At 55.3% G+C, this 115,343-nt stretch carries 97 protein-coding genes, 1 pseudogene and 1 riboswitch (2 of these 99 running past the window's edge); of the genes and pseudogenes, 55 read left to right on the forward strand and 43 right to left on the reverse strand.

Features of this window, described 5'->3' with window-relative positions:
* Positions 1 to 625, forward strand: the 3' portion of a protein-coding gene (nhaR, locus tag C7387_RS17245) for a transcriptional activator NhaR (protein ID WP_040902759.1). The gene continues 275 nt to the left of window position 1, outside the view; the window shows 625 of its 900 coding nt (coding positions 276-900); the start codon falls outside the window, past its left edge; it ends in the stop codon at positions 623 to 625.
* Positions 626 to 687: 62 nt separating this feature from the next.
* Here the strand turns inward: nhaR and rpsT are convergent, their stop codons facing one another.
* Entirely contained in the window at positions 688 to 951 is a 264-nt protein-coding gene (rpsT, locus tag C7387_RS17250; protein WP_120817162.1) for a 30S ribosomal protein S20, read from the reverse strand.
* A 329-nt stretch (positions 952 to 1,280) separates the two neighbouring features.
* Between rpsT and ribF the strand changes: the two genes are divergently transcribed.
* The 8 genes from ribF to C7387_RS17295 all read left to right on the forward strand — a co-directional run bounded on the left by ribF (position 1,281) and on the right by C7387_RS17295 (position 9,484).
* Entirely contained in the window at positions 1,281 to 2,219 is a 939-nt protein-coding gene (gene ribF / locus C7387_RS17260; RefSeq protein WP_120817163.1) for a bifunctional riboflavin kinase/FAD synthetase, read from the forward strand.
* 34 nt (positions 2,220 to 2,253) lie between these two features.
* Positions 2,254 to 5,070, forward strand: coding sequence for an isoleucine--tRNA ligase (ileS, locus tag C7387_RS17265; RefSeq protein ID WP_120817164.1), 2,817 nt, complete (start codon positions 2,254 to 2,256; stop codon positions 5,068 to 5,070).
* On the forward strand, positions 5,070 to 5,570 hold the full coding sequence (gene lspA / locus C7387_RS17270) for a signal peptidase II (RefSeq protein ID WP_006817080.1): 501 nt from the start codon (positions 5,070 to 5,072) through the stop codon (positions 5,568 to 5,570). Before ileS ends, lspA begins: the two co-directional genes overlap by 1 nt.
* A 107-nt stretch (positions 5,571 to 5,677) precedes the next feature.
* A complete protein-coding gene (fkpB, locus tag C7387_RS17275; RefSeq protein ID WP_006817081.1) occupies positions 5,678 to 6,127 on the forward strand; it encodes an FKBP-type peptidyl-prolyl cis-trans isomerase in 450 nt (149 codons plus the stop codon).
* Positions 6,128 to 7,078, forward strand: a complete 951-nt coding sequence (ispH, locus tag C7387_RS17280) for a 4-hydroxy-3-methylbut-2-enyl diphosphate reductase (protein ID WP_120817165.1) — start codon at positions 6,128 to 6,130, stop codon at positions 7,076 to 7,078.
* 65 nt (positions 7,079 to 7,143) lie between these two features.
* Entirely contained in the window at positions 7,144 to 8,058 is a 915-nt protein-coding gene (gene rihC, locus C7387_RS17285) for a ribonucleoside hydrolase RihC (RefSeq protein WP_120817166.1), read from the forward strand.
* Between the two features lie 99 nt (positions 8,059 to 8,157).
* Positions 8,158 to 8,721, forward strand: a complete 564-nt coding sequence (locus tag C7387_RS17290) for a glucose-6-phosphate isomerase family protein (protein ID WP_120817167.1) — start codon at positions 8,158 to 8,160, stop codon at positions 8,719 to 8,721.
* A complete protein-coding gene (locus tag C7387_RS17295) occupies positions 8,714 to 9,484 on the forward strand; it encodes a glucose-6-phosphate isomerase family protein (RefSeq protein WP_120817168.1) in 771 nt (256 codons plus the stop codon). Before C7387_RS17290 ends, C7387_RS17295 begins: the two co-directional genes overlap by 8 nt.
* Before the next feature lie 42 nt (positions 9,485 to 9,526).
* Here C7387_RS17295 and C7387_RS17300 read toward each other — a convergent pair whose 3' ends face one another.
* Genes C7387_RS17300 through C7387_RS17320 form a run of 5 tightly spaced genes read right to left on the reverse strand, consistent with a single transcriptional unit; the run spans position 9,527 to position 13,853 of the window.
* A complete protein-coding gene (locus tag C7387_RS17300; RefSeq protein ID WP_120817169.1) occupies positions 9,527 to 10,360 on the reverse strand; it encodes a PTS system mannose/fructose/sorbose family transporter subunit IID in 834 nt (277 codons plus the stop codon).
* On the reverse strand, positions 10,360 to 11,157 hold the full coding sequence (locus C7387_RS17305) for a PTS mannose/fructose/sorbose/N-acetylgalactosamine transporter subunit IIC (protein ID WP_120817170.1): 798 nt from the start codon (positions 11,155 to 11,157) through the stop codon (positions 10,360 to 10,362). The genes C7387_RS17300 and C7387_RS17305 overlap by 1 nt, the downstream gene beginning before the upstream one ends.
* A gap of 10 nt (positions 11,158 to 11,167) precedes the next feature.
* The gene (locus tag C7387_RS17310; protein WP_006817088.1) at positions 11,168 to 11,662 is read right to left on the reverse strand and encodes a PTS sugar transporter subunit IIB; all 495 of its coding nucleotides are present in this window, start codon (positions 11,660 to 11,662) and stop codon (positions 11,168 to 11,170) included.
* Positions 11,663 to 11,672: 10 nt separating this feature from the next.
* The gene (locus C7387_RS17315; RefSeq protein WP_038252211.1) at positions 11,673 to 12,101 is read right to left on the reverse strand and encodes a PTS sugar transporter subunit IIA; all 429 of its coding nucleotides are present in this window, start codon (positions 12,099 to 12,101) and stop codon (positions 11,673 to 11,675) included.
* Positions 12,102 to 12,104: 3 nt separating this feature from the next.
* On the reverse strand, positions 12,105 to 13,853 hold the full coding sequence (locus C7387_RS17320) for a class I mannose-6-phosphate isomerase (protein WP_120817171.1): 1,749 nt from the start codon (positions 13,851 to 13,853) through the stop codon (positions 12,105 to 12,107).
* 187 nt (positions 13,854 to 14,040) lie between these two features.
* Here C7387_RS17320 and C7387_RS17325 point away from each other — a divergent pair, with 187 nt between their 5' ends.
* The 8 genes from C7387_RS17325 to folA all read left to right on the forward strand — a co-directional run bounded on the left by C7387_RS17325 (position 14,041) and on the right by folA (position 24,407).
* Complete coding sequence (locus C7387_RS17325; RefSeq protein WP_006817091.1) at positions 14,041 to 15,048, forward strand: LacI family DNA-binding transcriptional regulator; 1,008 nt, start codon at positions 14,041 to 14,043, stop codon at positions 15,046 to 15,048.
* Between the two features lie 133 nt (positions 15,049 to 15,181).
* Entirely contained in the window at positions 15,182 to 16,003 is an 822-nt protein-coding gene (gene dapB, locus C7387_RS17330) for a 4-hydroxy-tetrahydrodipicolinate reductase (RefSeq protein ID WP_120817172.1), read from the forward strand.
* 453 nt (positions 16,004 to 16,456) lie between these two features.
* Positions 16,457 to 17,605 carry a glutamine-hydrolyzing carbamoyl-phosphate synthase small subunit gene (gene carA, locus C7387_RS17335; RefSeq protein ID WP_120817173.1) on the forward strand — a complete coding sequence of 383 codons (1,149 nt, stop codon included), beginning with the start codon at positions 16,457 to 16,459 and terminating at the stop codon, positions 17,603 to 17,605.
* 18 nt (positions 17,606 to 17,623) lie between these two features.
* Positions 17,624 to 20,848 (forward strand): carbamoyl-phosphate synthase large subunit, encoded by a 3,225-nt coding sequence (gene carB / locus C7387_RS17340; RefSeq protein ID WP_038252201.1) that lies wholly within the window; start codon positions 17,624 to 17,626, stop codon positions 20,846 to 20,848.
* 161 nt (positions 20,849 to 21,009) lie between these two features.
* The gene (locus C7387_RS17345) at positions 21,010 to 21,243 is read left to right on the forward strand and encodes a YgdI/YgdR family lipoprotein (protein WP_038252199.1); all 234 of its coding nucleotides are present in this window, start codon (positions 21,010 to 21,012) and stop codon (positions 21,241 to 21,243) included.
* Positions 21,244 to 21,346: 103 nt separating this feature from the next.
* Entirely contained in the window at positions 21,347 to 21,877 is a 531-nt protein-coding gene (kefF, locus tag C7387_RS17350) for a glutathione-regulated potassium-efflux system oxidoreductase KefF (RefSeq protein ID WP_038252196.1), read from the forward strand.
* Complete coding sequence (gene kefC, locus C7387_RS17355) at positions 21,870 to 23,732, forward strand: glutathione-regulated potassium-efflux system protein KefC (RefSeq protein ID WP_038252188.1); 1,863 nt, start codon at positions 21,870 to 21,872, stop codon at positions 23,730 to 23,732. Before kefF ends, kefC begins: the two co-directional genes overlap by 8 nt.
* A gap of 195 nt (positions 23,733 to 23,927) precedes the next feature.
* Positions 23,928 to 24,407 carry a type 3 dihydrofolate reductase gene (folA, locus tag C7387_RS17365; protein ID WP_006817099.1) on the forward strand — a complete coding sequence of 160 codons (480 nt, stop codon included), beginning with the start codon at positions 23,928 to 23,930 and terminating at the stop codon, positions 24,405 to 24,407.
* A 49-nt stretch (positions 24,408 to 24,456) separates the two neighbouring features.
* Here the strand turns inward: folA and apaH are convergent, their stop codons facing one another.
* From apaH to lptD, 6 genes are read right to left on the reverse strand one after another with little or no spacing between them, the layout of a single operon-like run.
* Complete coding sequence (gene apaH / locus C7387_RS17370; protein WP_038252186.1) at positions 24,457 to 25,305, reverse strand: bis(5'-nucleosyl)-tetraphosphatase (symmetrical) ApaH; 849 nt, start codon at positions 25,303 to 25,305, stop codon at positions 24,457 to 24,459.
* Between the two features lie 3 nt (positions 25,306 to 25,308).
* Positions 25,309 to 25,686 (reverse strand): Co2+/Mg2+ efflux protein ApaG, encoded by a 378-nt coding sequence (gene apaG, locus C7387_RS17375; RefSeq protein ID WP_038252184.1) that lies wholly within the window; start codon positions 25,684 to 25,686, stop codon positions 25,309 to 25,311.
* Between the two features lie 3 nt (positions 25,687 to 25,689).
* Entirely contained in the window at positions 25,690 to 26,511 is an 822-nt protein-coding gene (gene rsmA, locus C7387_RS17380) for a 16S rRNA (adenine(1518)-N(6)/adenine(1519)-N(6))-dimethyltransferase RsmA (RefSeq protein ID WP_120817174.1), read from the reverse strand.
* On the reverse strand, positions 26,508 to 27,491 hold the full coding sequence (gene pdxA, locus C7387_RS17385) for a 4-hydroxythreonine-4-phosphate dehydrogenase PdxA (RefSeq protein ID WP_120817175.1): 984 nt from the start codon (positions 27,489 to 27,491) through the stop codon (positions 26,508 to 26,510). The genes rsmA and pdxA overlap by 4 nt, the downstream gene beginning before the upstream one ends.
* Positions 27,491 to 28,777, reverse strand: a complete 1,287-nt coding sequence (gene surA, locus C7387_RS17390) for a peptidylprolyl isomerase SurA (protein ID WP_006817104.1) — start codon at positions 28,775 to 28,777, stop codon at positions 27,491 to 27,493. Before surA ends, pdxA begins: the two co-directional genes overlap by 1 nt.
* A 51-nt stretch (positions 28,778 to 28,828) precedes the next feature.
* Positions 28,829 to 31,195, reverse strand: a complete 2,367-nt coding sequence (gene lptD / locus C7387_RS17395; RefSeq protein WP_120817176.1) for an LPS assembly protein LptD — start codon at positions 31,193 to 31,195, stop codon at positions 28,829 to 28,831.
* 226 nt (positions 31,196 to 31,421) lie between these two features.
* Between lptD and djlA the strand changes: the two genes are divergently transcribed.
* A complete protein-coding gene (gene djlA / locus C7387_RS17400) occupies positions 31,422 to 32,237 on the forward strand; it encodes a co-chaperone DjlA (protein ID WP_006817106.1) in 816 nt (271 codons plus the stop codon).
* 54 nt (positions 32,238 to 32,291) lie between these two features.
* On the opposite strand, the gene rluA is transcribed toward djlA, so the two are convergent.
* The 6 genes from rluA to araB all read right to left on the reverse strand — a co-directional run bounded on the left by rluA (position 32,292) and on the right by araB (position 42,425).
* On the reverse strand, positions 32,292 to 32,951 hold the full coding sequence (gene rluA / locus C7387_RS17405; RefSeq protein WP_120817177.1) for a bifunctional tRNA pseudouridine(32) synthase/23S rRNA pseudouridine(746) synthase RluA: 660 nt from the start codon (positions 32,949 to 32,951) through the stop codon (positions 32,292 to 32,294).
* A 12-nt stretch (positions 32,952 to 32,963) separates the two neighbouring features.
* Positions 32,964 to 35,870, reverse strand: coding sequence for an RNA polymerase-associated protein RapA (gene rapA, locus C7387_RS17410; protein ID WP_120817178.1), 2,907 nt, complete (start codon positions 35,868 to 35,870; stop codon positions 32,964 to 32,966).
* Positions 35,871 to 36,002: 132 nt separating this feature from the next.
* On the reverse strand, positions 36,003 to 38,360 hold the full coding sequence (polB, locus tag C7387_RS17415) for a DNA polymerase II (RefSeq protein ID WP_134436977.1): 2,358 nt from the start codon (positions 38,358 to 38,360) through the stop codon (positions 36,003 to 36,005).
* Positions 38,361 to 38,436: 76 nt separating this feature from the next.
* A complete protein-coding gene (gene araD, locus C7387_RS17420) occupies positions 38,437 to 39,132 on the reverse strand; it encodes an L-ribulose-5-phosphate 4-epimerase (protein ID WP_120817179.1) in 696 nt (231 codons plus the stop codon).
* Between the two features lie 88 nt (positions 39,133 to 39,220).
* Positions 39,221 to 40,723, reverse strand: a complete 1,503-nt coding sequence (gene araA, locus C7387_RS17425) for an L-arabinose isomerase (RefSeq protein ID WP_120817180.1) — start codon at positions 40,721 to 40,723, stop codon at positions 39,221 to 39,223.
* Positions 40,724 to 40,733: 10 nt separating this feature from the next.
* Positions 40,734 to 42,425, reverse strand: coding sequence for a ribulokinase (gene araB, locus C7387_RS17430; RefSeq protein ID WP_120817181.1), 1,692 nt, complete (start codon positions 42,423 to 42,425; stop codon positions 40,734 to 40,736).
* Between the two features lie 325 nt (positions 42,426 to 42,750).
* Here araB and araC point away from each other — a divergent pair, with 325 nt between their 5' ends.
* Positions 42,751 to 43,596: an arabinose operon transcriptional regulator AraC gene (gene araC, locus C7387_RS17435; RefSeq protein WP_006817113.1), complete on the forward strand. Its 846-nt coding sequence runs from the start codon at positions 42,751 to 42,753 to the stop codon at positions 43,594 to 43,596.
* Here the strand turns inward: araC and C7387_RS17440 are convergent.
* Positions 43,577 to 44,521, reverse strand: a complete 945-nt coding sequence (locus C7387_RS17440; protein ID WP_120817182.1) for a reverse transcriptase family protein — start codon at positions 44,519 to 44,521, stop codon at positions 43,577 to 43,579. The two genes, araC and C7387_RS17440, sit on opposite strands and share 20 nt — an antisense overlap.
* Positions 44,522 to 44,875: 354 nt before the next feature.
* On the opposite strand from C7387_RS17440, the gene C7387_RS17445 reads away from it, so the two are divergent.
* On the forward strand, positions 44,876 to 45,643 hold the full coding sequence (locus C7387_RS17445; RefSeq protein WP_006817117.1) for a DedA family protein: 768 nt from the start codon (positions 44,876 to 44,878) through the stop codon (positions 45,641 to 45,643).
* Here the strand turns inward: C7387_RS17445 and thiQ are convergent.
* From thiQ to sgrR, 4 genes are all read right to left on the reverse strand, one after another.
* Positions 45,640 to 46,341 (reverse strand): thiamine ABC transporter ATP-binding protein ThiQ, encoded by a 702-nt coding sequence (gene thiQ, locus C7387_RS17450; protein WP_006817118.1) that lies wholly within the window; start codon positions 46,339 to 46,341, stop codon positions 45,640 to 45,642. The two genes, C7387_RS17445 and thiQ, sit on opposite strands and share 4 nt — an antisense overlap.
* Positions 46,325 to 47,935: a thiamine/thiamine pyrophosphate ABC transporter permease ThiP gene (gene thiP, locus C7387_RS17455; RefSeq protein ID WP_120817183.1), complete on the reverse strand. Its 1,611-nt coding sequence runs from the start codon at positions 47,933 to 47,935 to the stop codon at positions 46,325 to 46,327. Before thiP ends, thiQ begins: the two co-directional genes overlap by 17 nt.
* The gene (gene thiB, locus C7387_RS17460) at positions 47,911 to 48,894 is read right to left on the reverse strand and encodes a thiamine ABC transporter substrate binding subunit (protein ID WP_006817120.1); all 984 of its coding nucleotides are present in this window, start codon (positions 48,892 to 48,894) and stop codon (positions 47,911 to 47,913) included. The genes thiP and thiB overlap by 25 nt, the downstream gene beginning before the upstream one ends.
* Positions 48,895 to 48,926: 32 nt before the next feature.
* A riboswitch (TPP riboswitch) is annotated at positions 48,927 to 49,023 on the reverse strand.
* 35 nt (positions 49,024 to 49,058) lie between these two features.
* On the reverse strand, positions 49,059 to 50,714 hold the full coding sequence (gene sgrR / locus C7387_RS17465) for an HTH-type transcriptional regulator SgrR (RefSeq protein ID WP_120817184.1): 1,656 nt from the start codon (positions 50,712 to 50,714) through the stop codon (positions 49,059 to 49,061).
* Positions 50,715 to 50,936: 222 nt separating this feature from the next.
* Between sgrR and C7387_RS17470 the strand changes: the two are divergent.
* Positions 50,937 to 52,114 (forward strand): annotated as a pseudogene (locus tag C7387_RS17470) (sugar efflux transporter).
* 96 nt (positions 52,115 to 52,210) lie between these two features.
* Here the strand turns inward: C7387_RS17470 and leuD are convergent.
* Genes leuD through leuA form a run of 4 tightly spaced genes read right to left on the reverse strand, consistent with a single transcriptional unit; the run spans position 52,211 to position 56,892 of the window.
* Positions 52,211 to 52,816 (reverse strand): 3-isopropylmalate dehydratase small subunit, encoded by a 606-nt coding sequence (leuD, locus tag C7387_RS17475; protein ID WP_006817123.1) that lies wholly within the window; start codon positions 52,814 to 52,816, stop codon positions 52,211 to 52,213.
* A gap of 10 nt (positions 52,817 to 52,826) precedes the next feature.
* Complete coding sequence (leuC, locus tag C7387_RS17480; protein WP_038252155.1) at positions 52,827 to 54,227, reverse strand: 3-isopropylmalate dehydratase large subunit; 1,401 nt, start codon at positions 54,225 to 54,227, stop codon at positions 52,827 to 52,829.
* Positions 54,228 to 54,229: 2 nt separating this feature from the next.
* The gene (gene leuB / locus C7387_RS17485) at positions 54,230 to 55,321 is read right to left on the reverse strand and encodes a 3-isopropylmalate dehydrogenase (protein WP_006817125.1); all 1,092 of its coding nucleotides are present in this window, start codon (positions 55,319 to 55,321) and stop codon (positions 54,230 to 54,232) included.
* Positions 55,321 to 56,892: a 2-isopropylmalate synthase gene (gene leuA, locus C7387_RS17490; protein WP_006817126.1), complete on the reverse strand. Its 1,572-nt coding sequence runs from the start codon at positions 56,890 to 56,892 to the stop codon at positions 55,321 to 55,323. The genes leuB and leuA overlap by 1 nt, the downstream gene beginning before the upstream one ends.
* Positions 56,893 to 57,682: 790 nt before the next feature.
* Between leuA and leuO the strand changes: the two genes are divergently transcribed.
* The 23 genes from leuO to mutT all read left to right on the forward strand — a co-directional run bounded on the left by leuO (position 57,683) and on the right by mutT (position 84,805).
* Positions 57,683 to 58,648 (forward strand): transcriptional regulator LeuO, encoded by a 966-nt coding sequence (gene leuO, locus C7387_RS17500; RefSeq protein ID WP_087943231.1) that lies wholly within the window; start codon positions 57,683 to 57,685, stop codon positions 58,646 to 58,648.
* A gap of 330 nt (positions 58,649 to 58,978) precedes the next feature.
* On the forward strand, positions 58,979 to 60,703 hold the full coding sequence (gene ilvI / locus C7387_RS17505) for an acetolactate synthase 3 large subunit (RefSeq protein WP_120817185.1): 1,725 nt from the start codon (positions 58,979 to 58,981) through the stop codon (positions 60,701 to 60,703).
* Between the two features lie 2 nt (positions 60,704 to 60,705).
* Positions 60,706 to 61,197: an acetolactate synthase small subunit gene (gene ilvN / locus C7387_RS17510; RefSeq protein WP_006817130.1), complete on the forward strand. Its 492-nt coding sequence runs from the start codon at positions 60,706 to 60,708 to the stop codon at positions 61,195 to 61,197.
* A 177-nt stretch (positions 61,198 to 61,374) separates the two neighbouring features.
* Positions 61,375 to 62,379, forward strand: a complete 1,005-nt coding sequence (gene cra / locus C7387_RS17515; protein ID WP_006817131.1) for a catabolite repressor/activator — start codon at positions 61,375 to 61,377, stop codon at positions 62,377 to 62,379.
* Positions 62,380 to 62,981: 602 nt separating this feature from the next.
* The gene (gene mraZ / locus C7387_RS17520) at positions 62,982 to 63,440 is read left to right on the forward strand and encodes a division/cell wall cluster transcriptional repressor MraZ (RefSeq protein WP_038252151.1); all 459 of its coding nucleotides are present in this window, start codon (positions 62,982 to 62,984) and stop codon (positions 63,438 to 63,440) included.
* Position 63,441: 1 nt separating this feature from the next.
* Positions 63,442 to 64,383, forward strand: coding sequence for a 16S rRNA (cytosine(1402)-N(4))-methyltransferase RsmH (gene rsmH / locus C7387_RS17525; RefSeq protein WP_006817133.1), 942 nt, complete (start codon positions 63,442 to 63,444; stop codon positions 64,381 to 64,383).
* The gene (gene ftsL, locus C7387_RS17530) at positions 64,380 to 64,745 is read left to right on the forward strand and encodes a cell division protein FtsL (RefSeq protein ID WP_006817134.1); all 366 of its coding nucleotides are present in this window, start codon (positions 64,380 to 64,382) and stop codon (positions 64,743 to 64,745) included. Before rsmH ends, ftsL begins: the two co-directional genes overlap by 4 nt.
* Positions 64,746 to 64,760: 15 nt before the next feature.
* Complete coding sequence (locus tag C7387_RS17535; protein WP_006817135.1) at positions 64,761 to 66,527, forward strand: peptidoglycan glycosyltransferase FtsI; 1,767 nt, start codon at positions 64,761 to 64,763, stop codon at positions 66,525 to 66,527.
* Entirely contained in the window at positions 66,514 to 68,001 is a 1,488-nt protein-coding gene (gene murE / locus C7387_RS17540) for a UDP-N-acetylmuramoyl-L-alanyl-D-glutamate--2,6-diaminopimelate ligase (RefSeq protein WP_038252148.1), read from the forward strand. Before C7387_RS17535 ends, murE begins: the two co-directional genes overlap by 14 nt.
* Positions 67,998 to 69,356 (forward strand): UDP-N-acetylmuramoyl-tripeptide--D-alanyl-D-alanine ligase, encoded by a 1,359-nt coding sequence (gene murF / locus C7387_RS17545; RefSeq protein ID WP_120817186.1) that lies wholly within the window; start codon positions 67,998 to 68,000, stop codon positions 69,354 to 69,356. Before murE ends, murF begins: the two co-directional genes overlap by 4 nt.
* The gene (mraY, locus tag C7387_RS17550) at positions 69,350 to 70,432 is read left to right on the forward strand and encodes a phospho-N-acetylmuramoyl-pentapeptide-transferase (RefSeq protein ID WP_006817138.1); all 1,083 of its coding nucleotides are present in this window, start codon (positions 69,350 to 69,352) and stop codon (positions 70,430 to 70,432) included. The genes murF and mraY overlap by 7 nt, the downstream gene beginning before the upstream one ends.
* A 2-nt stretch (positions 70,433 to 70,434) precedes the next feature.
* Positions 70,435 to 71,751 (forward strand): UDP-N-acetylmuramoyl-L-alanine--D-glutamate ligase, encoded by a 1,317-nt coding sequence (gene murD / locus C7387_RS17555; protein WP_006817139.1) that lies wholly within the window; start codon positions 70,435 to 70,437, stop codon positions 71,749 to 71,751.
* Positions 71,751 to 72,995: a cell division protein FtsW gene (ftsW, locus tag C7387_RS17560; RefSeq protein ID WP_038252146.1), complete on the forward strand. Its 1,245-nt coding sequence runs from the start codon at positions 71,751 to 71,753 to the stop codon at positions 72,993 to 72,995. The genes murD and ftsW overlap by 1 nt, the downstream gene beginning before the upstream one ends.
* Entirely contained in the window at positions 72,992 to 74,059 is a 1,068-nt protein-coding gene (gene murG, locus C7387_RS17565; protein WP_006817141.1) for an undecaprenyldiphospho-muramoylpentapeptide beta-N-acetylglucosaminyltransferase, read from the forward strand. The genes ftsW and murG overlap by 4 nt, the downstream gene beginning before the upstream one ends.
* Positions 74,060 to 74,116: 57 nt before the next feature.
* A complete protein-coding gene (murC, locus tag C7387_RS17570; protein ID WP_120817187.1) occupies positions 74,117 to 75,589 on the forward strand; it encodes a UDP-N-acetylmuramate--L-alanine ligase in 1,473 nt (490 codons plus the stop codon).
* Positions 75,582 to 76,502: a D-alanine--D-alanine ligase gene (locus tag C7387_RS17575; protein ID WP_038252143.1), complete on the forward strand. Its 921-nt coding sequence runs from the start codon at positions 75,582 to 75,584 to the stop codon at positions 76,500 to 76,502. Before murC ends, C7387_RS17575 begins: the two co-directional genes overlap by 8 nt.
* Before the next feature lies 1 nt (position 76,503).
* A complete protein-coding gene (ftsQ, locus tag C7387_RS17580) occupies positions 76,504 to 77,340 on the forward strand; it encodes a cell division protein FtsQ (protein ID WP_006817144.1) in 837 nt (278 codons plus the stop codon).
* Positions 77,337 to 78,593 carry a cell division protein FtsA gene (ftsA, locus tag C7387_RS17585; RefSeq protein ID WP_006817145.1) on the forward strand — a complete coding sequence of 419 codons (1,257 nt, stop codon included), beginning with the start codon at positions 77,337 to 77,339 and terminating at the stop codon, positions 78,591 to 78,593. Before ftsQ ends, ftsA begins: the two co-directional genes overlap by 4 nt.
* A 63-nt stretch (positions 78,594 to 78,656) precedes the next feature.
* Positions 78,657 to 79,808 (forward strand): cell division protein FtsZ, encoded by a 1,152-nt coding sequence (ftsZ, locus tag C7387_RS17590; protein WP_038252142.1) that lies wholly within the window; start codon positions 78,657 to 78,659, stop codon positions 79,806 to 79,808.
* A 100-nt stretch (positions 79,809 to 79,908) separates the two neighbouring features.
* Positions 79,909 to 80,826, forward strand: a complete 918-nt coding sequence (gene lpxC, locus C7387_RS17595; RefSeq protein ID WP_006817147.1) for a UDP-3-O-acyl-N-acetylglucosamine deacetylase — start codon at positions 79,909 to 79,911, stop codon at positions 80,824 to 80,826.
* A 257-nt stretch (positions 80,827 to 81,083) separates the two neighbouring features.
* Entirely contained in the window at positions 81,084 to 81,590 is a 507-nt protein-coding gene (secM, locus tag C7387_RS17600) for a secA translation cis-regulator SecM (RefSeq protein WP_038252138.1), read from the forward strand.
* A 58-nt stretch (positions 81,591 to 81,648) separates the two neighbouring features.
* Positions 81,649 to 84,354, forward strand: a complete 2,706-nt coding sequence (gene secA, locus C7387_RS17605; protein ID WP_006817149.1) for a preprotein translocase subunit SecA — start codon at positions 81,649 to 81,651, stop codon at positions 84,352 to 84,354.
* Positions 84,355 to 84,412: 58 nt separating this feature from the next.
* Positions 84,413 to 84,805 carry an 8-oxo-dGTP diphosphatase MutT gene (gene mutT / locus C7387_RS17610; protein WP_006817150.1) on the forward strand — a complete coding sequence of 131 codons (393 nt, stop codon included), beginning with the start codon at positions 84,413 to 84,415 and terminating at the stop codon, positions 84,803 to 84,805.
* Here mutT and yacG read toward each other — a convergent pair.
* From yacG to coaE, 3 genes are read right to left on the reverse strand one after another with little or no spacing between them, the layout of a single operon-like run.
* Positions 84,802 to 84,996, reverse strand: a complete 195-nt coding sequence (gene yacG / locus C7387_RS17615) for a DNA gyrase inhibitor YacG (protein WP_038252137.1) — start codon at positions 84,994 to 84,996, stop codon at positions 84,802 to 84,804. The genes mutT and yacG overlap by 4 nt on opposite strands.
* A 9-nt stretch (positions 84,997 to 85,005) precedes the next feature.
* Positions 85,006 to 85,749 (reverse strand): cell division protein ZapD, encoded by a 744-nt coding sequence (gene zapD / locus C7387_RS17620; RefSeq protein ID WP_006817152.1) that lies wholly within the window; start codon positions 85,747 to 85,749, stop codon positions 85,006 to 85,008.
* Complete coding sequence (gene coaE, locus C7387_RS17625; protein ID WP_120817188.1) at positions 85,749 to 86,369, reverse strand: dephospho-CoA kinase; 621 nt, start codon at positions 86,367 to 86,369, stop codon at positions 85,749 to 85,751. The genes zapD and coaE overlap by 1 nt, the downstream gene beginning before the upstream one ends.
* 229 nt (positions 86,370 to 86,598) lie before the next feature.
* Between coaE and C7387_RS17630 the strand changes: the two genes are divergently transcribed.
* Positions 86,599 to 87,642: a GMP reductase gene (locus C7387_RS17630; RefSeq protein ID WP_038252136.1), complete on the forward strand. Its 1,044-nt coding sequence runs from the start codon at positions 86,599 to 86,601 to the stop codon at positions 87,640 to 87,642.
* A gap of 32 nt (positions 87,643 to 87,674) precedes the next feature.
* Here C7387_RS17630 and hofC read toward each other — a convergent pair whose 3' ends face one another.
* The 4 genes from hofC to nadC form a co-directional block, all read right to left on the reverse strand.
* Positions 87,675 to 88,880: a protein transport protein HofC gene (gene hofC, locus C7387_RS17635; RefSeq protein WP_120817189.1), complete on the reverse strand. Its 1,206-nt coding sequence runs from the start codon at positions 88,878 to 88,880 to the stop codon at positions 87,675 to 87,677.
* Positions 88,870 to 90,255 (reverse strand): type II secretion system protein GspE, encoded by a 1,386-nt coding sequence (gene gspE / locus C7387_RS17640; protein ID WP_038252133.1) that lies wholly within the window; start codon positions 90,253 to 90,255, stop codon positions 88,870 to 88,872. Before gspE ends, hofC begins: the two co-directional genes overlap by 11 nt.
* A complete protein-coding gene (gene ppdD, locus C7387_RS17645; RefSeq protein ID WP_120817190.1) occupies positions 90,252 to 90,704 on the reverse strand; it encodes a prepilin peptidase-dependent pilin in 453 nt (150 codons plus the stop codon). Before ppdD ends, gspE begins: the two co-directional genes overlap by 4 nt.
* A gap of 160 nt (positions 90,705 to 90,864) precedes the next feature.
* Positions 90,865 to 91,758: a carboxylating nicotinate-nucleotide diphosphorylase gene (gene nadC, locus C7387_RS17650; RefSeq protein ID WP_006817158.1), complete on the reverse strand. Its 894-nt coding sequence runs from the start codon at positions 91,756 to 91,758 to the stop codon at positions 90,865 to 90,867.
* A gap of 87 nt (positions 91,759 to 91,845) precedes the next feature.
* On the opposite strand from nadC, the gene ampD reads away from it, so the two are divergent.
* Together ampD and ampE are read left to right on the forward strand one after the other, a co-directional pair.
* A complete protein-coding gene (ampD, locus tag C7387_RS17655) occupies positions 91,846 to 92,409 on the forward strand; it encodes a 1,6-anhydro-N-acetylmuramyl-L-alanine amidase AmpD (protein WP_038252131.1) in 564 nt (187 codons plus the stop codon).
* Positions 92,406 to 93,260 (forward strand): beta-lactamase regulator AmpE, encoded by an 855-nt coding sequence (gene ampE, locus C7387_RS17660; protein WP_120817191.1) that lies wholly within the window; start codon positions 92,406 to 92,408, stop codon positions 93,258 to 93,260. The genes ampD and ampE overlap by 4 nt, the downstream gene beginning before the upstream one ends.
* On the opposite strand, the gene C7387_RS17665 is transcribed toward ampE, so the two are convergent.
* The 3 genes from C7387_RS17665 to aroP form a co-directional block, all read right to left on the reverse strand.
* On the reverse strand, positions 93,223 to 94,206 hold the full coding sequence (locus C7387_RS17665) for a glycoside hydrolase family 43 protein (RefSeq protein ID WP_120817192.1): 984 nt from the start codon (positions 94,204 to 94,206) through the stop codon (positions 93,223 to 93,225). The two genes, ampE and C7387_RS17665, sit on opposite strands and share 38 nt — an antisense overlap.
* Positions 94,206 to 95,612 (reverse strand): glycoside-pentoside-hexuronide (GPH):cation symporter, encoded by a 1,407-nt coding sequence (locus C7387_RS17670; RefSeq protein ID WP_120817193.1) that lies wholly within the window; start codon positions 95,610 to 95,612, stop codon positions 94,206 to 94,208. The genes C7387_RS17665 and C7387_RS17670 overlap by 1 nt, the downstream gene beginning before the upstream one ends.
* Before the next feature lie 164 nt (positions 95,613 to 95,776).
* Positions 95,777 to 97,150 carry an aromatic amino acid transporter AroP gene (gene aroP, locus C7387_RS17675; protein ID WP_006817163.1) on the reverse strand — a complete coding sequence of 458 codons (1,374 nt, stop codon included), beginning with the start codon at positions 97,148 to 97,150 and terminating at the stop codon, positions 95,777 to 95,779.
* Between the two features lie 527 nt (positions 97,151 to 97,677).
* Between aroP and pdhR the strand changes: the two genes are divergently transcribed.
* The 5 genes from pdhR to C7387_RS17700 all read left to right on the forward strand — a co-directional run bounded on the left by pdhR (position 97,678) and on the right by C7387_RS17700 (position 105,204).
* Positions 97,678 to 98,442 (forward strand): pyruvate dehydrogenase complex transcriptional repressor PdhR, encoded by a 765-nt coding sequence (pdhR, locus tag C7387_RS17680; protein ID WP_006817165.1) that lies wholly within the window; start codon positions 97,678 to 97,680, stop codon positions 98,440 to 98,442.
* Positions 98,443 to 98,560: 118 nt separating this feature from the next.
* Complete coding sequence (gene aceE, locus C7387_RS17685) at positions 98,561 to 101,224, forward strand: pyruvate dehydrogenase (acetyl-transferring), homodimeric type (protein ID WP_120817194.1); 2,664 nt, start codon at positions 98,561 to 98,563, stop codon at positions 101,222 to 101,224.
* Positions 101,225 to 101,238: 14 nt separating this feature from the next.
* Positions 101,239 to 103,122 carry a pyruvate dehydrogenase complex dihydrolipoyllysine-residue acetyltransferase gene (gene aceF / locus C7387_RS17690; RefSeq protein WP_120817195.1) on the forward strand — a complete coding sequence of 628 codons (1,884 nt, stop codon included), beginning with the start codon at positions 101,239 to 101,241 and terminating at the stop codon, positions 103,120 to 103,122.
* Positions 103,123 to 103,322: 200 nt separating this feature from the next.
* Complete coding sequence (gene lpdA, locus C7387_RS17695) at positions 103,323 to 104,747, forward strand: dihydrolipoyl dehydrogenase (protein ID WP_038252128.1); 1,425 nt, start codon at positions 103,323 to 103,325, stop codon at positions 104,745 to 104,747.
* A 172-nt stretch (positions 104,748 to 104,919) separates the two neighbouring features.
* The gene (locus C7387_RS17700; RefSeq protein ID WP_006817169.1) at positions 104,920 to 105,204 is read left to right on the forward strand and encodes a hypothetical protein; all 285 of its coding nucleotides are present in this window, start codon (positions 104,920 to 104,922) and stop codon (positions 105,202 to 105,204) included.
* A 47-nt stretch (positions 105,205 to 105,251) separates the two neighbouring features.
* Here the strand turns inward: C7387_RS17700 and C7387_RS17705 are convergent, their stop codons facing one another.
* Positions 105,252 to 106,046, reverse strand: a complete 795-nt coding sequence (locus tag C7387_RS17705) for a DUF2950 family protein (protein ID WP_166791137.1) — start codon at positions 106,044 to 106,046, stop codon at positions 105,252 to 105,254.
* Between the two features lie 10 nt (positions 106,047 to 106,056).
* Positions 106,057 to 107,607, reverse strand: coding sequence for a DUF3300 domain-containing protein (locus tag C7387_RS17710; RefSeq protein WP_038252121.1), 1,551 nt, complete (start codon positions 107,605 to 107,607; stop codon positions 106,057 to 106,059).
* Between the two features lie 412 nt (positions 107,608 to 108,019).
* Between C7387_RS17710 and acnB the strand changes: the two genes are divergently transcribed.
* Both acnB and yacL read left to right on the forward strand, forming a co-directional pair.
* The gene (gene acnB, locus C7387_RS17715; RefSeq protein WP_112471436.1) at positions 108,020 to 110,617 is read left to right on the forward strand and encodes a bifunctional aconitate hydratase 2/2-methylisocitrate dehydratase; all 2,598 of its coding nucleotides are present in this window, start codon (positions 108,020 to 108,022) and stop codon (positions 110,615 to 110,617) included.
* 159 nt (positions 110,618 to 110,776) lie between these two features.
* Positions 110,777 to 111,139, forward strand: a complete 363-nt coding sequence (gene yacL, locus C7387_RS17720) for a protein YacL (protein ID WP_006817173.1) — start codon at positions 110,777 to 110,779, stop codon at positions 111,137 to 111,139.
* Between the two features lie 32 nt (positions 111,140 to 111,171).
* Here yacL and speD read toward each other — a convergent pair whose 3' ends face one another.
* The 3 genes from speD to C7387_RS17735 all read right to left on the reverse strand — a co-directional run bounded on the left by speD (position 111,172) and on the right by C7387_RS17735 (position 113,290).
* Positions 111,172 to 111,966, reverse strand: coding sequence for an adenosylmethionine decarboxylase (gene speD, locus C7387_RS17725; RefSeq protein ID WP_006817174.1), 795 nt, complete (start codon positions 111,964 to 111,966; stop codon positions 111,172 to 111,174).
* Positions 111,967 to 111,981: 15 nt separating this feature from the next.
* Positions 111,982 to 112,848, reverse strand: coding sequence for a polyamine aminopropyltransferase (gene speE, locus C7387_RS17730; protein ID WP_038252118.1), 867 nt, complete (start codon positions 112,846 to 112,848; stop codon positions 111,982 to 111,984).
* A 94-nt stretch (positions 112,849 to 112,942) separates the two neighbouring features.
* Complete coding sequence (locus C7387_RS17735) at positions 112,943 to 113,290, reverse strand: YacC family pilotin-like protein (protein WP_038252117.1); 348 nt, start codon at positions 113,288 to 113,290, stop codon at positions 112,943 to 112,945.
* A 145-nt stretch (positions 113,291 to 113,435) separates the two neighbouring features.
* Between C7387_RS17735 and cueO the strand changes: the two genes are divergently transcribed.
* Positions 113,436 to 115,034 (forward strand): multicopper oxidase CueO, encoded by a 1,599-nt coding sequence (gene cueO, locus C7387_RS17740; RefSeq protein WP_006817177.1) that lies wholly within the window; start codon positions 113,436 to 113,438, stop codon positions 115,032 to 115,034.
* Between the two features lie 89 nt (positions 115,035 to 115,123).
* Here cueO and C7387_RS17745 read toward each other — a convergent pair whose 3' ends face one another.
* A protein-coding gene (locus C7387_RS17745; protein ID WP_120817197.1) for a glucose/quinate/shikimate family membrane-bound PQQ-dependent dehydrogenase crosses the window boundary here: on the reverse strand, positions 115,124 to 115,343 show its end. It continues 2,171 nt past the right edge of the window; only the last 220 of its 2,391 coding nucleotides appear in the window; its start codon lies off the right edge, out of view; its stop codon occupies positions 115,124 to 115,126.

The raw sequence follows: 115,343 nt of genomic DNA on the forward strand, positions 1-115,343 counted from the left end.
TCTGCTGTTTGATGTGGGCGTGGCGGATGCGTTGTCGAAACGCCTGGTGAGTGGCGTACTGGACGCCGCGGTTGTTGAAGATGAGCAAATTCATCTACGCTGCTTTGAATCCACTCACGAGATGCTGCTTGAACAGCTCAGCCAGCATAAGCTGGATATTATTATCTCTGACTGCCCGATTGATTCTACCCAACAGGAAGGTCTGTTTTCGGTCAAAATTGGTGAATGTGGGGTCAGCTTCTGGTGTATGAACCCGCCGCTGGAAAAGCCTTTCCCGGCCTGCCTCGAGGAACGTCGCCTGCTGATCCCAGGCCGTCGCTCTATGCTCGGGCGCAAACTGCTGAACTGGTTTAACTCGCAGGGGCTTAAGGTTGAGATTCTGGGGGAGTTTGATGATGCGGCGCTGATGAAGGCGTTTGGTGCGGCACACAATGCCATCTTTGTGGCACCAACGCTTTATGCGCAGGCTCTCTACGCCGATGAGAACATCATCGAGATTGGGCGCATGGATACGGTGATGGAGGAGTATCACGCAATCTTTGCCGAGCGGATGATCCAGCACCCGGCGGTTCAGCGTATCTGCAATCAGGATTACTCTGCGCTGTTTGCACTTCCTGAACGCTAAACGACAGACATAAAAAAACCCGCGTTAGCGGGCTTTTTTCAAAGCGGATAACAAGCGGGCGATTAAGCCAGTTTGTTGATCTGAGCAGTCAGGTTCGCCTTATGACGAGCTGCTTTGTTTTTGTGGATCAGACCTTTAGCAGCCTGACGGTCCACGATTGGTTGCATTGCATCGAATGCGTTCTGTGCTGCAGCTTTGTCGCCAGCTTCGATAGCTGCGTATACTTTCTTGATGAAAGTACGCATCATAGAGCGACGGCTAGCGTTGTGTTTGCGAGCCTTTTCAGACTGAACGGCGCGCTTCTTAGCTGATTTGATATTAGCCAAGGTCCAACTCCCAAATATGTTCTATATGGACAATTCAAAGGCCGAGGAATATGCCCTTTTAGCCTTCTTTTGTCAATGGATTTGTGCAAATAAGCGCCGTTAATGTGACAACGCTTGATTACGTAGTGATGGCGCAGGATTCTAACAGCTTGCGCCTGGCGAATACAGCTTTTCCGGCACAAAAATCGCATAACAACCGCAGTTTTTCTCACCGCGAATGGCAAGGTTGATGAAATCCTTATCTCTTTCTGTTGCGGAGTGCAATCGCGGGTTAACGTGAACTGCGGTACAAGGTATACTCGGACGATTTTCACTGTTTTGAGCCAGACATGAAGCTGATACGCGGCATACATAATCTCAGCCAGGCCCCGCAGGGCTGTGTGTTGACCATTGGTAATTTCGACGGCGTGCATCGTGGGCATCAGGCGCTTTTGCAGCGCTTGCGCGCGGAAGGCCAGAAACGTGGTTTACCTGTCGTCGTGATGATATTCGAACCGCAGCCGCTCGAGCTTTTTGCCGCTGATAAAGCCCCTGCAAGACTCACGCGCCTGCGAGAAAAACTGCGCTATCTGGCTGAAAGTCATGCGGATTACGTGCTCTGTGTCCGTTTCGACCGACGCTTCGCGGCGCTGACTGCGCAAGCCTTTATTAGCGATCTACTGGTTAAACGTCTTGGCGTGCAGTATCTCGCGGTAGGGGATGATTTCCGCTTTGGCGCTGGTCGTCAGGGGGATTTCTTGTTATTACAGAAAGCCGGGGCCGAATACGGTTTCGACGTCACCAGCACCCACACGTTTTGCGATGGTGGTATGCGCATCAGTAGCACTGCGGTGCGCGAGGCGCTGGCGGCGGATGATCTGCAGCAGGCTGAAAAGCTGCTGGGGCATCCTTTTACGATTTCTGGTCGCGTGGTACACGGCGATGAGCTGGGTCGTACCATCGGCTTCCCGACGGCGAACTTACCGCTGCGTCGTCAGGTTTCCCCGGTTAAAGGGGTCTATGCGGTTGAAGTGGCAGGGCTGGGCGACACGCTGCTGCCGGGCGTGGCAAACATCGGTACCCGACCAACGGTGTCCGGCGTGCGCCAACAGCTCGAAGTCCACCTGCTGGACGTTGTAATGGACCTCTATGGTCGCCATATAGATGTCATACTGCGTAAAAAAATACGCAACGAGCAGCGATTCGCGTCGCTGGATGAATTAAAGGCGCAAATCGCGCGAGATGAATTAACAGCCCGCGAATGCTTTGGGCTATCAAACCCGGCTTAAATGCCTACGTGATAAATACGGAACCGAGAATCTGATGAGTGACTATAAATCAACCCTGAATTTGCCGGAAACAGGGTTCCCGATGCGCGGCGATCTTGCCAAGCGTGAACCGGGAATGCTGGCGCGTTGGACCGATGATGACCTGTACGGCATCATCCGTGCAGCGAAAAAAGGCAAAAAAACCTTCATTCTGCATGATGGCCCTCCTTATGCGAATGGCAGCATTCATATTGGTCACTCGGTTAACAAGATTCTGAAAGACATTATCGTGAAGTCCAAAGGGCTGACGGGTTTTGATTCCCCGTACGTTCCGGGCTGGGACTGCCACGGTCTGCCTATCGAACTGAAAGTAGAACAAGAGTTCGGTAAGCCGGGCGAGAAGTTCACCGCCGCAGAATTCCGCGCGAAATGCCGTGAATACGCCGCGACTCAGGTTGAAGGCCAGCGTAAAGACTTTATCCGTCTTGGTGTGCTGGGTGACTGGTCACGTCCGTACCTGACCATGGACTTCAACACCGAAGCTAATATCATCCGTGCACTGGGTAAAATCATCGGTAATGGCCACCTGCACAAAGGTGCTAAACCGGTGCACTGGTGCGTTGACTGCCGCTCTGCGCTGGCAGAGGCAGAAGTTGAGTACTACGACAAAACTTCACCGTCTATCGATGTCGCGTTCCACGCGGTCTCTCAGGATGCGGTAAAAGCGAAATTTGGCGTAAGTTCCGTCAATGGCCCGATCTCCCTGGTTATCTGGACCACGACTCCGTGGACGTTGCCAGCAAACCGCGCTATTTCTCTTTCCGGCGAGTTCGAATACGCGCTGGTACAGATTGACGGTCAGGCGCTGATCCTGGCGAAAGATCTGGTAGAAAGCGTTCTGAAACGCGCTGGCATCAATGAATACACGGTTCTGGGCACTGTAAAAGGCGATGCGCTGGAACTGATGCGCTTCAAGCACCCGTTCCTCGACTTCGACGTACCGGCTATCCTTGGCGAACACGTCACTCTGGATGCGGGTACCGGTGCGGTGCACACCGCCGGTGGCCACGGCCCGGACGACTACACCATCAGCCAGAAATACGGTCTGGAAATTGCCAACCCGGTTGGCCCGGACGGTGCTTATCTGCCGGGGACCTATCCGTCTCTGGATGGCATCAACGTCTTCAAAGCTAACGACATCATCGTTGAGATGCTGCGTACCAGCGGCGCACTGTTGCACGTGGAAAAAATGCAGCACAGCTATCCGTGCTGCTGGCGTCACAAAACGCCTATCATCTTCCGCGCCACGCCGCAGTGGTTCGTGAGCATGGATCAAAAAGGCCTGCGTGCGCAGTCTCTGAAAGAGATCAAAGGCGTACAGTGGATCCCGGACTGGGGCCAGGCGCGTATCGAATCCATGGTTGCTAACCGCCCTGACTGGTGTATCTCCCGTCAGCGCACCTGGGGCGTCCCGATGTCTCTGTTCGTCCATAAAGAGACCCAGGAGCTGCACCCGCGCACCCTGGAGCTGATGGAAGCCGTGGCAAAACGCGTTGAAGTAGACGGCATCCAGGCGTGGTGGGATCTTGACCCGCGCGACATCATGGGTGACGACGCTGACCTGTACGAGAAAGTTCCGGATACGCTGGACGTGTGGTTTGACTCCGGGTCAACGCACTCCTCCGTCGTTGACGTGCGCCCGGAGTTTTCCGGTCACGCTGCCGACATGTATCTGGAAGGTTCCGACCAACACCGTGGCTGGTTCATGTCATCTCTGATGATTTCTACCGCGATGAAAGGTAAAGCGCCTTACCGTCAGGTACTGACCCACGGCTTCACCGTTGATGGTCAGGGCCGTAAGATGTCGAAATCTATCGGCAACACCGTCAGCCCGCAGGATGTGATGAACAAACTGGGCGCAGACATCCTGCGCCTGTGGGTGGCTTCAACCGACTATACCGGTGAAATGGCGGTTTCTGATGAGATCCTGAAACGTGCCGCCGACAGCTATCGTCGTATCCGTAACACCGCGCGCTTCCTGCTGGCGAACCTCAACGGTTTCGATCCGGTAAAAGACATGGTGAAACCGGAAGATATGGTGGTGCTGGACCGCTGGGCGGTAGGCTGTGCGCAGGCCGCACAGGAAGACATCCTGAAAGCTTACGAGTCTTACGACTTCCACGAAGTGGTGCAGCGTCTGATGCGTTTCTGCTCCATCGAAATGGGCTCGTTCTACCTCGACATCATTAAAGACCGTCAGTACACCGCGAAGGCTGACAGCGTTGCTCGTCGCAGCTGCCAGACTGCACTGTTCCACATTGCAGAAGCGCTGGTTCGCTGGATGGCACCGATCATGTCCTTCACCGCAGATGAAATCTGGGGCTACCTGCCAGGCAATCGTGAGAAGTATGTCTTCACCGGCGAGTGGTACACCGGTCTGTTTGGTCTGGCAGACAGCGAAGCAATGAACGACGGCTTCTGGGACGAACTGCTGAAAGTCCGTGGCGAAGTGAACAAGGTCATTGAGCAGGCGCGTGCTGACAAGAAAGTGGGCGGTTCTCTGGAAGCGGCAGTGACGTTGTACGCTGAACCAGCGCTAGCGGCGAAACTGACCGCACTGGGTGACGAATTACGATTCGTCCTGTTGACCTCCAGCGCTCAGGTTGCTGACTATGCAGAGGCGCCTGCGGAGGCTCAGCAGAGTGAACTGTTGAAGGGTCTGAAGGTCGTACTGAACAAAGCCGACGGTGAGAAATGCCCGCGTTGCTGGCATTACACGACTGATATCGGTCAGGTGGCGGATCACGCAGATCTCTGCGGACGCTGTGTAAGCAACGTCGCCGGTGACGGCGAGCAACGTAAGTTTGCCTGATGAGTAAATCTGTTTGTTCTACCGGGCTGCGCTGGCTGTGGGTGGTCGTCGCCGTGCTGATTATCGATTTGGGGAGTAAGTACCTCATCCTGCAGAACTTCGTTCTGGGGGATACGGTGCCGCTGTTCCCGTCGCTTAATCTGCATTATGCGCGCAACTATGGTGCGGCGTTCAGCTTCCTCGCCGATAGCGGCGGATGGCAGCGCTGGTTCTTCGCCGGGATTGCCATTGGTATCTGTGTGGTGCTGGCGGTGCTGATGTATCGCTCAAAAGCCACCCAGAAGCTGAATAACATCGCCTATGCGCTGATCATCGGTGGGGCGTTGGGGAACCTGTTTGACCGCCTGTGGCACGGCTTTGTTGTCGATATGATCGACTTCTACGTCGGTGACTGGCACTTTGCGACCTTTAATCTGGCCGATACCGCTATATGTATCGGCGCAGCATTAATCGTGCTGGAAGGTTTCTTACCTAACGCGGCGAAGAAAGAAAAGGCGTAATATAAAATGCCCGGCGGCGAAAGCTTGCCGGGTTTCTCTCTTGTCGGCCCGGTAAGCGCTAGCGCCGCCGGGCAAACAGGTGGCAGAAATTTTAAAGAGCAACCTGCATGTCTAAATCTGTACAGAGCAACAGCGCCGTACTGGTGCATTTCACGCTGAAACTCGACGATGGCTCCACGGCCGAGTCGACCCGTAACAACGGCAAACCGGCGCTGTTTCGCCTTGGCGATGCCTCTCTGTCTGAAGGGCTGGAGCAGCACCTGCTGGGGCTGAAAGAGGGTGAGAAGAAAGCGTTCTCGCTGGAGCCGGATGCCGCATTTGGTATTTCGAGCCCGGATCTCATCCAGTACTTTTCCCGTCGGGAGTTTATGGACGCAGGCGAACCGGAAGTTGGCGCGATTATGCTCTTTACTGCAATGGATGGCAGCGAAATGCCGGGGGTTATCCGTGAAATCAATGGCGATTCTATCACCGTTGATTTTAACCACCCGCTGGCGGACCAGACCGTTCATTTTGATGTTGAAGTGCTGGAAATCGATCCGGTACTGGAGGTTTAAATGCAGATTCTGTTGGCCAACCCGCGCGGCTTTTGCGCCGGTGTCGACCGCGCTATCAGCATTGTCGAAAACGCCCTCGAAATCTATGGCGCGCCAATTTACGTGCGTCACGAGGTAGTCCATAACCGCTATGTGGTTGATAGCCTGCGTGAACGCGGTGCCATCTTTATCGAGCAAATCAGTGAAGTGCCGGACGGTACCATCCTGATTTTCTCCGCGCATGGCGTCTCTCAGGCCGTTCGTAATGAAGCCAAAAGCCGTGACTTAACGGTCTTTGATGCGACCTGCCCGCTGGTGACTAAAGTGCATATGGAAGTCGCCCGCGCCAGCCGTCGTGGTGAAGAATCCATCCTTATCGGCCACGCCGGGCATCCGGAAGTGGAAGGGACGATGGGTCAGTACAGCAACCCGGCGGGAGGCATGTACCTTGTCGAATCACCAGACGACGTGTGGAAACTTAAGGTTAAAAACGAAGAAAAACTGTCGTTTATGACCCAGACGACCCTTTCTGTTGACGACACTTCAGACATTATCGACGCGTTGCGTCAACGCTTCCCGAAAATTGTCGGGCCGCGTAAAGATGATATCTGCTATGCCACGACCAATCGTCAGGAAGCCGTACGGGCGCTGGCTGAGCAGGCGGATGTGGTGCTGGTTGTTGGTTCGAAAAACTCCTCTAACTCCAACCGTCTGGCCGAGCTTGCCCAGCGTATGGGTAAAGCGGCGTATCTTATTGATGATGCGACGGATATTCAGGAACTTTGGGTGAAAGACGCCGCCTGCGTTGGCGTTACGGCAGGGGCATCGGCTCCGGACATTCTGGTGCAGAATGTGATTCGTCGTCTGCAGGAACTCGGCGGTGGCGAAGCGCTGCCGCTGGAAGGGCGTGAAGAAAATATCGTGTTCGAAGTGCCGAAAGAGCTGCGACTCGATATTCGCGAAGTGGAGTAAGTTAATCCGCTGTGAAATATGAAAAAATGCCAGGCTAATCACCTGGCATTTTTTATGGGGGAAACATGCGTATACCGATAATTCTTGATACCGATCCCGGCATTGACGATGCGGCCGCTATTGCTGCTGCGCTGTTTGCACCAGAGCTGGATCTGGCATTGATGACCACCGTTGCGGGTAATGTCTCTTTGGAGAAAACCACGCGTAATGCGCTACAGCTTCTGCACTTCTGGGAAGCCGATGTACCGCTGGCGCAGGGTGCGTCCGCACCGCTTGTCCGCCCGCTGCGCGATGCGGCAGACGTGCATGGTGAATCCGGCATGGAAGGCTACGATTTTGTTGCTCACGATCGTCAGCCGCTGGCGAAACCGGCGTTTATCGCGATTCGTGACCTGCTGATGAGCGCGCCGCAACCGGTGACTCTGGTGGCCATTGGCCCGTTGACCAACATTGCGCTGTTACTGACCCAGTATCCGGAGTGCAAGTTCAATATCCGTCGACTGGTGCTGATGGGCGGTTCGGCCGGCCGGGGCAACTTCACCCCGAACGCCGAGTTCAATATCGCCATCGATCCCGAAGCGGCGGCTATCGTTTTCCGCAGCGGGCTGGAGATCGTCATGTGTGGGCTCGACGTAACCAACGATGCGATGCTTGATGCAGAATATCTGGCGACTTTACCTACTCTCAACCGTACCGGGCAGATGCTGCATGCCCTGTTCAGTCATTACCGTAGCGGCAGTATGACCAGCGGTCTGCGTATGCATGATCTGTGTGCCATTGCCTGGCTGGTGCGGCCGGATCTGTTTACGCTGAAGCCTTGCTTTGTTGCGGTGGAAACCCAGGGAACCTGGACGTCCGGCACAACCGTGGTGGATATTGAAGGTAAGCTCGGACAGCCAGCGAACGCTCAGGTTGCGTTGAGGCTGGATGTTGCCGGGTTCCGCCGTTGGGTGGCGGAAGTTCTGGCGCTGGCTCCCTGATATTTTGTGATGCAGGGCGCATCATCGCGCCCTTATAAGCAGGTTAATCGATTAATCTGCTATTCTCTTCATGTTGTTCTCCTCGGGCCGGAGACGCATATGAAACCTGTTATTATCCAGCCGCCTCAGGTGGACTGGTTCACTGGTGCGTTCGCGCACGGCGCAACCCTGCGTAAATCTACCCGCATTGCCGATCTTGCAGGCATCTTCGCTGATACTGCGGCATGGCACCGTACCGATCCCGATTTCGCCGTTTATGACGTAGAGATGCTCGAAAGCCCGACAGGTGAAGGCGAGCTCTACACCGGCGTCACGCATCTTCAGCCGGGCAAAATCGGTGACGAATTTTTCATGACCCGTGGTCATTTCCACGCCAGGCGGGAGCAGGGCGAGGTTTATTATGGCTTACGCGGTACGGGCCTGTTGCTGCTACAACCCGAACACGGCAGGGCTTATCTGCAAACGGTCACGGCAGGTTCAGTACACATCATCCCTGGGTTTACCGCTCACCGGCTTATCAACACCGGCAGTGAGGTGCTTTCTGCGCTGGCGGTATGGCCGACTATTGCCGGGCATGATTACACTGCGCTGGCGAGTGGGTTTTCCGTTCGGGTAACGGAGGCCAATCGGCAAATTCTGGTCCGTGAGGTGCAGAATGGCTGAATACGGGCTTGATATGCAGATTCATCATCAGCCGCTGGGCTTTTCCTATGGCGAAGATGTGACCGGCCCGATGCCGGAGATCCGCCGCCTGGATCAGATCCGCGCCTCGCTGCGGGATCCCGATTGTGAAGGGCCGGAAGAGGTGTACGCTATCGCCATGGATGTCGCGCGTATGCAGGACCGCGAAGCGCTACGCAAGCGGATGCTGCTATTCGGCGTCGTCACTTATGCTGCCGGTCAGCTTGGTGATGAGCCTGTTCGCAGCCAGGGGCACGTGCACCGCATCAGCCAGCACAGCGGCTGGTCGCCGCCCGAGTTGTACGAGATCTGGCAGGGCAGCGCCATTATCTACATGCAGGAAAGGGTAGAAGACGATCCTGGCCGCTGTTTTGCGGTAATAGCGCAGGCCGGGGATAAGGTGCTGGTACCGCCCGGCTGGGGGCACGCCACTATCTCAGCCAACCCTGACGTGCCGCTGACCTTCGGCGCCTGGTGCGACCGGGAATATGGTTTCGAATATGACGCAGTGCGGGCACATAAAGGGCTCGCCTGGTATCCGTTGATGCAGGATCGGCAGGTTATCTGGCAGCATAATCCGCACTATGCGCCCGGACGACTACAGGCTATCACACCAAGAGTGTACGACGAGTTTGGCATCACGGCGGAGCCGCTGTATCAGCAATTTATTGAAGATCCGGCGCGTTTTCAGTTTATCTCCCGCCCTGATAAAGTGGCCGGGCTGTGGCATAACTTCCATCCATAAAAAAACCGGGGCCAGGCCCCGGTTCTTCGTTAATCTTCCTGTTTAACCGGCAAACAGGCCCGTCGCGACACCGGCCGCCGCCAGTACCAGCAGCAGGATCATCGCTTTCACCGGTGAGACGCCACGTTTTGCCATCAGATACCACGTCCCCAGCACTACGACCAGCGGCAGGAGCTGCGGGAAGATGCCGTCCAGCATCTGCTGTACATGGATGTTCACGCCGTCTTTGGTGATGAACTCAAGGCCGGTTCCCAGCTTCACGTAGCTTGCCGCCACGCCGCCCATCACGAATACGCCCAGTAGCGATAATGCTTCACGCAGGCGAGCAGATTTACTGCTCACCAGCATTTCGACGGAGCCGGAGCCCATCTGATAACCCTTAAGGAACAAAAACCACGAGCCGGGAATAATGATGGCAAGCCAGGCGACAATGTAGAACAGCGGCCCAAGAATGTTGCCGCCTGCCGCCAGCGCCATCCCGATGCTGAGCAGAATAGGGATCAGCATGCCCGGGATCATCGAGTCGCCGATCCCGGCGATCGGCCCCATCAGACCCACTTTGAGCGTGTTGATCGTCTCACCGTCGATAGGTTCGCCATTGGCTTTTTTCTCTTCCAGGCCCAGGGTCATACCGTTGACGATGGCGCCTATCTGCGGTTCTGTATTGTAGAACGACGCATGACGGCGCAGCATTTCCTGGCGTTCTTTGTCATCGGGGTAGAGCTTCTTCGCCACCGGTAGCATGCTCAGGCAAAAACCGAAGGATTCCAGACGTTCAAAACTCATCGACGACAGATTGTGCATCATCCATGCCCGCCAGCAGCGGCGCAGATCTTTGCGGGTCAGGTTTTTGGGCGTAATTGTACGTTCTTCCATCAGAATTCATCCTCATCATCTGCCGCCCGCGCAGAGGTATCGGCCTGCGGAGGTTCTGGCTTGTAGTTGTAATGGATAAGCGCCAGCAGCGCGCCGACGATCACCAGCGCGACCATGTTCAGCTTCAGGAAAACGATGCACACAAAGCCCACCAGGAAGTAGATCAACATGGTGTAGTTTTTGATGATTTGCTTAAGCAGAATAGCGATACCAACGGCAGGCAGAATGCCCCCCAGCACGTTCATGGTGGAAAGCACGACTTTTGGCAGGCTGTCCATAAAACCGCTGATGTACTGCGCACCGAAATAGACCGCGATGAAGGTTGGCACAAAGCGCAGGACAAAGTTTGTGACCTGCGGGAAGATGGCGCTGTTAAGGTAAATACCGCGTTCGTCACCGCGATCGACGGCATTATCGGCGCGATGGTTCCAGAAGGAGTTCAGTACCATCATGGTGTTGAAGAGAATGGTCCCGGCAATGCCGATAGTCGCGGCCAGCGCCACGGCGACTTCTGGCCCCTTGCCCGACAAAATACCCAGCGCAATCGCAGGAAAGGCGACGAAGTTGAGATCCGCTGGCATAGAACCACCGGGCGTCACCATCGCGATATACACCGCCTGCACCGCTACGCCAATCATGATCCCGGTTTTGACATCACCGAGAATAAACCCGACCAGCATGCCCGACACCAGCGGACGGGTAATCAGATACCAGCCGCCGGTCAGACCCAACAGCCAGGGACTACTGAGCGCGCCGAGATAACAGAGCACGCCAATTAATGCCGCTTCGATAATCATCATCCGCTCCTTATTTCAGTTTTTGCCGCGCATCCTGCCAGCTGTAGCTGCTGGCATCAGGTACCAGACGAAACTCAATCGCATGGCCCTGCGCGTGCAGCCAGTCGAAAGCAGAAATCTCTTCGGCATTAACGGACTGATTGGGGCCAATGGTGGTGGTATCTGCACGGGCGCTCATCGGGCCGACGTTGATTTTGCCGTTGCTGTTTTTTAGGCTGATCCCCGCCTGCTCAATACGCTGTAACGTGAGCGGAGATTTGCCTATCACGAAGTAGCGTTTGTCGCTGGCAATCACCTTCGGCAGCTTTTCAATCGCGGTGGCGGTATCAAACAGCCACACTTTGGTGTCGGATACTGCGCCTTTCATCACCGAAGAAAGAAGCGGATCGGCCGCCACGGCATCGTCGATGGCTACGATACCGTCGCAGGGCAGCTCTTTGGCCCAACGTGTGACGAGCTGCCCATGAATGACGCGGTCGTCGATGCGTACAAAAGAAATGCTCATAGCAGGCTCCTTAAAAATCGTCTGATTGCTCACTGGCGGCGGGGGCCGCCAGCACCAGCGTAGGTTGGGTTAGCGCCAGCAGCTGGCGGGCTGCGGCGTTAACATCGGTAAATTCGTGAATATCGTCGGTTTGTAAAAGCATCGGGAAGTTTATGCCGCCCAGTACCGCGACCGGCGGAACCGTCTTTGCCGAGAAGGCTGACTGGCAGGCGACATTCCACGGGGTCCCGCTCTGCATATCGCAAAGTACCAGCACCCCATCGGCATCTTTCGACGCCATTGCCAGCACGTCGGCAAAATCCTGCCTGAAGCCTTCGATACCGGCTTCGCCAGTGAGCGTCACGGCGAAGCAGTAAGGCAGCTCGCCGTAGACCATGCTGGCGCTCTCGAGCATGGCTTTTGCCATCGGGCCGTGTGAAGCCACAATCACATTAATCATCGTTTATCCCCTGACCCAGGCTTTGACGGTCGCCAGCTGCTGGCCAATTCCCTTACCCCACGGCGAAATGCGGTATTCGCCCACCGAAGCCGGAATGATGAAGGTTTCGGCGTAGTGCACCACGAAAGGCTCAAATGCGCCGCTCGGGCTTTCCACACGGGCTTCATCCCCTTCGACCAGGTTGAGTACGTTCACGCCACCGTCGGTGTGGTGGGTCACCGGCGCGGTGAACCAGTGGCGTCGGGTCTCAATAAATTCGCGCTCGTGCAGGCCGGTGCGCTCTTCGCGCCAGCCGTCACCTTCATCGATGGGCTCGATGCGGTTGACCAGATGCTGATTGACCCACCGGGTGTCGCGCTGCCAGTCGATGACCTGCTCGCCGTGGTCGAGATGCACCGGACGCGGCTGTCCGTCGAGCCCCAGGCGTCCCCAGTCCCAGAGTTTGAAAGTGAAGATGTACGGTGTGGCGCTTATCTCGAGCACCATTGTGCCTGAGCCGGAGCAATGTACGGTACCCGCCGGGATCAGGAAGTGGTCATGCTTTCGCGCAGCAATCTGGTTAACAAAGCGCGCGTCGTCAAATGCCTTTTCACCGCGTGCCGCCAGGCGTAAATCGCTCAGCATCTCCGCCGGCTTCACCCCAGTTTTGGTACCGAGATAGACCACCGCACCCGGCTCGGCATCAAGGATGTAGTAGCTCTCATCCTGGGTGTAGTGCATGCCGAACTGCTGCTGAATATATTCTGTCAGCGGATGCACCTGGAAACTGAGATTCTGGCCGCCGATGGTATCCAGGAAATCAAAGCGGATAGGGAATTCGGCCCCAAAGCGGGCATGCACTTTTTCACCGAGCAGCGCGTGGGGCTGCAACAGCACCAAATCCAGAGAGGGGATCTCGACCCTGACGTCGCCAAACCGCATCAGCAGGCTGTTTTCCTCGGGCACGCAGTCAAAACACCATGCGTAGTTTGGTTTCGCCGGATCGAGATCGAATCGTTGTTTCATCCACTGACCGCCCCAGACGCCGGGGTCGAAGAACGGTACGACGCGGAATGGTTGTTGAGCCGTTTGCTGTAACCCGGCACGCAGGGCTTCGCCGCTGACAAGCGTTGGTGCATCCGCCACGGTGGTATCCAGCAAGAAATCACAGCGCTTAAGCAGCGGTGTTTTATGGCGGTCAAAGACCCGCCATTCGATGAAGAAGGCACGCTTATAGCGGCGGAGAATATCTTCGCTCTGGTTTTCTACCCCCCAGTTACCCAGCTCGCCGCTGCGCATGCGCTGCTGAATTTCCCAGCGCGGCAGATCGGCATACACCAGCACGTCGCCTGGATGCACCAGCGCAGCACCTGGGCCATATACCACCGTAAGCCCTGCCGGATGTTGTGCCACCTGCTGCTGGAGAGAGGTCAACGCAGCAGCGTCGAAAAATTCCGGAAGCTGGTGACAGGAGAGGACACCAAACACGCGGTCATCGGTGAGGTTGCGGGTCAGAAGGGCGTGCAGCGCTTCCTCGTTCTGGCGGGCGGTCTCTACGTTGAGGTAGAGCGCCTCTTTAAAGTGAGTCAGTAATTTCTGCTCGATCTCTTTAAGACGGACGCCCGGGTAGCAGTCGATGACCAGTACGGTTTTTTGGTTAGCGGAAAGCCTGGTGTTAAGCGCAGCAACGATCGCTTCCCACCCTTGCCAGGCGTGGGTATCGAATCCCTGAACTGACACTTCAGGGTATTTGTCATAGTGGGTAGGTTTCATGTGTTCACTCCGTTATCGTTAAATTAAGATTAATCGATTAACCTAAATGTGGAAGAGTGGTTAACGCGATTAACCTGACAAAACGACGAGGAAATTGTCTTTTCTGCCCGGGAGTGTGAAGCGTCTCACAGGGAAAAATGCAAAATTTAGGTTATTCGATTAATCTGTGGGGAACGAAGGAGGAACAATGACAACTGTAACGCTGGCGCAGGTCGCTGAACGAGCAGGCGTGTCGACCGCCACGGTGTCGATGGTGTTGCGTAATCGCGGGAGGATCTCGCAGGCAACCCGGGAAAGAGTCCTGAAAGCGCTGGATGACTCCGGCTATGTCTATAACCAGACGGCCGCGAACCTGCGCAACCGCAGCAGTAATCAGGTCGGGCTGCTGCTACACGACATTACCAACCCCTTTTACGGTGAAATGACCGCTGGCCTCAGCCATGAAATGGAGCGCCATGAGATGCTGCTGTTTCTGGCCAACAGTGAGGAGTCCGGCGAGCGGCAGCAAAAGTTTGTCGATTCACTGATGCGTAATAACGCCTGCGGGATGGTGCTGTGTGCCGCCCGGGAAACCCCGCGCACATTTTTTGACAGCCTGAAGCGGCGTAATATCCCCGCCATCATGGTGGTACGACCGGTCAACGATCCCGATTTCGATTTTGTCGGTACCGACAACTTTCTTGGTACCCAGATGGCTACCGCGCATCTGCTGAAGCTTGGGCATCGGCATATTGCCTTTATCGGCGGAAGCCAGAGTTCGGGCACCCGGGCACAGCGTATCGGTGGCTTTACCAGTAAGCTTCTGGAAAATGGGCTGTCGGCAGACCCTCGCTGGATTGTAACAAGTCAGGCAAGCCAGAGTGATGGCGCTCGGGTGGCAGAAGCATTGTTCCATCAGTTTCCGCAAATCACCGCGGCGGTATGCTATCAGGATATCGTCGCCCTCGGAGTAATGCAGGCGCTACGCAAAATGGGGCGTGAGGTGGGGCGTGATTTTGCACTGGTCGGTTTTGACGATATTACCGAAGCGGCGTTGGTACAACCGGCGCTGACGACGGTTTCCGTGGCGGCAAAAGAGATAGGTCGCAAAGCGGGTGAACTGCTTTATAGTCGTATTCAGGGCAACGATGAGCCGCCGAAACGCATTATTCTGCCTCCGGCGCTGGTGGTCAGAGAATCATGCGGTTTTCGCTGATCGTTATGTCTTTTACTGATAGCAATCCCGTTTTCACGTTAAATTCTAATTATCGCTGTTTTTGAGTGGCAGCCTCTGCGGGGGCTGGTTACTCTGAAAACGATTTACATCTGATTAACTTAAGAGAATAGATATGCATGATGCACAAATCCGCGTTGCCATTGCGGGCGCGGGCGGCCGAATGGGGCGTCAGTTAATTCAGGCGGCGACGCAGCTGCAGGGTGTGCAGCTGGGTGCTGCGCTGGAGCGTGAAGGCTCATCATTACTGGGAAGCGATGCCGGCGAGCTGGCAGGAGCAGGTAAAACCGGCGTTATGGTGCAAAGCAGCCTGGAGGCCGTGAAGGACGATTTCGACGTGTTCATCGATTTTACCCGTCCGGAGGGCACGCTGCATCATCTGGCGTTTTGCCGCCAGCATGGTAAAGGGATGGTCATCGGCACGACCGGTTTTGATGACGCCGGGAAAGCCGCTATTCGCGAGGCGTCAGCCGATATCGGCATTGTCTTTGCCGCGAACTTCAGCGTGGGCGTTAACGTGATGCTAAAGCTGCTGGAGAAGGCTGCAAAGGTGATGGGCGACTACACCGATATCGAAATCATCGAAGCTCACCACCGTCATAAAGTCGATGCGCCATCGGGCACGGCGCTGGCAATGGGCGAAGCTATCGCGCAGGCGCTGGATAAAGACCTCAAAAATTGTGCCGTCTACAGCCGGGAAGGGTACACCGGAGAGCGTGTGCCGGGCACCATTGGGTTTGCGACCGTGCGCGCCGGGGATATCGTCGGTGAGCATACCGCCATGTTCGCGGATATCGGTGAGCGTATTGAGATCACCCATAAAGCTTCCAGCCGAATGACATTTGCAAATGGTGCCGTTCGTTCCGCATTGTGGCTTAAAGGTAAGAAAGATGGTCTTTATGACATGCGAGATGTGCTTAACCTCAATAGTTTATAGTGTTTATTACCCATCGTGATGTGGTATTGGCAGTCATAATTGATTGATTGCATAGGGCAATATTTTATTGCCCTTTAATTTTATCATGTTTGATGTTTTTTACTGTCTAAGCCTTGAAAATAACAACTTATCTTTAGTTTTTGTGTTTATCAAATGTAAAATCTGACCAAATGGTCCACCTTTTTCTCTGTTCAGGGCTATTTTTACACTCTGAAAGGAGCGCAAGCGTTTTCTGATACGACTTTGTTGATCATTTTGCCTGTTAAACCGCAGTATTTTTCCCAGTGACGCAAAATTAACATTAAAAATGGCGTTTTGAGTTGACTTTTACCCACCCAGTCCCCAGAATGCCGCCGTTTGCCAAATTTTCGCGGGCAACAAATTTGCATTGCTTCTCTATATCTAGTGAATTAATATGCAAATAAAGTGAGTGAATATTCTTTGGAGGGTGTTTTGATAAAGTCAGCGCTTTTGGTTCTGGAAGACGGAACCCAGTTTATCGGTCGGGCCATAGGGGCAACAGGCACGGCGGTTGGGGAAGTCGTTTTCAATACTTCAATGACCGGTTATCAAGAAATCCTCACTGATCCTTCCTACTCCCGCCAAATCGTCACTCTTACTTATCCCCATATCGGTAATGTCGGCACCAACGCCGCCGATGAAGAATCTTCCCAGGTACATGCGCAAGGCCTCGTCATTCGTGACCTGCCGCTGATTGCCAGCAACTTCCGCAACACTGAAGACCTCTCTTCTTACCTGAAACGTCACAACATTGTGGCGATTGCCGATATCGATACTCGTAAGCTGACCAGAAAACTTCGCGAGACCGGATCACAAAACGGCTGCATCATCGCCGGTGATAACCTGGATGCGACCCTGGCGCAGGAAAAAGCAAAAGCTTTCCCGGGCCTGAGTGGGATGGACCTGGCAAAGGAAGTGACCACGGCTGAAAACTACAGCTGGACTCAGGGTAGCTGGACGCTTTCAGGCGACCTGCCGGAAGCTAAAAAAGAAGACGAACTGCCGTTCCACGTGGTGGCGTACGATTTCGGCGCCAAGCGCAATATCCTGCGCATGCTGGTTGACCGCGGCTGCCGCCTGACGGTGGTTCCGGCGCAGACCTCCGCGGAAGACGTGCTGAAGATGAACCCGGACGGTATCTTCCTCTCCAACGGACCTGGTGACCCGGCGCCGTGCGATTATGCTATCGCCGCTATCGAAAAATTCCTCGAAACCGATATTCCGGTATTTGGCATCTGCCTCGGCCATCAGCTGCTGGCGCTGGCGAGCGGTGCGAAAACCGTCAAGATGAAGTTCGGTCACCACGGTGCTAACCACCCGGTGAAAGATATCGATAACAATACGGTGATGATTACCGCGCAGAACCACGGTTTTGCGGTGGATGAGGCCTCGATGCCTGCCAATCTGCGCGTGACCCACAAATCACTGTTCGACGGCACCCTGCAGGGGATCCACCGTACGGATAAACCGGCGTTCAGCTTCCAGGGACACCCGGAAGCGAGCCCGGGCCCGCACGATGCCGCGCCGCTGTTCGATCACTTCATCGAACTTATCGAGCTTTACCGTAAGACCGCTAAATAATCAGGAGCTGAAAAGACCATGCCAAAACGTACAGATATTAAAAGCATCCTGATCCTCGGCGCTGGCCCGATTGTTATCGGCCAGGCCTGCGAATTCGACTACTCCGGCGCCCAGGCGTGTAAAGCCCTGCGCGAAGAGGGTTACCGCGTTGTTCTGGTGAACTCCAACCCGGCAACCATCATGACTGACCCGGAAATGGCTGATGCGACCTACATCGAGCCGATTCACTGGGAAGTCGTGCGTAAGATTATTGAAAAAGAGCGTCCGGATGCGGTCCTGCCGACTATGGGCGGCCAGACGGCGCTGAACTGTGCGCTCGAACTGGAGCGTCAGGGGGTGCTAGCTGAGTTTGGCGTCACCATGATTGGCGCCACTGCTGATGCCATCGATAAAGCCGAAGACCGCCGCCGTTTCGACGTGGCGATGAAGAAAATTGGCCTCGACACTGCACGCTCTGGCATCGCTCATACGATGGAAGAGGCCCTGGCGGTTGCGGCTGATGTCGGTTATCCGTGCATTATCCGCCCATCCTTCACCATGGGTGGCACCGGTGGCGGTATTGCCTATAACCGCGAAGAGTTCGAAGAGATTTGCGAACGCGGTCTGGATCTCTCTCCCACCAACGAGCTGCTGATTGATGAGTCGCTGATCGGCTGGAAAGAGTACGAGATGGAAGTGGTGCGTGATAAGAACGACAACTGCATCATCGTCTGCTCCATCGAAAACTTCGACGCCATGGGCATTCACACCGGTGACTCCATCACCGTTGCACCAGCGCAGACCCTGACCGATAAAGAATACCAAATCATGCGTAACGCCTCGATGGCGGTGCTGCGTGAGATCGGTGTGGAAACCGGCGGCTCTAACGTTCAGTTCGCGGTAAACCCGAAAAACGGTCGACTGATTGTTATCGAAATGAACCCGCGCGTGTCCCGCTCTTCGGCGCTGGCCTCGAAAGCAACCGGCTTCCCGATTGCTAAAGTCGCCGCCAAGCTGGCGGTGGGTTACACCCTTGATGAGCTGATGAACGACATCACCGGCGGCCGCACTCCGGCTTCCTTCGAACCGTCTATCGACTACGTCGTGACTAAAATCCCACGCTTCAACTTCGAAAAATTTGCCGGTGCTAACGACCGTCTGACCACCCAGATGAAATCGGTTGGTGAAGTGATGGCCATTGGCCGCACCCAGCAGGAATCCATGCAGAAAGCGCTGCGTGGCCTCGAAGTCGGTGCTACCGGTTTCGACCCGAAAGTGAGCCTTGAAGACCCGGAAGCGCTGACCAAAATCCGCCGCGAGCTGAAGGACGCTGGCGCCGAGCGTATCTGGTATATCGCCGATGCGTTCCGTGCGGGCCTGTCCGTCGATGGCGTATTTAACCTGACCAACATCGACCGCTGGTTCCTGGTACAGATTGAAGAGCTGGTGCGCCTGGAAGAGCAGGTGGCTGAAATCGGTATCACCGGCCTCGACGCCGATTTCCTGCGCACGCTTAAGCGTAAAGGCTTCGCCGATGCGCGTCTGGCAAAACTGGCCGGGGTTCGCGAAGCAGAAATCCGTAAACTGCGTGACCAGTACAACCTGCACCCGGTCTATAAGCGCGTGGATACCTGTGCGGCTGAATTTGCTACCGACACCGCCTACATGTACTCCACTTATGAAGATGAGTGTGAAGCGAACCCGTCCGTTGACCGCGATAAAGTGATGGTCCTCGGCGGCGGCCCGAACCGTATCGGTCAGGGCATTGAGTTCGACTACTGCTGCGTTCACGCCTCGCTGGCGCTGCGTGAAGACGGTTACGAGACCATTATGGTCAACTGTAACCCGGAAACCGTTTCTACCGACTACGACACCTCCGACCGCCTGTACTTTGAGCCGGTAACGCTGGAAGACGTGCTGGAAATCGTGCGCATCGAGAAGCCGAAGGGCGTTATCGTGCAGTACGGTGGCCAGACTCCGCTGAAGCTGGCGCGTGCGCTTGAAGCGGCCGGTGTACCGGTTATCGGTACCAGCCCGGACGCCATTGACCGTGCCGAAGACCGCGAGCGCTTCCAGCATGCGGTTGACCGTCTGAAGCTGAAGCAGCCAGCAAACGCCACTGTGACCGCTATCGAACAGGCCGTTGAGAAGGCAAAAGAGATTGGCTACCCGCTGGTAGTGCGCCCGTCCTACGTTCTGGGTGGCCGCGCGATGGAAATCGTCTATGACGAAGCCGACCTTAAGCGCTATTTCCAGACTGCAGTCAGCGTTTCTAACGATGCGCCAGTGCTGCTCGACCGCTTCCTCGACGACGCGGTGGAAGTGGACGTGGATGCCATCTGTGACGGCGAAATGGTGCTGATTGGTGGCATTATGGAGCACATCGAGCAGGCAGGCGTTCACTCCGGTGACTCCGCTTGTTCTCTGCCAGCCTATACGCTGAGCCAGGAAATTCAGGATGTGATGCGCCAGCAGGTGCAGAAACTGGCCTTCGAACTGCAGGTTCGTGGTCTGATGAACGTTCAGTTCGCGGTGAAAGACAACGAAGTTTACCTGATTGAAGTGAACCCGCGTGCTGCACGTACCGTCCCGTTTGTCTCTAAAGCGACCGGCGTACCGCTTGCAAAAGTGGCCGCGCGCGTGATGGTCGGCCAGACGCTGAGCCAGCAGGGTGTTACCAAAGAAATTATCCCGCCGTACTACTCGGTGAAAGAAGTGGTGCTGCCGTTCAACAAATTCCCGGGCGTTGACCCGCTGTTAGGGCCAGAAATGCGCTCTACCGGGGAAGTGATGGGCGTCGGCCGCACCTTCGCGGAAGCGTTTGCCAAAGCGCAGCTCGGCAGTAACTCTACGATGAAGCGTAATGGTCGTGCGCTGCTGTCGGTACGTGAAGGCGATAAGGCACGTGTGGTGGATTTAGCCGCCAAGCTGCTGAAACAGGGCTTCGAGCTGGATGCCACCCACGGTACCGCGATTGTGCTGGGCGAAGCCGGTATCAACCCACGCCTGGTGAACAAGGTGCATGAAGGCCGTCCGCACATTCAGGACCGTATTAAGAATGGCGAGTACACCTACATCATCAACACCACCGCAGGTCGCCAGGCGATTGAAGACTCCAAGCTGATTCGCCGCAGCGCGCTGCAGTACAAAGTGCACTACGACACCACCCTGAACGGCGGTTTCGCAACAGCCATGGCGCTGAATGCGGATGCGACTGAGAAGGTGACTTCGGTGCAGGAGATGCACGCGAAGATTAGCAAATAATCCTCATCCTCTCGTAATCTCGTAGGCCCGGTGGCGATATGCTTACCGGGCCTACGTCTTTTTAGCGACTTCAGAGTGTTCTGGTTCTCCATCTCCTGTCAGTCCGTTAGCCTAAAATCGTTAGACTGATAATGATTTTCACTGAAAACAGGGAGAACACTATGCGTAACACGCTTCTGACAGCCTCCGTCTTTGCCGCAGCATCCCTCTTTATGGTTGCGGGCTGCTCTTCTAACCAGGCGGTGAAAACCACCGACGGTAGAACCATCGTGACCGACGGCAAACCACAGGTAGATAGTGATACTGGCCTTGTGTCCTACAAAAATGCGGAAACCGGAAAAACGGAGCAGATTAACCGCGATCAGGTGAAATCGATGGGGGAGCTGGACAACTAGTTCAATTTTATCAACCAGCTTGATCACAAAGATTCACTGTTAGCCTGCCCGCATTCTGACTACACTTTGCGGATAACAACAGGAAGTGCAGGCAGGCTAACAGATGATTTTGATTATTTATGCACATCCGTATCCGCATCACTCGCATGCGAATAAACGGATGATTGAGCAGGCAAGGGAACTCGACGACGTTGAGATCCGCTCCCTTTATCACCTCTATCCCGATTTCAATATAGATATCGCCGCCGAGCAGGAAGCGCTCTCCCGCGCTGACCTCATCGTCTGGCAACATCCAATGCAGTGGTACAGCGTCCCACCTCTTCTCAAACTGTGGATGGATAAAGTGCTGTCGCACGGCTGGGCTTATGGCCATGGCGGAAAGGCGCTGAATGGCAAAAGCCTGATGTGGGCGGTGACTACCGGCGGTGGCGAAAGCCATTTCGATATCGGTTCTCACCCAGGGTTTGACGTTCTTTCTCAGCCTCTGCAGGCCACCGCGCTTTACTGCGGTCTGAAGTGGTTACCGCCGTTTGCGATGCATTGTACGTTTATCTGTGATGATGAAACGCTGCAGGCGCAGGCGCGGCACTATAAACAGCGGTTGATAGAGTGGCAGGAGGCGCATCATGGATAGCCATACGCTCATACAGGCGTTGATTTACCTTGGTTCTGCGGCGCTGATTGTGCCGATTGCTGTACGTCTTGGTCTTGGCTCAGTGCTCGGTTACCTGATTGCCGGCTGTATTATTGGCCCGTGGGGGCTACGGCTGGTGACCGATGCTGAGTCCATCCTCCACTTCGCTGAAATCGGCGTGGTGCTGATGCTGTTCGTGATTGGCCTCGAGCTGGATCCGCAGCGGCTGTGGAAGCTGCGCGCATCGGTATTTGGCGGCGGGGCATTGCAAATGGTGGCCTGCGGCGTGCTGATCGGTGGATTCTGTATTCTGCTGGGGCTCGACTGGAAGGTGGCGGAGCTCATCGGTATGACGCTTGCGCTGTCATCAACGGCGATCGCCATGCAGGCAATGAATGAACGCAACCTAACGCTGTCCACGATGGGGCGCAGTGCATTTGCGGTGTTGCTGTTTCAGGATATCGCCGCGATCCCGCTGGTGGCGATGATCCCACTGCTGGCGGCCAGCGGTGCTTCCACAACGCTTGGCGCGTTTGCACTTTCGGCCTTGAAAGTGGCGGGCGCACTGGTGCTGGTCGTGCTGCTCGGGCGCTATGTGACACGCCCGGTTCTGCGTTTTGTCGCGCGTTCGGGGCTGCGTGAAGTATTCAGCGCCGTGGCACTGTTCCTCGTGTTTGGTTTTGGGCTGTTGCTGGAAGAAGTCGGATTGTCGATGGCGATGGGGGCGTTTCTCGCCGGAGTATTGCTGGCGAGCTCCGAATACCGTCATGCGCTGGAAAGCGATATCGAACCGTTTAAAGGGCTGCTGCTGGGGTTGTTCTTCATCGGCGTCGGAATGTCGGTGGACTTTGGCACCCTGATGACGCATCCGCTGCGGATCCTGATTTTGCTGGCCGGGTTCCTTGCCATCAAGCTTATCATGCTGTGGCTGGTTGCCCGCCCGCTGGGAGTGCCTAAGGCGCAGCGTCGCTGGTTTGCCGCTCTGTTAGGGCAGGGGAGTGAGTTCGCCTTTGTGGTATTTGGTGCTGCGCAGATGGCTGACGTGCTCGATCCAGAATGGGCGAAGGCACTGACCCTGACGGTGGCACTGTCGATGGCGGCGACGCCGGTTCTGCTGGTTCTGTTAAGCCGCTTTGAGAAAACCGCTGGCGATGAACGCGAAGCGGATGAAATCGACGAAGAGCAACCGCGCGTCATCATTGCCGGTTTCGGACGTTTTGGGCAGATTGCCGGGCGTCTGCTGCTCTCAAGCGGCGTTAAAATGGTTATCCTCGATCACGATCCGGACCATGTGGAAACCCTGCGCAAATTTGAAATGAAAGTGTTCTATGGCGATGCCACACGAGTGGATCTGCTTGAGTCAGCGGGAGCGGCAAAGGCGGAGGTGATTATCAACGCCATCGACGACCCGCAGGCCAGCATGCAGTTGACCGAGCTGGTAAAAGAGCACTTCCCGTCGCTGCGCATTATTTCTCGCGCCCGCGATGTCGATCATTACATTCAGCTGCGTCAGGCAGGGGTTGAAGCACCGGAGCGTGAAACCTTCGAAGGGGCGCTGAAAACCGGGCGTATGGTTCTGGAGGCTCTTGGTCTGGGTGCCTATGAGGCGCGCGAGCGAGCCGACCTGTTCCGCCGCTTTAATATCCAGATGGTGGAAGAGATGGTGGATATGGCGGAAGAAGACGATGCCTCGTTTGCCGCGGTATACAAACGGACGAGTACCATGCTCACCGGGATCATCAACGAAGACCGTAATCATCTGTCTTTGATCCAGCGCCACGGCTGGCAGGGAACGGAAGAAGGTAAGCATACCGGCGACGTCAATGATGAGCCGGAAAGTAAACCAACCGCCTGAGACAAAATGTGACGTTACGCAAACTTTACGGCTAACGTTTTGTTTCATAACCACTGTAATGCTGGCAGTCCATCGCAGGGACGTGGACTCGCCAGCAATTCGGAAATTTTTCGCTTTCTTTACTCTACCGCCAGTCGACGAAAGATTACGCTTTCCGTATAGTGGCGACAATTTTTTGCATCCGGGAAATATTCAATGATCAGTTTGATTGCGGCGTTAGCGGTAGATCGTGTCATTGGCATGGAAAACGCTATGCCGTGGAACCTGCCTGCCGATCTCGCCTGGTTTAAACGCAATACGTTAAATAAGCCAGTGGTAATGGGTCGTCTGACCTGGGAATCCATCGGTCGCCCGTTGCCTGGGCGTAAGAATATCGTGATCAGCAGCCAGCCTGGTACTGACGATCGTGTGCAGTGGGTAAAATCGGTTGATGAAGCGATTGCCGCCTGTGGCAACGTGGAAGAAATTATGGTGATTGGCGGTGGTCGTGTTTACGAACAGTTCCTGCCAAAAGCGCAGCGCCTGTACCTGACGCACATTGATGCGGAAGTCGAGGGTGATACCCATTTCCCGGATTACGATCCTGACCACTGGGAATCCACCTTCAGCGAGTTTCACGATGCTGACGGACAGAACTCGCACAGCTACTGTTTCGAGATCTTAGAACGTCGTTAATAAAAAAGCCCCGAGAAGGGGCTTTTTTTTCGCCAGTAGGAAGGCGCTGTCAGGAGGCAACCGCTTCTTCTTCACCCAGATCCAGATGGCGGTTAGAAGGCTGAATAAAGTACGCTTTATCTTCCCAGCGCAGACAGGTCAGCACCCCGCCCCAGCAGCAACCGGTATCCAGAGCATAAATGCCCTCCGGTGTGCCTTTACCTTCCAGAGATGCCCAGTGGCCAAAGGCGACGCTATACTCGTCGGTCACCGGTCCAGACAGATCAAACCAGGGTTTTAACGGCGCGGGGACGCTATCCGGGGATTCTTTGCTGTACATATCCAGCTGGCCGTTCGGGAAGCAGTAGCGCATACGCGTGAAGGCATTGGTGATAAATCTCAGACGCGACAGTCCGCTCAGGTCCAGGGACCAGTTATTCGGCATATCACCATACATGGCGTCGAGGAAGAACGGATAAGAGTCGCTGCTCAGTACCGCTTCGACATCGCGGGCACACTGTTTTGCGGTAGCCAGATCCCACTGCGGCGTGATGCCGGCATGCGCCATCACCAGTTTCTTCTCTTCATCAATCTGCAGCAGCGGCTGGCGGCGCAGCCAGTTGATAAGTTCGTCGGCATCCGGTGCTTCCAGAAGCGGGGTCAGCCGGTCTTTTGGCTTGTTGCGGCTGATGCCCGCGAAGACCGCCAGCAGGTGCAAATCGTGGTTGCCGAGCACCAGGCGCACGCAGTCGCCAAGTGATTTTACAAAGCGCAGTACTTCCAGTGAGCCCGGGCCACGTGCAACCAGATCGCCTGTGAGCCAGAGCGTGTCGCGCTCAGGGGCGAAATCGACCTGCCTGAGCAGCGCGACCAGTTCATCGTAGCAACCGTGGACGTCGCCAATGAGATATGTAGACATGTATTAGTGAATTTGCCCAGGTACAGCCAGACTGAAAACGGGGATATCGACTAAGAATTGCTCCCCATGAAAATCGACCATCACATAATGGCCCTGCATGGTACCCAACGGCGTCTCGATAACCGCGCCGCTGGTGTACTGGAATTCTTCGCCGGGGGCGATGTGTGGCTGTTCACCCACAACACCTTCACCCTGAACTTCGGTATCACGCCCATGGCCGTTAGTGATACGCCAGTAACGGCCCTGCAGCTGTACGCTCGAACGCCCCAGGTTGCGAATGGTAACGGTATACGCAAAGACATAACGCTCATCATCCGGGGATGATTGGGATGCGATGTAGACGCTTTGCACCTGAACACACACACGGGGCGAATCGATCATACTTTAGCTCTCCTTCTGGGGCGCATTGTCCGTCAACCAGTTTGCCAACTGGCAGTACTGGGCGACAGAAATGTTCTCGGCGCGCAGTGCCGGATCGATACCCAGCTCGTTGAGCACCTCGACGCTGAACACGTTACCCAGGCTGTTGCGAATAGTTTTACGACGCTGGTTAAATGCCTCAGTGGTAATGCGGCTGAGCGCACGAATATTCTTCACCGGGTTCGGCGGTACCGCGTGCGGCACCAGGCGGACAACGGCAGAATCCACTTTTGGCGGCGGCGTAAATGCGCCTGGCGGTACTTCCAGTACCGGGATAATCTGGCAATAATACTGCGCCATGACGCTTAATCGACCATACGCTTTACTATTCGGTCCTGCAACCAGACGATTCACCACCTCTTTTTGCAACATGAAATGCATGTCGGCAATGGCGCTGGTATAGGTGAACAGGTGGAACATCAACGGGGTAGAGATGTTGTAAGGCAGGTTGCCGAAGACGCGCAGCGGCTGGCCCAACTCTTCAGACAGTTTGCCGAAGTCCATGGTCATGGCGTCCTGCTGATAAATTGTCAGCTTCGGGCCAAGGAACGGATGGGTTTGTAAGCGTGCCGCCAGGTCGCGGTCCAGCTCGATAACGGTGAGTTTATCGAGGCGTTCACCAACGGGTTCCGTCAGTGCTGCCAGACCAGGGCCGATTTCGACCATAGCCTGACCTTTTTGCGGATTGATGGCCGAGACGATACTTTCGATCACAAACTGATCGTTGAGGAAGTTCTGCCCGAAACGTTTACGGGCTAAGTGGCCCTGATGGACTCGATTATTCATTTAGAGTTAACAATCATTTTGATGGCGAGATTAAGCGCCGTAATAAAACTGCCGACCTCTGCGGTTCCGGTGCCTGCGAGATCGAGCGCAGTTCCGTGATCGACAGAGGTTCGAATAAAGGGTAGACCGAGTGTGATATTCACGCCACGGCCAAAGCCCTGGTATTTTAGCACGGGCAGACCCTGATCGTGGTACATTGCGAGCACGGCGTCGGCATGGTCGAGATATTTGGGCTGGAACAGAGTATCCGCCGGCAGCGGTCCGCTCAGATTCATACCTTTTCCACGCATCTCTTCCAGCACCGGGATGATGGTGTCTATCTCTTCCGTTCCCATGTGCCCACCTTCACCGGCATGCGGATTCAGGCCGCAGACCAGCACGTGTGGGTTTTTGATACCGAACTTGTTCTGCAGATCATCGTGCAGGATGGTAATCACTTCGCGCAACAGATCGGGCGTAATCGCATCGCTGATGGCTTTCAGCGGCAAATGCGTTGTAGCCAGCGCCACCCGAAGCTCTTCCGTTGCCAGCATCATCACCACTTTGCTTGCCCGCGAGCGCTCTTCAAAGAATTCGGTATGGCCGGTAAAGGCGATGCCGGCATCGTTGATGATACCTTTGTGCACAGGGCCAGTAATGAGGGCTGCAAATTCGCCGTTAACGGAACCGTCGCAGGCGCGAGCTAAGGTTTCAACCACATAAGGACCGTTCAGCACATTGAGTCTGCCTGGTTCGGCAGGAGCGTGTAAAGCAACGGGCAGCAGCGTCAGAGTACCGGCGCGCTGGGGAACCGGGGGTTGGTCAGGTTGATAGGGCAGGAGCGTTAACGGCAAACCGAGCGTTGCCGCCCGGTCTGTGAGTAAATCGCTGTCGGCACATATCACCAACTCCATCGGCCACTCGCGCTGGGCGAGCTGGACGACGAGGTCTGGACCAATCCCGGCGGGTTCGCCGGGAGTGATAACGACACGATGAGTCATTAGTTGCTCAGAATTTTCACATAAGCGCTGGCGCGCTGTTCTTGCATCCAGGTGGCTGCTTCTTCCGCAAATTTACGGTTCATCAGCATACGGTAAGCCCGGTCTTTCTGGGCGGCGTCGGTTTTATCAACGTTGCGCGTATCCAGCATCTGGATCAGGTGCCAGCCAAAGGAGGAGTGAACCGGAGCACTAACCTGACCTTTGCTGAGTTTCATCAGCGCATCGGCGAATGCCGGGTCGTACATGCTCGGGGAGTTCCAGCCTAAATCGCCACCCTGGTTAGCATTACCTGGATCCTGAGAAAACTCTTTGGCTGCTTTCTCAAAGGTGGTTTTGCCGCTCTTGATGTCTGCCGCGATCTGTTCAAGCTTCGCGCGGGCTTGATCGTCGCTCATGATAGGCGATGGCTTCAGCAGAATATGACGAGCATGAACCTCGGTCACCTTCACGCCCTGTGACTGGCCACGCATATCGTTCACTTTCAGAATATGGAAACCGACACCGGAACGGATAGGGCCAACCACATCGCCTTTCTTCGCAGTGCTTAATGCCTGAGCGAAAATAGAAGGCAGTTCCTGAATACGTCCCCAGCCCATCTGTCCGCCTTTCAGCGCCTGCTGGTCAGCAGAGTAGGAGATAGCCAGCTTGCCAAAGTCGGCACCTTTGTTCGCCTGGTCAACAATGCTGCGCGCCTGGCTCTCAGCTTCGCTCACCTGATCGGACGTTGGGTTTTCCGGCAGTGGGATCAGGATGTGGCTCAGATTCAATTCGGTGCTGGCATCATTCTGGTTGCCAATCTGTTTTGCCAAAGCGTCGACTTCCTGTGGCAGAACGGTAACGCGGCGGCGCACTTCATTGTTACGTACTTCTGAGATGATCATCTCTTTGCGGATCTGGTTACGATAGGTGTTGTAATTGAGCCCATCGTAGGCCAGACGGCTGCGCATCTGATCCATGCTCATGTTGTTCTGCTTGGCAATATTGGCAATGGCCTGATCGAGCTGCTCGTCAGTGACCTTCACACCCATTTTCTGACCCATCTGCAGAACGATTTGATCCATGATCAGACGCTCAAGGATCTGATGACGCAGCGTGGCGTCATCGGGCAGCTGTTGCCCGGCCTGGCCTGCGTTCAGTTTAACTGACTGCATCAGACCATCGACGTCACTTTGCAGAACAACGCCGTTATTAACGACGGCTGCTACCTTATCGACAACCTGCGGGGCCGCGAAGCTGGTATTCGCAATCATGGCGAGACCGAGAAGCAGCGTTTTCCAGTTCTTCATACTTTTTCCATTTCAATTATCCGCCAGTCCGGCGGGTTCAAGTCTGTTACGTTACAAAGAGCTTTGATACGGCAGAATGTTCGAACGCAGCATCTGCTGGGTGCCGAGTCCGTAGTTGGAACTCAGACCGCGCAGTTCGACGTTGAAACCAATCACGTTGTCGTACTTGCCCTGGTTGTTCTGCGAATCCCAGCCGTTGAGCTTGCGTTCGTAGCCGACGCGCAGCGCATAACAACAGGAGTTGTACTGCAGACCGAGCATCTGGTCGGCAGGTTTGTTCTCGTTGGTGTCGAAGTAGTAGGCACCGACGATGGACCAGCGATCAACGATAGGCCAGCTTGCCGCCATCCCGACCTGCGAAATCCCGTTTTTAAACTGCGGAGATTTCCAGTAATCCTCGGAAGACGTATTGTTCGGCAACGTCGCCTGAATATACTCCGGGCTGGCGTAACGGTAGCTCAACTGGATCATCCGATCCGCGTCGCGGCGGTACTCGATGCTGGAAGTACTGTTAGCGATATTATCCAGGCGGGTGTCGTACTGCACACCGCTGCGCAGACCCCAGCGATCGGAGATGCGCCAGTAGGTGTCGCCTGCCCAGACAACGGAACCGGTCTGGTCGTTATCGTTAAAGGTATTGTTATCTCCGGTGCGCGCTTGGGTGAAGTAGTAGATTTGACCCACAGAAACGTTAAAACGTTCCGTGGCGTTTTCATCATAAATACGCGTGGTGACACCGGTGGTCACCTGGTTTGCGGAAGCGATACGGTCCAGACCGCCGTAGGCGCGATCGCGGAACAGGCCGCTGTAGTCAGACTGCAGCAACGTTGAGTCGTACATGTTGATGTTGCTCTGGTCCTTGTACGGGACGTAGAGGTACTGTACGCGCGGTTCCAGCGTCTGGGTGTAACCCTCATACCAGTCGACATTGCGTTCGAAGACCATCTTACCGTCGACTTTGAACTGCGGCAGGAAGCGGTTAACGGTATCATCCAGCTGCGCATTTGGGTTGGCGGCGTTATAGCTGTCGAGATTAGTCTGCTGATAATGGGTGGCCATCAGCTTGGCTTCGGTATTGATGCTGCCCCAGCCGTTAGATAACGGCAGGTTGATGGTTGGCTCAATATGCAGTCGCGTCGCTTCCGGCGCGGTGCTGTTGGTACCGACAAACTTCACCGCCTGCGCATAAACGCGGGTATCAAACGGACCGACGTCATTTTGATAGAAGTTCATGTCCAGCTGCGGTTCGGCGGCATAAGAGTTGTTGCCGTTGGTGTTAAACACCTGGAACTGCTTGGTGGAAAGCGTGGCGTCAAAGTTATCGACGAAATAGCCGACGCTGAATTTCTGCGTGGCGTAGCCATCGGTACTGGAACCGTATTTAGAGCTGAAATCGTTGAAGTAGTTAGGGTCGCTGACTTTTGTGTAGTCGGCGTTGAAACGCCAGACCTGATCGACCACGCCGTTATGGTTCCAGTAGAACAACCAGCGGCGGCTGTTATCTACATTCGGATTTTCGTCTTTATAGACCTGATCGGTAGGCAGATAGTCGAATTCAACGGTACCCATTCCTGCTTTGGTCAGGTAGCGGAATTCGTTCTCCCACATCACGCCGCCACGCTTATGCATGTAGTGCGGGGTAATGGTGGCATCGAAGTTCGGTGCGATGTTCCAGTAGTACGGCAGGTAGAATTCGAAATAGTTAGTGGTGCTGTACTTCGCGTTCGGAATAAGGAAACCGGAGCGGCGCTTATCGCCCACCGGCAACTGCAAATACGGGCTGTAGAACACGGGCACCGGGCCGAGCTTAAAGCGGGCGTTCCAGATTTCTGCCACCTGTTCTTCACGGTCATGAATGACTTCGCTGCCGACAACGCTCCAGGTATTCGAACCCGGCAGACAGGAAGTAAAGGTACCGTTATCCAGAATGGTGTAGCGGTTCTCACCACGCTGTTTCATCAGATCCGCCGTACCGCGGCCCTGACGTCCCACCATCTGGTAATCCCCTTTCCAGACGTTGGTATCTTTGGTATTTAAATTCGACCAGCCTTTCGGACCTTTCAGGATTACCTGCTCGTCATCGTAGTGTACATTGCCGAGCGCATCGACCGTACGTACGGGCTCCACCTGTCCTTCAGCCTGTTTCTGATGCAGTTGCACTTCATCGGCCTGCAGTCGGCTGTTCGCCTGATTAATATCCACATTGCCGGTGAAAATAGCGTTATCCGGGTAGTCCCCTTTCGCATGATCGGCATTAATAGTGACTGGCAGGTTATTCGTGTCGCCCTGCACCAGAGGACGGTTATAGCTCGGAACGCCCAGCATACATTGCGATGCAAGATCGGCGGCCAGGCTTTGCTGGCTGTACAGGGCGCTGGCTATCATCGTGGCCAGGAGGGTGGGGATACGTTTTTTCATACGTTGTATTTGTTGTTCCGTCATCTATGGCAAGCATTGCTGGCAAACGGTCAGAGACTAACGTACTCAACATCAACACGCTAGTCTTAATCCTCGTCATTGCCGCTCGAATCATTCGAGTATATTCCCGTTTAGCACCAGTGGTGTTAGGCACGGTGCAGAATGACGAGTATGATAATGCATATTTTAGCCGCTGGCATGACGAATTGGACGATTTGGGGAGTATATGCAGTATTGGGGTAAAGTGATTGGTGTCGCTATTGCGCTGATGATGGGCGGTGGCTTTTGGGGCGTTGTGCTGGGGCTTATCGTTGGTCATTTGTTCGATCAGGCTCGCGCGCGCAGGCTGCATGGCTTTGTGAATCAACAGCAGCGACAGTCGCTGTTTTTCGCGACCACCTTCGAAGTGATGGGGCATTTAACCAAATCAAAAGGCCGCGTCACTGAAGCAGATATCCATATTGCGACTCAGCTGATGGATCGCATGAATCTGCATGGCGATTCCCGCGCCGCCGCGCAAGAGGCGTTTCGTGTAGGCAAATCCGACAACTATCCGCTGCGCGAAAAAATGCGTCAGCTGCGTAGCGTCTGTTTTGGACGCTTTGATTTAATTCGGATGTTTCTGGAAATTCAGATTCAGGCGGCCTTTGCCGACGGTAGTTTGCATCCTAATGAACGTGAAGTGCTGTTTGTTATTGCCGATGAGCTGGGTATTTCGCGTCAGCAGTTTGAAATGTTCCTGCGCATGATGCAGGGTGGCGCACAGTTTGGCGGTGGCTATCAGCAGCAGTCTCAGGGCGGCGGATGGCAACAGGCTCAGCGTGGGCCAACGCTCGAAGATGCCTGTAACGTACTGGGTGTGAAATCGTCAGATGACAGCACCACCATCAAGCGCGCCTATCGTAAGCTGATGGCGGAGCACCATCCGGATAAGCTGGTCGCGAAAGGTTTGCCGCCGGAAATGATGGAGATGGCGAAGCAAAAAGCGCAGGAAATTCAGAAAGCTTACGAGCTGATTAAAGAGCAGAAAGGATTTAAATAATTTTTTTAGCTTGTTGCCGGATACGCTTTGCTTATCCGGCATCGTGCGCACGATTTAAAAATCGACCGGTGCTTTAAACGTCATGCTGTTGCCGTAGACCGGATGAGTAATCGTTAGCATTTCAGCATGCAGTAGCAGGCGCGGAGCCATCGCCAGCGCTTCCGGGGAAGCATAAAAGCGATCCCCCAGAATCGGATGGCCTAACGCCAGCATATGAACACGCAGCTGATGAGAACGCCCGGTGATCGGTTTTAACACCACCCGGGCGGTGTTATCTTCCGCAAACTCAACCACTTCATATTCGGTCTGCGCCGCTTTTCCGGTTTCATAGCAAACTTTCTGCTTTGGCCGGTTCGGCCAGTCGCAAATCAGCGGCAAATCCACCATTCCTTGTGCTTTTTCCGGATGTCCCCAGATGCGTGCCACGTACTGTTTTTTCGGCTCGCGCTCGCGAAACTGGCGCTTAAGCTCGCGCTCAGCCGCCTTATTCAGGGCCACTACAATCACACCGCTGGTCGCCATATCCAGACGATGCACCGACTCCGCCTGCGGAAAATCACGCTGGATGCGGGTCATGATGCTGTCTTTGTGCTCGGGCTGGCGACCAGGCACGGACAACAAGCCGCTCGGCTTGTTGACCACCATAATATGCTCGTCCTGGTAGAGGACAACCAACCACGGATCCTGCGGCGGATGGTAGTTTTCCATTCCCATCAGGGACTCCTGTTACTGGTGAGTGACGACGATAAGACGCAGTGCATCCAGACGCCATCCCGCCTCTGCCAGGCTTTCCATTACCTGCTGACGGTTGCTTTCAATAGCTGCCAGTTCGTCATCACGAATGTTCGGGTTGACGGCTTTCAGCGCTTCCAGGCGTGACAGCTCTGCGCTGAGCTTATCGTCAGCTTCACGACGAGCAGCCTCAATAAGCGCCTGCGCCGCTTTCTCTACCTGAGCTTCACCCAACTGGAGAATGGCGTGAACATCCTGCTGGACCGCGTTCACCAGCTTACTTCCGGTGTGGCGGTTCACGGCACTCAGCTGACGGTTGAAGCTCTCAAACTCTACCTGGCCTGCGAGGTTGTTACCGTTTTTGTCGAGCAGCATACGTACCGGAGTCGCCGGCAGGAAGCGGTTAAGCTGCAGCTGTTTCGGCGCCTGGGCTTCGACGACATAAATCAGTTCCAGCAGCAGGGTGCCTACCGGCAGCGCTTTGTTTTTCAACAGAGAAATTGTACTGCTGCCGGTATCGCCGGAGAGGATCAGGTCGAGTCCGTTACGAATAAGCGGATGTTCCCAGGTAATGAACTGGGCGTCTTCGCGAGAAAGCGCCACATCACGCTCAAAGGTGATGGTACAACCGTCTTCTGGCAGCCCTGGGAAATCCGGAACCAGCATGTGATCGGACGGCGTCAGCACAATCAGGTTTTCCCCGCGATCGTCCTGGTTAATACCAACGATATCGAACAAGTTCATCGCAAACGCGATAAGACTGGTCTCGTCATCCTGCTCTTCGATGGTTTGTGCAAGCGCCTGCGCTTTTTCGCCACCGTTGGAGTGGATTTCCAGCAGACGGTCACGACCCTGCTCAAGCTGAGCTTTCAGCGCATCGTGCTGTTCGCGGCAGGATTTGATGAGCTCATCAAATCCTTCGGTGGTTTCCGGCGCGGCAAGGTAGTTAATCAGTTGGCTATAGACGCTGTCGTAAATGGTGCGCCCGGTCGGGCAGGTGTGCTCAAAGGCATCGAGACCTTCGTGATACCAGCGTACCAGCACCGACTGCGCCGTTTTTTCCAGATACGGTACGTGGATCTGAATGTCGTGCGCCTGACCAATACGGTCCAGTCGCCCGATGCGCTGCTCCAGCAGGTCCGGGTTGAACGGCAGATCGAACATCACCAGATGGCTGGCAAACTGGAAGTTACGGCCTTCAGAACCGATTTCAGAACACAGCAGCACCTGAGCACCGGTATCTTCTTCACCGAACCAGGCAGCAGCGCGGTCACGCTCGATGATAGACATGCCTTCATGGAACACGGCGGCACGAATACCTTCACGTTCGCGCAGAACCTGCTCCAGCTGCAGCGCAGTGGTTGCTTTTGCACAGATAACCAGTACTTTTTGCGAACGGTGGCTGGTCAGATAGCCCATCAGCCATTCCACGCGCGGATCGAAGTTCCACCAGGTACCCGTTTCGCCTTCAAATTCCTGATAAATTTGCTCCGGGTAGAGCATATCGCGAGCACGTTCTTCGGCGCTCTTACGCGCCCCCATAATACCGGAAACCTTAATGGCGGTTTGATACTGAGTCGGCAGAGGCAGTTTGATGGTGTGCAGTTCGCGTTTCGGGAAGCCTTTCACGCCGTTACGGGTGTTACGGAACAGCACACGGCTGGTGCCGTGGCGGTCCATCAGCATGGCAATAAGCTCCTGACGCGCCGCTTCAGCATCGTCGCTATCGCTGTTTGCCGCCTGCAGCAGCGGTTCAATATCCTGCTCGCCAATCAGCTCACCAAGGGTATTGAGCTGTTCGTTCCCCAGACGGGTACCGGCCAGCAGCAGGGCGACAGCGTCGGCAACCGGGCGGTAGTTTTGCTGCTCTTCAACAAACTGCTCGAAATCATGGAAGCGGTTCGGATCCAGCAAACGCAGACGGGCAAAATGGCTCTCCATGCCCAGCTGTTCCGGCGTTGCCGTCAGCAGCAGAACGCCGGGTACGCGCTCGGCGAGCTGTTCGATAGCCATGTATTCGCGGCTAGGGGCGTCCTCGCTCCAGACCAGGTGATGGGCTTCATCGACGACCATCAGATCCCATTCAGCATCGCACAGGTGTGTCAGGCGCTCTTTATTGCGGCGCACGAAATCCAGTGAGCACAGTACCAGTTGTTCGGTTTCGAACGGGTTATAGGCGTCGTGCTGGGCTTCGGCGTAACGTTCATCATCGAACAGCGCAAAGCGCAGGTTGAAGCGGCGCAGCATTTCTACCAGCCACTGGTGCTGCAGCGTTTCCGGAACGATGATCAGTACGCGCTCGGCGGCGCCGGACAATAACTGCTGGTGCAGGATCATCCCGGCTTCGATGGTTTTCCCGAGGCCAACTTCATCCGCCAACAGTACGCGCGGGGCGTGGCGACGGCCTACGTCGTGCGCAATATGCAGCTGGTGCGGAATAAGAGAGGTACGCTGGCCGCGCAGGCCGCTCCACAGCATGCGGTACTGCTCACTCTGGTACTTACGTGCGCGATAGCGCAGTGCAAAGCGGTCCATACGGTCAATCTGCCCGGCGAACAGACGGTCCTGCGGCTTGCTGAACACCAGCTTGCTGTCGAGCAGTACTTCACGCAGGGTGACGTTTTCTTCTTCGGTGTCCAGACGGGTGCCGGTATAGGCAAACAGGCCATTTTCTTCAAGGACTTCATCAACGCGGAGCTGCCAGCCGTCGTGGCTGGTGACGGTGTCGCCCGGATTAAACATCACGCGGGTGATTGGGGAGTCGTTGCGTGCGTACAGACGGTTCTCACCTGTCGCCGGGAAAAGTAGGGTAACCATACGCGCATCAAGCGCTACCACGGTTCCTAATCCCAGTTCGCTCTCTGTATCGCTGATCCAGCGTTGACCAAGTGTAAAAGGCATAGTTGTTCGGCTCTGTCTCTATAAATTGCAGGCAATAATTCATCACCACCAGCGAGTGTGGCGGTGAGTCAAAATTGGGTCCAGGAATGGAAAGGGCGCTATGGTACTGGAAGCCGCGTTATTCGTCACGTATCAAAATAGCCCCATTTGCCCTGTCAGTATTGTAGCAAAATCGTCATCAACGAAGGGGAGAATTCCATCGGCTACCGGAGCCAGTTGTTTTTCCAGATAGTGTTCGTAGTCGAGCGGAGATTGCTGATAGGCCAGAGGCTCGGGGCCGCCGGTGGTCCAGATGTATTTGATACTGCCGCGGCGTTGGTACTGTAGCGGGCGTCCCAGCCGGGCGTTATGCTCGTCGGCAAGTCTCGCGGCGCGCACGTGCGGCGGCACGTTCCGCTGATACTCTTCCAGCGGACGCCGTAGCTGCTTGCGGTATACCAGTTGTTCATCCAGCTCGCCGGCCATCAGTTTATCAATAGTTTCCAGAATGTACTCACGGTACGGCTCGTGACGAAAAATACGCAGATACAGTGATTGCTGAAACTGCTGCGCCAGCGGCGTCCAGTCGGTGCGCACCGTCTCCAGACCTTTAAATACCATCCTCTGGCTGGTGCCCTCCTGAATCATGCCGGCGTAGCGCTTTTTGCTGCCGGTTTCCATTCCGCGAATGGTTGGCATCAGAAAACGACAGAAATGGGTTTCATACTCGAGCTCCAGCGCGCTGCTGAGGTTTTCCGCTTGCAGGGTTTCCGCCCACCAGGCGTTGACGTGCTGCACCAGTTGCGCGCCAATCTGCGCCGCCTCCTCTTCGCTGTGCGCCCGCTTGAGCCAGACGAAGGTGGAGTCGGTATCGCCATAGATAACGTCATAGCCTTGCGCTTCGATAAGCGCTTTGGTCTGGCGCATGATCGCGTGGCCTCGCATCGTTATCGAAGACGCGAGACGGGGATCGAAAAAGCGGCAGGCGCTGGTACCGAGTACACCATAAAAGGCGTTCATGATGATCTTCAGCGCCTGCGATAGCGGCTTGTTTTTGTGCGCTTTGGCTTCGTCGCGACCGTGCCAGATCTGGCTTACGATCTCCGGTAGACAGTGCTTTTCGCGTGAGAACCACGCTCCGAGAAACCCCGGGGTACTGTGTTCCGCTTCAGGCTGCGCCATTCCCTCCACCAGGCCTACCGGATCGATCAGGAAGGTACGAATGATCGAGGGGTACAGGCTTTTGTAGTCCAGCACCAGTACCGAGTCATACAGACCGGGCTGCGAATCCATCACATAGCCGCCGGGGCTTGCCTGCGGAGGCACTTCTCCGAGGTTGGGAGCAACATAACCCAGCCGGTGCATTCGTGGGAAATAGAGATGGCTGAAAGAGGCCACGGAGCCGCCGTGGCGGTCGGCTGGCAGGCCGTTGACGGTGGCGCGCTCCAGCAGAAATGGCATGATTTCCGTTTTATGGAAAATGCGCGTTACCAGTTCGCAGTCTTTGAGGTTATAGGTGGCAAGTGCGGGCTTATCTTCTGCGAACCGACGGTCAATTTCGTCCATCCGATCCCAGGGATTATCAATAGACTTTCCTTCGCCGAGCAGCTCCTGTGAGACGGCTTCGAGCGAAAAGGAACTGAAGCTCCAGAATGCGGATTTTAGTGCCTCAATGCCGTCGATGATAAGCCGTCCGTCAGCCTGGGCGAAGAACACACCGTTTTTAAAGCCGTGCTCGCGCCACTCGATCTCGCGGTTGCCGCGCCCAAGCATCAGCGGAATACGATAGCGCTCGGCGTGTTTTTGTAACACTCGCAAATCAAACTGCACCAGGTTCCAGCCGATGACTACATCCGGATCGTGCTCGGCAAACCAGTCGTTCAGTTTTTCCAGCAGCTGCGGGCGACTGTTGACGTACTCAAGCTGAAAATCGAGTCCGGTGGCGTCGCCGTTTTCCGGACCAAGCATATAGACAATGCGCTGGCCGCAGCCCTCAAGACCAATACAATACAGCTCACCATGTCGGGTGGTTTCGATATCGAGAGACACCCATTTGAGCGCAGGGCGATAGTGTGGGCTCGCTTTCATGCGTGCGTTAACCAGCGCATTGCCCTGAGAAGTGCCTTCAACCCATACCGGGGCGGTAATAAAACGCTCCATCAGGAAGCGCTCGGGGGGGCGGATATCGGCCTCGTAGACCGTGACGCCGTTTTCCCGCAGCATCTTTTCCAGCCGCATCAGCTGGCGGTGCGATCGGCAGTAAAGCCCCTGGACGGGCTGGCGATGGAAATCCTTTAGGGCAAGCGGCGTCAGTCGCCAGCCGTTTTCACGTTTGAGGAGCGTGGTAACGGTATCGATAAATTGCGCTGGGATAAAGGCGACGGATTCCTGCGGAGGTAGGGTGACGTGCAGCGGACCAGCGTCAGTCGCCAGCCAAAAGGAGACCTCCGTGCCCTGAGGAGTATCCCGCCAGTGACGGGTGAGTAAAAAGCCTTCTTGCGCCTGCACCACGCTGCATTCTCACAAAATAAAACCAGGCGTTAGTATAGCCTGGTTTTAGTTCGTTTACTGAGGTTTTGTACAGTAATTACTGCCCGTAGTACGCTTTCGCCCCGTGTTTACGCAGGTAGTGTTTATCCAGCAGAGTTTGCTGCATATCGGGTAATTTCGGCGCCAGCTGGCGGCAGAAAATGCCCATGTAGGCGATCTCTTCCAGCACGATGGCGTTGTGCACCGCCTCTTCGGCGTTTTTGCCCCACGTGAAGGGGCCGTGAGAGTGCACCAGCACGCCGGGCATTTGCTGTGCGTCGAGGTGCTGCTGTCGGAAGGTTTCGACGATTACCCGGCCGGTCTCCCATTCGTATTCGCCGTTAATCTCCTGCTCACTCATTTTTCGCGTGCAGGGGATCGCACCATAAAAATAGTCGGCATGCGTGGTACCGGTTGCCGGGATCGCCTGCCCCGCCTGCGCCCAGATGGTAGCGTGCCGGGAATGGGTATGCACGATCCCGCCAATCGATGGAAACGCCTGATACAGTAAACGGTGGGTCGGCATGTCTGACGACGGCTTTTTATTCCCTTCAATCACCTCACCGGTTTCAAGGCTGACCACCACCATATCGGCAGGTGTCATCACGCTGTAGTCGACACCGGACGGTTTTATCACCAGCACGCCATGCTCGCGATCGACCGCGCTGACGTTGCCCCAGGTCAGAGTGACCAGATGGTGCCGCGGCAGGGCCAGATTGGCGTCCAGTACCTGCTGTTTGAGTGTATTGAGCATAGTGCTCTCCCTTATGCCGGATGCGCGTTGCTTATCCGGCCTACGCCACAATGTAGGCCCGGTAAGCGAAGCGCACCGGGCAAGACGGTTAACGCTGACGGCCGTAATACACTTCGTTCCAGCGCAGCGCGTCTTTGAACGCTGGCAGGCGGGTGTCGTTATCAATGACCGTCAGCTCGATGCCGTGCAGCTCGGAGAACTGGCGCATGTCGTCAAGCGTCAACGCATGGCTGAACACGGTATGGTGTGCGCCACCGGCGATGATCCACGCTTCTGAGGCGGTCTGCAGATCCGGTTGTGCTTTCCACAGCGCGTTGGCCACCGGCAGTTTCGGCAGATCGTGCGGCGTGTTCACGGTTTCAATGGTGTTCACCAGCAGGCGGAAACGATCGCCGAGATCGATAAGGCTCGCGACAATCGCCGGGCCGGTACGGGTGTTGAAAATAAGGCGGGCAGGATCGGCTTTGCCGCCAATGCCGAGTGGCTGAACATCGAGAATTGGTTTTTCATCGGTTGCGATGCCTGGACAGACCTCCAGCATGTGTGAACCCAGCACCAGATCGTTGCCATTGTCGAAGTGATAGGTGTAATCCTCCATAAAAGAGGTTCCGCCGCTAAGACCGGTACTCATGACCTTCATGATGCGCAGCAGCGCGGCGGTTTTCCAGTCGCCTTCACCGGCGAAGCCGTAGCCCTGTTGCATCAGGCGCTGAACCGCAAGACCCGGCAACTGCTTCAGACCATGTAAGTCTTCGAAGGTGGTGGTGAAAGCATGAAACCCGCCCTGCTCAAGAAACTGCTTCATGCCAAGCTCAATGCGGGCGGCATCAAGGACGTTCTGGCGTTTGTCGCCGTTCACCTGTGCGACAGGGGTCAGCCGATAGCAGCTTTCATATTCATCAACCAGCGCACTGATATCTCCGTCGCTGACCGCGTTCACTACCTGCACTAAATCGCCGACCGCCCAGGTATTCACGCTAAAACCAAACTTGATCTGCGCAGCCACTTTATCGCCGTCGGTCACCGCCACTTCACGCATGTTGTCGCCGAAGCGAACCACTTTCAGCTGGCGGGTATCCTGCTTTGAGACGGCCTGGCGCATCCATGATCCGATACGCTGGTGCGCGTGCTTATCCTGCCAGTGCCCGGTAACCACGCTGTGGTTCTGGCGCATGCGGGCGCCGATAAAGCCAAACTCGCGGCCACCGTGTGCGGTCTGGTTCAGGTTCATGAAGTCCATATCAATGCTGTCCCACGGCAGCGCGGCATTGAACTGGGTATGGAACTGGAGTAGCGGTTTATTCAGTATGGTCAGGCCGTTAATCCACATTTTGGCCGGAGAGAAGGTGTGCAACCACACCACCAGCCCGGCGCATTTGTCGTCGTAGTTGGCATCGCGGCAGATACGAGTGATTTCATCCGGCGTGGTGCCGAGTGGTTTCAGCACCAGACGGCAAGGGAGCCCGGCTTCGGCATTCAGTGCATTGACCACGTGCTCGGCGTGCTGAGTCACCTGACGTAGCGTTTCGCTGCCGTACAGATGCTGGCTGCCGATGACAAACCACACTTCATACTGATTAAAAATCTTCATTCTGGTGTCCTTAATGAGTCAGAGCTGGCTGAGAAACTGTGGGTTTCGCGAGATAGTGCTGTTCCGCACTGGTGGCCCACTGGCGATAGCGTTGATACAGTTGCTCGAAGCGTTGAGCCTGCTGCGCTCGCGGATGCAACGTCACTTCGACATTGCTCGCCATCCGCTGCTGTGCAGCAGGAATATCGGTGAATTCGCCCGCAGCGGTGGCGGCGAAGATAGCGGCGCCCAGCGCGCAGCACTGGTCAGAGGCGATTATCTGCAGCGGGCGATTTAAAACGTCGCAGCACACCTGCATCACCACCGGGTTTTTGCGCGCGATGCCGCCGAGGGCCATGACGTTGTTGACCGGGATCCCCTGGGTGGTGAAACACTCCATAATGGCACGAGCACCAAAGGCGGTGGCGGCAATCAGCCCACCGAACAGCGCCGGGGCGTCCGTCGCCAGATTCAGATCGGTAATGACGCCTTTCAGACGCTGGTTGGCGTCCGGCGTTCGGCGGCCATTAAACCAGTCGAGGATCACCGGCAGATGCTCCAGCGACGGGTTTTTCGCCCAGGCGTCGGTGAGGTTTGAAAGCAGCTGTTTCTGGGCCGTCTGGAGCTGGTCTTTGAGTTCCGGGTGCTGTTGTGCCAGTTGTTCAAGCGGCCAACCGAGAATACGGCCAAACCAGGCGTAGATATCACCGAAGGCAGATTGCCCGGCTTCCATTCCAATGAAATCCGGGACGACGCTGCCGTCGACCTGGCCGCAAATCCCTTTCACCGCGCGATCGCCCACGCTCTGTTGGTCGGCAATCAGAATATCGCAGGTAGAAGTGCCAATGACTTTCACCAGAGTATTCGGCTTTGCGCCCGCGCCAACGGCACCCATGTGGCAGTCAAATGCGCCGCCGGAAATCACTACGCTCTGTGCAAGCCCCAGGCGACTGGCCCACTCGGCGCACAGCGTCCCTACCGGAAGGTCGGCGGTAAAAGTATCGGTAAAAAGCGGGTATTCAAGGTGCTGATTCAGAATCGGATCCAGCGCGTCGAAGAAGCTGGCAGGCGGCAGTCCTCCCCAGCTTTCGTGCCACAGCGACTTATGCCCCGCGCTGCAGCGACCCCGGCGAAGTGATGCCGGGGCGGTCGTGCCGGAAAGCAGAGCCGGAACCCAGTCGCACAGCTCCACCCACGAGGCGGCGGCCTGCGCCACACGTCGGTCTTCACGAGTAACATGAAGGATCTTGGCCCAGAACCATTCGCTGGAGTAGACTCCGCCGATATAGCGCGAGTAATCGATATTGCCCGGCTGATGGCACAGGTGGGTGATGGCTTCGGCTTCTTCCACCGCGGTGTGATCTTTCCACAACACGAACATGGCATTGGGGTTATCAGCGAATTCCGGGCGCAGAGCCAAAACGTTGCCCTGCGCGTCAATCGGGGCGGGCGTTGAACCGGTGCTGTCTACACCAATCCCTACCACCTGCGCACACCGCGCTTCGCCAAGCTCCGCCAGCACGCTTTTTAACGCGCTTTCCATCGCTTCGATGTAATCAAGCGGGTGGTGGCGAAACTGGTTGTGCGGCGCGTCGCAAAAGCGTCCTTCCAGCCAGCGCGGATACCATTCGACGCTGGTGGCGATTTCGCGGCCATCGGCGCAATCCACCGCCAGTGCGCGGACAGAATCGCTGCCAAAATCGAGGCCAATTGCTATTGCCATCGTGTTACTCCATGCAAGAAAGGTCATGGGGAAACAGTAGATATCGCTGTTAAAAAGGGTCAGGCTGGAACCGCTAATCTTATGGACTAAATGGCTATGGCGTAGCAAAGTGTGATGTCGTGCAAAGAATCAATGTGGACATTTCAGCCGTCTTTATAGACACTTTCGTTACCCGTCAGATACCGTTATTCGCAGTCGCTTTCCTGAGCTAAGCGGGCTGTAGCGATAAAGTTCTGGGCTTTCGGGCGTGAAGAACAGTACCAGGGACAGAAATATCAATATGGACAATTGGTTTCCTTGATTAACTCCGGGAGTACTGAAGAAAATGGCTGAAACGCAGAACGATCCTCTGTTACCTGGCTATTCGTTTAATGCCCATCTGGTGGCGGGATTAACGCCTATTGAGGCCGAAGGGTATCTCGATTTTTTTATCGACCGTCCGGCAGGTATGAAGGGCTATATCCTTAACCTGACGGTTCGTGGAGAAGGGATCATTAACAACCATGGGCGGCAGTTTGTTTGCCGTCCGGGTGATATCGTTCTGTTTCCTCCCGGTGAAATTCACCACTATGGCCGCCATCCGGATGCAGAAGAGTGGTATCACCAGTGGGTTTACTTCCGCCCACGCGCCTACTGGCACGAATGGCTGAGCTGGCCGACCCTCTTCGGTCAGACCGGCTTTTACCGCCCGGATGATGCGCATCTGGCCTGCTTTGCCGGGTTATTCGGGCAAATCATCGAGGCCGGGCAGGGTGCCGGACGCTACTCTGAACTGCTGGCGATAAACCTGCTGGAGCAGTTACTGCTACGCCGAATGGAAGCCATCAACGAGTCGCTGCATCCGCCGATGGACAATCGGGTACGCGATGCCTGCCAGTACATCAGCGATCACCTGGCCGACCCGCATTTTGAGATAGCAAGGGTGGCGCAACACGTGTGCCTGTCACCGTCGCGGCTGTCGCATCTTTTCCGGCAGCAGCTGGGCGTCAGCGTGCTTAGCTGGCGTGAAGACCAGCGTATCAGCCAGGCCAAACTGCTGCTCAGTACGACGCGAATGCCGGTTTCAAGCGTGGGACGTAACGTGGGGTTCGAAGATCAGCTCTATTTTTCACGGGTCTTTAAGAAATGCACCGGGGCGAGCCCCAGTGAGTTCAGGGCTGGCTGCGAATAGCCTTCAGTTGCCGTTGTAGTATGCCGCGGGCATGCTGCAGGGCAGCATCTTCCGGGTGGATCTGCAGGATGAAGGTGATTTTGCCGTGCAGCGACTGTAGCCACTGTTGCTCGTCAAAGCCTTCGGGAACGGCTGAAGCGCCATATTTTCCATAATAATAGAGCGCCTGTCGTAGCGCCCTGCGCATCTCGCGCGGGGCTCGGGGCGTGGATTCGTTAACAATAATGCCGGTGACTATTTGCTGCTGACCGCGCCTCATCACCCGGGTTTTACCCTCGTTGAGCACCATACCCATTTCGCCAAGAAAACCGGCCACTTTATTTTGCACCCGTCGGGCGTCGAAATCACCGGAAAAGGTCATATCGTCGCCGTAGCGGGTGTAGGCGATCTCCTGCTGCTGGCACCAGTCACCGATGTAATCATCAAAAGGGCGCATCACCAGGTTTGTCAGCATCGGTGACGTTGGGGCTCCCTGCGGCAGACGGTCCCGGTAGCAGCAGAGGTGACTTAAAAGCGTCGTCGCGGCATAGGGCAGGCAGGTTTTAGCGAAGGCTAACTGCTGAACCTGCGGAAAGATAATGCCAGGGAAGAAGTTCTCAATATCGAGCTTCAGCACCTGTTTTTTTCCAAGATGCGGCAGAACATTGTGCCGCAACGAGTACTCGGGGCGCCAGGCCGTGGCGAAGGGTGAGAGCGGCAGTAGCGACAACACGTGGCGCAGAATATGCCGTTGAACCTGCCTGAGAAGAGGGTCGGGAACCTGAATGTTGCGCATGCCGCCGCTGCGCTTGGGTAATGAAAGCGTGCGGTAATGACGCTCGCTGTGATTGCTGAGCGCGTACAGGCAGCGGAGCTGTTTGTGCGGGCTCCAGTACGGGTGACCGGTAAGTTCAAGCGAAACCAGGCTAAGCTGTGCGGCATTCATACGAACGATGCTCCTTATCGAGGTGCCAGCAGCAGCGCACCACAAAATGATTCCGTAAGGTGTGAAGGTGTACCTTCGCGAAGCGCGCACACGTAGTGTGCTGTCGTACTCCGGAACACCTTAGGGTCAATGTCGCAGAAATAAATACAGAACGGCGACTCGCCGCTCCGCCAGTGATTTCACTGGGAAAGCTGCGTCTGCTGCTGGCTTTTCGAGTATATCCTTAAGCGTCGCCTTACCGCAAAAAACCTGCGTTATGTGGTATTGTTTTGTTACAGGAAAGTAACGACTTTGCTTGACTCCTCGCCGGGACCCTTTGAGAATCCCTGACTCTTTTTCCTGACCGGACGCGCTATGCAGGCAATGCTGGAACACTTCATTACGCAGTCGGCGATGTATTCGCTGATTGCTGTCGCACTGGTGGCGTTTCTTGAGTCACTGGCGCTGGTTGGGCTTATTCTGCCGGGAACGGTGATGATGGCCGGGCTTGGTGCGCTCATTGGCGGTGGCGAGATAAGTTTCTGGCAGGCGTGGCTGGCGGGCATTATCGGCTGTCTGCTGGGCGACTGGATCTCCTTCTGGCTTGGCTGGCGCTTCAAAAAGCCGCTGCACCGCTGGTCGTTCATGAAGAAAAACAAATCGCTACTGGATAAGACCGAACACGCTTTGCATCAGCACAGCATGTTTACTATCCTGGTAGGACGCTTTGTCGGGCCGACCCGTCCGCTGGTGCCGATGGTGGCAGGAATGCTGGATCTGTCGGTTGCCAAATTTGCGCTGCCGAATATCATCGGCTGCCTGCTGTGGCCGCCGGTCTATTTCCTGCCGGGGATCCTCGCAGGGGCGGCAATCGATATTCCTGCCGACATGCAAAGCAGTGGGTTTAAATGGTTATTGCTGCTGGCTGCGCTGCTGTTATGGGTTGCCGCCTATCTGTGCTGGCGTCTGTGGCGCAGTGGCAAGGCGAGCCGCGACCGGCTGACGCGATATTTGCCGCGTAGTCGTCTGCTGTGGCTGGCACCGTTACTGCTTGGCGTTGCAGTGGTGGCGCTGGTGGCCGTGTTCCGCCACCCGCTGATGCCGGTATACCTCGATATTCTGGCGAAAGTGGTCAGCCGCTAACGGCGTGTAATCCCGAGCAGCGGTGAGGCACTGGCTTCGCCGCTGAGTAACTCCCCGGTTAACCCATCCCAGGCGATTCGGCCTTCCGCTACCACCAGCGCGCGCTCGGCGATACGGGCGGCATCTTCCACACTATGAGACACCATCAGCAATGTTAAGTGCTGGCGGCGACAGACATCGTTTACCAGCAGCAGCATCTCCTGACGCAGTGCCGGATCCAGCGCTGAAAATGGCTCATCCAGCAGCAATATCGGCTGTTCTCGCACCAGGCAGCGCGCCAGCGCCGCACGTTGACGTTGCCCACCGGAAAGCTCACCGGGCAAACGGCTGAGCATCGAGGAGATCCCCATCTGTTCGGCAATCACTTCCAGCTTATGCTGCTGCGCCTCGCTGAGGCGCAGGCCCGGATCCAGACCCAGCCCTATGTTCTGGCGAACCGTCAGATGGCTGAAGAGATTATTCTCCTGAAACAGCATGGAGACCGGGCGATGCGACGGCGGGGTATGGGTATGGGGCTGATTTTCTATCAGGATAGTGCCGCTTGCCGGGGTGAGAAAACCGGCGATTAGATTTAATAGTGTGCTTTTTCCCGCCCCGCTGGGGCCGAGTACGGCTATTTGCTCTCCCTGGCGTACAGAGAGGGTAAAGCGCATCGGCAGATGCTGATACAGCCAGGTGACATCATTGAGTTTTAGCATCGCGTCCCGGAAGTTTTTCAATCGCGGTGAAAAGAATAAAGCACAGCAGCAACAGCAGGAGTGCGGTGACAGCGCCATCGTTGCCGCGATATGAGCCAATCTGCTGGAACAGATAAAACGGTAGCGTACGGAAGTTGTCGTTGCCAAACAGCGCCACCACGCCAAAATCTCCAATCGACAACACGCAGGCAAACGCCAGCGCCTGCGCTATGGGGCGACGCAGCGCCCGCAGTTCCACAATGCGTAAGCGATTGAAGCCCTGCATCCCCAGCGACTGGCACAGGGTGCCGTAACGGGTACTGACATCGCGCATCGGCGTCTCCAGCACCTTCAGAGCATAAGGGATTGCCATCAATGCGTTGGTGAAGATGACGATACCATCCGCTGATTCCGGCAATCCCACGGTGTTGTTCAGTAGCAGGAAAAAGCCGGTAGCCAGCACGATGCCAGGCATCGCCAGAATCAGCATACCGCTGAGCTCCATCGCCTGGCCGGCCAGTGGACGACGGCGGGCGCGTAGCTCCCGGCTGCTCCACAGCAGCATCATGGTCAGGACAACGCTCAGTATGCCTGCCGCCAGCGCAATGCGCAGAGAGGTCCACAGTGCCTGCCATAGCACCGACTGCATCAGCACCTGTGGGAGCTGGCAGTTGAGGCCATCGACAATCACCGCCAGCAGCGGGGGGAGTAGCAGTAGCAGCGAAAGGCCAATGAGCAATGTGTCAGCAATTCGGCTCCAGACCCGGTCGTCGGGATCGCGCCAGCCGTTCATCCGGGTTGTGCCAGGCGCAATGGCTTTGCTCAGACGCTGGCTGGTCAACACCAGCCCCAGGCAGCAGACCATCTGGATAACCGCCAGCATCGCCGCCCGCGCCGGGTCATAATCAAAGTTCAGCGCCTGATAGATCGCAAGCTCAATGGTGGTGGCCTGCGGCCCGCCGCCGAGGGATAGCACGGTAGCGAAGCTTGCGAAGCAGAGCATAAAAATCAGTGCGGATACCGGCAGGATCTGACGGCGCAGCCACGGCCACTCCACCAGACGGAAGAAGTCGAGCCCACGCATGCCAAGCTGGGCGGCAAGCTGGCGCTGTTCGCCGGGGATTTGCTCCAGCGCCTGCAATAGCAGGCGCGTTGCCATCGGCATGTTAAAGAAGACGTGTGCCAGCAGAATGCCCTGCAGACCGTAGGGCGAGAACGTCCACTCCCAGCCCAGCGCCTGAAACAGGGTGGACAGCCAGCCCTGGCGACCATACACGCTAAGAATGCCAAATACCGCCACCAGCACCGGCAGAATTAAGGTCATGGCGCACAGGCGTAGCAGAGCGTTGCGGCCGGGGAAACGGCGTCTGTAGAGCGCGCGGGCGAGAAAAATAGCCGGTACCACGGAGAGCAGCGCGGAGAGAAACGCCTGCCAGAACGAGAAGCGCACCACGTGCCACAGGTAGCTGTCCTGCAGCAAATCACCCCACGATCCGGCGGGGGCGTTAAACCACAGGGCAAAAAAGGCCGCCAGTGCGACGGCGACCATCAACGTGGACGCCGTCAGACCGGGAATGAGCCAGCCAGGGATTACTGGCTGACGGCGCGTTGCCATGCCCGGGTCCAGTTCTGGCGCTCAGATGCCACCTGCTGCGGGGTGAACTCCAGCGTGGTTGACGGTTTGACCAATTTTTCAAATCCGGCAGGAAGTGCAGCGTCGGTCACCGGATACATCCAGTTGCCGGTTGGGATCGCCTGCTGGAAGCCCGGAGAAACCATAAATTTCAGGAATTTTTCTGCTAACTGCGGCTGCTTGCTGGCGGCAGTCCGGGCGGCAACTTCCACCTGCAGGTAGTGGCCTTCGCTGAAGTCGGCGGCGGCGTACTGATCTTTCTTCTCTTCAATAATGTGGTAGGCCGGAGAGGTGGTATAGCTCAGCACCAGGTCACTTTCCCCTTTGAGGAACAGGCCGTAGGCTTCGCTCCAGCCTTTGGTCACTGTGACGGTTTTTTTCGCCAGCTTCTGCCAGGCGTCAGGGGCTTTGTCACCATAGACTTTTTGCATCCACAGCAGCAGGCCGAGACCCGGCGTACTGGTGCGCGGATCCTCGTAAATCACGCGCCACTTCTGGTCGCTTTCCACCAGTTCTTTCAGGCTCTTCGGCGGGTTCTTCAGCTTGTTTTTGTCATACACGAAGGCGAAGTAGCCGTAGTCGTATGGCACAAAGGTGTCGTTTTTCCAGCCGCCCGGTACTTTTACGCTCTCAGTCGGAACGCCGCTTTTGGCGAACAAACCGGTCTGAGTTGCAGCCTCGAGCAGGTTGTTATCAAGGCCCAGCACCACGTCGGCTTTGCTGTTCTTGCCTTCCATCCGCAGACGGTTAAGCAGAGAAACGCCGTCTTCCAGCGCCACAAACTTAAGCTCGCAGTCGCAGTCGGCTTCAAAGGCTTTTTTCACCACCGGCCCCGGACCCCAGTCGGCGGAGAAAGAGTCGTAGGTGTAAACGGTAAGAACGGGTTTAGCGAACGCAGGAAGCGCGGCCAATGTCAGTAACGGCAGGAGTTTTTTTAACACTTTGCACCTCAAGTTAACCAGGTGGCAAAGGATTTTGAGTCAGCCTCAAATCCCTTCGCCGGCGTTATCCGGATCAGGTTCGACGGGTATTTTCTCAGCCGCGCAGGCGCAGCACCCCGTTGAGAACGGCCTAGTGTAATGATTTTGCCTCGGTTACGAAAGTATCAGGGCTCCGGTGGCGCGAACCAGGCTGACTTAAAGTCAAACCAGCCGAGCGTGTTCATACGCAAGCCGCGCATACTGCGCTGTCCCTGAATCATCAACCAGTGGTGGATCAGCGGCACAATAGCGCGCTGGTTGATGAGCTGCTGGCACCAGTTCGCCAGATTCATCTCTCCGGCATGCCAGCGGGCAGCCTCTTTTTCCCAGTCGACAGGAATGCAGTGTTGAATAAGCGGTACTTCATACAGCTGGGCAAAAATAGAGAAATCGAGCGGCAGGGTGAAGTTGGCGCTGTTCAGCCACATATCGCTCACCACTTCGCCACGGTGCCATTCGTCGTAGTCCAGCTCCTGAATCTCGAGCTGTACCCCGTGTTCGGCGAGCAACCGAGCCATGATTTGCGCGATGTTGTGATGTTCAACGTGTTCACGATAGTAGGTCAGCGTCAGGGATTCCAGTCCGGCAGGCTTCTCACCCTGGCCCGGGCGGGCATGGTGCCAGCGCGGTAGCAGACCGTAGGCCGGGAACCAGTATCCCTGATACTGTTGGTCGGCGTGATACAGCAGGCTCGCCGGAGAGAGCACCTGGCTTACCCACTGGCGTACATCCTGGCAGGCACCCTTGTGCGAGCGGGCATCGTACAGCATGTAGTAACAACCCTCTTCGAGACGGCTCTCTACCGCTTTTTCTCCGGTTGTCGGGCCTTCCAGCGTCAGCCCGCAGCTAACCTCTTCGCTGATTTCCGGAAGTACCCAGACGTTCACTTCGTCGATAAGCGCCCGGTAGCCAAAATACTCTTCAAAGGCGTGGATCTTGAGCTGGTTTTCATTATTCCGCGCAACGGCGTAGGGACCCGTGCCTACCGGCAAGCGGGAGAAATGCGGCATTGAGGCCCACTCCTGCGGCAGGATCATCGCAGGGACATGCCCGAGTAGCCACGGCAGCCACTGATCTGGCTGCGAAAGGTGCACGTCCAGCGTCCAGGCGGTAGGAGAAGCGACCTGCGTGATATGGCCATATAACGGCAGCGCGCTGGCCCGCTTCAAAGAAACGATCACATCCGCCATTTCCAGTTCACGGCCATTGTGGAAGTGAATACCAGGACGCAAGAAAAAGCGCCAGTGCAAAGGGGAAATTTGCTGCCAGTGGTGAGCAATATCGGCTTCCAGTTCCCCATTTTCCTCATTTATACGCGTCAGCGAGCTGAAGATTTGCCGGGCGATATGGGTTTCAGAGCGGCGAAGCGGCGTACCGGGAAGCAGGTTGCGCATCGGGCGATAGTACAGCACGCGCAGGATATGCCGCCCCTGGCGGAAGCTACGACCAAGGTGCGATACCAGCATTTGCCGCACGGTCGCCTTATCGCCAACCAGTTGCACCAGCTGATCGATGCGGTCCTGCTCCAGCAGGTCTTCGGCGCGCTGCTGCTGCAGGGCAAGGCCGGTGTAGAGGAAGGTCAGGCGTGAGCGTTTGCCGCGTCCGGCTTCGGCTTCCCACGTCAACCAACCGCGCGATTCCATGGTGTTGAGCAAGGTGCGCATATGGCGGCGCGAGCAGCTCAGTAACTCTGCCAGCTCATTCAGGGTCGTTTCTTGCGTTTTCCCCTCACAGCACTGCCATAAGCGGATGAACTGTTGTTGCAGGCGAGCAGACGACATAAAAGAGGAACTCCCGACAAAAACTCAGCAATTTATTAATCCCTATATTAGGCCAATAATGGCTCTCGATGAAGCGAGTCGATGATGCACCTGGAAGTTACATCCCGTTAATGTGCTCCTCGGCCAGCCCGAATCATGTGTGACTGAGTATTGGTGTAATCACCCGCCAGCAGAAAATTTCTGCTGGCTTTTTTCGTTTCCTGTTTGCGTTAAGGATGATTCATGCTCTGGTTGGTGACGATGGGACGGCGGCTCAACGGCGTCTACGCGGCTTTTATGCTGGTGGCTTTCATGATGGGCGTGGCCGGTGCGCTGCAGGCTCCGACGCTCAGTTTGTTTTTGAGCCGCGAAGTGGGGGCGGAACCTTTCTGGGTCGGGCTGTTTTATACCGTTAACGCCATTGCCGGGATCCTTGTCAGCCTGTGGCTGGCGAAACGGTCCGACAGCCGGGGCGATCGGCGTAAGCTCATCATGCTGTGCTGTCTGATGGCGGTGGGTAACGCGTTGTTGTTCGCGTTTAACCGCCATTACCTGACGCTTATCACCTGCGGCGTGCTGTTGGCATCGCTTGCCAATACTGCCATGCCTCAGCTGTTTGCCCTGGCGCGTGAATATGCCGACAGTTCGGCGCGAGAAGTGGTGATGTTCAGCTCGGTCATGCGTGCTCAGTTGTCGCTTGCCTGGGTGATTGGCCCACGCTGGCGTTCATGCTGGCGCTTAATTACGGCTTTACCACCATGTTCACTATCGCCGCCGGGATCTTCGTGGTGAGCTTGCTGCTGATAGCGCTGGCGTTGCCGACGGTGGCTCGGGTGGAGCAGCCCGCCGCCGTTGCCGTGACCGACGTTGCGGGGTGGGGAGATAAGAACGTCAGAATGCTGTTCATCGCCTCCACGCTGATGTGGACCTGCAACACCATGTATATCATCGATATGCCGCTGTGGATAAGCGCCGATCTTGGGCTGCCGGACAGTCTCGCGGGCGTCCTGATGGGAACCGCCGCGGGGCTTGAGATCCCGGCGATGATCCTCGCGGGCTACGTGGTGAAGCGCTTTGGGAAACGGCGGATGATGTTGACGGCGGTAGCCGCCGGTGTGCTGTTTTACGTCGGATTGATTATGTTCCATAGCCGTACTGCGCTGTTGTTATTGCAGTTCTTCAACGCGGTGTTTATCGGTATTGTGGCGGGGATCGGCATGCTGTGGTTCCAGGATCTGATGCCGGGGCGCGCCGGATCGGCGACTACGCTGTTCACTAACAGTATTTCTACCGGGGTTATCCTGGCGGGAGTGATACAGGGGGCGCTGGCGCAAAGTTACGGACACTTCAGCGTCTACTGGGTGATTGCAGCCATTTCTCTGGTGGCACTGGCGATGACCTGGCGGGTGAAGGACGTGTAGGGGATAAAAACGCCGGATGCGCTACGCTTATCCGGCCTACATCAACGGCGTCAATAGAGTAGGCCAGGTAAGGCGAAGCCGCATCCGGCATCAGCCTTAGTGCATAAATGCGGGCTGTTTGGTCTCATACGCGGCAATCGCGTCTTCATGCTGCAGCGTCAGCCCGATGCTGTCGAGGCCGTTCAACATGCAGTGACGGCGGAATGCGTCAATGCTGAAGCGGTATGTCTTATCACCGGCTGTCACTACTTCGGCTTCCAGATCCACCTCAAAGGTTATTCCCGGATTTGCCTGCACCAGCGCAAACAGTTCATCCACTTCCGCTTCGCTCAGCGTTACCGGCAGCAGTTGGTTGTTAAAGCTGTTGCCATAAAAGATGTCGGCGAAGCTCGGGGCAATAACGACCTTAAAGCCGTAGTCGGTCAGCGCCCAGGGGGCATGCTCACGTGAAGAGCCACAGCCAAAGTTTTCCCGCGCCAGCAGGATAGAGGCGCCTTTATACACCGGGAAGTTGAGCACGAACTCCGGATTCGGCTGCTCGCCCTTGTCATCGAGAAAACGCCAGTCGTTAAACAGGTGCGCGCCAAACCCGGTGCGGGTGACTTTCTGCAAAAACTGCTTGGGAATAATCGCGTCGGTATCGACGTTGGCGGCATCTAAAGGAACCACCAGGCCCGTGTGTTGGGTAAATTTCTCTGCCATGATGTGCTCCTTATTTAATACCGCGAATATCGGCAAAATGACCGGTGACCGCTGCGGCTGCCGCCATTGCAGGGCTGACCAGGTGGGTACGACCACCGCGGCCCTGACGGCCTTCAAAGTTACGGTTGCTGGTAGACGCGCAGCGTTCGCCAGGGTTCAGACGATCGTTGTTCATCGCGAGGCACATCGAGCAGCCCGGCAGACGCCATTCAAAACCGGCTTCGATGAAGATTTTGTCCAGACCTTCTGCTTCTGCCTGCGCTTTGACCGGGCCGGAACCCGGTACCACTAACGCTTGCACGCCTGGCGCGACTTTACGGCCTTTGGCGATTTCTGCGGCGGCGCGTAAATCTTCAATTCGCGAGTTGGTACAGGAGCCGATGAAGACTTTATCGATAGCGACTTCGGTCAGCGGAATGCCGGGTTTCAGGCCCATATAGGCCAGCGCTTTTTCAGCCGAAGCGCGCTCCACCGGGTCGCTGAACGACGCCGGATCGGGGATTGCGTCGGTGACGGAGATGACCTGACCCGGGTTGGTACCCCAGGTGACCTGCGGGGCAATTTCTTCCGCCTGCAGGGTGACAATGGTGTCAAAAGCTGCGCCTTCGTCGGTCTTCAGGGTTTTCCAGTAGGCGACGGCGTCGGCAAAATCCTGGCCTTTCGGGGCATGCAGACGGCCCTGCACGTAGTTAAACGTGGTTTCATCCGGAGCAACCAGACCCGCTTTAGCGCCCATTTCAATCGCCATGTTGCACAGGGTCATGCGGCCTTCCATGCTCAGGTCACGGATAGCCTGGCCACAAAACTCCACGACGTGGCCGGTGCCACCTGCGCTACCGGTTTTACCGATAATCGCCAGCACGATATCTTTCGCGGTGATGCCTGGTGCCGCTTTGCCTTTCACTTCAATCTTCATGGTTTTGGCACGACCCTGTTTCAGGGTCTGCGTGGCCAGCACGTGCTCAACCTCAGAAGTACCGATACCAAATGCCAGCGCGCCAAAGGCTCCGTGGGTGGCAGTGTGGGAGTCACCACAGACGATGGTCATACCTGGCAGAGTGATACCCTGTTCCGGGCCCATGACGTGGACGATACCCTGATAAGGGTGGTTCAGGTCATACAACTCGACGCCAAACTCATTACAGTTTTTAATCAGCTCCTGCATCTGGATGCGGGCCATCTCGCCGGAGGCATTGATATCTTTCGTTTGGGTAGAGACGTTATGATCCATTGTGGCAAAGGTTTTGCCAGGCTGACGAACCGGACGATGGTGGGCGCGCAGGCCATCAAACGCCTGCGGTGAGGTGACTTCATGCACCAGATGGCGGTCGATGTACAACAGCGGGGTTTCGTTCGGCGCTTCGTGTACCACATGCGCATCAAATAACTTTTCGTATAACGTCTTCGCCATGATTACACCCCTTCAGCGACATAGCGGGCAATAATATCGCCCATTTCATCGGTGCTGACCGCTGCGCCGTCGCGGGATAAATCCCCCGTACGCACGCCGTTCTCTAATGCTTTATTGATCGCGCGTTCAATAGCGTTTGCGGCTTCTCCGGCGTCCAGGCTGTAGCGCAACAGCAGCGCCAGAGACAAGATCTGGGCAATCGGGTTAGCGATGTTTTTCCCGGCGATGTCTGGCGCGGAGCCGCCTGCCGGTTCATACAGACCAAAACCCTGCTCGTTCAGACTGGCGGAAGGCAGCATCCCCATCGAACCGGTTATCATCGCGCACTCGTCAGAGAGGATGTCGCCAAACAGGTTTGAACACAGCAGAACGTCGAACTGCGACGGATCTTTAATCAACTGCATGGTGGCGTTGTCGATGTACATGTGCGCCAGCTCAACGTCCGGGTAGTCGCGGGCGATTTCGTTGACCACTTCGCGCCACAGTACGGAAGACTGCAGGACGTTCGCTTTATCGATTGAGGTGACTTTATGGCGACGCTTGCGCGCTGATTCAAAAGCAATACGCGCGATACGTTCGATCTCAAAACGGTGATACACCTCGGTATCGAACGCTTTTTCATGCTGACCGCTGCCTTCACGGCCCTTTGGCTGACCAAAGTAAATGCCGCCAGTTAACTCGCGAACGCACAGAATATCGAAACCGTTAGCGGCGATGTCGGCGCGCAGCGGGCAGAACGCTTCCAGACCCTGGTACAGTTTTGCCGGACGCAGGTTGCTGAATAATTTAAAGTGTTTACGCAGCGGCAGCAGTGCACCGCGCTCAGGCTGTTCAGCGGGTGGCAGATGTTCCCATTTCGGACCACCAACGGAGCCAAACAGTACTGCATCGGCGTTTTCGCAGCCTTCTACCGTCGCCTGCGGCAACGGTGTTCCGTGGTTATCAATCGCAATCCCGCCCACGTCATAGTGGCTGGTGGAGATACGAATCGCAAAACGCTGGCGCACAGCTTCCAGTACTTTCAGGGCCTGGCTCATGACTTCCGGGCCAATGCCGTCACCCGGCAATACGGCAATATGGTAATTCTTCGACATCACACGGTTTCCTTTTTATTTTCATTATTCTGCGCTTTACGTTGCAGCTCTTTTTCGACTTCGGCGGCGCGCCAGATATTGTTCAGCACGTGAACCATCGCTTTCGCGGAGGACTCAACGATATCGGTCGCCAGGCCCACGCCGTGGAAGCGGCGGCCGTTGTAATTAGCCACGATATCTACCTGGCCCAGCGCATCTTTACCCTGGCCTTTGGCGCTCAGGCCGTACTTCACCAGCTCGATGTTGTAGTTGGTAATACGGTTAATGGCCTGATACACCGCATCGACCGGGCCGTTGCCGTTAGCGGCTTCGGCTTTGATTTCCTCACCGCAGGCCAGTTTGACTGACGCAGTAGCGATATCACTTGAGCCGGACTGCACGCTGAAATAATCCAGACGGAAGTGTTCTGGCTCTTCCTGTTGTTTATTAATGAAGGCCAAAGCTTCCAGATCGTAGTCAAAGACCTGGCCTTTTTTATCCGCCAGCTTCAGGAAGGCATCGTACAGATGGTCCATGTTGTAGTCGGCTTCCTGATAACCCATCTCTTCCATACGGTGCTTCACCGCCGCACGGCCGGAGCGTGAGGTCAGGTTCAGCTGCACCTGGTTCAGGCCAATGGATTCCGGGGTCATGATTTCGTAGTTTTCGCGGTTTTTAATCACGCCGTCCTGGTGGATCCCGGAGGAGTGTGCGAAGGCACCGGTGCCAACAATCGCTTTGTTCGCCGGGACCGGCATATTGCAGATCTGGCTGACGGTCTGGCTGGTGCGCCAGATCTCATGGTGATTGATCCTGGTGTGCAGATTCATGATGTCTTTGCGCACCTTAATGGCCATGATCACTTCTTCCAGCGAGCAGTTACCGGCACGTTCGCCGATACCGTTCATTGCGCCTTCTACCTGACGGGCACCCGCGTGAACTGCCGCAATGGCGTTGCCAACGGCCAGACCTAAATCGTCATGGGTATGCACAGAGATAATGGCTTTATCGATGTTGGGGACGCGCTCGTACAGACCCGTAATGATATTGGAGAACTCAAACGGCATGGTGTAGCCGACGGTGTCAGGAATGTTGATCGTCGTAGCACCGGCGCTTATTGCCGCTTCCACTACGCGAGCCAGATCGGCAATCGGGGTACGACCTGCGTCTTCACAGGAGAACTCAACGTCGTCGGTATAATTACGTGCGCGCTTGACCATATAGACGGCGCGTTCGATAACCTCGTCCAGGGTGCTTCGCAGCTTGGTGGCGATGTGCATCGGTGAGGTGGCGATAAAAGTATGAATGCGGAAGGCTTCCGCGACTTTCAATGACTCTGCGGCGACGTCGATATCTTTCTCCACGCAGCGTGCCAGAGCGCAAACGCGGCTGTTTTTGATCTGCCGGGCGATGGTTTGTACGGATTCAAAATCGCCCGGGGAAGAGACCGGAAACCCGACTTCCATCACGTCGACGCCCATACGCTCCAGGGCAAAAGCAATCTGCAACTTCTCTTTTACGCTCAGACTTGCCTGTAATGCCTGTTCACCGTCACGTAAAGTGGTATCAAAAATAACGACTTGCTGGCTCATGGTTTAGGTCCTTGATGGTTCTGGGCGCCTTGCTACGAGCATAAAAAAACCCGCGCAATGGCGCGGGTTGTCTTTGTTTCTGGAGGAGGACTTATCGCTGAACGTCGCCCGCCAGACTACCGCGCACAAATGAGGCGTTTAGTAGTAGTAGGCTGGTGAAATGTGACGTGCGAATCATGTTGTCCAACTCCAGTTCAATTCGATATGCTTTTAGTGGTACTGGATACACCATTTGAAGTCAACCCCTGTGTCCGGAAAAACACGTTTTCTTTAACGATTATGGTAGGGTGAATTAGCTTATCGTGCTGATGCTAGCTGCGCCGCGGCGATGATTCTTCCGACGGCGGTTCATGTTTTACATGTTTTGAATCATTTTATTAAATTTGCTTGCAGCTGGTTATTTCAGCTTATCTTTGATGTGATAAAGTTATCTGTATGATTCGTCTAATGTTATTCATTTGGAAAATAAATTTAATAATAAATTCGTGTTTCTTTTGAAAAATAATTGTTAATCGTTTAATTGTCACTAAATATACAATTTATTTTTACTACAATTATCTATGCTAAGCGCAAGCGTTGCTTATTGTTCTGGTTTATGATTACATTTGTTTCATTAAGGCCAGTTATGATTTGGTGAATTCGAATACCGTTTTTACCCGAATCTTCGCGTGTGGACACCGGCTGTCTTTATATTTTCCTATTTTTATATTTTTCTCTTTTGCTGATTTTATATGCATGATAAATCATATTGTCAGAATTTATTATTGCATTAATGCAAAGGGAGCTTATCGTGACAGTGGAGTTAGAAATGCCCGTGGATAGAATTGAGCGCCAGGCTGAGCCGTCGTTTGTGGTTAAACCACAGCTCAGAATGGTGGATTTAAATTTATTGACCGTGTTTGATGCGGTGATGCAGGAGCAGAACATCACGCGTGCCGCACAGACTCTGGGGATGTCGCAACCTGCTGTCAGTAACGCGGTAGCCCGCCTGAAACTGATGTTTAATGATGAGCTTTTCGTGCGTTATGGGCGGGGGATCCAGCCTACGGCCAGGGCTTTTCAGCTGTTCGCTTCAGTACGTCAGGCGCTGCAGTTGGTGCAAAATGAGCTGCCGGGATCCGAGTTTGATCCGCTTAGCAGCGAACGCGTGTTCCATCTCTGTGTCTGCAGTCCGCTCGATAACTATTTAACATCACTCATTTTTAATCGAGTGAAAGAAATAGCACCGAATATTAGCCTGGTATTTAAGTCATCCTTAAATCAAAATACAGAACACCAGCTACGCTATCAGGAAATTGAATTTGTTCTGGGCTATGAGGAGTTCCGTCGTCCGGAGTTCTCATGTATTCCTGTATTTAAAGATGAAATGGTTCTGGTCGCCAGCCGTAAGCATCCTCGCCTGAGCGGTCCATTAAAAGAAAGTGATATTTATCAGGAACAACATGCCGTAGTTTCGCTGGAGCGATATGCCTCATTCAGTCAACCCTGGTATGACACGATAGATAAACAATCCTGCGTTGCTTACCAGGGGATGGCGCTAATTAGCGTTCTGAATGTGGTAGCCCAAACGCAAATGGTTGCTATTGCGCCACGCGGTCTGGCGGAAGAGTTCGCTGATAAACTCGATCTGCAGATATTACCTTTGCCGCTGAAATTAAACAGCCGTACCTGTTATCTCTCCTGGCATGAGGCTGCGGGTCGCGATAAAGGTCACCAGTGGATGGAAGAACTGCTGGCGGCTATTTGTCAGCGTTAGTGAATCCCAAAACAACCCGGGCGCTTTGGCGTCCTGTTTGTTTTGTTATTATAAAATAATCCAGCATATCGTTCTGTTTGTTGTTTTGGTTATCTTACTTTTTTCCGTACAAAATGGATCAATTCCTGTTCTTTAACGATTATCCCGAGTAATCAGTATCTCCTTTTCCCATCTCTGAAGTAATTCACCATATTTTTGTTTAATGGCTTTCTTTTCTGCTTTTTCAGGCGCTTGAAGCCGGTTAGGGGGTGATTGCCTGCCTGGTAACGAGCGGTTATGTTAAGTGAATGTGAGAAAACGCGCGTTTATGTTCATGCCGGGAGGCGAACCATGGAGATGTTGTCTGGAGCCGAGATGGTAGTCCGATCGTTAATCGATCAGGGCGTAAAGCAGGTGTTCGGCTATCCTGGGGGCGCTGTCCTCGATATTTATGATGCTTTGCATACCGTTGGCGGCATTGATCATGTGCTGGTCCGCCACGAGCAGGCCGCTGTTCACATGGCCGACGGTCTGGCACGGGCTACGGGAGAAGTGGGTGTGGTGCTGGTGACTTCCGGACCGGGAGCGACCAACGCCATCACTGGGATCGCGACGGCTTATATGGATTCTATTCCGCTGGTTATCCTCTCAGGTCAGGTAGCGACGTCGCTCATCGGCTATGACGCCTTTCAGGAGTGCGACATGGTGGGGATTTCGCGCCCGGTGGTGAAGCACAGTTTCCTGGTGAAGCAAACCGAAGATATCCCGGGTGTGCTGAAAAAAGCCTTCTGGCTTGCCGCCAGTGGACGCCCTGGCCCGGTGGTGGTCGATCTGCCGAAAGATATCCTGAGCCCGGCAAATAAGCTGCCGTACTCCTGGCCGGAGTCGGTCAGTATGCGCTCCTATAATCCCACCACGACGGGTCACAAAGGGCAGATCAAACGCGCGCTGCAGACCCTGATTGCGGCAAAAAAGCCGGTGGTTTACGTCGGTGGCGGAGTGATAAATTCGCAGTGCCATGCGCAGCTGCGTACGTTGATTGAAAAGCTCAACCTGCCGGTGGCTTCTTCACTGATGGGGCTTGGCGGATTCCCGGCAACGCATCGCCAGGCGTTGGGGATGCTGGGGATGCATGGCACATACGAAGCCAACATGACGATGCATCATTCTGACGTCATTTTTGCCGTCGGCGTTCGCTTTGATGATCGCACGACCAATAATCTGGCGAAATACTGCCCGGATGCCACGGTGTTGCACATCGACATCGACCCCACCTCTATTTCTAAAACGGTAGCCGCAGATATTCCCATCGTTGGCGATGCGGGTCAGGTGCTGGATCAAATGCTGGAGCTTGTCGATCAGGAGGCGGCAGCTCAACCGCTGGATGAGATCCGCGACTGGTGGCAACAGATTGAGCAATGGCGCGCGCGCCAGTGCCTGAAGTACGACACCCAAAGCCCGGCGATTAAACCACAGGCGGTGATTGAAACTATCTGGCGGTTAACGAACGGCGACGCCTACGTGACTTCCGACGTTGGTCAGCACCAGATGTTTGCCGCGCTCTACTACCCCTTTGATAAACCCCGTCGCTGGATAAACTCCGGTGGCCTGGGCACCATGGGCTTCGGCCTTCCTGCCGCGCTGGGGGTGAAAATGGCGCTACCGGGTGAAACGGTAATTTGCGTCACCGGTGATGGCAGTATCCAGATGAACATTCAGGAGCTTTCTACTGCGCTTCAGTACGAGCTGCCGGTGCTGGTGCTGAATCTCAACAACCGCTATCTCGGAATGGTGAAACAGTGGCAGGACATGATTTATTCCGGTCGCCACTCGCAATCTTATATGGAATCGCTGCCCGATTTCGTCCGCCTGGCGGAGGCCTATGGTCACGTTGGTATTCGCATTGATAAGCCGGAAGAGCTGGAAGGCAAGCTGAAGGAGGCGCTGGAAGCCGTTCGGCAAAACCGACTGGTGTTTGTTGATGTTACCGTCGACGGCAGCGAGCACGTTTACCCCATGCAAATTCGCGGTGGCACAATGGGTGATATGTGGCTCAGTAAAACGGAGAGAACCTGATTATGCGCCGGATACTATCGGTATTACTCGAGAACGAATCGGGCGCGTTATCGCGCGTCATTGGGCTTTTTTCCCAGCGTGGCTACAACATTGAAAGCCTGACCGTAGCGCCGACTGACGATCCAACGCTTTCACGCATGACAATCCAGACCGTTGGCGATGAGAAAGTGCTTGAGCAGATAGAGAAGCAGCTACACAAGCTGGTGGATGTGTTGCGCGTCAGCGAGCTGGGGCAGGGGGCACATGTCGAGCGTGAAATCATGCTGGTGAAAGTACAGGCCAGCGGGTACGGACGCGAAGAAGTGAAGCGAAACACCGAAATCTTCCGCGGGCAGATTATCGACGTTACTCCCTCGATTTACACTGTTCAGCTAGCTGGCACCAGCGACAAGCTGGATGCGTTTCTCGCGTCACTGCGAGATGTGGCGCGGATTGTCGAGGTGGCGCGCTCCGGCGTGGTCGGTTTATCGCGCGGTGATAAGATCATGCGCTAAAGGTTTTGCTGAAAAACTTCAGCCCGACGGTCATCAGTCGGGCTTTTTTTTGCAAAACCCGTGATAAGTGTCGACAAAAGCGGTTGCCGCAGCCAGCATTCTGCGTTTAGATGATGTAGCATTTATCCCATATTTTAACAGTGGTTATAGTTTGTACATTTTACGCAAGGGGCAATTGTGAAACTGGATGAAATCGCCCGGCTCGCCGGTGTTTCCCGGACTACCGCGAGCTATGTGATTAACGGTAAAGCGAAGCAGTACCGCGTTAGCGATAAAACCGTCGAAAAAGTGATGGCCGTTGTGCGTGAGCATAACTACCACCCCAATGCGGTTGCCGCGGGTCTGCGTGCAGGACGCACACGCTCAATAGGATTAGTGATCCCCGATCTGGAAAACACCAGCTATACCCGGATCGCCAACTACCTGGAGCGCCAGGCGCGTCAGCGTGGCTATCAGCTGCTGATTGCCTGCTCTGAAGATCAGCCTGACAACGAAATGCGCTGTATTGAGCATCTGCTGCAACGCCAGGTGGATGCGATTATCGTTTCCACCTCTCTGCCGCCAGAGCACCCTTTCTATCAGCGCTGGGCTAATGACTCGTTCCCGATTGTGGCGCTGGATCGTGCCCTCGACCGCGAACATTTTACCAGCGTCGTGGGGGCGGATCAGGATGATGCGGAGATGCTGGCGGCGGAACTGCGTAAATTCCCGGCTGAAAGCGTGTTGTACCTCGGTGCTTTACCAGAGCTTTCCGTAAGCTTCCTGCGTGAGCAGGGCTTCCGTACCGCCTGGAAAGATGATCCGCGCACGGTCGACTTCCTCTATGCCAACAGCTATGAGCGTGAAGCGGCGGGCGCGCTGTTTGAAAAATGGCTGGAGACGCACGCCATGCCGGAGGCGTTGTTCACCACTTCCTTTGCATTACTGCAGGGCGTCATGGACGTAACGCTGCGCCGTGAAGGCAAGCTGCCGTCTGAGCTGGCGATTGCCACCTTTGGCGATCACGAGCTGCTCGATTTTCTGCAGTGCCCGGTGCTGGCCGTTGCGCAGCGTCACCGTGATGTCGCCGAGCGCGTGCTGGAAATCGTGCTCGCGAGCCTCGATGAACCACGTAAGCCAAAGCCAGGCCTCAGCCGTATCCGACGTAACCTCTACCGTCGTGGTAGTTTGAGCCGCCACTAAGTTGAAAAATGGAGGTAGCCCCGGCTACCTTCATTACTTTTTCCCCCTGGGAAATTAAGGTTATGCTGATATTCAGACAATTCTTTAATTTATCCAGGACGTTAATTAAATTCGTATTTTAATCAGGTCAATTCTTGCTTTTACCCCAGAAATTGCAGTAACCATTCATTACATTTGAATTATTTTGTTACATCCTCAGTCGATTTGCCCAATTAACAAACACTTCTCCCACTAACGGCGCCGTACCCGTCGTGGCGCGGCGGAAAAATGGTGGCAGGGCCGAGCATCAGGGACTGTTAACCACCAGCAGAATGTCCTAAAATGCCGCGCACGTCGCAAACTGACACTTTATATTTTCCCTCGATGATATTGAGTTTCTTTTAACGAGCATGAATGGATTTGTTTTTTTTCTTACAAATATTCATAGCCTTAATTTGCCTCGTTGGTTGATGAAAAAATAAACAGGGCGAATATCTGCCGTCATTAATGGGATTTTTAACTCCTCTGGCCTCAGTGCTGGCTTGACAAGGTTTTCCTCTGCTCCGTAAACTCCTTTATGTGGGAATTTGTGGGTGAAAGTGGTGAAAAGGGGTGAGGCTGGCATGTTCCGAGGGGCAACGTTAGTCAATCTCGACAGCAAAGGTCGTTTAGCCGTGCCAACACGGTACCGCGACAGGCTAGTCGAAGACGCTTCCGGTCTAATGGTGTGCACCATTGACATTCATCACCCGTGCCTGCTGCTTTACCCGCTCCCGGAATGGGAAATTATTGAGCAAAAATTGTCGCGACTGTCGAGCATGAATCCCGCCGAACGCCGCGTACAGCGTTTGTTGTTAGGACATGCGAGCGAATGTCAGATGGATAATGCGGGCCGCTTGCTGATAGCGCCGGTTTTACGGCAACACGCCGGACTGACCAAAGAAGTGATGCTGGTCGGGCAGTTCAATAAGTTTGAACTGTGGGATGAAACGACCTGGTATCAACGGGTCAGGGAAGATATTGACGCTGAGCAGTCGGATACCGGCGAGCTGTCGGAACGATTGCAGGATTTGTCCTTATAAAATGATGGAAAACTTTAAACATACAACGGTACTACTGGACGAGGCCGTCAACGGTCTGAACATTCGTCCGGATGGTATTTACATTGATGGCACTTTTGGCCGTGGTGGCCACTCGCGTCTGATTCTTTCGCAGCTTGGGGCGGAAGGACGTCTGTTGGCTATTGACCGGGATCCACAAGCGATCGCCGTTGCGCAAACCATCGATGATCCTCGCTTTTCCATCGTGCATGGACCTTTTTCCGCGCTGGGCGATTACGTTGCCGAGCGCGAACTTACCGGCAAGATTGACGGGATCCTCCTCGATCTTGGTGTCTCTTCACCGCAGCTTGACGATGCGGAACGCGGTTTCTCCTTTATGCGCGATGGTCCGCTGGACATGCGTATGGACCCAACCCGCGGACAATCGGCAGCTGAGTGGCTGCAAACGGCGGAAGAAGCCGACATCGCCTGGGTCATCAAAACCTTTGGTGAAGAGCGCTTCGGCAAACGTATTGCCCGCGCCATTGTTGAGCGTAACCGCGAACAGCCGATGACCCGCACGAAAGAGCTGGCAGAGGTGGTTGCAGCAGCAACACCGGTGAAAGACAAGTACAAACATCCCGCGACCCGTACCTTCCAGGCGGTGCGCATCTGGGTGAACAGTGAACTGGAGGAGATAGAGCAGGCGCTAAAAAGCTCGCTCGACGTGCTTGCCCCGGGTGGGCGGCTTTCCATCATCAGTTTCCACTCGCTGGAAGACCGTATTGTGAAACGCTTCATGCGTGAGCAAAGCCGCGGTCCACAAGTCCCGGCGGGGATCCCGATGACGGAGGAGCAACTCAGGAAACTGGGTGGCCGTCATTTGCGAGCACTAGGCAAGTTGATGCCGGGCGAAGATGAAGTGGCAGAGAATCCACGCGCTCGTAGTTCAGTGCTGCGTATCGCAGAAAGGACGAACGCATGATCAGCAGAGTGACAGAGGCCCTAAGCAAAGTAAAAGGATCGATTGGAAGCAACGAACGTCATGCCTTGCCTGGCGTTATCGGTGACGATCTTTTGCGGTTTGGGAAGCTGCCACTCTGCTTGTTCATATGCATTATCGTGACGGCGGTGACCGTCGTCACTACGGCGCACCATACGCGCCTTTTGACCGCACAACGTGAACAGATGGTTCTGGAGCGTGATGCACTCGATATTGAGTGGCGCAACCTGATCCTCGAAGAAAACGCGCTCGGCGACCATAGCCGGGTGGAACGGATCGCGACGGAAAAGCTGCAGATGCAGCATGTCGATCCTTCACAGGAAAACATCGTTGTACAGAAATAAGGATTATTGCGACGCATGAAAGCAGCGGCAAAAACGCAGAAAGCAAAACGTCAGGAAGAACAGGCCAACTTTGTCAGTTGGCGTTTTGCGTTGCTGTGCGGCTGTATTCTGCTGGCGCTGGGTTTCCTGTTAGGCCGCGTGGCCTGGCTACAGATTGTGAGCCCGGATATGCTGGTGCGTCAGGGCGATATGCGCTCACTGCGCGTTCAGGAAGTCTCAACGTCGCGCGGCATGATAACCGACCGCTCTGGTCGCCCGCTGGCGGTGAGTGTGCCGGTGAAAGCTATCTGGGCCGACCCGAAAGCGCTGCATGATGCGGGGGGGATAACCCTTGATAACCGCTGGAAAGCGCTGGCAGACGCCCTGAAAATGCCGCTCGATCAGATGGCGTCGCGCATCAACGCTAACCCGAAAGGCCGCTTCATCTACCTCGCCCGTCAGGTTAACCCTGACATGGCCGATTACATCAAGAAACTTAAACTGCCGGGTATTTACCTGCGTGAAGAGTCGCGCCGCTACTATCCTTCCGGCGAAGTTACCGCTCACCTCATCGGATTCACCAACGTCGATAGCGAAGGCATTGAAGGCGTTGAAAAAAGCTTTGATAAATGGCTAACCGGCCAGCCGGGCGAGCGTATCGTGCGTAAAGATCGCTATGGCCGCGTCATTGAAGATATCTCTTCCACCGACAGTCAGGCTGCACACAACCTCGCGCTCAGCATCGACGAACGTCTGCAGGCGCTGGTGTACCGCGAACTGAACAACGCCGTGGCCTTTAACAAGGCCGAGTCAGGGACCGCGGTGCTGGTAGACGTTTCCACCGGCGAAGTGCTGGCGATGGCGAACAGTCCTTCCTACAACCCGAACAACTTCACCGGCACTGCAAAAGACGCGATGCGTAACCGCGCCATCACCGACGTGTTCGAGCCTGGTTCAACGGTTAAACCGATGGTGGTCATGACGGCGCTGCAGCGCGGCATTGTCAATGAAAACAGCGTCCTGAATACGATTCCATATCGAATTAACGGCCACGAAATCAAAGACGTGGCACGCTACAGCGAATTGACCCTGACCGGGGTACTACAGAAGTCGAGTAACGTTGGCGTCTCCAAGCTAGCGTTAGCGATGCCGTCCTCAGCGTTAGTAGATACTTACTCACGTTTTGGGCTCGGAAAAGCGACCAATTTGGGGTTGGTCGGAGAACGCAGTGGCTTATATCCTCAAAAACAACGGTGGTCTGACATAGAGAGGGCCACCTTCTCTTTCGGCTATGGGCTAATGGTAACCCCGTTACAGTTAGCGCGAGTCTACGCAACCATCGGTAGCTATGGCGTTTATCGTCCGCTGTCGATTACCAAGGTTGATCCGCCGGTTCCGGGCGAACGTATCTTCCCGGAACCACTCGTTCGTACCGTCGTTCACATGATGGAAAGCGTTGCACTGCCGGGCGGCGGTGGCGTGAAGGCCGCAATCAAAGGCTACCGCATTGCGATTAAAACCGGTACGGCGAAAAAAGTAGGGCCGGATGGCCGCTACATCAACAAATATATTGCTTACACCGCGGGCGTTGCGCCAGCGAGCCAGCCGCGCTTTGCGCTGGTCGTGGTTATCAACGATCCACAGGCAGGTAAATACTACGGTGGCGCCGTTTCCGCGCCGGTGTTTGGTGCCATCATGGGCGGCGTTCTGCGCACCATGAACATCGAACCGGATGCGCTGGCGACAGGCGAGAAAAGTGAATTTGTGATTAATCAAGGCGAGGGAACAGGTGGCAGATCGTAATTTGCGCGACCTTCTTGCTCCGTGGGTGCCGAATGCACCTGCGCGAGAACTGCGGGAGATGACGCTCGACAGCCGTGTGGCTGCTTCGGGCGATCTTTTCATTGCGGTATTAGGTCATCAGGCGGACGGGCGTCGATATATCCCGCAGGCGATAGCGCAAGGTGTTGCTGCCATTATTGCTGAGGCCAAAGATGAGGCCAATGACGGCGAGATCCGCGAGATGCACGGCGTCCCGGTTATCTATTTAAGCCAACTGAATGAGCGCCTGTCGGCGCTTGCCGGACGTTTCTACGGTGAGCCATCTGAACAACTGCGTCTGGTGGGCGTCACCGGAACCAACGGTAAAACCACGACGACTCAGCTACTGGCACAATGGGCACAGCTGCTCGGCGAAACCAGTGCGGTGATGGGGACCGTCGGCAACGGCCTGCTGGATAAAGTGGTACCGACGGAAAACACCACCGGCTCCGCGGTGGACGTACAGCATGTGCTTTCGGGACTGGCGGCTGAAGGGGCAACCTTCGCAGCGATGGAAGTCTCTTCCCATGGTCTGGTACAGCACCGCGTTTCCGCGCTGAAATTCGCCGCGTCGGTGTTCACCAACCTGAGTCGCGATCACCTGGACTATCACGGTGATATGGAGCACTACGAAGCCGCAAAATGGCTGCTCTACTCTACACACCACTGCGGTCAGGCGGTGATTAACGCCGATGACGAAGTGGGCCGCCGCTGGCTGGAAAAATTACCGGATGCGGTTGCGGTTTCCATGGAAGACCACATCAATCCGAACTGCCGTGGCCGCTGGCTGAAAGCCACCGCGGTGAACTACCACGACAGCGGGGCGACCATTCAGTTCTCCTCAAGCTGGGGCGACGGTGAAATTGAAAGCCGCCTGATGGGTGCGTTCAACGTCAACAATCTGCTGCTGGCACTGGCAACGCTGCTGGTGTTGGATTACCCGCTTGACCGTCTGCTGAGCACCGCTGCGCGTCTGCAGCCGGTATGCGGGCGCATGGAAGTCTTCAGTGCGCCAGGTAAGCCTACGGTTGTGGTCGATTACGCCCACACGCCGGATGCGCTGGAGAAAGCGCTGCAGGCTGCGCGTCTGCACTGTACTGGCAAACTGTGGTGCGTCTTTGGTTGCGGTGGCGATCGCGACAAAGGCAAACGACCGCTGATGGGCGCCATTGCCGAAGAGTTCGCCGACATCGCGGTGGTGACGGATGATAATCCGCGCACCGAAGAGCCTCGCGCCATCATCAATGACATTCTGGCTGGCATGGTTGATGCCGGACACGCCATCGTCAAAGAAGGCCGTGCGGAAGCGGTGACCAACGCGATTATGCAGGCGAAAGAGAACGACGTCGTTCTGCTGGCCGGTAAAGGCCATGAAGATTATCAGGTAGTCGGACATCGCCGTCTCGACTATTCCGACCGCGTAACCGCAGCCCGCCTGCTGGGAGTGGTGGCATGATTAGCGTAACGCTGAGCCAACTTGCCAGTATCACCCATGGCGAACTGCACGGTGACTCCCTGACCATCGACGCCGTCACCACTGACACCCGTAAAATTACGGCGGGTTGTCTGTTTGTGGCGCTGAAAGGCGAGCGTTTCGATGCGCATGATTTCGCGCAGCAGGCTAAAGAAGCCGGTGCGGGTGCGCTGCTGGTGAGCCGTAAGCTTGATTGCGCACTGCCGCAGGTGGTGGTGAAAGATACTCGCCTCGCTTTCGGTGAGCTGGCGGCGTGGGTCCGCCAGCAGGTTCCGGCTCGCGTAGTGGCGCTGACCGGCTCCTCCGGCAAGACCTCGGTCAAAGAAATGACCGCTTCTATCCTGAGCCAGTGCGGCACTACGCTGTATACCGCAGGCAACCTGAATAACGATGTCGGCGTGCCGATGACGTTGCTGCGTCTGACGAAAGCGCATCAGTTTGCGGTGATTGAGTTAGGCGCCAACCATCAGGGCGAAATCGCCTGGACCGTCGACCTGACGCGTCCGGAAGCGGCGCTGGTGAATAACCTGGCCGCGGCGCACCTTGAGGGCTTTGGTTCCCTGGCGGGTGTTGCGAAGGCGAAAGGGGAGATTTATACCGGCCTGGCGCAGGACGGCATCGCCATTCTGAATGCGGATAACAACGACTGGCTGAACTGGCAGAACATCATTGGCAATCGCAAAGTATGGCGTTTCTCACCGAACGCCGCGAACAGCGATTTTACGGCCACCAACATTCATGTTACCAGCCACGGTACCGAGTTCACGCTGCAGACTCCGCAGGGGAACGTTGACGTGCTGCTGCCGCTGCCGGGTCGTCACAATATTGCTAACGCGCTGGCGGCAACGTCCCTGGCGATGGCGGTTGGCGCTGACCTGCAGGCGATAAAGCAGGGGCTGGCAACGCTCGAAGCCGTTCCGGGACGCCTGTTCCCGATTACGCTTGCTGAGAACAAGCTGCTGCTGGACGACTCCTACAATGCCAACGTGGGTTCGATGACGGCTGCGGTACAGGTTCTGGCTGATATGCCGGGCTACCGCGTGCTGGTAGTCGGCGATATGGCTGAGCTGGGCGAAGAAAGTGAAGCCTGCCACCGTCAGGTGGGAGAGGCTGCAAAAGACGCAGGGATTGACCGTGTACTGAGCGTTGGCGTACTGAGCAAAGTTATCAGCAGCGCGAGTGGGGCAGGGGAGCATTTTGCCGATAAGGCCTCCTTAATTGCTCATCTTCGTGCGTTAGTCGAAGAAAAATCGATCATTACCGTTTTAGTGAAGGGTTCACGTAGTGCCGCCATGGAAGAGGTAGTACGCGCATTACAGGAGAATGGAACATGCTAGTTTGGCTGGCCGAGCACTTGGTCAAATATTATTCCGGCTTTAACGTCTTTTCCTATCTGACGTTTCGCGCCATCGTCAGCCTGCTGACCGCGCTGTTCATCTCTTTATGGATGGGCCCGCGGATGATCGCTCGCCTGCAAAAACTCTCTTTCGGTCAGGTCGTTCGTAATGACGGTCCGGAATCGCACTTCAGTAAACGCGGTACCCCGACGATGGGTGGGATTATGATCCTCACCGCGATCGTGGTGTCTGTGCTGCTGTGGGCCTACCCGTGGAACCCGTACGTCTGGTGCGTGCTGGTCGTTCTGGTGGGCTACGGCATCATCGGATTTGTTGACGATTACCGCAAAGTGGTGCGTAAAGACACTAAGGGTCTGATTGCCCGCTGGAAGTACTTCTGGATGTCGGTGATTGCGCTGGGCGTGGCCTTTGCGCTGTATATCGCCGGGAAAGGAACGCCTGCAACTGAACTGGTCGTGCCGTTCTTCAAAGACGTGATGCCGCAGTTGGGTCTGTTCTACATCGTGCTGGCGTACTTCGTTATCGTCGGTACCGGCAACGCCGTGAACCTGACCGATGGCCTCGATGGTCTGGCGATCATGCCAACGGTCTTCGTGGCAGCGGGTTTTGCGCTGGTCGCCTGGGCAACCGGCAACATGAATTTTGCGAACTATCTGCACATTCCTTATCTGCGTCACGCAGGTGAACTGGTTATCGTCTGTACGGCGATTGTAGGTGCGGGTTTAGGGTTCCTGTGGTTTAACACCTACCCGGCTCAGGTATTCATGGGCGATGTGGGTTCACTGGCTCTGGGCGGGGCGCTGGGCATTATTGCGGTGCTGCTGCGTCAGGAGTTCCTGCTGGTGATCATGGGTGGGGTATTCGTGGTGGAGACACTGTCGGTCATCCTGCAGGTGGGGTCCTTCAAGCTGCGCGGTCAGCGTATCTTCCGAATGGCACCGATTCACCACCACTATGAACTGAAGGGTTGGCCGGAGCCGCGCGTTATCGTGCGCTTCTGGATTATTTCGCTGATGCTGGTGCTGATTGGCCTGGCAACGCTTAAGGTACGTTAATCATGGCAGATTACCAGGGCAAAAAAGTCGTCATTATTGGTCTTGGATTGACCGGACTTTCCTGCGTCGATTTCTTCCTCGCACGCGGCGTGACGCCGCGCGTGATGGATACGCGTATGACGCCGCCTGGTCTGGATAAGCTGCCCGAGAACGTCGAGCACCATACCGGCAGTCTGAATGATGAATGGCTGCAGGCGGCGGATCTGATTGTGGCGAGCCCGGGTATTGCGCTGGCGCATCCTTCACTGGTTACCGCCGCCGAGAAGGGCGTGGAAATCGTCGGTGATATTGAGCTCTTCTGTCGCGAAGCGCAGGCACCGATTGTGGCGATCACCGGTTCGAACGGTAAAAGCACCGTGACCACGCTTGTAGGCGAGATGGCGAAAGCGGCGGGCGTGAACGTCGGCGTGGGTGGCAATATCGGCCTTCCGGCGCTGATGCTGCTGGATGTCTCTCGCGAGCTGTACGTACTGGAGCTTTCAAGCTTCCAGCTGGAAACCACCTCCAGCCTGCATGCCGCCGCGGCGACGATCCTCAACGTCACTGAAGATCATATGGACCGGTATCCGTTTGGTCTGCAGCAGTACCGTGCGGCCAAACTGCGGGTCTACGAAAATGCCAAAGTCTGCGTGGTGAACGCCGATGATGCGCTGACAATGCCGGTGCGCGGGGCAGATGACCGCTGCATTAGTTTTGGCGTCAACATTGGCGACTATCACCTGAACCGTCAGCAGGGCGAAACCTGGCTGCGCGTGAAAGGGGAGAAGATCCTCAACGTGCGCGAAATGAAGCTTTCCGGACAGCATAACTACAGCAACGCCCTGGCCGCGCTGGCGCTGGCGGATGCCGTCGGTCTACCGCGTGCCAGCAGCCTGAAGGCGCTGACCACGTTCACCGGCCTTGCGCATCGCTTCCAGCTGGTGCTTGAGCATAACGGCGTACGCTGGATCAACGATTCAAAAGCCACCAACGTCGGCAGTACTGAAGCTGCGCTGAATGGCCTGCACGTTGACGGTACCCTGCATTTGCTGCTGGGTGGTGACGGTAAATCTGCCGATTTCAGCTCGCTCAAGCGTTATCTGATGGGCGATAACGTGCGCCTGTACTGCTTTGGTCGCGATGGTGCCGAGCTTGCCGCACTGCGCCCGGAAGTGGCGACGCAGACTGAAACGATGGAACAGGCGATGCGCCTGCTGGCACCGAACGTGCGCAAGGGCGATATGGTGCTGTTGTCACCCGCCTGTGCCAGCCTCGATCAGTTTAAGAATTTCGAACAGCGTGGCGATCAGTTCGCCCGCCTGGCAAGGGAGTTAGGCTGATGCGTTTATCTCTCCCTCGCCTGCGAGTGCCGCGACTGCCTGGATCGGGAATTATGGTCTGGCTGTTCAACGCGCTGAAAGGCTGGGTGATGGGCTCGCGGGAGAAAGATTCCGACAGCCTGGTGATGTATGACCGAACGCTGCTGTGGCTGACGATGGGTCTTGCGGCAATCGGCTTCATCATGGTGACCTCGGCGTCAATGCCGGTGGGCCAGCGTCTGGCAAACGATCCGTTCCTGTTTGCCAAGCGTGATGGCCTGTACATCATTCTGGCCTTCTGTCTGGGGTTAATTACGCTGCGTCTGCCGATGGACTTCTGGCAGAAGCACAGTACGGCAATGCTGATTATTTCCATCGTCATGCTGCTGATCGTACTGGTCGTGGGTAGCTCGGTTAACGGGGCATCGCGCTGGATTGCACTCGGGCCGCTGCGTATTCAGCCGGCGGAGTTCACGAAGCTTTCGCTGTTCTGCTACATCTCCAACTACCTGGTACGCAAGGGTGACGAAGTTCGAAATAACCTGCGCGGCTTCTTAAAGCCGATGGGCGTTATTTTCGTGCTGGCTATCCTGCTGCTGGCGCAGCCGGATCTCGGGACGGTGGTTGTGCTGTTTGTGACGACGCTTGCGATGTTGTTCCTGGCCGGTGCCAAGCTCTGGCAGTTCATCGCCATCATCGGCATGGGCATATCGGCGGTGGTGCTGCTGATCCTTGCCGAACCGTACCGTATTCGCCGTGTAACGTCTTTCTGGAACCCGTGGGAAGATCCTTTCGGCAGCGGATACCAGCTGACCCAGTCACTGATGGCCTTCGGGCGCGGTGAAATGTGGGGCCAGGGACTCGGAAACTCAGTCCAAAAACTGGAGTATCTGCCGGAAGCACATACTGACTTCATCTTCGCCATTATTGGTGAGGAATTAGGTTATATCGGTGTGGTACTGGCACTTTTAATGGTATTCTTCGTCGCTTTTCGCGCCATGTCGATTGGGCGTAAAGCACTCGAGATCAACCAGCGTTTTGCCGGTTTTCTCGCCTGTTCCATCGGTATCTGGTTCAGTTTCCAGGCACTGGTAAACGTTGGCGCCGCAGCGGGGATGCTGCCGACTAAAGGTCTGACGCTGCCGCTTATCAGTTACGGTGGTTCAAGTTTGTTGATTATGTCGACAGCAATCATGTTCTTGCTGCGCATTGATTATGAGACGCGTCTGGAGAAAGCCCAGGCGTTTACGCGGGGTGTGCGATGAGTGGTCAGGCAAAGCGGTTAATGGTGATGGCAGGCGGTACCGGTGGACACGTGTTCCCGGGGCTGGCGGTCGCGCACCATTTAATGGACCAGGGCTGGCAGGTTCGCTGGCTGGGTACCGCTGACCGTATGGAAGCCGACCTCGTGCCAAAACACGGCATTGAGATTGATTTTATTCGCATCTCCGGGCTGCGGGGCAAAGGCGTAAAAGCCTTGCTGCTGGCGCCGGTACGTATTTTCAACGCCTGGCGACAGGCGCGGGCGATCATGAAGCGTTATCAGCCCGATGTGGTGCTGGGAATGGGCGGCTATGTTTCCGGACCTGGTGGTCTGGCGGCCTGGTCGCTTGGCATTCCGGTTGTGCTGCACGAGCAAAACGGTATCGCGGGCCTCACCAACAAGTGGCTGGCGAAGATTGCCAGCAAAGTGATGCAGGCTTTTCCGGGGGCTTTCCCGAATGCCGAAGTGGTGGGTAACCCGGTTCGCGTTGACGTACTGGCGCTTCCGCTGCCGGAACAGCGACTGGCTGGCCGTGAAGGCCCGACGCGTGTGCTGGTGGTCGGCGGTTCCCAGGGCGCTCGTGTACTGAACCAGACTATGCCGCAGGTTGCGGCGCTGCTGGGTGACAGCGTGACCATCTGGCATCAAAGCGGCAAAGGTGCGAAGCCGTCGGTGGAACAGGCTTATGCCGACGCCGGGCAGCCGCAGCACAAGGTCACTGAATTTATTGACGATATGGCTGCCGCGTACGCCTGGGCGGACGTGGTGGTGTGCCGCTCCGGCGCGCTGACGGTGAGTGAAATCGCCGCTGCCGGTTTACCGGCGCTGTTTGTGCCTTTCCAGCACAAAGACCGTCAGCAGTACTGGAACGCACTGCCGCTTGAGAAAGCGGGTGCCGCGAAGATTTTCGAACAGCCGCAGTTTACGGCGCAGTCCGTGGCCGACACTCTGGCGGGCTGGAACAGAACCACACTGCTGGAGATGGCTGAACGCGCTCGCGCGGCAGCTATCCCGGACGCTACCGAGCGGGTAGCAAATGAAGTGAGCCTGATTGCAAAGGCTTAACCCTCGCAGCGCGTTTTGCGTTGCACGAATTTTTAAGTAGTTGATGGCGTTTAAAGAATGAATACACAACAACTGGCGAAACTGCGTTCTATCGTACCCGAGATGCGTCGCGTCCGGCACATTCACTTTGTTGGCATCGGTGGTGCTGGCATGGGTGGTATTGCCGAAGTGCTGGCGAACGAAGGGTATCAGATTAGCGGTTCCGATTTGGCGCCAAACCCGGTCACGCAGCAACTGACTGCGCTGGGTGCGACCATCTATTTCAACCATCGCCCGGAAAACGTGCGTGATGCGAGCGTTGTTGTGGTTTCTACGGCTATTTCTGTCGACAATCCGGAGATTGTGGCGGCACACGAAGCGCGTATTCCGGTTATCCGCCGTGCGGAGATGCTGGCTGAGCTGATGCGCTTCCGTCATGGCATTGCGATTGCCGGTACTCATGGTAAAACCACGACCACGGCGATGGTATCGAGCATTTATGCCGAAGCGGGCCTCGACCCAACCTTCGTTAACGGTGGCCTGGTAAAAGCCGCAGGCGTGCACGCGCGCCTTGGCAGCAGCCGGTATCTGATTGCAGAAGCCGACGAGAGCGATGCGTCTTTCCTGCATCTGCAGCCGATGGTCGCTATCGTGACCAACATCGAAGCCGATCACATGGATACCTACCAGGGCGACTTCGAGAATCTGAAGCAGACCTTTATTAACTTCCTGCACAACCTGCCGTTCTATGGCCGTGCGGTGATGTGTATCGATGATCCTGTTATCCGCGAACTGCAGCCGCGCGTTGGTCGTCAGGTGACTACCTATGGTTTCAGCGACGACGCCGACGTGCGCGTTGAAGATTATCAGCAGATTGGCGCGCAGGTGCACTTCACCCTCGTGCGTCACGAGAGAGACGCGCTGCGCGTGATGCTGAACGCACCTGGCCGTCATAACGCCTTAAACGCGGCGGCGGCAGTGGCTGTTGCCACTGAAGAAGGTATCGATGACGAGGCGATTCTGCGCGCGCTGGCGAGCTTCCAGGGTACCGGTCGTCGCTTCGACTTCCTGGGTGAATTCCCGCTGCAGGAAGTGAACGGCAAGAGCGGTACCGCGATGCTGGTGGACGATTACGGCCATCACCCTACGGAAGTGGATGCCACGATTAAAGCGGCCCGCGCAGGCTGGCCGGACAAAAATCTGGTCATGCTGTTCCAGCCGCACCGCTTTACCCGTACCCGTGACCTGTACGATGACTTTGCTAACGTGCTGACCCAGGTCGATTCGCTGCTGATGCTGGATGTTTATGCCGCCGGTGAAGCGCCGATCCCGGGGGCTGACAGCCGTTCGCTGTGCCGCACCATTCGTGGCCGCGGCAAAGTAGACCCGATTCTGGTTTCTGATGCCGCCCAGGTGGCTGAGATGCTCGCCCCGGTTCTCACCGGCAATGACCTGATTCTGGTGCAGGGCGCCGGTAATATCGGCAAAATCGCGCGTAATCTGGCCGAAATCAAACTGAAACCGCAGAGCGAGGATGAGCGACATGGCTGATAAAATCGCCGTCCTGCTTGGCGGCACTTCTGCTGAACGCGATGTTTCGCTCAATTCAGGGGCAGCGGTTTTAGCCGGCCTGCGTGAAGCGGGTGTCGATGCGCACCCGGTAGATCCCAGTGAAGTGGATGTTACCCAGCTGTCAGGCATGGGCTTTCAGAAAGTGTTTATTGCACTTCACGGCCGTGGCGGTGAAGATGGCACGTTGCAAGGATTGCTGGAACTTATTGGCATGCCTTACACCGGCAGCGGCGTGATGGCGTCCGCGATTTCAATGGATAAAGTGCGTAGTAAGCTCCTGTGGTCAGGCGCTGGTCTACCGGTCGCGCCGTGGGTGGCATTAACCCGCAACGAGTTTAACGCCGGGCTTTCGGCAGAAACTAAGCAGCGTATTGCAGCACTCGGCCTGCCACTGATTGTTAAGCCGAGCCGGGAAGGTTCCAGCGTCGGTATGTCTAAAGTGCTGGAAAGCGCGGAACTTGCTGAATCTTTAGCGTTGGCTTTTCAGCATGATGACGAAGTTTTAATTGAGAAATGGCTAAGCGGTCCGGAATTTACCGTGGCGGTGCTTGGCGAAGAAATTTTACCGTCAATTCGTATCCAGGTGGCTGGAACCTTCTATGATTATGAGGCGAAGTATCTCTCTGATGAGACGCAATATTTCTGCCCTGGCCTGGAAGATCCTGCACGTGAAGCAGAAATGCAGTCACTGGTCGCAAAAGCCTGGCAAGTTCTTGGCTGTCGCGGATGGGGACGCATTGACGTGATGCTGGACGATGATGGCCAGTTTTACTTGCTGGAAGCGAACACTTCGCCTGGGATGACGAGCCATAGCCTGGTGCCGATGGCGGCGCGTCAGGCGGGGATGAGCTTCTCGCAGCTGGTAGTACGCATTCTGGACCTGGCGGGTTGATATGTCGCAGGCTGCGCTGAATACGCGAAACCGCGAAGAAGAAGAGACCTACGTCTCTTCCCGACGCAATAACGGAGCGCGTCTGGCAGGGATTATTTTCCTGCTGGCGGTGCTGTGTACCATTCTGGCCTCAGGCTGGATGGTGCTTGGCTGGATGCAGGATGCGCAGCGTCTGCCGCTGTCGAAGCTGGTCGTGACCGGTGAGCGTCATTACACGCGAAATGATGATATTCGTCAGTCTATTCTGGCGCTGGGGTCTCCTGGAACCTTTATGACCCAGGATGTCAATATCATCCAGAACCAGATTGAACGTCTGCCGTGGATTAAGCAGGCGAGCGTCAGAAAGCAGTGGCCGGACGAATTGAAGATTCATCTGGTTGAATATGTGCCTATTGCACGCTGGAATGATCAACACATGGTGGATGCGCAGGGCAATGCCTTTAGCGTTCCGACCGATCGTACCAGCAAACAACTCTTGCCCATGCTGTATGGCCCGGAAGGCAGTGAAAATGAAGTACTGCAGGGTTACCGCGATATGGGGCAAGTGCTGGCTAAGGATAAGTTCACGCTGAAAGTTGCCGCAATGACGGCGCGTCGGTCCTGGCAGTTGACGCTGAATAACGATATTAAGCTCAACCTTGGTCGTGGCGACACGATGAAACGCCTTCAGCGCTTTATGGAACTGTATCCGGTGTTACAACAGCAGGCGCAGACCGATGGGAAACGGATAAGCTACGTTGATTTGCGCTATGACTCCGGCGCGGCGGTGGGTTGGGAACCTGCTCCCGTTGAGGACACTAATCAACAACAGAATCAGGCACAGGCAAAACAACAATGATCAAGGCGACGGACAGAAAACTGGTAGTTGGACTGGAGATTGGCACCGCAAAAGTTGCCGCTTTAGTAGGGGAAGTTCTGCCCGACGGTATGGTCAATATCATTGGCGTGGGAAGCTGCCCCTCTCGCGGGATGGATAAAGGCGGTGTGAATGACTTAGAGTCGGTGGTGAAATGCGTACAGCGCGCCATCGACCAGGCCGAGCTGATGGCTGACTGCCAGATCTCTTCGGTATATCTGGCGCTTTCGGGGAAACATATTAGCTGTCAGAATGAAATCGGCATGGTACCGATTTCAGAAGAAGAGGTGACGCAGGAAGACGTTGAGAACGTCGTGCATACCGCCAAATCGGTGCGTGTGCGTGATGAGCATCGTGTCCTTCACGTTATCCCGCAGGAATACGCCATTGATTACCAGGAAGGGATTAAAAACCCGGTGGGCTTATCTGGCGTACGTATGCAGGCAAAAGTGCACCTGATCACATGTCACAATGATATGGCGAAAAACATTGTGAAAGCCGTGGAACGTTGTGGTCTGAAAGTTGACCAACTTATTTTCGCCGGTCTGGCTTCCAGCTACTCCGTACTGACGGAAGATGAACGTGAGCTGGGTGTCTGTGTGGTCGATGTTGGCGGTGGTACAATGGACATCGCCGTATATACTGGCGGCGCGCTGCGCCACACCAAAGTTATCCCTTACGCGGGGAACGTGGTGACCAGCGATATCGCTTATGCCTTCGGTACGCCACCGAGCGATGCCGAAGCCATCAAAGTTCGTCATGGCTGTGCGTTAGGTTCGATTGTCGGGAAAGACGAAAGCGTTGAAGTCCCGAGCGTTGGTGGACGCCCGCCGCGCAGCCTGCAGCGTCAGACGCTGGCCGAAGTGATTGAACCTCGTTATACCGAGTTGTTGAACCTGGTGAACGAAGAGATTTTGCAGTTGCAGGAACAGCTGCGTCAGCAGGGGGTTAAACACCACCTGGCGGCGGGGATTGTTCTGACCGGTGGTGCGGCACAGATTGAAGGTCTGGCTGCCTGCGCTCAGCGGGTGTTCCACACCCAGGTGCGTATTGGCGCGCCGCTGAATATCACCGGATTAACGGATTATGCCCAGGAGCCGTATTATTCAACGGCGGTGGGCCTGCTGCACTACGGAAAAGAGTCTCATCTGAGTGGTGAAGCAGAAGTAGAGAAACGCGTAACGGTTGGGTCGTGGATCAAGCGACTGAACACGTGGCTGCGAAAAGAGTTTTAATTTTTTAAAGAGACCGGAGAGAATTAGCGGTCTCAGGCGACAGGCACAACGGAGAGAGAAACTATGTTTGAACCTATGGAACTGACCAACGACGCGGTGATTAAAGTCATCGGCGTCGGTGGCGGCGGCGGTAATGCCGTTGAGCACATGGTGCGCGAGCGCATCGAAGGCGTTGAATTCTTCGCTGTTAATACCGACGCTCAGGCGCTGCGTAAAACAGCGGTCGGCCAGACGATTCAGATTGGTGGCGGTATCACCAAAGGTCTGGGCGCGGGTGCTAACCCGGAAGTGGGTCGCAATGCGGCTGAAGAAGACCGTGAAGCGCTGCGTGCAGCACTGGACGGCGCTGACATGGTATTCATCGCAGCCGGTATGGGCGGTGGTACTGGTACAGGTGCTGCGCCGGTTGTTGCTGAAGTCGCAAAAGATTTAGGTATCCTGACCGTTGCTGTCGTGACTAAGCCTTTCAATTTCGAAGGCAAGAAGCGTATGGCATTCGCGGAGCAGGGTATCACTGAGCTGTCCAAGCACGTGGACTCCCTCATCACCATTCCAAACGACAAGCTGCTGAAAGTGCTGGGTCGCGGCATCTCCCTGCTCGACGCGTTTGGCGCGGCGAACGACGTACTGAAAGGCGCGGTGCAGGGTATCGCCGAGCTGATTACCCGTCCGGGTCTGATGAACGTCGACTTTGCTGACGTGCGCACCGTGATGTCCGAAATGGGCTATGCGATGATGGGCTCTGGCGTGGCCAGTGGTGAAGACCGTGCAGAAGAAGCCGCTGAAATGGCTATCTCTTCTCCGCTGCTGGAAGATATCGATCTTTCTGGCGCTCGCGGCGTGCTGGTCAACATTACGGCGGGCTTCGACCTGCGTCTGGACGAGTTTGAAACCGTGGGTAACACCATCCGTGCCTTCGCATCGGATAACGCGACCGTGGTTATCGGTACCTCTCTGGACCCGGATATGAACGACGAACTGCGCGTGACCGTAGTGGCTACCGGTATTGGCATGGACAAACGTCCTGAAATTACCCTGGTGACCAACAAGCAGTCACAGCAGCCGGTGATGGATCGTTATCAGCAGCACGGTATGGCTCCGCTGACGCAAGAGCAGAAACCTGCCGCGAAAGTGGTTAACGACAATACGCCGCAGACGGCAAAAGAGCCTGACTACCTGGATATCCCAGCCTTCCTGCGTAAGCAGGCTGATTAAGAATTAGCTGGAATTTGGGAAACTGCGCTCTTTGTGCTAAACTGGCCCACCGAATGTATAGTACACTTCGGTTGGATAGGTAATTTGGCGAGATTATACGATGATCAAACAAAGGACACTTAAACGTATCGTTCAGGCGACTGGCGTCGGTTTACATACCGGCAAAAAGGTCACACTGACGCTGCGCCCTGCGCCGGCAAATACCGGGGTCATCTATCGTCGCACCGACTTGAATCCACCGGTAGATTTTCCGGCCGATGCCAAATCTGTGCGTGATACCATGCTCTGTACTTGCCTGGTTAATGAGCATGACGTACGGATTTCTACGGTAGAGCACCTGAACGCCGCGCTGGCGGGTCTGGGTATCGACAACATTATGATTGAAGTCGATGCGCCAGAAATCCCGATTATGGACGGCAGTGCTGCACCGTTCGTTTATCTGCTGCTGGATGCCGGCATTGATGAGCTGAACTGCGCCAAGAAATTTGTACGCATTAAAGAGACCGTTCGCGTTGAAGATGGCGACAAATGGGCTGAATTCAAACCGTTTAATGGTTTTTCGTTGGACTTTACCATCGACTTTAACCATCCGGCGATTGATGCCAGCAACCAGCGCTACAAAATGAACTTCTCTGCCGATGCGTTCATGCGTCAGATTAGCCGAGCGCGTACCTTCGGTTTCATGCGTGATATCGAATATCTGCAGTCCCGTGGCCTGGCCCTGGGCGGTAGCTTCGATTGTGCCATCGTTGTTGACGATTATCGCGTACTGAACGAAGACGGCTTACGTTTTGAAGATGAGTTTGTTCGTCACAAAATGCTTGATGCGATTGGCGACCTGTTTATGTGTGGTCACAATATCATCGGTGCATTTACGGCGTACAAATCAGGTCACGCACTGAACAATAAACTGCTGCAGGCAGTCCTCGCAAAACAGGAAGCCTGGGAGTATGTGACCTTCGAAGACGAAGCTGAAATGCCGCTGGCATTCAAAGCACCTTCAATGGTTCTGGCGTAAGCCTGACATTGAACTAAAATTCGACTGGCAACCTGGCACTCTCTCCGGTCAGGGAACCAGTCGTTTTTATTTTTGACGTTTCAGTCACTCTCTCACCTTTCTTCTTTTATCACTTCCTGAACGAACGCGATCGCTGATTTATTCACCGTTTTTATGCGACTCGGGTCGTCATTCCTGCTGCTGTACGATGCTATTAGTGATAAGATTTGTGCGCTGAAAAATAAACGACGCTAATTAACCCAAGGGTAGCGAATTACGTGAACGGAATACTGACGCGTTGGCGACAGTTTGGTAGACGGTACTTCTGGCCGCATCTCCTGTTGGGGATGGTCGCGGCGAGCTTTGGTCTGCCCGCAATCTGCGCGAATGCAGAAACCGTTGCGCCGCCGAAAACGACGACCACTAATCACGCGACCACAGCCCGGGTCAATTTCACCCAACTTGCTCTGCTGGAGGCTAATCGCCGTCCTAATTTCACCGTAGACTACTGGCATCAGCATGCCATTCGCACGGTTATTCGCCATCTCTCTTTCGCGATGGCGCCACAGGTTCTGCCGGTTGCCGAAGAAACCTCTCCGCTGCAGCAGGCCCAGCATCTGGCGTTAATTGATACGCTGAGTGCTTTGCTGACCCTCGAAAGTCAGCCACCGGTTCTGGTCAAACAGACCGCTTACCACGAATTTATTCCGCATGCCGCGTTTAGCATCTCCGCCTGGCTGAGCCAGGTGCAGGGGATCCGCGCCGGCCCTCAACGCCTTAGCTGAAAAATACCACCTTCAACTAATTTTTGACTCCGCTAAGCGGGGCGTTTGAGATTTTATTATGCTAATCAAATTGTTAACTAAAGTTTTCGGTAGCCGTAACGATCGTACTCTGCGCCGTATGCGCAAGACCGTTGCTCAGATCAATGCCATGGAACCTGAGCTGGAAAAGCTCTCTGATGAAGAACTGAAGGCGAAAACTGCTGAGTTTCGCGCGCGTCTTGAAAAAGGCGAAAGCATTGAAAGCCTGATCCCGGAAGCCTTTGCCGTGGTTCGTGAAGCCAGTAAGCGCGTCTTTGGTATGCGTCACTTTGACGTCCAGCTGCTGGGCGGTATGGTGCTGAACGACCGCTGTATCGCGGAAATGCGTACCGGTGAAGGTAAAACCCTGACCGCAACGCTTCCGGCATACCTGAACGCCCTGTCCGGTAAAGGGGTTCACGTGGTCACGGTCAACGACTATCTGGCCCAGCGTGACGCCGAAAACAACCGCCCGCTGTTTGAATTCCTCGGTATGACCGTGGGTATCAACATGTCCGGCCTGCCGGCTCCGGCTAAACGCGAAGCTTACAACGCTGATATCACCTACGGTACCAACAACGAATACGGTTTTGACTACCTGCGTGACAACATGGCGTTCAGCCCGGAAGAGCGCGTTCAGCGTAAACTGCACTACGCGCTGGTGGATGAGGTTGACTCCATCCTTATCGATGAAGCCCGTACTCCGCTAATTATTTCCGGCCCGGCGGAAGACAGCTCCGAGCTGTACCGCAAGGTCAACAAAATCATTCCGCACCTGGTCCGTCAGGAGAAAGAAGACTCAGAAACCTTCCAGGGTGAAGGCCACTTCTCCGTTGATGAGAAATCCCGTCAGGTTAACCTGACCGAGCGTGGTCTGGTGCTGATCGAAGAGCTGCTGGTGAACCAGGGCATTATGGAAGAGGGTGAGTCGCTGTATTCCCCGACTAACATTATGCTGATGCACCACGTGACAGCCGCGCTGCGCGCCCACGCGCTGTTCACCCGTGACGTTGACTACATCGTCAAGGACGGTGAAGTTATCATCGTTGATGAGCACACCGGTCGTACCATGCAGGGTCGTCGCTGGTCCGACGGTCTGCACCAGGCGGTTGAAGCCAAAGAAGGCGTGGATATTCAGAACGAAAACCAGACGCTGGCCTCTATCACCTTCCAGAACTACTTCCGTCTGTACGAGAAGCTGGCGGGGATGACCGGTACCGCAGATACCGAAGCGTTTGAATTCAGCTCCATCTATAAGCTCGATACCGTCGTTGTACCGACCAACCGTCCGATGATCCGTAAAGATATGGCGGATCTGGTCTACATGACCGAAGCGGAAAAAATCCAGGCTATCATCGAAGACATCAAAGAGCGTACCGCAAAAGGCCAGCCGGTGCTGGTGGGTACTATCTCCATTGAAAAATCAGAAGTGGTGTCTCACGAACTGACTAAAGCGGGCATTAAGCACAACGTACTGAACGCCAAGTTCCACGCCAGTGAAGCGGATATCGTTGCTCAGGCGGGTTACCCGTCTACGGTGACCATCGCGACTAACATGGCTGGTCGTGGTACCGACATCGTGCTGGGCGGTAGCTGGCAGGCAGAAGTTGCTCAGCTGGAAGACCCAACTCCGGAACAGATAGCTCAGATTAAAGCTGACTGGCAGGTTCGTCATGAAGCGGTGCTGGCGGCGGGCGGTCTGCACATCATCGGTACTGAACGCCACGAATCACGTCGTATCGATAACCAGCTGCGCGGCCGTTCCGGTCGTCAGGGTGATGCCGGTTCTTCACGCTTCTATCTGTCGATGGAAGATGCCCTGATGCGTATCTTCGCCTCTGACCGTGTGTCTGGCATGATGCGTAAACTGGGGATGAAGCCGGGCGAGGCCATCGAGCACCCGTGGGTGACTAAAGCCATCGCTAACGCCCAGCGCAAAGTGGAAAGCCGTAACTTCGATATCCGTAAGCAGCTGCTGGAATATGATGATGTCGCTAACGATCAGCGTCGCGCGATTTACTCCCAGCGTAACGAACTGCTGGACGTGTCTGACGTAAGCGAAACCATCAATAGCATCCGCGAAGACGTGTTTAAAGTGACCATTGATGCGCATATTCCGCCGCAGTCTCTGGAAGAAATGTGGGATGTCCCGGGCCTGCAGGAACGCCTGAAAAATGATTTCGACCTCGATCTGCCAATCTCTGAATGGCTGGATAAAGAGCCGGAGCTGCACGAAGAAACCCTGCGTGAACGTATTCTGCAGAGCGCGGTAGATACCTATCAGCGTAAAGAAGAAGTCGTTGGTGCAGAGATGATGCGTCACTTCGAAAAAGGCGTGATGCTGCAGACGCTGGATTCCCTGTGGAAAGAGCACCTGGCAGCGATGGACTACCTGCGTCAGGGTATCCACCTGCGTGGTTATGCGCAGAAAGATCCGAAGCAGGAGTACAAGCGTGAGTCGTTCTCGATGTTTGCTTCCATGCTTGAGTCTCTGAAGTACGAAGTCATCAGCACCCTGAGCAAGGTTCAGGTTCGCATGCCGGAAGAGGTTGAAGCGATGGAGCAACAGCGTCGTGAAGAAGCCGAGCGTCTTGCACAGATGCAGCAACTGAGCCATCAGAGCGATGACAGCGCTGCCGCAGAATCGCTGGCTGCCCAGACCGGTGAGCGCAAAGTGGGTCGTAACGATCCCTGCCCTTGCGGTTCGGGTAAAAAATACAAACAGTGCCACGGCCGTCTGAGCTAAGGTTCTGAGAAACTTCAAAAGGCGCAGAAATCTGCGCCTTTTTTATGGGAGTAAGATAATGAAAATACTGAATATCGCGGTCGGGATCATTCGCAATTCGCAGGGCGAGATCTTTATCACCCAGCGCGCAGCTGATGCTCATATGGCGAATAAGCTTGAGTTTCCGGGCGGCAAGATTGAAGAGAGTGAGACTCCGGAACAGGCGATGGTGCGCGAACTGCAGGAAGAAGTCGGTATTACTGCCCATAGCGCGACGTTGTTCGACAAACTGGAATACCAGTTCCCTGACAGACACGTCACGCTGTGGTTCTGGCTGGTCGAAAGCTGGGAAGGGGAACCGTGGGGCAAAGAGGGCCAGCCGGGGCGCTGGATTGCGCAGAAGGATCTGTTGGCAGACGCATTTCCGCCTGCCAACGAACCGGTGATCGCGAAGCTTATCGCTGAAGCTTAAAGCGGCTCTTCGCTCCAGTCATCGCTATCAGAAAGATCCCCGTTGCTGGGGATCCTTTTCTCTTCTGCAGCCCATTCGCCTAAATCTATGAGCTGGCAGCGTTTACAACAGAAGGGGCGGAACACGCTCTGTTCATTCCAGATAACCACTTTCCCGCAGGTCGGGCAATTCACCGTTGTCTCTTCAGACATGTTCACTCCTTAACAACAAGCCAGTTCAAAATCCAGACGTTCAGGCACAATACCGTTTTCGCTATCGAGTGGCATAAAACGGATGGCAAAGCGGCTCTTATGGCCGGAGATTTGCGGATAAAGCTGTTCATCCAGCGCCAGCTGTAAACGCAGGAGATCGGCATCGTCACCGTTGTCCTGGAAGAAGCCATTAAGGCTGGTTTGTTTACGGAATGGCGCGGAGTTACGAATTAAATCAAGGATCAGGACCAGGGCCTGATTAAGCGGATAGAGGCTGTCGATCCACTCCTGAATTTGGGCGTCACGCTGATCCTGAGGCGCATGTAACCAGATATGCAGGGTCGGCAAATCAAAACTGCAGCAGCCGCCCGGAATACTCAGGCGCTGGCGCACCAGGCCAATCAGGCGATCTTCACGCAGTACCTGCCCAATGCGTGGTGCAGACATCAGGATGCTACCGCTGCTTTTCAACTGTTGGCGCAGTGAGTCAATGCGGCTCTGATCCACGCCCGGGACCTCCATCCACGCCTGCAGTTTACGCTGTTGACGCTCCAGTTCTTTGAGCAGCTCGGTGCGCACTTCGCCGCGCTCGAACACATCCATTAAGTCGCCGATATTGCGGAAGAAATGCAGGGCGCTGGCATGATCGCTGATGGGCAATCGGGCGCTGAGCTGCTGGATTAAAAATTCAATACGCAGCCAGGTACGCATTTTTTCGTTAAGCGGGTGCTCAAAAAGGATGTGGGTGTGCATTACGATTTTTCCTGTGAAACAGCCTGCGCGGCAAACTGCAAATACTGCGCGTGCAGGCGAGCAACATCCGATACGATAGCATCTGGTGCGCCGTTGTTATCAATAATGTCGTCCGCGGCGGCAAGTCGCGCTTCACGCGTCGCCTGGGCGGCAAGAATATGCTCCGCATGCTCTCGCGACACGTTGTCGCGTTGCATGGTGCGGAAAATTTGTGTTTCGCGGGGAACATCGACCACGAGAACACGATCTGCCTGGGCAAATAGCTGATTTTCAACAAACAGTGGAACCACCCAGAGGACATAAGGCGAGGTGGCCTCGCGCATCTGGCGGTGGGTCTCCTGCTGGATGAGCGGATGCAGGAGCGCATTGAGCCAGGCTTTATCTTCAGGGTGTGCAAAAACTCGCTCGCGTAACGAACGTCGGTTCAGGTCGCCTTCCGTGGTCAGCATCTGTGGGCCAAAATGTGCGGCAATGGCATTTAGAGCCGGTGTTCCAGGCTCAACAACTTTGCGCGCGATCACATCTGCATCAATGACGTTAACCCCAAGGCGAGAAAATGCCTCTGCAACGGTGCTTTTGCCACTCCCGATGCCGCCGGTCAACGCTACCGTAAACTTCATAAGGCTCGTTCCTGGATTTTAATAGACGAGATAAATCAATCGGTTGAAAAGAGAACAACCAACATACCTGGTGCTGAGTGTTAACTTCGCCTTTCACCAGGTAAATTTATAGGATTGTAGCGTAAAAAAAGTGAAAATCGCAGTCTTGCGAAGCCCTGATTACTGCGTATGATAACGTCACTGGAGTTGTGCTTTGAACTTATTTTCCACATACCCCAGGAATCCGCACATGCGTATTGAAGAAGATCTGAAGTTAGGCTTTAAAGACGTCCTTATCCGCCCTAAGCGCTCTACCCTCAAAAGCCGTTCCGAAGTAGAACTGGAACGCGAATTCACCTTTAAGCATTCCGGTCATACCTGGTCTGGTGTTCCAATCATCGCGGCCAACATGGACTCTGTTGGTACCTTTGAAATGGCGACCGCACTGGCGGCTTTTGATATTCTTACCGCTGTGCATAAGCACTACACCATCGAAAACTGGCAGGCATTCGTGCAGGGCGCTTCTGCTGACGTGCTGAAACACGTCATGGTGTCGACCGGTACTTCTGATGCCGATTTCGAAAAAACCAAACAGATCCTGATTCAAAACCCACAGCTGAATTTTGTGTGCATCGACGTGGCGAACGGCTACTCCGAGCACTTTGTTCAGTTTGTTGCAAAAGCACGTGCGGCCTGGCCGGATAAAACCATTATTGCCGGTAACGTGGTAACGGGTGAGATGTGTGAAGAACTGATCCTCTCCGGTGCTGATATCGTGAAAGTAGGCATTGGCCCGGGTTCCGTTTGCACTACTCGTGTGAAAACCGGTGTGGGTTATCCGCAGCTTTCCGCCGTGATTGAGTGCGCGGATGCGGCACACGGTCTGGGCGGCATGATTGTCAGCGACGGTGGTTGTACTATGCCGGGCGACGTGGCGAAAGCCTTTGGCGGCGGTGCAGATTTTGTGATGCTGGGCGGTATGCTGGCAGGGCACGAAGAGAGCGGTGGTAAAGTTGTCGAAGAAAATGGTGAGAAATTCATGCTGTTCTACGGCATGAGCTCTGAATCTGCCATGAACCGTCACGTCGGTGGTGTTGCGGGCTACCGTGCCGCAGAAGGTAAGACCGTGAAGCTGCCGCTGCGTGGCCCGGTAGAGAATACCGCACGCGACATTCTTGGCGGCCTGCGTTCTGCATGTACCTATGTTGGTGCATCGCGCCTGAAAGAGCTGACCAAGCGTACGACCTTTATCCGCGTGCAGGAACAAGAGAACCGCGTGTTCAACAGCCTGTAAGCGAATTCGCTGGCGCATTTGCTGCGCCAGCGTCATCCTCCCATCCCCCCGATAGCATCCCCCAGATGGAAGACCGGTAAATACATGGCGACGACCAGCGTGCCGATGATAATGCCTGTCACCAGCAGCATCAGTGGCTCCAGTAGCGTGGCCAGCTCATCTGCCAATTGTTCAGTCTGCACCTGATAGTGCTGCGCAAGATTATTAAGCATGCGGTCCAGCGCACCTGAAGCTTCGCCGGTTCTGATGAGCTGCAGGCTCAACGATGGAAACACCGGGTGTTTTGCCAGCGCCTGCCAGATGGCGCTACCCTGTGAGACCTCCTCATGAACCTGATGAATCACTTTCTGCCACCAGCGATTTTGTAATGTGACTTCTACGCTCCCGAGCCCCTGTAAGAAGGCGATACCTGCATTCTGCGTAAGTGAGAGAACGGTAAAAATCTGGCTTAGCTTTTGTCCGAGAACTAACGGGCCTGCTAACGGAAGGCGGAGTAACAGTGCCTGGCGATAGAGCTGCCAGCCGGGATGGCGATGGAAACGTTTTGCGACCAACGCACCAGACAGTATAACGGCAAGAAGCGGTATCAAACTGTCGTGGAACAGGGCTGCCGCTACGATTACACCCCGCGTCAGCGCAGGAAGCGGGGTATTGAACGTCTGATAGATAGCCGTGAACTCTGGCAGTACAAATCCGAGCATCGCAACCACCACTATCAGGGCAACGCTCAACACAATCAGCGGATAACGCAGCGCCTTTTTTACTTTCAGGTTTAGCCGATGCTGGCTTTCCTGCTGGCGGGCTAAGTGCTGGCAGCAGAGTTCGAGCTCTCCGGTGAGCTCACCGGTGCGGATCATCGCGATAAAAAGAGGAGGGAAGGCTTCGGGCCATGCCTCCAGGGCAACAGAAAAAGCGATGCCCTGCTGTAATTCGCGTGCTAACTGGTACAACAGGGCCTGCCACTGCGCGCTCGGGTGCTGTGCTGCCAACAGCTCGAGGCCATCGGATAGCGTCAGCCCCGCCTGAAGTAGCGTTGCCAGCTGTCCCACCATTTCGCCGCTGCGTTGTGGGTGCCAGTGCGATGAGTGAACGCGACAGCGGCGGATCCTGAGCGCTGAAATATGCCTCTCTTCCAGCGTGTTGACGACAGCCACACGGTGAGGACTCCACAGGGTTCCGCTGATATATTCACCCTGCGGCGTCAGGCCGCGCCAGTGCCATAGAGGTTTACTGGACATTCGGTATCCCCAGCACCCGGACTATCTCCTCCCAACTGGTCAGCCCTTTTTCTACCGCATCGCAGCCGCTTTCAAACAGCGTTGTCATCCCCGCCTGACGTGCCAGGTGTTCTATTTCACGAGCACTCATAGCGGTGGTGATGCCGTGGCGAATATCGTTGCCAATCGGGAGTAATTCAAACAGTGCGACTCGCCCGTAATAGCCGTGGTAGCAGCGTTTGCAGCCAGTAGCCTGCCGATGGGCCAGGGGGCGTGGCCACAGCGAGAGCGGAAGAACAATGTCCTCGCTGGCACTCTGCTGGCAGTGGGGACAAAGTTTTCGTACCAGACGCTGCGCGACCACCAGTAACAGAGCGGAAGACACCATCCAGCTCGCTACCCCCATTTGTTGCAGGCGGGTCAGGGTTTCGCTGGTGGAGTTGGTGTGCAGGGTCGACAGCACCAGATGCCCGGTTTGCGCCGCCTTGATGGCAATTTCGGCTGTTTCGGTATCACGGATTTCCCCTACCATCACAATATCCGGATCCTGGCGCAGCAGGGCGCGCAGGATGCTTTGAAAGGTGAGACCAGCACGTGGGTTAACCTGCGTCTGGTTGATGCCCGCCAGGGGAATTTCAACCGGATCCTCCACGCTGCAAAGGTTAACCTCGGGGGTATTTCGCCGTTGCAGGGCGCGGTACAGGGTGACCGTTTTACCACTACCGGTCGGGCCGGTAACCAGAATTAGCCCCTGGGGCTGGAGCAGCGCGTGAGTGAACTGAGCAAGCTGCAACGGCGACATGCCGGCGGCGCTCAGCTCCAGCGCCTGTTCCTGACGGTGAAGTAAGCGCAGAACCACTTTTTCTCCATGACGACACGGGAGTGTGGCGATGCGAAACGACACTGGCTCATTGGCGATCGTGATGGTGAACTGTCCATCCTGGGGTAAGCGCCGTTCGGCAATATCCAGATTACCCAGCACCTTGAGCCGGGCGGTGAGAGTAGGAGCGAGCGATGCGCCGACCAGAGGCTGCGTGTGAAGCACGCCGTCCACCCGTAGACGAATGCGCAGACACTGCTCGTCGGGCTCAATATGAATATCGGAGGCTCGCTGGGCCAACGCCTGTTCAAACATGCGATTGAGCAATGCGACGGCATTTTCCTGCTCGTCTGCGATGGCAGGAAGATGAGAGTGGGCCTCCACTCTCAGGTGCTGCTCCATGCGGGCGGCCTCCCAGCATTCGATATCAACACGTTTCTGGGTGGCAAAGCGTAGCGCTTCCAGTAGTTCAGGCGAGGGGGTCCCCACCACCGCAATGCACAGCATCGCCTCGTTGCTGTGCAACAGCAGGGCCTGATGGCGTTTGCATAGTACATCAAGCTGTTCGAGTTTCATTGCGTTACCTCCTGCGTGCCATCAAAGCGGAAAACGTCTTCGCAGGCTTGTTGCAGTGCACCATCGTTTTGTACGTTGCAGACGCGCTGCCAACCGGTAATACCGTTGGCGTTGTCCCACCGTGGGGTCATGACGACGGTTAACCCGTTGAGGCTTTCCTGCCCGGTCATCGTCACCGTCCCCTGTGAGACGCTCATTGCTGAGACGTAGCGGGTCGTTGAGGGGGAGGGAATACCGTTGCTGCTGGCGCTGCATCCTGAGGTGCCGCCGTGGTCGAGGGCGCACAGCTCAATCGCGGTGCGGTAAGGCATGAAGGTTTGCAACATATCGGTTAGTGCCGCCTTGCGCAGGTAATTCTGGTAAGCCGGAATGCCAATGGCGCTCAGAATCGCAATGATGCCAATCACCACCATGAGTTCTATCAGGGTAAATCCATACTGTTTGTTCATTTGTGACTCCTTGAATGACGGGAGCACAGTGGCAGAGCAAACCAGGAGCGGCGAGGAGAGAAAGTTAGTTTGTGAAGGCTGTTTCAGGGGATTTTTTGCAGTTGCACGGAGCGTGCAGAGAAAGTGGAAGAGGGCGCGTAATTCGCCCCCTTCGTCAGTGTTACTTAAAGCGCATCGACAGATCCATCGCGCGAATGTGCTTGGTGAGCGCGCCGACGGAGATAAAATCGACCCCGGTCTCGGCAAACTCGCGAATGGTGTCGAAGGTGACGTTGCCAGAGACCTCCAGCTGCGCTTGTCCGTTAGTCATGGCAACGGCCTGGCGCATCAATGCGGTGGTGAAGTTGTCGAGCATGATAATGTCCGCACCCGCTTTTAGCGCCTCGCTAAGCTCATCGAGGGTTTCAACTTCCACTTCTACCGGTACATCCGGATGCAGCCAGAACGCTTTTTCCACCGCCTGACGAACCGATCCCGAGGCGATAATGTGGTTCTCTTTAATCAGGAAAGCGTCAGATAAGCCCAGACGGTGGTTGGTCCCGCCACCGCACAGGACGGCGTATTTCAAAGCGGTGCGAAGCCCTGGCAGGGTTTTACGCGTATCGAGCAATTGAGTACGCGTTCCTTCCAGCAGGGTGACATAGCGGCGAACTTCGCTGGCCACTCCGGAGAGCGTCTGAACAAAGTTTAGCGCGGTACGTTCACCCGTCAGCAGAACCCGCGACGGGCCCTCCAGTTCGAACAGCGGCTGGTTGGTTTTGACGGTATCGCCATCGGCAACGTGCCACGTAATCTGCACATCACTGCCCGCCAGTTGCAGAAACACCTCTTCTACCCAGCGTTTACCACAGAAGATACCGTCTTCACGAGTGATAATGACGGCATGGGAATGGGAGGACTCTGGCAATAATTGAGCCGTAATATCGTTGTTGGCATCAACGTCTCCACCTAAGTCTTCACGCAGCGCATGCGCGACAACGTTGGGAATATCGAGGTTGATGCGTTCAAGCAGCGCGTCACGTCGGTGGTCGGGGTTGTAGCGGCGAGGCGGCATGATAAAACTCCAAAATGGTCATCAATCATAAGATTGAAACATGCTACTCTGAAGCCGTTATCAGTACCATAGATTAGGAGAGCCCGCATGCAGTTAAACGGGGGATGGCTGGAAGGCGCACGTCGCGTGCCCTCGCCGCACCATGATTGCCGTCCGGATGATGAAGTTCCTTCGTTGCTGGTGGTACACAACATTAGCCTGCCGCCCGGTGAATTTGGCGGTCCGTGGATCGACGCGTTATTTACCGGGACAATCGATCCTACAGCGCACCCCTATTTTGCCGGGATCGCGCACCTGCGGGTTTCTGCCCATTGTCTGATTCGCCGTGATGGCGAAATTGTGCAATATGTCCCCTTCGATAAGCGAGCATGGCACGCTGGGGTTTCGTGCTATCAGGGGCGGGAAAAGTGTAATGATTTTTCGATAGGTATTGAGCTTGAGGGAACGGACATCGAGCCCTACACCGACGCTCAGTATCGACAGCTGGCAGCGGTCACGCAGCTGTTAATGCAGGTTTATCCGGCGATGAGCAACCACATCACCGGCCATAGTGATATTGCGCCAGGTCGCAAAACGGATCCCGGTTCTTCATTTGACTGGAAAAAGTTTCGTGCGCTGGTCACCCCTTCGTCAGATAAGGAGATGACATGACGCTGTTTACGACGCTGCTGGTGCTGATTGCCGAGCGCTTATTTAAGCTGGGTGAACACTGGCAGTTGGATCACCGGCTGGAAGTGCTGTTCCGACGCATTAAGCGCTGGTCTATGATCGGCACATTGCTGATGACCATTGTGGCGATGGCGGTAGTGTTCCTCATCCAGCGGGCGCTGGGTGGATTACTGTTTAACGTTCCGCTGTTGGTGTTCTGGATCCCGATCGGGCTTTTGTGTATCGGCGCGGGCAAAGTGCGTATGCATTATCATGCCTATCTGAAAGCGGCTTCGCACGGCGACAACCACGCGCGTGACTCCATGGCCAGCGAATTGACCCTTATCCACGGTGTACCGCCAGGCTGCGATGAGCGTGAGTATTTGCGCGAGTTGCAAAATGCGCTGCTGTGGATCAACTACCGTTTTTATCTCGCGCCGCTGTTCTGGTTTGTGGTGGGCGGGCCGCTTGGCCCGGTAACCCTGGTGGGCTATGCGTTTCTCCGCGCCTGGCAGACGTGGCTTGCTCGCTATCAGACGCCTCATCACCGTTTACAGTCAGGTATTGATGCAATTTTGCACGTGCTGGACTGGCTGCCAGTACGTCTGGTTGGCGTAGTCTACGCTCTGCTGGGGCACGGGGAGAAGGCGCTCCCCGCGTGGTTTGCTTCGCTCGGAGACAGGCACACGCCGCAGTACCAGGTATTAACGCAGCTTGCCCAATTTTCGCTGGCGCGTGAGCCTCATATCGATAAAGTCGAAACACCAAAAGCAGCAGTGTCGCTGGCTAAGAAAACCTCGTATGTGACGGTGGTTATCATGGCATTACTGACGATTTATGGGACGTTAGTGTAAGCGTATCCGCAGGCGGGGTGCCAAAATCAGGCATCCCGTTTTCATTCCAGCGAATCAGCTTCAGCCGCGTGTGGCGGTTCGGGTCATACAGCGGATCGCCCTCAATCTCGGTGTAATTGCGCGCGTGATACACCAGCACATCCTCCCCCTCTTCCGTTTGCGTAAAGCTGTTGTGCCCGGGCCCGTACTGGCGGTTTTCATAACTTGTTGTGAAAACCGGTTGGGGAGATTTGTGCCAGTTTGCCGCCTGCAGCGGGTCATCCTCGAGGTTAATCCACAGTAGCCCCATGCAGTAATTTTCATCGGTGGCGCTGGCGGAATAGCTGACAAATAAACGCGTTCCGTGAGTGATAACCGCCGGGCCTTCATTCACCAGAAACCCCCGGCATTCCCAGTCAAATTCTGGCCGGCTCAGCATCACCGGCTCGCCTTTAATCGACCACGGGTTTTCCAGTTCTGCCAGATAAAGATTCGAGTTTCCGGCGATGTCTGGTGCCTTCTGTGCCCACAGGTACCAGTGTTTTCCCTGGTGACTAAAGGTCGTCGCATCAAGGGCAAAGGTATCAAACGGTGTTTTTACCTGCCCGCGTTCTACCCAACGGCCTGCCAGCGGATCCGGGTTGTCACAGGTGAGGGCGAACATGCGGTGCTGGAACATGTCAAGCGTATCAAGCGTTTGCGTTGTGGCTGCGGCAAACCAGATAACCCAGGTGCCATCGATGTTGTGCAACTCCGGTGCCCAGATAAGCTCGCTCATCGGCCCCTGTTCGGGTTTACGCCACACCACCACTGGCATAGCGTCACGCAGCCCTGCAAGCGTTGTGGCGCGGCGGATCTCCAGCCTGTCATATTCAGGTACTGAGGCGATGAAGTAGTACTCTCCTCCGTGCCGCAGAATGAAAGGGTCCGCGCGCTGTTCAATAAATGGATTTGGCCACTGATTCATTATGCTTTCCTTTCCTGTTCAGCTATTTTCTGTTCCTGATAGTCGCTCAGCTCGCGGTAGTTAGCGCGGCGCTTTTCCAGATCGGACTGAATCTGCAGCATAAACCCACGATCGACCTTCAGCAGGCGAACGACCCCGGCGGTAATGAGATAGCCAGCGCCCGGAATCACCGAAAACAGCATCACGATCCCGTTGATCGCGGCGGCGCTTTGCTGCTTTGCCCCGGCGTCATAGCCATACCACGAGAGCAGAAATCCGACCATCGCTCCGGCGACCGCCAGACCGACCTTCAGGAAGAACAGGTTGCCCGAGAAGCTGATGCCGGTGATGCGCTTACCGGTTTTCCATTCACCATAGTCGTCGACATCGGCCATCAGCGACCAGTGCAGCGGGGAAGGGATCTGATGCAGGATGTTGAGCAGGAAATAGAGCACCAGAATCATCACGGTGGCGTGCGGGTCGAAGAAATAAAACGCGCAGGAGAAGATAGCCAGCGCGATATTGGTCCAGAAAAAGACCTGCAGTTTGCACCAGCGATCCGTTAATACCTTCGCCAGCATACTGCCAATCATCATGCCGACCACGCCCAGGCTGATAAACAGGGTGGCGAAATGGGTGCTCTGCTGCATCACCCAGGTGACGTAATACATGGTCGCAGCCATGCGAATAAAGCCCGGACAGACGTTGCACAGCGTCAGCAGCAGAATGCGCACCCACTGGTCATTCTTCCACACGTCTTTGAGATCTTGCTTTAGTTCATCGTTAGTTTGTACCGCCGGGCGGATACGCTCACGAACGGTCGCAAAGCAGAACAGAAACATACACATGCCGATAAACGCCAGCACGGTCATGGCCATCTGGTAACCCCTGGCTTTATTACCGCCACCGAACCAGTCGACCATTGGCAACAGAGTGAGCGATAGCAGCAGGGTAGCAATGCCCACCAGGACAAAACGATAAGACTGACAGGCGACGCGCTCTTTCGGGTCGTTGGTGATGACGCTTCCCAGCGAGCAGTACGGGATGTTGATTGCCGTGTAGGTGATAGAGAGCAGGAAATAGGTGACGAACGCATAGATAACTTTGCTGTTATAGCTCCACTCTGGCGTGGTGAACATCAGGACGCTGAAGAGAGCGTAGGGGAAGGCAATCCACAAAAGCCATGGACGAAATCGACCATACTTGCTGCGCGTGCGGTCGGCGAGTGCCCCCATGATAGGGTCAGTAACGGCATCTATAACGCGAACCGATAATAGAAGGACGCCGACCAGCGCCGGGGCAAGACCAAAGATATCGGTATAAAAGTAGTTAACAAACAACATAATGGCGCCAAAGATGATGTTACATCCCGCATCACCCATGCCGTAGCCGATCTTTTCTCTGACTGACAGTGCGTTGTTGCTCATGGAAAGCGCTCCCCGATGTGATATGGAGAGAATTATTGGTCTTCGGTTCGCCAAATGCGTTGCAGTATAGGGGCGACGATATGGATGAAATGGCTATCAGCAGGAAAGTGTGAGGGAGATAACAGGACGCTGCGCCCGGGATGGGCGCAGCGTTAAGGAAGTGCTTAGTGGGCTTTCACCGCGCTGGCGCTTTTTTGTTTACATACGTAGCCGACACCGAGAATGGCAATCCATACCGGGATCAGGTAAACGGAAATCGCCATGCCTGGGGTGATTAGCATGATGACCAGCACCGCCGCCATGAACAACAGGCACAGCCAGTTACCGAGCGGGTAGAACAGAGCAGGGAAGCGCGGAGTCACGCCTTCCTGCGCCTTCGCGCGGCGGAACTTCATGTGTGCAAGGCTAATCATCGCCCAGTTGATGACCAGGGCTGAAACCACCAGAGCCATCAGCAGACCGAACGCTGACTCGGGGGCAAAGTAGTTAATCAATACGCAAAGTGCGGTGAACAGCGCGGAGGTCAGGATGGTATTGACCGGCACGCCGCGCTTGTCGACTTTCGCCAGTGCTTTTGGTGCGTTGCCCTGTTTTGCCAGACCGAACAGCATACGGCTGTTGCAGTATACGCAGCTGTTGTATACCGACAGCGCTGCTGTCAGTACTACGATGTTCAGTGCGTTAGCCACGAAGGTATCGCCCAGCTCATGGAAGATAAGTACGAACGGGCTGGTATCCGCGGTGACGCGGGTCCACGGCAGCAGTGACAGCAGCACCGCCAGAGAACCGATATAGAAAATCAGGATACGGTAGATAACCTGGTTGGTGGCTTTCGGAATGCTCTGCTCCGGGTTATCCGCTTCAGCGGCGGTGATACCCACCAGCTCAAGCCCGCCGAAAGAGAACATGATGATAGCCATCATCATGACAAGCCCGGTAAAGCCGTGCGGCAGGAAACCGCCCTGATCCCACAGGTTGCGTACGGTTGCCTGCGGACCGCCGCTGCCGCTGAACAGCAGCCATGCGCCGAACAGGATCATCGCCACAACGGCGACCACTTTGATAATCGCGAACCAGAACTCCATCTCACCGAACACCTTCACGTTGGTGAGGTTGACGGCGTTAATGGCAACGAAGAACACGGCGGCAGAGACCCAGGTTGGGATCTCAGGCCACCAGAACTGGATGTATTTCCCTACCGCCGTCAGTTCGGCCATGGCAACCAGCACGTAGAGCACCCAGTAGTTCCAGCCGGAAGCGAAGCCGGCAAAGGAGCCCCAGTATTTATAGGCAAAGTGACTAAAAGACCCGGCTACCGGCTCTTCAACCACCATTTCACCCAACTGACGCATGATCAGGAAGGCAATAAAACCTGCGATAGCATAGCCGAGAATAATCCCCGGTCCTGCGGACTGTATTACGGAGGCGCTGCCCAGAAACAGGCCGGTCCCGATAGCCCCGCCCAGCGCAATGAGCTGAATATGGCGGTTTTTTAGGCCGCGCTTCAGCTGACCGCCGTGCTGTTCACCTTCCATCATGAAAACCTCGTTCGTGTGTGGTTGTTATGTTGTGTAATCAATAAAGTCCATTTTATGTATTTATATCTTTACGGTTAAGCTGACTGAAAAAATCGCTGATGTCTTCCGTAAGCGCAAGAATAGTGGTAAGCGCATTTGAATGCACCTGCTTTATGAAGGGATGATGACGAGTTGGATAAAAAGAAAGCATTTGTAAATCAGCCCGATTTAACGTCCTACCTCCAGGCATAGAATAAAAATGCCCAATAAGTGGGCAAAATTTCATTATTTGCGTTGTTGAATCGCTTCAGATTGCCAAATCCCTCGTTTCACTAAGGTTAATTGTGCCTCTTTAGTGGTAATCAACTCTTTTATCCAAAGTTACATTTCTGAAACGTGCTTTCTGTAAGGTTGTTAAAATGTGCATGGTTTCCTGATTTCAATCAAAACCTGTATGGACAGAAGGTGAATACTTTGTTACTTTAGCGCTACGAACTTGAAATTGGTAAGACCAATTGACTCCGGGCTAATGGCAGAGACAGGGAATAATGGCCTACAGCAAAATCCGCCAACCAAAACTTTCTGATGTGATTGAACAGCAGCTGGAGTTTTTGATTCTTGAGGGGACACTGCGCCCCGGCGAAAAACTTCCGCCTGAACGCGAGCTGGCCAAACAGTTCGACGTCTCCCGTCCTTCGCTGCGTGAGGCCATCCAACGCCTCGAAGCTAAGGGTCTGCTGCTTCGTCGCCAGGGCGGCGGTACGTTTGTGCAGAGTAGCCTCTGGCAGAGCTTCAGCGATCCGCTGGTAGAGCTACTGACCGACCACCCTGAATCCCAGTTTGATCTGCTGGAAACCCGTCACGCGCTTGAAGGTATCGCGGCCTATTACGCCGCATTGCGCAGCACCGATGAAGATCACGAGCGTATTCGCGAACTTCATCAGGCCATCGAACGGGCACAGCTTTCAGGCGATCTTGACGCCGAATCCAGCGCCGTTGTCCAGTATCAAATTGCCGTCACCGAAGCCGCACATAATGTGGTTTTGCTCCATCTGCTACGCTGCATGGAGCCGATGCTGGCGCAAAACGTACGGCAAAACTTCGAATTGTTATACGCCCGTCGGGAAATGCTCCCGATGGTCAGCAATCATCGCACCCGAATTTTCGAGGCGATTATGGCCAGAGAGCCGGAGCAGGCGCGTGAAGCCTCGCACCGACATCTGGCTTTTATTGAGGAAATATTGCTGGACCGCAGCCGTGAACAGTCGCGACGCGAACGCTCACTACGCCGCTTACAGCAACGAAAGGATTAAGCGCCAATTTTTTAGAGCGCGGCAACTAAACGCAGAACCTGTCTTATTGCGTTTTCACGAAAGCGCAATGGGACAGGTTCCAGACAAATCAACGTATTAGATATAAGGAATACCCCCCATGTCAGAACGTTTCCCAAATGACGTGGATCCGATCGAAACTCGCGACTGGCTACAGGCGATCGAATCGGTCATCCGTGAAGAAGGTGTTGAGCGCGCTCAGTATCTGATTGATCAGCTCCTTTCCGAGGCCCGTAAAGGCGGCGTGAAGGTTGCAGCTGGTGCAGGGGCTAGCAACTACGTAAACACCATTGCCGTTGAAGATGAACCGGAATACCCGGGCAATCTGGATCTGGAACGTCGTATTCGTTCTGCTATCCGCTGGAACGCCATCATGACCGTTCTGCGCGCGTCCAAGAAAGATCTGGAGCTGGGCGGCCACATGGCTTCCTTCCAGTCTTCTGCGACCGTATACGAAGTGTGCTTTAACCACTTCTTCCGCGCTCGTAATGAAAAAGACGGCGGCGATCTGGTGTACTTCCAGGGTCACATCTCCCCGGGCATCTACGCACGTGCATTCCTCGAAGGTCGCCTGACCGAAGAGCAGATGAACAACTTCCGTCAGGAAGTTCACGGTAAAGGTCTGTCCTCTTACCCGCACCCGAAACTGATGCCGGAATTCTGGCAGTTCCCGACCGTATCTATGGGTCTGGGTCCGATTGGTGCAATCTACCAGGCTAAATTCCTGAAGTATCTGGAACACCGTGGTCTGAAAGATACCTCTGAGCAAACCGTTTACGCCTTCCTGGGCGACGGTGAGATGGATGAGCCGGAATCCAAAGGTGCGATCACTATCGCAACTCGTGAGAAACTGGACAACCTGTGCTTCATCATCAACTGTAACCTGCAGCGTCTGGATGGTCCGGTAACCGGTAACGGCAAGATCATCAACGAACTGGAAGGCATCTTCGCGGGTGCTGGCTGGAACGTCATCAAGGTCATGTGGGGCGGTCGTTGGGATGAGCTGCTGCGTAAAGACACCAGCGGTAAACTGATCCAGCTGATGAACGAAACCGTTGACGGTGACTACCAGACCTTCAAATCCAAAGACGGCGCCTACGTTCGTGAGCACTTCTTCGGTAAATACCCGGAAACCGCCGCTCTGGTTGCTGACTGGACTGACGAGCAGATCTGGGCCCTGAACCGTGGTGGTCACGATCCGAAGAAAGTCTACGCTGCACTGAAAAAAGCGCAGGACACCAAAGGTAAAGCGACTGTAATCCTGGCCCATACCATCAAAGGTTACGGCATGGGTGATACCGCAGAAGGTAAAAACATCGCTCACCAGGTGAAGAAAATGAACATGGACGGCGTGCGTCATATCCGCGACCGTTTCAACGTTCCAGTGAGCGATGAGCAGGTAGAAAACCTGTCTTACATCACCTTCCCGGAAGGTTCTGAAGAGCACAAGTACCTGCACGAACGTCGTCAGGCGCTGAAAGGCTACCTGCCAGCTCGTCAGCCGAACTTCACCGAGAAACTGGAACTGCCGGCGCTGGAAGACTTCTCTCAGCTGCTGGAAGAACAGAACAAAGAGATCTCTACCACTATCGCTTTCGTTCGTGCCCTGAACGTGATGCTGAAGAACAAGTCTATTAAAGACCGTCTGGTTCCGATCATCGCCGACGAAGCGCGTACCTTCGGTATGGAAGGTCTGTTCCGTCAGATTGGTATCTACAGCCCGAACGGCCAGCAGTACACCCCGCAGGACCGTGAGCAGGTTGCTTACTACAAAGAAGACGAAAAAGGTCAGATCCTGCAGGAAGGTATCAACGAGCTGGGCGCAGGCGCATCCTGGCTGGCTGCTGCGACATCTTACAGCACCAACGATCTGCCGATGATCCCGTTCTACATTTACTACTCCATGTTCGGGTTCCAGCGTATCGGTGACCTGTGCTGGCAGGCAGGCGACCAGCAGGCTCGCGGCTTCCTGGTAGGTGGTACTTCTGGTCGTACGACCCTGAACGGTGAAGGTCTGCAGCACGAAGATGGTCACAGCCATATTCAGTCTCTGACTATCCCGAACTGTATCTCCTACGATCCTTCTTACGCGTACGAAGTTGCTGTCATCATGCATGACGGTCTGGAGCGTATGTATGGTGAGAAGCAAGAGAACGTTTACTACTACATCACCACTCTGAACGAAAACTACCACATGCCGGCAATGCCAGCAGGTGCCGAGGAAGGTATCCGTAAAGGTATCTACAAACTCGAAACCCTCGAAGGTAGCAAAGGTAAAGTTCAGCTGCTGGGCTCCGGTTCTATCCTGCGTCACGTTCGTGAAGCAGCAGAGATCCTGGCGAAAGACTACGGCGTGGGCTCTGACGTGTACAGCGTCACCTCCTTCACTGAACTGGCGCGTGATGGCCAGGATTGTGAGCGCTGGAACATGCTGCACCCGATGGAAACCCCGCGCGTTCCGTACATCGCTCAGGTGATGAACGATGCACCGGCAGTGGCTTCCACCGACTATATGAAACTGTTTGCTGAGCAGGTTCGTACTTATGTACCGGCTGATGATTACCGCGTACTGGGTACTGACGGCTTCGGTCGCTCTGACAGCCGTGAGAATCTGCGTCACCACTTCGAAGTGGACGCGTCTTACGTAGTCGTAGCGGCACTGGGCGAACTGGCTAAACGTGGCGAAATCGATAAGAAAGTGGTTGCTGACGCAATCATCAAATTCAATATCGATGCAGAAAAAGTTAACCCGCGTCTGGCGTAAGAGGTAAAGAGATAATGGCTATCGAAATCAATGTACCGGACATCGGGGCTGATGAAGTTGAAATCACCGAGATCCTGGTCAAAGTGGGCGACAAAGTTGAAGTAGAACAGTCGCTGATCACCGTAGAAGGTGACAAAGCCTCTATGGAAGTCCCGTCTCCGCAGGCTGGCATCGTTAAAGAGATTAAAGTCTCTGTCGGCGATAAAACCGAGACTGGCGCACTTATCATGATATTCGATTCCGCCGACGGTGCAGCAGCAGCTGCACCTGCGCAGGAAGAGAAGAAAGCCGCTCCGGCCGCTGCACCAGCAGCTGCCGCGGCAGCGAAAGACGTTCACGTACCGGACATCGGCGGCGACGAAGTTGAAGTCACCGAGATCCTGGTGAAAGTTGGCGACACCGTGACCGCTGAGCAGTCCCTGATCACCGTAGAAGGCGACAAAGCCTCTATGGAAGTTCCGGCACCGTTCGCAGGCACTGTGAAAGAAATCAAAGTGACTACCGGCGACAAAGTTTCCACCGGTTCTCTCATCATGGTCTTCGAAGTCGCGGGCGCAGCTCCGGCAGCGGCTCCGGCACAAGCAGCAGCACCGGCGGCAAGCGCTCCGGCAGCGGCCGCGGGCGCGAAAGACGTTCACGTACCGGATATCGGTGGTGATGAAGTCGAAGTGACCGAAGTGATGGTGAAGGTCGGTGACAAAGTGACCGCTGAGCAGTCTCTTATCACCGTAGAAGGCGACAAAGCCTCTATGGAAGTTCCGGCGCCGTTCGCGGGTACCGTGAAAGAAATCAAAATCAGCACCGGCGACAAAGTGTCTACCGGCTCTCTGATTATGGTCTTCGAAGTCGAAGGCGCGGCCCCTGCGGCAGCACCGGCTGCGGCACCGGCACCTGCTGCGGCAGCTCCGGCTCCGACGGCTAAAGCGGCTCCGGCTGCAAAAGCTGAAGGCAAATCTGAGTTTGCTGAAAACGACGCTTACGTTCACGCGACTCCGCTGATCCGCCGCCTGGCGCGCGAATTCGGCGTTAACCTGGCGAAAGTGAAAGGCTCCGGTCGTAAAGGCCGTATCCTGCGCGAAGACGTTCAGGCTTACGTGAAAGATGCGGTTAAACGCGCTGAAGCGGCTCCGGCTGCAGCGGCTGGCGGCGGTCTGCCGGGCATGCTGCCGTGGCCGAAAGTTGATTTCAGCAAGTTTGGTGAAATTGAAGAAGTGGAACTGGGTCGTATCCAGAAAATCTCTGGTGCTAACCTGAGCCGTAACTGGGTGATGATCCCGCACGTTACGCACTTCGACAAAACCGATATCACCGATCTGGAAGCGTTCCGTAAGCAGCAGAACGCCGAAGCTGAGAAGCGTAAACTGGACGTGAAATTTACCCCAGTGGTCTTCATCATGAAAGCCGTTGCCGCCGCTCTGGAACAGATGCCGCGCTTCAACAGCTCTCTGTCCGAAGATGCGCAGCGCCTGACGCTGAAGAAATACATCAACATCGGTGTAGCGGTTGATACTCCGAACGGCCTGGTGGTTCCGGTCTTTAAAGACGTGAACAAGAAGAGCATCACCGAGCTGTCTCGTGAACTGACCGTGATCTCCAAAAAGGCACGTGATGGCAAACTGACCGCTGGCGAAATGCAGGGCGGTTGCTTCACCATCTCCAGCATCGGTGGCCTGGGCACCACTCACTTCGCGCCGATCGTGAACGCGCCGGAAGTGGCTATCCTCGGTGTCTCCAAGTCTGCGATGGAGCCGGTGTGGAATGGCAAAGAGTTCGTACCGCGTCTGATGATGCCGATCTCCCTGTCCTTCGACCACCGTGTTATCGACGGTGCTGATGGTGCGCGCTTCATTACCATCATCAACAACATGCTGAGCGACATTCGCCGCCTGGTGATGTAAGAGAAAAAGCCGGCCAATCGGCCGGCTTTTTTCTGGTAATCTCATGATGTTATATGAGGTTATTCGTGCCAAAGATAAATCGTTGCCGTTTTGTTGTTTCAAAATTGTTAACAATTTTGTAAAATACGGGCGGATAGAACGACCCGGTGGATGATGGGCGACAAGACCAGGGACCGCCGGAAATAAATTAAGAGGTCATGATGAGTACTGAAATCAAAACTCAGGTCGTGGTACTTGGGGCAGGTCCGGCAGGGTATTCCGCTGCCTTCCGTTGCGCTGATTTAGGTCTGGAAACCGTAATCGTAGAACGTTACAGCACCCTCGGTGGTGTTTGTCTGAACGTTGGCTGTATCCCTTCTAAAGCACTGCTGCACGTTGCGAAAGTTATCGAAGAAGCCAAAGCGCTGGCTGAACACGGTATCGTCTTCGGCGAACCGAAAACCGATATCGACAAAATTCGTACCTGGAAAGAGAAAGTAATCACTCAGCTGACCGGTGGTCTGGCTGGTATGGCCAAAGGCCGTAAAGTTAAAGTGGTTAACGGTCTGGGTAAATTCACCGGGGCTAACACCCTGGAAGTGGAAGGCGAGAACGGCAAAACCGTTATCAACTTCGACAACGCTATCATCGCGGCGGGTTCCCGTCCGATCGAACTGCCGTTCATTCCGCATGAAGATCCGCGCGTGTGGGATTCCACCGATGCGCTGGAACTGAAAACTGTACCTAAACGCCTGCTGGTTATGGGTGGCGGTATCATCGGTCTGGAAATGGGCACCGTATACCACGCACTGGGTTCAGATATCGACGTGGTTGAAATGTTCGACCAGGTTATCCCGGCTGCCGACAAAGACATCGTTAAAGTCTTCACCAAGCGCATCAGCAAGAAATTCAATCTGATGCTGGAAACCAAAGTGACCGCCGTTGAAGCGAAAGAAGACGGTATCTACGTTTCCATGGAAGGCAAAAAAGCCCCGAGCGAACCGCAGCGTTACGACGCGGTGCTGGTGGCTATCGGTCGTGTACCGAACGGTAAAAACCTCGACGCGGGCAAAGCTGGCGTGGAAGTGGACGACCGTGGCTTCATCCGCGTTGACAAGCAGCTGCGCACCAACGTGCCGCACATCTTTGCTATCGGCGATATCGTCGGTCAGCCGATGCTGGCGCACAAAGGTGTTCACGAAGGTCACGTTGCCGCTGAAGTTATCGCCGGCATGAAGCACTACTTCGATCCGAAAGTTATCCCGTCAATCGCCTACACTGAGCCAGAAGTGGCATGGGTCGGTCTGACTGAGAAAGAAGCGAAAGAGAAAGGCATCAGCTACGAAACCGCCACCTTCCCGTGGGCTGCTTCTGGCCGTGCTATCGCTTCCGACTGCGCAGACGGTATGACCAAACTGATTTTCGACAAAGAAACTCACCGCGTTATCGGTGGTGCGATTGTCGGTACCAACGGCGGCGAACTGCTGGGTGAAATCGGTCTGGCTATCGAAATGGGTTGCGACGCCGAAGATATCGCGCTGACCATCCACGCGCACCCGACCCTGCACGAATCTGTGGGTCTGGCCGCTGAAGTGTTTGAAGGTAGCATCACCGACCTGCCAAACGCGAAAGCGAAGAAGAAGTAAGTCTTCTGCGAAGATAATAAAAAGCGGCTGAGTCAGCCGCTTTTTTTATTTCTCCCGCTTCGTCAAAGTGTTAGTAATCATTTCTCGCGTAATACCTCTCTACATCTTGAAGTCCTTTTGAAACTAATTTCAGAGTAAACTTATAGAGTGCTAATTATTTTCGAGGTGCAAGATGAAAAGGTTACTGACTACAGCAGCATTAGCCGCAACACTATTTTCAGGTCTGGCATTTGCCGCCGACCCCGTTATTCCGTGGGCAGTCAACAGCGGTGATACTGAAAGCACGCACATTGCTGGCGTCGGACAGGATCTGAATGCGCAGCATCAGGCTGTGACTAAAACTCAGGAAGGGGTGTGGGCCGCGAACTCTGGCAGTATTGGTGCCGACGAAGCCGCACTCACCAGCTCAAAACCGGCGGTGATTGGTCATCAGGGTCTGATGCCGCATCAGGGTTAATGGTTGGCTGAGAAAAAAAGCCTGGCGATTGCCAGGCTTTGTCGTTTTTATTGTTCGACTTTCTGCCAGGGGGCTTCTGTCGAGAAGTGGGTGACAGTTTTAGCCTTCTCTGCAGACTGCTCACCGAGATCGGCCTGATACACTTCGTCGTTCAGATTGACCATAAAGCTCATCACTCCGGTTTGTCCCCAGACCACAGGCCAGGCAATCAGCGCCACGCCTGAAGCGTCGTGGTCATTAATTATCCTGAAATGATAACCGTGGTACCCCATCCCAGGCACGGCGGGGCTGTAGGCAGGGCCGAGGGGGCTTGGGGCTTCGCCAGGCTTGATGGGCCAGTAAAGACCATCCTTTTTCCCTTCGCTGCTGATGAGTTTCTTCGCCCATGAGTTGGTGAGCTGGTAATACTCCTGCTGCGCATCAACAAAGGCGTGCATCGCCTGAATGGCAGAAAGCTCATTGCGCCCGATTTCACGCGTTTCGATCTCTTCCGCCGCCTGGGCCATATTAAACTGCCAGCCTTCCGTATGACGGGTCATGGGGATCGGTAGCTGCCAGTTTTCACTGCCGACGTTGATATACGCGGTATCGCCTTCGGTGACGATTTTGTGGCTCTCTTTCCAGTCGCGCAGGAAACGAGCTACCGCTTCAGGATCCGCACCTTCAGGCGGCAGATAGCGGCGCCAGTCATCGCCCAGCAGAGCGCTCATCTTCGCTTCATTGTGGGTGGTTATTGCCTCGACCAGAGCGGTTGCGGCCTTTTCTGGCGTGGTGAACGCCTTTTGAGCAAATACCGGCAGAGCGAATAGCGTCAGTACGCCAGCAATCACTGTTTTTTTCATGACTTTTTCCTTAGCGACGACGCATTTCACGAGATTGACCACGGCCTTCACGAGCCTGATTGTTGCGGGCGGAGGTGTTTCTGCTCTCCATACCCCGCTGACGCTGTGCCTCCCAGGACGGCGAGCGGCTATCGTTTCCGCTCAACGCATTAGCCCGGTTATTCTGTACGCGCTGCGGGCGTTGTGCGGCGTTGGACGCAGTGCGCTGCTGCTGTTGTGCTCTTTCACGACGCTGCTGCTGTTGCTGCGCCGACGGCTGCTGGCGTTGGTTCTTCGCCCGATTCACCGGCTGGTTGTCGTACCCACGATAATCATTGCGTTTTGCCGTCTGGCGCATCTGCTGTGACGCTGCCTTACGTTGGGCATCTTTCGTGCCCGCCGCCGGGCGCGCTGAAGTACCCGTTTTCTTCTCGAACTGGTTCATCGCGGCCTGACGCTGGCTGTCGCGGTTGACCGTTGTGTTCTGAGTGGCGCTAAGTCCTCCCGCCACGTTGGTTCGATGGAACTGTTGGTTCAGCGAGTTGTTAGGGTATGGCGTGTTGTTGCGGTACGTCGGGTTGTGCTGCCAGTTAACATTTTTACCGTTCAAATGTTCCCCGGATATACGGTTGAAGTTATTCACGTCAATGTTGATGTTATCGCCGTTGTGGTTGTAGCCATTGCCGTTCCAGTTGCCATTGCCGTGGTAATGATCGTCGTCATCCCAGTCGATATTACTGAACAGTGCGTAGGTGGTAGCGACCCCAAGACTGAAGCCGAGACCGTTCATAAAGCTGTTACCAAACTGCTCCCCGGGAGGTGGCGGTAAGTAAACCGGGGGATAGGCGGTGTTAGGCCAGGTGCCATAGACCGTCGACGGATTGTAGGTGGGCACGTAGACCACCTGAGGATCCGCGGATTCAATTTTAATCACCTGAGTTGTGGCCGGTGCGCTCTGGGTCGTGGTGGTGGTTGAGCTACTATTCGCCGGGGCTGCCGTGACCGTCACTTTTTGCTGTGGAGTGGACTTGAGCGCGCCGGTTTGCTGCGCCAGGGCGCGTAGTTTTTGTACCGAGTTCATCACGTCCTGCGGTTGGGCGAGGAAGGCGTTACCCAGGTCCTGAACCCACTGTGGGTTTTCACCCATCAGCGTCAGCAGGGCTGGAAATGCCACCAGCGATTTCACGCTAGGATCCCACGGTTGGTTCGCCACGGCCTGCACGGCGGGATCGCCCTGCATGCTCGGGTTATCGTGTGACCACTCCACCGCCTGCATCACGTTTGTCGGGTAGGTGGCTGCCATCAACACCTGCGACAGCAGGTTATCCGGGTAGAGCGCCACGGGGGCGACCCACTGATCGATTTGCGCAGTGGTGTAGGTGGTGGTCACCGGCGCGGCGGCTGGTGCGGTGGCCGCCGGAGCAGGGGCAGGTGCCGGAGGTGCAGGTTGAGCCGCCGTTTGTGCGGCAGGCTGGGTGATGGTTTCCGGGGCCCGGCTCTTCACATATAGCACACCAGAAGCGGCGAGCAGCCCGGCACTGCACAGCAGAACGAGGGCCTGAGGTTTAAAGGACAACGTCATAGTATGACTCCGACAAAGTAGCGCCGACAGGCGTTCATAAAGCCACGAGTATATTCACCCCTTTGCCGCGTTTTTGACTCAAAGAGGGAATTTGAGTCCAGATTCGACAAAGAGTGTGTGTATTTATTACTCGAATTATAAATGTCATTCGCTAAGCTGCATGGTTATGCCGGTAAGCCTTGGTCATAAAAGCATTTTGTCTTCTTTAGCCCCCCGGTTTCGCTTGCAACATTTATCCTTAACGATTCAGCAAGTATTTAATGTTGCTTTTTTGTAAACGGATTAACACTCTACCAAAATCCTGCTATGCTGCCCGACGCGGTATCCGGCATTTACCCTACAAACTGCTGTCTCACAGGAGCGTGAAGAGAATCGCCTGCCGCATATGACAATGAGAGCGAGGAGAACCGTCGTGCTAAAAGAATACCGTGAGCACGTAGCTGAGCGTGCAGCCGTTGGGATTGTTGCAAAACCCTTAGATGCAACCCAAATGGCCGGCCTGGTTGAGCTGCTGAAGAATCCGCCTGCTGGCGAAGAAGAATTCCTGTTAGACCTGCTGATTAACCGTGTACCGCCGGGCGTTGACGAAGCCGCCTATGTTAAAGCTGGATTCCTTGCCGCTGTAGCCAAAGGCGAAGCGACCTCCCCACTGGTTACCCCTGAAAAAGCGATTGAACTGCTCGGCACAATGCAGGGTGGTTACAACATTCATCCGCTGATCGACGCGCTGGATAACGAAAAGCTGGCACCGATTGCCGCCAAAGCGCTGTCCCACACTCTGCTGATGTTTGATAACTTCTACGATGTAGAAGAAAAAGCAAAAGCCGGTAACCCGTTTGCGAAGCAGGTTATGCAGTCCTGGGCCGATGCCGAGTGGTTCCTGAACCGCCCGCAGCTGGCCGACAAAATTACCGTCACCGTCTTCAAAGTGACCGGTGAAACCAACACCGACGACCTGTCTCCGGCGCCGGATGCCTGGTCTCGTCCGGATATCCCGCTGCACGCACTGGCGATGCTGAAAAACGCCCGTGAAGGCATTGAGCCGGATCAGCCAGGTGCTGTCGGCCCTATCAAACAGATCGAAGCCTTAGCGAAAAAAGGTTTCCCGCTGGCCTACGTCGGTGATGTTGTCGGTACGGGCTCTTCCCGTAAGTCGGCCACCAACTCCGTACTGTGGTTCATGGGCGACGACATTCCGCACGTGCCGAACAAGCGCGGCGGCGGTCTGTGCCTTGGCGGTAAAATTGCGCCAATCTTCTTCAACACTATGGAAGATGCCGGTGCGCTGCCAATTGAAGTCGATGTAAACAACCTGAACATGGGCGACGTTATCGACGTATACCCGTTTAAAGGTGAAGTGCGTAACCACGAAACCAACGAACTGCTGGCAAACTTCGAGCTTAAAACCGACGTGCTGGTTGACGAAGTGCGCGCCGGTGGCCGTATTCCGCTGATCATCGGCCGTGGCCTGACCACCAAAGCGCGTGAAGCGCTGGGTCTGCCGCACAGCGAGGTGTTCCGCAAAGCGAAAGACGTGGCGGAAAGCAACCGTGGCTTCTCTCTGGCACAGAAAATGGTTGGTCGTGCCTGCGGCGTTGCCGGTGTCCGTCCGGGCGCTTATTGCGAACCGAAGATGACCTCTGTCGGCTCTCAGGACACCACCGGTCCAATGACCCGTGATGAACTGAAAGACCTGGCGTGCCTGGGCTTCTCTTCTGACCTGGTGATGCAGTCCTTCTGCCACACTGCGGCTTATCCGAAGCCGGTCGACGTAACCACCCACCACACACTGCCAGACTTCATCATGAACCGTGGCGGCGTGTCGCTGCGTCCGGGCGATGGTGTTATCCACTCCTGGCTGAACCGTATGCTGTTGCCGGATACCGTCGGTACCGGTGGTGACTCCCATACCCGTTTCCCGATCGGCATCTCCTTCCCGGCGGGTTCTGGCCTGGTGGCATTTGCTGCCGCGACCGGCGTCATGCCGCTCGATATGCCGGAATCAGTGCTGGTGCGCTTCAAAGGCAAAATGCAGCCGGGCATCACTCTGCGCGATCTGGTACATGCGATCCCGCTGTACGCTATCAAGCAGGGCCTGCTGACCGTAGAGAAGAAAGGTAAGAAAAACATCTTCTCTGGTCGCATCCTTGAGATTGAAGGTCTGCCGGATCTGAAAGTAGAGCAGGCGTTTGAGCTGACCGATGCCTCCGCTGAACGTTCTGCTGCGGGCTGTACCATCAAGCTGAACAAAGCGCCGATCGTTGAGTATCTGAACTCTAACATCGTACTGCTGAAGTGGATGATCGCAGAAGGCTACGGCGATCGTCGTACGCTGGAGCGTCGTGTTCAGGGCATGGAAAAATGGCTGGCGGATCCGCAGCTGCTTGAAGCCGATGCTGACGCGGAGTACGCGGCAGTGATCGACATCGATCTGGCGGATATCAAAGAACCTATTCTGTGCGCGCCGAACGATCCGGACGATGCGCGTCTGCTGTCTGACGTGCAGGGCGAGAAAATCGACGAAGTGTTCATCGGCTCCTGCATGACCAACATCGGTCACTTCCGTGCCGCCGGTAAACTGCTGGATAACCACAAAGGTCAACTGCCGACGCGTCTGTGGGTGGCTCCGCCAACCCGTATGGATGCGGCTCAGCTGACTGAAGAAGGCTACTACAGCGTGTTTGGTAAGAGCGGGGCGCGTATTGAAATCCCGGGCTGTTCACTGTGCATGGGTAACCAGGCGCGTGTGGCTGACGGTGCGACGGTAGTTTCTACCTCAACCCGTAACTTCCCGAACCGTCTTGGTACCGGCGCGAACGTCTTCCTGGCGTCTGCTGAGCTGGCGGCCGTCGCGGCGCTCATTGGTAAACTGCCAACACCGGAAGAGTACCAGACCTTTGTTGCCCAGGTAGATAAGACCGCGGTAGATACCTATCGCTATCTGAACTTCGATCAGCTCTCTCAGTACACCGAGAAAGCTGACGGGGTTATCTTCCAGACCGCAGTATAACAAATGCTTCCCTCTCCTGCGGGAGAGGGGCTGGGGTGAGGGCACCAGACCGCAGGGTCTTGTCCTCACCTTTTTATTTTCATTCCTTCCACTCGTTCCGCTTTTTTTCTTCCTCTCTGCTGCGATAATTAACGTAATGGCTTTGCAGAGGAAAACGCTATGGATTACGAATTTCTGCGCGATCTTACCGGTGGGGTGAAGGTGCGGATGTCGATGGGCCACGAGGCCGTAGGCCACTGGTTCAACGAAGAGGTTAAAGACAACCTCGCCCTACTGGAGGAAGTGGAGCAGGCTGCGCAGGCGCTCAAAGGTACCGAACGTTCATGGCAGTGTGCCGGACACGAGTACACCGTGTGGATGGATGGCGAAGAGGTGATGGTACGCGCCAATCAGCTTGAGTTTTCCGGCGACGAGATAGAAGAAGGGATGAGCTATTACGACGAAGAGAGCCTGTCGATGTGCGGCGTTGAAGACTTTCTACAGGTGATCGAGGCTTATCGGGTATTCATTAAACAGAAATAACCATCGCGGAGCGTCCCTGCTCCGCACGGGTTTTACACCGCCGGGATATTCCTGGCGTAGTAGATTTCGCGCATTTCCTTCCACAACAGGTCCGTAATCACCTTCCGTTCTTCTTCCGTCAAATCTTCCGGCTTGGTGTGGAACATGTAGTGCTTAAGGTCGAACTCTTTAAGCAGCATCTTGGTATGGAAAATATTTTCCTGATAGACGTTCACATCTACCATGTCGTACAGCGCCTTCATGTCATCAGACATAAAGTTCTGAATCGAATTAATCTCGTGATCGATAAAGTGCTTCATGCCGTTCACGTCGCGGGTAAAACCGCGCACGCGATAATCGATGGTCACGATATCCGATTCAAGCTGGTGGATAAGGTAATTCAGTGCTTTCAGTGGCGAAATCACGCCGCAGGTAGAGACTTCAATATCCGCGCGGAAGGTGCAAAGACCGCCCTCCGGATGGCTCTCCGGATAGGTATGGACGCAAATATGGCTCTTATCGAGATGGGCCACAACGGCCTCAGGCAGCGGGCCCGGGTGTTCGGTTTTGTCGATAAGCGTAGGATCAATGGGTTCTTCGCTCACCAGGATGGTGACGCTCGCGCCCTGTGGTTCGTAGTCCTGACGGGCAACGTTCAGGATATTTGCCCCGATAATAGAGCAGGTTTCTGACAGAATTTCGGTCAGACGGTTGGCGTTATAGAGTTCGTCGATATAGGCGATATAACCATCTCGCTCTTCCGCTGTTTTGGCGTAGCAGATATCGTAAATACAAAAACTCAGGCTTTTGGTCAGGTTGTTAAAGCCATGTAGTTTCAGCTTTTTCAATTTATTATCATCTCCTTAGGATGACTGTGAAGACAGTGCATCTTGTAAATACTGTGGCAGCGCGAAGGCAGCCGTGTGGATAGCCGGGTTGTAATAACGGCACTTCAGGCCTGCGCTACGAAAACGCGCCTGGATAATTTCCGGGGAAAGATGGCGCAGCGCTTCGTTATCGGTCGCCCATGCAAAGGTCATGATGCCGCCGTAGTAGGTCGGGATCGCCGCCTGATAGAACCCCACATCAGTGAAGTAATGGCTCAGTTTGCGGTGGCTGTCGATGGCTTCATCCTGTTGCAGGAAACAAACACCGTTCTGGGCAACAAAAATCCCACCCGGATTCAGGCAACGCTTGCAGCCTTCATAAAACGCTGAGGTAAACAGGCTCTCACCAGGACCAATAGGGTCGGTACAGTCAGAGATGATGACATCAAACGTTTGTGACGTTTGGTTGACGAAGTTAACCCCGTCGTCGATCACAAGGTTAAAGCGCGGATCGTCGTAGCTTCCGGCATTATGGTTTGGCAGGTACTGGCGGCAGAAAGAGACCACGCCTGCGTCGATTTCTACCATGGTGATGCTTTCGAGCGCGGTGTGGCGGGAGACTTCGCGCAGCATTGCGCCGTCGCCGCCGCCGATGATAAGCACGTGCTTTGCATGGCCGTGAGCCAGCAGCGGAACATGGGTCATCATTTCGTGATAGATAAATTCATCACGTTCGGTGGTTTGCACAACGCCATCCAGCGCCATTACCCGGCCAAATGCCGCGTTCTCGAAGATGATAAGATCCTGATGATCGGTCTTTTCATGGTACAGCACGTTATCAACGGTAAAGTACTGACCAAAGTTGTTGTGCAGCGTTTCGTGCCACAACGGATTGTCGGCCATAGCGGATACCTCCTTTGTTAACACCCCTTCAAAATGGGCGCAACATCATAGCCGACGGCGACCGTGGATGCACGGTCAAACTATCGACAGGAAGTTACTTGACGTAGGCGAGGAGGCTCAGGGAGTCGCGGGCCAGCGCTTTGCATTTTTTTGCAGTGGGAATACGGATCCCGCTCAGGTCGCGATAGCTATCTTCGCCAAGCGCCTTCATGTTGAAGGTGTCGTAGTTACTGAGATCCCACTGGTTTTGCTGAGCAAAAAAGACCAGTGCGCGACGGATTTGCCCGTTGGGTAAATTCTGGTAGCCACAGTCGTTTTTCAGAAAGACAAATACGGCGGTCAGGTCAGCCATATCTTCTGCCTCGGACTCGCTTAACGCGTAGCTGCTGCAGGAGAACGCGAGCAAACTGCCGAGCACCAATGTTCTGAAAAACGTCGTCATTTCTTCTACCTTACATCGCGGATGCTCAACGTTAGCACACTTCATATTTAGCCGCCGATCTTTATTATTATCTTTCTGCTTGACCTTGCCGCAAGGGGAGGGTTTAAGCTCAAACATTCGCCAGCAGAAGAATAAGGAAGTCAGAATGCATCGTCGTGAATTTATCAAACTCACTGCCGCGATTGGCGTTGCCAGCGCATTACCGGCATGGAGCCGTTATGCTTTCGCCGCGCAATACCCGGCGCTTCCGATCCCAGAATTATTGAGCCCCGATGCGGCAGGCCGCGTTACGCTGACCATTCAGGCCGGTAAAACGCAGTTCGGTGCGCATTCTGCCACCACCTGGGGCTATAACGGAAATCTGCTGGGCCCGGCCCTGCAATTGCGTCAGGGCAAAGCGATTACCGTTGATATTCATAACCAGCTTCCACAAGAGACGACCGTTCACTGGCACGGACTGGAAATCCCGGGTGAGGTTGACGGCGGTCCGCAAGGTATCATTCAGCCGGGCGCATCAAGAAGCGTCACGTTTACGCCAACTCAGCAGGCGGCAACCTGCTGGTTCCATCCCCATCAACACGGTAAAACTGGCCGCCAGGTTGCGATGGGGCTGGCGGGTCTGGTACTGATTGAAGACAATGCCATCCGCTCTCTGCTGTTGCCAAAACAGTGGGGCATCGACGACGTGCCGGTCATCGTCCAGGATAAAAAATTTACCGCTGACGGCCAGATTGATTACCAGCTCGACATCATGAGCGCCGCCGTGGGCTGGTTTGGCGATACGCTCCTCACCAACGGCGTGATGTATCCCCAGCATTCGGCGCCGAAAGGCTGGCTGCGTCTGCGGTTGCTCAACGGCTGCAATGCGCGTTCCCTTAACTTTGCCACCAGTGACAACCGCCCGCTGTACGTTATCGCAAGCGACGGCGGCCTGTTGGCCGAACCGGTAAAAGTCACCGAGCTGCCAATGTTGATGGGCGAGCGTTTTGAAGTGCTGGTGGATACCAGCGATGGCAAAGCTTTCGATATCGTTACCCTGCCAGTGAGCCAGATGGGGATGGCGATTACGCCATTCGACAAGGCGCATCCGGTATTGCACGTTCAGCCGCTGGCGATCCCTGCCTCCGGTACTCTACCGGATACGCTGAGCTCAATCCCGGCGCTGCCAGCGTTGGAAGGGCTGACCCAGCGCACTCTGCAGCTCTCTATGGACCCGATGCTCGATATGATGGGTATGCAGGCGCTGATGCAAAAATATGGCAGTCAGGCGATGGGTAATATGGGTCATGGCGGCATGATGGGCAATATGGATCATGGCGATATGATGGGTAAGATGGACCATGGCAGCATGATGGGTCATGGCAATATGGGCCAGATGAACCACGGCGATAAAGGCTTTGATTTCCATAATGCGAACCGCATCAACGGCGTGGCTTTTGATATGAATAAGCCCATGTTCGCGGCAGAAAAAGGGAAGTACGAGCGCTGGCAGATCTCTGGTAAAGGCGACATGATGCTGCACCCGTTCCATATCCACGGCACCCAGTTCCGCATTCTCTCAGAGAACGGTCATGCTCCTGCCGCGCATCGCGCTGGCTGGAAAGATACGGTTCGTGTCGAGGGGGGCGTCAGCGAAGTGCTGGTGAAATTCGAGAATGATGCGCCGAAAGAGCAGATGTACATGGCGCACTGCCATCTGTTAGAGCATGAAGACACCGGGATGATGCTTGGGTTTACGGTGTAGTCTGCTGCGGTTTGAAGCCCTCACCCCGGCAGGGAGTCACCAAACAATCCCCTCTCCCTTAGGGAGAGGGTCAGGGTGAGGGTAAAGATTTACTTCACATCATCCGGCAATGCGTAAGCGACAATATAGTCACCCATCTTCGTTCCGAATGAACCATGACCGCCCGCAGAGATAACAACATACTGCTTGCCATCCACTTCATAGGTCATCGGCGTTGCTTGTCCGCCCGCTGGCAGACGCGCCTGCCACAGTTTCTCCCCGTTGGTCATGTTGTATGCGCGCAGATAGTTGTCTGCGGTCGCCGCGATA

The organism is Yokenella regensburgei, from assembly GCF_003634235.1.
GTDB lineage: Bacteria > Pseudomonadota > Gammaproteobacteria > Enterobacterales > Enterobacteriaceae > Yokenella > Yokenella regensburgei.

Coding starts and splice junctions, on each gene's coding strand:
- kefC (WP_038252188.1), top strand. CDS start 21,870: ATGGATAGCCATACGCTCATACAGGCGTTGATTTACCTTGGTTCTGCG.
- lptD (WP_120817176.1), bottom strand. CDS start 31,195: ATGAAAAAACGTATCCCCACCCTCCTGGCCACGATGATAGCCAGCGCC.
- rapA (WP_120817178.1), bottom strand. CDS start 35,870: ATGCCTTTTACACTTGGTCAACGCTGGATCAGCGATACAGAGAGCGAA.
- rsmA (WP_120817174.1), bottom strand. CDS start 26,511: ATGAATAATCGAGTCCATCAGGGCCACTTAGCCCGTAAACGTTTCGGG.
- ftsL (WP_006817134.1), top strand. CDS start 64,380: ATGATCAGCAGAGTGACAGAGGCCCTAAGCAAAGTAAAAGGATCGATT.
- hofC (WP_120817189.1), bottom strand. CDS start 88,880: ATGTCCAGTAAACCTCTATGGCACTGGCGCGGCCTGACGCCGCAGGGT.
- ampD (WP_038252131.1), top strand. CDS start 91,846: ATGCAGTTAAACGGGGGATGGCTGGAAGGCGCACGTCGCGTGCCCTCG.
- murC (WP_120817187.1), top strand. CDS start 74,117: ATGAATACACAACAACTGGCGAAACTGCGTTCTATCGTACCCGAGATG.
- ampE (WP_120817191.1), top strand. CDS start 92,406: ATGACGCTGTTTACGACGCTGCTGGTGCTGATTGCCGAGCGCTTATTT.
- lpxC (WP_006817147.1), top strand. CDS start 79,909: ATGATCAAACAAAGGACACTTAAACGTATCGTTCAGGCGACTGGCGTC.
- ilvI (WP_120817185.1), top strand. CDS start 58,979: ATGGAGATGTTGTCTGGAGCCGAGATGGTAGTCCGATCGTTAATCGAT.
- araC (WP_006817113.1), top strand. CDS start 42,751: ATGGCTGAAACGCAGAACGATCCTCTGTTACCTGGCTATTCGTTTAAT.
- leuA (WP_006817126.1), bottom strand. CDS start 56,892: ATGAGCCAGCAAGTCGTTATTTTTGATACCACTTTACGTGACGGTGAA.
- C7387_RS17300 (WP_120817169.1), bottom strand. CDS start 10,360: ATGGAAGAACGTACAATTACGCCCAAAAACCTGACCCGCAAAGATCTG.
- C7387_RS17735 (WP_038252117.1), bottom strand. CDS start 113,290: ATGACGACGTTTTTCAGAACATTGGTGCTCGGCAGTTTGCTCGCGTTC.
- ftsW (WP_038252146.1), top strand. CDS start 71,751: ATGCGTTTATCTCTCCCTCGCCTGCGAGTGCCGCGACTGCCTGGATCG.
- ppdD (WP_120817190.1), bottom strand. CDS start 90,704: ATGAACAAACAGTATGGATTTACCCTGATAGAACTCATGGTGGTGATT.
- leuC (WP_038252155.1), bottom strand. CDS start 54,227: ATGGCGAAGACGTTATACGAAAAGTTATTTGATGCGCATGTGGTACAC.
- leuB (WP_006817125.1), bottom strand. CDS start 55,321: ATGTCGAAGAATTACCATATTGCCGTATTGCCGGGTGACGGCATTGGC.
- C7387_RS17670 (WP_120817193.1), bottom strand. CDS start 95,612: ATGAGCAACAACGCACTGTCAGTCAGAGAAAAGATCGGCTACGGCATG.
- mraZ (WP_038252151.1), top strand. CDS start 62,982: ATGTTCCGAGGGGCAACGTTAGTCAATCTCGACAGCAAAGGTCGTTTA.
- C7387_RS17575 (WP_038252143.1), top strand. CDS start 75,582: ATGGCTGATAAAATCGCCGTCCTGCTTGGCGGCACTTCTGCTGAACGC.
- C7387_RS17345 (WP_038252199.1), top strand. CDS start 21,010: ATGCGTAACACGCTTCTGACAGCCTCCGTCTTTGCCGCAGCATCCCTC.
- surA (WP_006817104.1), bottom strand. CDS start 28,777: ATGAAGAACTGGAAAACGCTGCTTCTCGGTCTCGCCATGATTGCGAAT.
- djlA (WP_006817106.1), top strand. CDS start 31,422: ATGCAGTATTGGGGTAAAGTGATTGGTGTCGCTATTGCGCTGATGATG.
- dapB (WP_120817172.1), top strand. CDS start 15,182: ATGCATGATGCACAAATCCGCGTTGCCATTGCGGGCGCGGGCGGCCGA.
- ispH (WP_120817165.1), top strand. CDS start 6,128: ATGCAGATTCTGTTGGCCAACCCGCGCGGCTTTTGCGCCGGTGTCGAC.
- ribF (WP_120817163.1), top strand. CDS start 1,281: ATGAAGCTGATACGCGGCATACATAATCTCAGCCAGGCCCCGCAGGGC.
- rihC (WP_120817166.1), top strand. CDS start 7,144: ATGCGTATACCGATAATTCTTGATACCGATCCCGGCATTGACGATGCG.
- rluA (WP_120817177.1), bottom strand. CDS start 32,951: ATGGGAATGGAAAACTACCATCCGCCGCAGGATCCGTGGTTGGTTGTC.
- kefF (WP_038252196.1), top strand. CDS start 21,347: ATGATTTTGATTATTTATGCACATCCGTATCCGCATCACTCGCATGCG.
- pdhR (WP_006817165.1), top strand. CDS start 97,678: ATGGCCTACAGCAAAATCCGCCAACCAAAACTTTCTGATGTGATTGAA.
- C7387_RS17445 (WP_006817117.1), top strand. CDS start 44,876: ATGCAGGCAATGCTGGAACACTTCATTACGCAGTCGGCGATGTATTCG.
- apaH (WP_038252186.1), bottom strand. CDS start 25,305: ATGTCTACATATCTCATTGGCGACGTCCACGGTTGCTACGATGAACTG.
- C7387_RS17305 (WP_120817170.1), bottom strand. CDS start 11,157: ATGATTATCGAAGCGGCATTAATTGGCGTGCTCTGTTATCTCGGCGCG.
- apaG (WP_038252184.1), bottom strand. CDS start 25,686: ATGATCGATTCGCCCCGTGTGTGTGTTCAGGTGCAAAGCGTCTACATC.
- lspA (WP_006817080.1), top strand. CDS start 5,070: ATGAGTAAATCTGTTTGTTCTACCGGGCTGCGCTGGCTGTGGGTGGTC.
- ftsZ (WP_038252142.1), top strand. CDS start 78,657: ATGTTTGAACCTATGGAACTGACCAACGACGCGGTGATTAAAGTCATC.
- C7387_RS17630 (WP_038252136.1), top strand. CDS start 86,599: ATGCGTATTGAAGAAGATCTGAAGTTAGGCTTTAAAGACGTCCTTATC.
- araA (WP_120817180.1), bottom strand. CDS start 40,723: ATGAAGATTTTTAATCAGTATGAAGTGTGGTTTGTCATCGGCAGCCAG.
- nadC (WP_006817158.1), bottom strand. CDS start 91,758: ATGCCGCCTCGCCGCTACAACCCCGACCACCGACGTGACGCGCTGCTT.
- zapD (WP_006817152.1), bottom strand. CDS start 85,749: ATGCACACCCACATCCTTTTTGAGCACCCGCTTAACGAAAAAATGCGT.
- C7387_RS17320 (WP_120817171.1), bottom strand. CDS start 13,853: ATGAAACCTACCCACTATGACAAATACCCTGAAGTGTCAGTTCAGGGA.
- murF (WP_120817186.1), top strand. CDS start 67,998: ATGATTAGCGTAACGCTGAGCCAACTTGCCAGTATCACCCATGGCGAA.
- aroP (WP_006817163.1), bottom strand. CDS start 97,150: ATGATGGAAGGTGAACAGCACGGCGGTCAGCTGAAGCGCGGCCTAAAA.
- C7387_RS17710 (WP_038252121.1), bottom strand. CDS start 107,607: ATGACGTTGTCCTTTAAACCTCAGGCCCTCGTTCTGCTGTGCAGTGCC.
- yacG (WP_038252137.1), bottom strand. CDS start 84,996: ATGTCTGAAGAGACAACGGTGAATTGCCCGACCTGCGGGAAAGTGGTT.
- C7387_RS17325 (WP_006817091.1), top strand. CDS start 14,041: ATGACAACTGTAACGCTGGCGCAGGTCGCTGAACGAGCAGGCGTGTCG.
- folA (WP_006817099.1), top strand. CDS start 23,928: ATGATCAGTTTGATTGCGGCGTTAGCGGTAGATCGTGTCATTGGCATG.
- ftsA (WP_006817145.1), top strand. CDS start 77,337: ATGATCAAGGCGACGGACAGAAAACTGGTAGTTGGACTGGAGATTGGC.
- C7387_RS17290 (WP_120817167.1), top strand. CDS start 8,158: ATGAAACCTGTTATTATCCAGCCGCCTCAGGTGGACTGGTTCACTGGT.
- lpdA (WP_038252128.1), top strand. CDS start 103,323: ATGAGTACTGAAATCAAAACTCAGGTCGTGGTACTTGGGGCAGGTCCG.
- coaE (WP_120817188.1), bottom strand. CDS start 86,369: ATGAAGTTTACGGTAGCGTTGACCGGCGGCATCGGGAGTGGCAAAAGC.
- araB (WP_120817181.1), bottom strand. CDS start 42,425: ATGGCAATAGCAATTGGCCTCGATTTTGGCAGCGATTCTGTCCGCGCA.
- cueO (WP_006817177.1), top strand. CDS start 113,436: ATGCATCGTCGTGAATTTATCAAACTCACTGCCGCGATTGGCGTTGCC.
- C7387_RS17700 (WP_006817169.1), top strand. CDS start 104,920: ATGAAAAGGTTACTGACTACAGCAGCATTAGCCGCAACACTATTTTCA.
- yacL (WP_006817173.1), top strand. CDS start 110,777: ATGGATTACGAATTTCTGCGCGATCTTACCGGTGGGGTGAAGGTGCGG.
- C7387_RS17705 (WP_166791137.1), bottom strand. CDS start 106,046: ATGAAAAAAACAGTGATTGCTGGCGTACTGACGCTATTCGCTCTGCCG.
- leuD (WP_006817123.1), bottom strand. CDS start 52,816: ATGGCAGAGAAATTTACCCAACACACGGGCCTGGTGGTTCCTTTAGAT.
- thiP (WP_120817183.1), bottom strand. CDS start 47,935: ATGGCAACGCGCCGTCAGCCAGTAATCCCTGGCTGGCTCATTCCCGGT.
- C7387_RS17310 (WP_006817088.1), bottom strand. CDS start 11,662: ATGAGCATTTCTTTTGTACGCATCGACGACCGCGTCATTCATGGGCAG.
- C7387_RS17665 (WP_120817192.1), bottom strand. CDS start 94,206: ATGAATCAGTGGCCAAATCCATTTATTGAACAGCGCGCGGACCCTTTC.
- ftsQ (WP_006817144.1), top strand. CDS start 76,504: ATGTCGCAGGCTGCGCTGAATACGCGAAACCGCGAAGAAGAAGAGACC.
- speE (WP_038252118.1), bottom strand. CDS start 112,848: ATGGCCGACAATCCGTTGTGGCACGAAACGCTGCACAACAACTTTGGT.
- pdxA (WP_120817175.1), bottom strand. CDS start 27,491: ATGACTCATCGTGTCGTTATCACTCCCGGCGAACCCGCCGGGATTGGT.
- rsmH (WP_006817133.1), top strand. CDS start 63,442: ATGATGGAAAACTTTAAACATACAACGGTACTACTGGACGAGGCCGTC.
- murG (WP_006817141.1), top strand. CDS start 72,992: ATGAGTGGTCAGGCAAAGCGGTTAATGGTGATGGCAGGCGGTACCGGT.
- mraY (WP_006817138.1), top strand. CDS start 69,350: ATGCTAGTTTGGCTGGCCGAGCACTTGGTCAAATATTATTCCGGCTTT.
- carB (WP_038252201.1), top strand. CDS start 17,624: ATGCCAAAACGTACAGATATTAAAAGCATCCTGATCCTCGGCGCTGGC.
- ilvN (WP_006817130.1), top strand. CDS start 60,706: ATGCGCCGGATACTATCGGTATTACTCGAGAACGAATCGGGCGCGTTA.
- C7387_RS17295 (WP_120817168.1), top strand. CDS start 8,714: ATGGCTGAATACGGGCTTGATATGCAGATTCATCATCAGCCGCTGGGC.
- aceE (WP_120817194.1), top strand. CDS start 98,561: ATGTCAGAACGTTTCCCAAATGACGTGGATCCGATCGAAACTCGCGAC.
- C7387_RS17315 (WP_038252211.1), bottom strand. CDS start 12,101: ATGATTAATGTGATTGTGGCTTCACACGGCCCGATGGCAAAAGCCATG.
- C7387_RS17440 (WP_120817182.1), bottom strand. CDS start 44,521: ATGAATGCCGCACAGCTTAGCCTGGTTTCGCTTGAACTTACCGGTCAC.
- aceF (WP_120817195.1), top strand. CDS start 101,239: ATGGCTATCGAAATCAATGTACCGGACATCGGGGCTGATGAAGTTGAA.
- sgrR (WP_120817184.1), bottom strand. CDS start 50,714: ATGTCGTCTGCTCGCCTGCAACAACAGTTCATCCGCTTATGGCAGTGC.
- murD (WP_006817139.1), top strand. CDS start 70,435: ATGGCAGATTACCAGGGCAAAAAAGTCGTCATTATTGGTCTTGGATTG.
- araD (WP_120817179.1), bottom strand. CDS start 39,132: ATGCTCAATACACTCAAACAGCAGGTACTGGACGCCAATCTGGCCCTG.
- mutT (WP_006817150.1), top strand. CDS start 84,413: ATGAAAATACTGAATATCGCGGTCGGGATCATTCGCAATTCGCAGGGC.
- gspE (WP_038252133.1), bottom strand. CDS start 90,255: ATGAAACTCGAACAGCTTGATGTACTATGCAAACGCCATCAGGCCCTG.
- secA (WP_006817149.1), top strand. CDS start 81,649: ATGCTAATCAAATTGTTAACTAAAGTTTTCGGTAGCCGTAACGATCGT.
- fkpB (WP_006817081.1), top strand. CDS start 5,678: ATGTCTAAATCTGTACAGAGCAACAGCGCCGTACTGGTGCATTTCACG.
- thiQ (WP_006817118.1), bottom strand. CDS start 46,341: ATGCTAAAACTCAATGATGTCACCTGGCTGTATCAGCATCTGCCGATG.
- ileS (WP_120817164.1), top strand. CDS start 2,254: ATGAGTGACTATAAATCAACCCTGAATTTGCCGGAAACAGGGTTCCCG.
- C7387_RS17535 (WP_006817135.1), top strand. CDS start 64,761: ATGAAAGCAGCGGCAAAAACGCAGAAAGCAAAACGTCAGGAAGAACAG.